The 112,773-nt window shown below is 66.6% G+C and carries 106 protein-coding genes (1 of these 106 only partly in view); 62 read left to right on the top strand and 44 right to left on the bottom strand.

Annotated features, from left to right (window positions below):
• The first annotated feature begins 76 nt into the window (after positions 1 to 76).
• The 8 genes from ACR65K_RS12645 (at position 77) to ACR65K_RS12680 (ending at position 6,449) form a co-directional block, all read left to right on the top strand.
• Positions 77 to 379: an urease subunit gamma gene (locus ACR65K_RS12645; protein WP_056338167.1), complete on the top strand. Its 303-nt coding sequence runs from the start codon at positions 77 to 79 to the stop codon at positions 377 to 379.
• 11 nt (positions 380 to 390) lie between these two features.
• A complete protein-coding gene (locus ACR65K_RS12650; protein ID WP_440153156.1) occupies positions 391 to 744 on the top strand; it encodes an urease subunit beta in 354 nt (117 codons plus the stop codon).
• A complete protein-coding gene (ureC, locus tag ACR65K_RS12655) occupies positions 741 to 2,498 on the top strand; it encodes an urease subunit alpha (protein ID WP_440153158.1) in 1,758 nt (585 codons plus the stop codon). The genes ACR65K_RS12650 and ureC overlap by 4 nt, the downstream gene beginning before the upstream one ends.
• Before the next feature lie 26 nt (positions 2,499 to 2,524).
• Positions 2,525 to 3,004, top strand: a complete 480-nt coding sequence (gene ureE / locus ACR65K_RS12660) for an urease accessory protein UreE (RefSeq protein ID WP_056337697.1) — start codon at positions 2,525 to 2,527, stop codon at positions 3,002 to 3,004.
• A gap of 150 nt (positions 3,005 to 3,154) precedes the next feature.
• Entirely contained in the window at positions 3,155 to 3,820 is a 666-nt protein-coding gene (locus tag ACR65K_RS12665; protein ID WP_440153160.1) for an urease accessory protein UreF, read from the top strand.
• Positions 3,821 to 3,832: 12 nt separating this feature from the next.
• The gene (gene ureG / locus ACR65K_RS12670; RefSeq protein ID WP_440153162.1) at positions 3,833 to 4,450 is read left to right on the top strand and encodes an urease accessory protein UreG; all 618 of its coding nucleotides are present in this window, start codon (positions 3,833 to 3,835) and stop codon (positions 4,448 to 4,450) included.
• 131 nt (positions 4,451 to 4,581) lie between these two features.
• Complete coding sequence (locus ACR65K_RS12675; RefSeq protein WP_440153163.1) at positions 4,582 to 5,412, top strand: urease accessory protein UreD; 831 nt, start codon at positions 4,582 to 4,584, stop codon at positions 5,410 to 5,412.
• Entirely contained in the window at positions 5,412 to 6,449 is a 1,038-nt protein-coding gene (locus ACR65K_RS12680; protein ID WP_440153165.1) for a HoxN/HupN/NixA family nickel/cobalt transporter, read from the top strand. The genes ACR65K_RS12675 and ACR65K_RS12680 overlap by 1 nt, the downstream gene beginning before the upstream one ends.
• Positions 6,450 to 6,516: 67 nt before the next feature.
• On the opposite strand, the gene ACR65K_RS12685 is transcribed toward ACR65K_RS12680, so the two are convergent.
• Complete coding sequence (locus ACR65K_RS12685) at positions 6,517 to 8,448, bottom strand: pectate lyase-like domain-containing protein (RefSeq protein WP_440153167.1); 1,932 nt, start codon at positions 8,446 to 8,448, stop codon at positions 6,517 to 6,519.
• A gap of 168 nt (positions 8,449 to 8,616) precedes the next feature.
• Between ACR65K_RS12685 and ACR65K_RS12690 the strand changes: the two genes are divergently transcribed.
• Positions 8,617 to 9,669: a LacI family DNA-binding transcriptional regulator gene (locus ACR65K_RS12690; protein WP_056337709.1), complete on the top strand. Its 1,053-nt coding sequence runs from the start codon at positions 8,617 to 8,619 to the stop codon at positions 9,667 to 9,669.
• A 31-nt stretch (positions 9,670 to 9,700) separates the two neighbouring features.
• On the opposite strand, the gene ACR65K_RS12695 is transcribed toward ACR65K_RS12690, so the two are convergent.
• The 5 genes from ACR65K_RS12695 to ACR65K_RS12715 all read right to left on the bottom strand — a co-directional run bounded on the left by ACR65K_RS12695 (position 9,701) and on the right by ACR65K_RS12715 (position 14,326).
• Positions 9,701 to 10,150 carry a DapH/DapD/GlmU-related protein gene (locus ACR65K_RS12695; protein ID WP_056337712.1) on the bottom strand — a complete coding sequence of 150 codons (450 nt, stop codon included), beginning with the start codon at positions 10,148 to 10,150 and terminating at the stop codon, positions 9,701 to 9,703.
• Between the two features lie 96 nt (positions 10,151 to 10,246).
• Positions 10,247 to 10,906, bottom strand: a complete 660-nt coding sequence (locus ACR65K_RS12700) for a GntR family transcriptional regulator (RefSeq protein ID WP_056337715.1) — start codon at positions 10,904 to 10,906, stop codon at positions 10,247 to 10,249.
• 119 nt (positions 10,907 to 11,025) lie between these two features.
• Positions 11,026 to 12,045 carry a transketolase family protein gene (locus tag ACR65K_RS12705; RefSeq protein WP_440153169.1) on the bottom strand — a complete coding sequence of 340 codons (1,020 nt, stop codon included), beginning with the start codon at positions 12,043 to 12,045 and terminating at the stop codon, positions 11,026 to 11,028.
• The gene (locus ACR65K_RS12710; RefSeq protein ID WP_440153170.1) at positions 12,042 to 12,953 is read right to left on the bottom strand and encodes a transketolase; all 912 of its coding nucleotides are present in this window, start codon (positions 12,951 to 12,953) and stop codon (positions 12,042 to 12,044) included. The genes ACR65K_RS12705 and ACR65K_RS12710 overlap by 4 nt, the downstream gene beginning before the upstream one ends.
• 35 nt (positions 12,954 to 12,988) lie before the next feature.
• Positions 12,989 to 14,326 carry an MFS transporter gene (locus ACR65K_RS12715; RefSeq protein ID WP_440153171.1) on the bottom strand — a complete coding sequence of 446 codons (1,338 nt, stop codon included), beginning with the start codon at positions 14,324 to 14,326 and terminating at the stop codon, positions 12,989 to 12,991.
• Between the two features lie 187 nt (positions 14,327 to 14,513).
• Here ACR65K_RS12715 and ACR65K_RS12720 point away from each other — a divergent pair, with 187 nt between their 5' ends.
• The 6 genes from ACR65K_RS12720 to ACR65K_RS12745 all read left to right on the top strand — a co-directional run bounded on the left by ACR65K_RS12720 (position 14,514) and on the right by ACR65K_RS12745 (position 19,265).
• Positions 14,514 to 15,338: a sugar phosphate isomerase/epimerase family protein gene (locus tag ACR65K_RS12720; protein ID WP_440153172.1), complete on the top strand. Its 825-nt coding sequence runs from the start codon at positions 14,514 to 14,516 to the stop codon at positions 15,336 to 15,338.
• 108 nt (positions 15,339 to 15,446) lie between these two features.
• Positions 15,447 to 16,220, top strand: coding sequence for an SDR family NAD(P)-dependent oxidoreductase (locus ACR65K_RS12725; RefSeq protein WP_056337729.1), 774 nt, complete (start codon positions 15,447 to 15,449; stop codon positions 16,218 to 16,220).
• Between the two features lie 48 nt (positions 16,221 to 16,268).
• Positions 16,269 to 18,041, top strand: a complete 1,773-nt coding sequence (locus ACR65K_RS12730) for a dihydroxyacetone kinase family protein (protein WP_440153174.1) — start codon at positions 16,269 to 16,271, stop codon at positions 18,039 to 18,041.
• Positions 18,041 to 18,532: an RpiB/LacA/LacB family sugar-phosphate isomerase gene (locus tag ACR65K_RS12735; RefSeq protein ID WP_440153175.1), complete on the top strand. Its 492-nt coding sequence runs from the start codon at positions 18,041 to 18,043 to the stop codon at positions 18,530 to 18,532. The genes ACR65K_RS12730 and ACR65K_RS12735 overlap by 1 nt, the downstream gene beginning before the upstream one ends.
• A 23-nt stretch (positions 18,533 to 18,555) precedes the next feature.
• Positions 18,556 to 18,825 (top strand): hypothetical protein, encoded by a 270-nt coding sequence (locus tag ACR65K_RS12740; protein WP_056337736.1) that lies wholly within the window; start codon positions 18,556 to 18,558, stop codon positions 18,823 to 18,825.
• On the top strand, positions 18,825 to 19,265 hold the full coding sequence (locus tag ACR65K_RS12745; protein WP_056337739.1) for an SRPBCC family protein: 441 nt from the start codon (positions 18,825 to 18,827) through the stop codon (positions 19,263 to 19,265). Before ACR65K_RS12740 ends, ACR65K_RS12745 begins: the two co-directional genes overlap by 1 nt.
• On the opposite strand, the gene ACR65K_RS12750 is transcribed toward ACR65K_RS12745, so the two are convergent.
• Positions 19,243 to 20,784, bottom strand: coding sequence for a carboxylesterase/lipase family protein (locus tag ACR65K_RS12750; RefSeq protein WP_440153176.1), 1,542 nt, complete (start codon positions 20,782 to 20,784; stop codon positions 19,243 to 19,245). The genes ACR65K_RS12745 and ACR65K_RS12750 overlap by 23 nt on opposite strands.
• A gap of 103 nt (positions 20,785 to 20,887) precedes the next feature.
• Here ACR65K_RS12750 and ACR65K_RS12755 point away from each other — a divergent pair, with 103 nt between their 5' ends.
• Positions 20,888 to 21,640: a GAF and ANTAR domain-containing protein gene (locus ACR65K_RS12755; RefSeq protein WP_440153177.1), complete on the top strand. Its 753-nt coding sequence runs from the start codon at positions 20,888 to 20,890 to the stop codon at positions 21,638 to 21,640.
• On the opposite strand, the gene ACR65K_RS12760 is transcribed toward ACR65K_RS12755, so the two are convergent.
• A complete protein-coding gene (locus tag ACR65K_RS12760; protein ID WP_440153179.1) occupies positions 21,625 to 21,945 on the bottom strand; it encodes a hypothetical protein in 321 nt (106 codons plus the stop codon). The two genes, ACR65K_RS12755 and ACR65K_RS12760, sit on opposite strands and share 16 nt — an antisense overlap.
• A gap of 159 nt (positions 21,946 to 22,104) precedes the next feature.
• Between ACR65K_RS12760 and ACR65K_RS12765 the strand changes: the two genes are divergently transcribed.
• Together ACR65K_RS12765 and ACR65K_RS12770 are read left to right on the top strand one after the other, a co-directional pair.
• A complete protein-coding gene (locus ACR65K_RS12765; protein WP_440153181.1) occupies positions 22,105 to 22,425 on the top strand; it encodes a metallothionein in 321 nt (106 codons plus the stop codon).
• Positions 22,426 to 22,460: 35 nt separating this feature from the next.
• On the top strand, positions 22,461 to 22,898 hold the full coding sequence (locus ACR65K_RS12770; RefSeq protein WP_440153182.1) for a universal stress protein: 438 nt from the start codon (positions 22,461 to 22,463) through the stop codon (positions 22,896 to 22,898).
• Here ACR65K_RS12770 and ACR65K_RS12775 read toward each other — a convergent pair.
• Together ACR65K_RS12775 and ACR65K_RS12780 are read right to left on the bottom strand one after the other, a co-directional pair.
• Complete coding sequence (locus ACR65K_RS12775) at positions 22,895 to 23,830, bottom strand: methyltransferase family protein (protein WP_440153307.1); 936 nt, start codon at positions 23,828 to 23,830, stop codon at positions 22,895 to 22,897. The genes ACR65K_RS12770 and ACR65K_RS12775 overlap by 4 nt on opposite strands.
• A gap of 140 nt (positions 23,831 to 23,970) precedes the next feature.
• On the bottom strand, positions 23,971 to 25,230 hold the full coding sequence (locus ACR65K_RS12780; protein ID WP_440153184.1) for a glycoside hydrolase family 1 protein: 1,260 nt from the start codon (positions 25,228 to 25,230) through the stop codon (positions 23,971 to 23,973).
• Between the two features lie 220 nt (positions 25,231 to 25,450).
• Here ACR65K_RS12780 and ACR65K_RS12785 point away from each other — a divergent pair, with 220 nt between their 5' ends.
• The 8 genes from ACR65K_RS12785 to ACR65K_RS12820 all read left to right on the top strand — a co-directional run bounded on the left by ACR65K_RS12785 (position 25,451) and on the right by ACR65K_RS12820 (position 35,550).
• Positions 25,451 to 27,007, top strand: a complete 1,557-nt coding sequence (locus ACR65K_RS12785; RefSeq protein WP_440153186.1) for an ABC transporter substrate-binding protein — start codon at positions 25,451 to 25,453, stop codon at positions 27,005 to 27,007.
• 61 nt (positions 27,008 to 27,068) lie between these two features.
• Positions 27,069 to 28,022, top strand: coding sequence for an ABC transporter permease (locus tag ACR65K_RS12790; protein WP_056337816.1), 954 nt, complete (start codon positions 27,069 to 27,071; stop codon positions 28,020 to 28,022).
• Positions 28,019 to 30,157: a dipeptide/oligopeptide/nickel ABC transporter permease/ATP-binding protein gene (locus tag ACR65K_RS12795; RefSeq protein WP_440153188.1), complete on the top strand. Its 2,139-nt coding sequence runs from the start codon at positions 28,019 to 28,021 to the stop codon at positions 30,155 to 30,157. The genes ACR65K_RS12790 and ACR65K_RS12795 overlap by 4 nt, the downstream gene beginning before the upstream one ends.
• A complete protein-coding gene (locus ACR65K_RS12800; RefSeq protein ID WP_440153189.1) occupies positions 30,154 to 31,161 on the top strand; it encodes an oligopeptide/dipeptide ABC transporter ATP-binding protein in 1,008 nt (335 codons plus the stop codon). The genes ACR65K_RS12795 and ACR65K_RS12800 overlap by 4 nt, the downstream gene beginning before the upstream one ends.
• A gap of 56 nt (positions 31,162 to 31,217) precedes the next feature.
• Positions 31,218 to 33,506 (top strand): family 78 glycoside hydrolase catalytic domain, encoded by a 2,289-nt coding sequence (locus tag ACR65K_RS12805; RefSeq protein WP_440153190.1) that lies wholly within the window; start codon positions 31,218 to 31,220, stop codon positions 33,504 to 33,506.
• A gap of 2 nt (positions 33,507 to 33,508) precedes the next feature.
• Positions 33,509 to 34,321, top strand: coding sequence for a nucleoside hydrolase (locus tag ACR65K_RS12810; protein WP_440153191.1), 813 nt, complete (start codon positions 33,509 to 33,511; stop codon positions 34,319 to 34,321).
• Positions 34,322 to 34,438: 117 nt separating this feature from the next.
• Complete coding sequence (locus ACR65K_RS12815) at positions 34,439 to 35,014, top strand: hemerythrin domain-containing protein (RefSeq protein WP_440153192.1); 576 nt, start codon at positions 34,439 to 34,441, stop codon at positions 35,012 to 35,014.
• 71 nt (positions 35,015 to 35,085) lie between these two features.
• The gene (locus ACR65K_RS12820) at positions 35,086 to 35,550 is read left to right on the top strand and encodes a DUF8821 family protein (protein WP_440153193.1); all 465 of its coding nucleotides are present in this window, start codon (positions 35,086 to 35,088) and stop codon (positions 35,548 to 35,550) included.
• A gap of 16 nt (positions 35,551 to 35,566) precedes the next feature.
• Here the strand turns inward: ACR65K_RS12820 and ACR65K_RS12825 are convergent, their stop codons facing one another.
• Both ACR65K_RS12825 and ACR65K_RS12830 read right to left on the bottom strand, forming a co-directional pair.
• Positions 35,567 to 36,493, bottom strand: coding sequence for an intradiol ring-cleavage dioxygenase (locus ACR65K_RS12825; RefSeq protein WP_440153195.1), 927 nt, complete (start codon positions 36,491 to 36,493; stop codon positions 35,567 to 35,569).
• A 100-nt stretch (positions 36,494 to 36,593) separates the two neighbouring features.
• The gene (locus ACR65K_RS12830; RefSeq protein WP_440153197.1) at positions 36,594 to 37,424 is read right to left on the bottom strand and encodes an IclR family transcriptional regulator; all 831 of its coding nucleotides are present in this window, start codon (positions 37,422 to 37,424) and stop codon (positions 36,594 to 36,596) included.
• 95 nt (positions 37,425 to 37,519) lie between these two features.
• On the opposite strand from ACR65K_RS12830, the gene ACR65K_RS12835 reads away from it, so the two are divergent.
• From ACR65K_RS12835 to ACR65K_RS12845, 3 genes are read left to right on the top strand one after another with little or no spacing between them, the layout of a single operon-like run.
• Positions 37,520 to 40,315, top strand: coding sequence for an alpha-L-rhamnosidase (locus ACR65K_RS12835; RefSeq protein ID WP_440153199.1), 2,796 nt, complete (start codon positions 37,520 to 37,522; stop codon positions 40,313 to 40,315).
• Positions 40,312 to 41,301, top strand: a complete 990-nt coding sequence (locus ACR65K_RS12840; RefSeq protein WP_440153201.1) for an alpha/beta hydrolase fold domain-containing protein — start codon at positions 40,312 to 40,314, stop codon at positions 41,299 to 41,301. The genes ACR65K_RS12835 and ACR65K_RS12840 overlap by 4 nt, the downstream gene beginning before the upstream one ends.
• Positions 41,298 to 42,263, top strand: coding sequence for an alpha/beta hydrolase (locus ACR65K_RS12845; RefSeq protein ID WP_440153202.1), 966 nt, complete (start codon positions 41,298 to 41,300; stop codon positions 42,261 to 42,263). The genes ACR65K_RS12840 and ACR65K_RS12845 overlap by 4 nt, the downstream gene beginning before the upstream one ends.
• Before the next feature lie 36 nt (positions 42,264 to 42,299).
• Here ACR65K_RS12845 and ACR65K_RS12850 read toward each other — a convergent pair whose 3' ends face one another.
• The gene (locus ACR65K_RS12850; protein ID WP_056337854.1) at positions 42,300 to 43,055 is read right to left on the bottom strand and encodes a FadR/GntR family transcriptional regulator; all 756 of its coding nucleotides are present in this window, start codon (positions 43,053 to 43,055) and stop codon (positions 42,300 to 42,302) included.
• 138 nt (positions 43,056 to 43,193) lie between these two features.
• On the opposite strand from ACR65K_RS12850, the gene ACR65K_RS12855 reads away from it, so the two are divergent.
• The 8 genes from ACR65K_RS12855 to ACR65K_RS12890 all read left to right on the top strand — a co-directional run bounded on the left by ACR65K_RS12855 (position 43,194) and on the right by ACR65K_RS12890 (position 51,472).
• Complete coding sequence (locus tag ACR65K_RS12855; protein ID WP_056337855.1) at positions 43,194 to 44,492, top strand: ABC transporter substrate-binding protein; 1,299 nt, start codon at positions 43,194 to 43,196, stop codon at positions 44,490 to 44,492.
• A gap of 121 nt (positions 44,493 to 44,613) precedes the next feature.
• Positions 44,614 to 45,567 (top strand): carbohydrate ABC transporter permease, encoded by a 954-nt coding sequence (locus ACR65K_RS12860; RefSeq protein ID WP_235008798.1) that lies wholly within the window; start codon positions 44,614 to 44,616, stop codon positions 45,565 to 45,567.
• Complete coding sequence (locus tag ACR65K_RS12865; RefSeq protein ID WP_056337858.1) at positions 45,564 to 46,439, top strand: carbohydrate ABC transporter permease; 876 nt, start codon at positions 45,564 to 45,566, stop codon at positions 46,437 to 46,439. The genes ACR65K_RS12860 and ACR65K_RS12865 overlap by 4 nt, the downstream gene beginning before the upstream one ends.
• 11 nt (positions 46,440 to 46,450) lie before the next feature.
• Positions 46,451 to 47,599: a galactonate dehydratase gene (gene dgoD, locus ACR65K_RS12870; protein WP_440153204.1), complete on the top strand. Its 1,149-nt coding sequence runs from the start codon at positions 46,451 to 46,453 to the stop codon at positions 47,597 to 47,599.
• A gap of 4 nt (positions 47,600 to 47,603) precedes the next feature.
• The gene (locus ACR65K_RS12875) at positions 47,604 to 48,287 is read left to right on the top strand and encodes a bifunctional 4-hydroxy-2-oxoglutarate aldolase/2-dehydro-3-deoxy-phosphogluconate aldolase (RefSeq protein ID WP_440153206.1); all 684 of its coding nucleotides are present in this window, start codon (positions 47,604 to 47,606) and stop codon (positions 48,285 to 48,287) included.
• Positions 48,284 to 49,303 carry a sugar kinase gene (locus ACR65K_RS12880; protein ID WP_440153208.1) on the top strand — a complete coding sequence of 340 codons (1,020 nt, stop codon included), beginning with the start codon at positions 48,284 to 48,286 and terminating at the stop codon, positions 49,301 to 49,303. The genes ACR65K_RS12875 and ACR65K_RS12880 overlap by 4 nt, the downstream gene beginning before the upstream one ends.
• 50 nt (positions 49,304 to 49,353) lie before the next feature.
• Positions 49,354 to 50,583, top strand: coding sequence for a D-mannonate dehydratase ManD (manD, locus tag ACR65K_RS12885; RefSeq protein ID WP_440153209.1), 1,230 nt, complete (start codon positions 49,354 to 49,356; stop codon positions 50,581 to 50,583).
• Positions 50,584 to 50,647: 64 nt separating this feature from the next.
• Entirely contained in the window at positions 50,648 to 51,472 is an 825-nt protein-coding gene (locus ACR65K_RS12890) for a class I SAM-dependent methyltransferase (RefSeq protein WP_440153210.1), read from the top strand.
• A gap of 108 nt (positions 51,473 to 51,580) precedes the next feature.
• Here ACR65K_RS12890 and ACR65K_RS12895 read toward each other — a convergent pair whose 3' ends face one another.
• From ACR65K_RS12895 to ACR65K_RS12910, 4 genes are all read right to left on the bottom strand, one after another.
• On the bottom strand, positions 51,581 to 52,696 hold the full coding sequence (locus tag ACR65K_RS12895) for an FAD-dependent monooxygenase (protein WP_056337875.1): 1,116 nt from the start codon (positions 52,694 to 52,696) through the stop codon (positions 51,581 to 51,583).
• Between the two features lie 79 nt (positions 52,697 to 52,775).
• A complete protein-coding gene (locus tag ACR65K_RS12900; protein ID WP_440153211.1) occupies positions 52,776 to 53,660 on the bottom strand; it encodes an aldo/keto reductase in 885 nt (294 codons plus the stop codon).
• A gap of 24 nt (positions 53,661 to 53,684) precedes the next feature.
• Complete coding sequence (locus ACR65K_RS12905) at positions 53,685 to 53,864, bottom strand: carboxymuconolactone decarboxylase family protein (RefSeq protein ID WP_440153213.1); 180 nt, start codon at positions 53,862 to 53,864, stop codon at positions 53,685 to 53,687.
• Positions 53,845 to 55,080 carry an MFS transporter gene (locus tag ACR65K_RS12910; RefSeq protein WP_440153214.1) on the bottom strand — a complete coding sequence of 412 codons (1,236 nt, stop codon included), beginning with the start codon at positions 55,078 to 55,080 and terminating at the stop codon, positions 53,845 to 53,847. The genes ACR65K_RS12905 and ACR65K_RS12910 overlap by 20 nt, the downstream gene beginning before the upstream one ends.
• Before the next feature lie 154 nt (positions 55,081 to 55,234).
• Here ACR65K_RS12910 and ACR65K_RS12915 point away from each other — a divergent pair, with 154 nt between their 5' ends.
• Together ACR65K_RS12915 and ACR65K_RS12920 are read left to right on the top strand one after the other, a co-directional pair.
• The gene (locus ACR65K_RS12915; RefSeq protein WP_440153215.1) at positions 55,235 to 56,119 is read left to right on the top strand and encodes a helix-turn-helix transcriptional regulator; all 885 of its coding nucleotides are present in this window, start codon (positions 55,235 to 55,237) and stop codon (positions 56,117 to 56,119) included.
• A 122-nt stretch (positions 56,120 to 56,241) separates the two neighbouring features.
• Complete coding sequence (locus tag ACR65K_RS12920; RefSeq protein ID WP_440153216.1) at positions 56,242 to 57,210, top strand: aldo/keto reductase; 969 nt, start codon at positions 56,242 to 56,244, stop codon at positions 57,208 to 57,210.
• 138 nt (positions 57,211 to 57,348) lie between these two features.
• On the opposite strand, the gene ACR65K_RS12925 is transcribed toward ACR65K_RS12920, so the two are convergent.
• Positions 57,349 to 57,663, bottom strand: coding sequence for a PASTA domain-containing protein (locus ACR65K_RS12925; RefSeq protein WP_440153217.1), 315 nt, complete (start codon positions 57,661 to 57,663; stop codon positions 57,349 to 57,351).
• A 577-nt stretch (positions 57,664 to 58,240) separates the two neighbouring features.
• On the opposite strand from ACR65K_RS12925, the gene ACR65K_RS12930 reads away from it, so the two are divergent.
• Together ACR65K_RS12930 and ACR65K_RS12935 are read left to right on the top strand one after the other, a co-directional pair.
• Positions 58,241 to 58,444 carry an META domain-containing protein gene (locus ACR65K_RS12930; RefSeq protein ID WP_440153218.1) on the top strand — a complete coding sequence of 68 codons (204 nt, stop codon included), beginning with the start codon at positions 58,241 to 58,243 and terminating at the stop codon, positions 58,442 to 58,444.
• 326 nt (positions 58,445 to 58,770) lie between these two features.
• Entirely contained in the window at positions 58,771 to 59,265 is a 495-nt protein-coding gene (locus ACR65K_RS12935) for a hypothetical protein (protein ID WP_440153219.1), read from the top strand.
• Between the two features lie 156 nt (positions 59,266 to 59,421).
• Here ACR65K_RS12935 and ACR65K_RS12940 read toward each other — a convergent pair whose 3' ends face one another.
• Positions 59,422 to 59,928: a hypothetical protein gene (locus tag ACR65K_RS12940; RefSeq protein WP_440153221.1), complete on the bottom strand. Its 507-nt coding sequence runs from the start codon at positions 59,926 to 59,928 to the stop codon at positions 59,422 to 59,424.
• A gap of 524 nt (positions 59,929 to 60,452) precedes the next feature.
• On the bottom strand, positions 60,453 to 60,920 hold the full coding sequence (locus tag ACR65K_RS12945; protein ID WP_440153222.1) for a MarR family winged helix-turn-helix transcriptional regulator: 468 nt from the start codon (positions 60,918 to 60,920) through the stop codon (positions 60,453 to 60,455).
• 134 nt (positions 60,921 to 61,054) lie between these two features.
• Here ACR65K_RS12945 and ACR65K_RS12950 point away from each other — a divergent pair, with 134 nt between their 5' ends.
• The 9 genes from ACR65K_RS12950 (at position 61,055) to ACR65K_RS12990 (ending at position 71,831) form a co-directional block, all read left to right on the top strand.
• Positions 61,055 to 61,996, top strand: a complete 942-nt coding sequence (locus ACR65K_RS12950; RefSeq protein WP_440153223.1) for an SDR family NAD(P)-dependent oxidoreductase — start codon at positions 61,055 to 61,057, stop codon at positions 61,994 to 61,996.
• A gap of 2 nt (positions 61,997 to 61,998) precedes the next feature.
• Entirely contained in the window at positions 61,999 to 62,889 is an 891-nt protein-coding gene (locus ACR65K_RS12955) for an amidohydrolase family protein (protein ID WP_440153225.1), read from the top strand.
• Position 62,890: 1 nt separating this feature from the next.
• The gene (locus ACR65K_RS12960; protein ID WP_440153308.1) at positions 62,891 to 64,105 is read left to right on the top strand and encodes an acyl-CoA dehydrogenase family protein; all 1,215 of its coding nucleotides are present in this window, start codon (positions 62,891 to 62,893) and stop codon (positions 64,103 to 64,105) included.
• A 43-nt stretch (positions 64,106 to 64,148) separates the two neighbouring features.
• Positions 64,149 to 64,604 (top strand): MaoC family dehydratase, encoded by a 456-nt coding sequence (locus ACR65K_RS12965; RefSeq protein WP_018772160.1) that lies wholly within the window; start codon positions 64,149 to 64,151, stop codon positions 64,602 to 64,604.
• 121 nt (positions 64,605 to 64,725) lie between these two features.
• Positions 64,726 to 66,051 (top strand): MFS transporter, encoded by a 1,326-nt coding sequence (locus ACR65K_RS12970; protein ID WP_440153226.1) that lies wholly within the window; start codon positions 64,726 to 64,728, stop codon positions 66,049 to 66,051.
• 7 nt (positions 66,052 to 66,058) lie between these two features.
• The gene (menE, locus tag ACR65K_RS12975) at positions 66,059 to 67,636 is read left to right on the top strand and encodes an o-succinylbenzoate--CoA ligase (RefSeq protein WP_440153228.1); all 1,578 of its coding nucleotides are present in this window, start codon (positions 66,059 to 66,061) and stop codon (positions 67,634 to 67,636) included.
• A 90-nt stretch (positions 67,637 to 67,726) separates the two neighbouring features.
• Positions 67,727 to 68,752, top strand: coding sequence for a bile acid:sodium symporter family protein (locus tag ACR65K_RS12980; RefSeq protein ID WP_440153230.1), 1,026 nt, complete (start codon positions 67,727 to 67,729; stop codon positions 68,750 to 68,752).
• A 134-nt stretch (positions 68,753 to 68,886) separates the two neighbouring features.
• A complete protein-coding gene (locus ACR65K_RS12985; RefSeq protein WP_440153231.1) occupies positions 68,887 to 71,352 on the top strand; it encodes a molybdopterin oxidoreductase family protein in 2,466 nt (821 codons plus the stop codon).
• Complete coding sequence (locus ACR65K_RS12990; protein ID WP_056337926.1) at positions 71,349 to 71,831, top strand: hypothetical protein; 483 nt, start codon at positions 71,349 to 71,351, stop codon at positions 71,829 to 71,831. Before ACR65K_RS12985 ends, ACR65K_RS12990 begins: the two co-directional genes overlap by 4 nt.
• 14 nt (positions 71,832 to 71,845) lie before the next feature.
• Here ACR65K_RS12990 and ACR65K_RS12995 read toward each other — a convergent pair whose 3' ends face one another.
• A complete protein-coding gene (locus ACR65K_RS12995) occupies positions 71,846 to 72,601 on the bottom strand; it encodes a MerR family transcriptional regulator (RefSeq protein WP_440153233.1) in 756 nt (251 codons plus the stop codon).
• 220 nt (positions 72,602 to 72,821) lie between these two features.
• Between ACR65K_RS12995 and ACR65K_RS13000 the strand changes: the two genes are divergently transcribed.
• Genes ACR65K_RS13000 through ACR65K_RS13015 form a run of 4 tightly spaced genes read left to right on the top strand, consistent with a single transcriptional unit; the run spans position 72,822 to position 77,688 of the window.
• Positions 72,822 to 73,712, top strand: a complete 891-nt coding sequence (locus ACR65K_RS13000) for an alpha/beta hydrolase fold domain-containing protein (protein WP_440153234.1) — start codon at positions 72,822 to 72,824, stop codon at positions 73,710 to 73,712.
• 55 nt (positions 73,713 to 73,767) lie between these two features.
• Complete coding sequence (locus tag ACR65K_RS13005; RefSeq protein WP_440153235.1) at positions 73,768 to 74,649, top strand: fumarylacetoacetate hydrolase family protein; 882 nt, start codon at positions 73,768 to 73,770, stop codon at positions 74,647 to 74,649.
• Positions 74,649 to 76,475 (top strand): FAD-dependent monooxygenase, encoded by a 1,827-nt coding sequence (locus ACR65K_RS13010; RefSeq protein ID WP_440153237.1) that lies wholly within the window; start codon positions 74,649 to 74,651, stop codon positions 76,473 to 76,475. The genes ACR65K_RS13005 and ACR65K_RS13010 overlap by 1 nt, the downstream gene beginning before the upstream one ends.
• Positions 76,453 to 77,688 carry a DUF3500 domain-containing protein gene (locus ACR65K_RS13015; RefSeq protein WP_440153239.1) on the top strand — a complete coding sequence of 412 codons (1,236 nt, stop codon included), beginning with the start codon at positions 76,453 to 76,455 and terminating at the stop codon, positions 77,686 to 77,688. The genes ACR65K_RS13010 and ACR65K_RS13015 overlap by 23 nt, the downstream gene beginning before the upstream one ends.
• Positions 77,689 to 77,798: 110 nt before the next feature.
• Here ACR65K_RS13015 and ACR65K_RS13020 read toward each other — a convergent pair whose 3' ends face one another.
• From ACR65K_RS13020 to ACR65K_RS13040, 5 genes are all read right to left on the bottom strand, one after another.
• On the bottom strand, positions 77,799 to 78,014 hold the full coding sequence (locus ACR65K_RS13020) for an AsnC family protein (RefSeq protein WP_440153310.1): 216 nt from the start codon (positions 78,012 to 78,014) through the stop codon (positions 77,799 to 77,801).
• Positions 78,015 to 78,212: 198 nt separating this feature from the next.
• Entirely contained in the window at positions 78,213 to 79,283 is a 1,071-nt protein-coding gene (locus ACR65K_RS13025) for a quercetin 2,3-dioxygenase (RefSeq protein WP_440153241.1), read from the bottom strand.
• Between the two features lie 127 nt (positions 79,284 to 79,410).
• Positions 79,411 to 79,710: a DUF4193 domain-containing protein gene (locus ACR65K_RS13030; protein ID WP_056337946.1), complete on the bottom strand. Its 300-nt coding sequence runs from the start codon at positions 79,708 to 79,710 to the stop codon at positions 79,411 to 79,413.
• 133 nt (positions 79,711 to 79,843) lie between these two features.
• Positions 79,844 to 81,694, bottom strand: coding sequence for a glycoside hydrolase family 15 protein (locus ACR65K_RS13035; RefSeq protein WP_440153243.1), 1,851 nt, complete (start codon positions 81,692 to 81,694; stop codon positions 79,844 to 79,846).
• Between the two features lie 72 nt (positions 81,695 to 81,766).
• Positions 81,767 to 82,243 (bottom strand): hypothetical protein, encoded by a 477-nt coding sequence (locus ACR65K_RS13040; RefSeq protein WP_440153245.1) that lies wholly within the window; start codon positions 82,241 to 82,243, stop codon positions 81,767 to 81,769.
• A 183-nt stretch (positions 82,244 to 82,426) separates the two neighbouring features.
• Here ACR65K_RS13040 and ACR65K_RS13045 point away from each other — a divergent pair, with 183 nt between their 5' ends.
• Complete coding sequence (locus ACR65K_RS13045) at positions 82,427 to 83,023, top strand: TetR/AcrR family transcriptional regulator (protein WP_440153247.1); 597 nt, start codon at positions 82,427 to 82,429, stop codon at positions 83,021 to 83,023.
• Between the two features lie 5 nt (positions 83,024 to 83,028).
• Positions 83,029 to 84,093 carry a DMT family transporter gene (locus ACR65K_RS13050; RefSeq protein WP_056338194.1) on the top strand — a complete coding sequence of 355 codons (1,065 nt, stop codon included), beginning with the start codon at positions 83,029 to 83,031 and terminating at the stop codon, positions 84,091 to 84,093.
• Here the strand turns inward: ACR65K_RS13050 and ACR65K_RS13055 are convergent.
• Complete coding sequence (locus tag ACR65K_RS13055; protein WP_235565229.1) at positions 84,004 to 84,300, bottom strand: DUF3040 domain-containing protein; 297 nt, start codon at positions 84,298 to 84,300, stop codon at positions 84,004 to 84,006. The two genes, ACR65K_RS13050 and ACR65K_RS13055, sit on opposite strands and share 90 nt — an antisense overlap.
• 95 nt (positions 84,301 to 84,395) lie before the next feature.
• Positions 84,396 to 85,442: an aldo/keto reductase gene (locus ACR65K_RS13060; RefSeq protein ID WP_440153249.1), complete on the bottom strand. Its 1,047-nt coding sequence runs from the start codon at positions 85,440 to 85,442 to the stop codon at positions 84,396 to 84,398.
• Positions 85,443 to 85,620: 178 nt separating this feature from the next.
• On the opposite strand from ACR65K_RS13060, the gene ACR65K_RS13065 reads away from it, so the two are divergent.
• Together ACR65K_RS13065 and malQ are read left to right on the top strand one after the other, a co-directional pair.
• On the top strand, positions 85,621 to 86,355 hold the full coding sequence (locus ACR65K_RS13065; RefSeq protein ID WP_440153250.1) for a GAF and ANTAR domain-containing protein: 735 nt from the start codon (positions 85,621 to 85,623) through the stop codon (positions 86,353 to 86,355).
• A gap of 162 nt (positions 86,356 to 86,517) precedes the next feature.
• Complete coding sequence (gene malQ / locus ACR65K_RS13070) at positions 86,518 to 88,740, top strand: 4-alpha-glucanotransferase (RefSeq protein WP_440153252.1); 2,223 nt, start codon at positions 86,518 to 86,520, stop codon at positions 88,738 to 88,740.
• An 86-nt stretch (positions 88,741 to 88,826) separates the two neighbouring features.
• On the opposite strand, the gene ACR65K_RS13075 is transcribed toward malQ, so the two are convergent.
• The gene (locus ACR65K_RS13075; protein ID WP_440153254.1) at positions 88,827 to 91,832 is read right to left on the bottom strand and encodes an alpha-amylase family glycosyl hydrolase; all 3,006 of its coding nucleotides are present in this window, start codon (positions 91,830 to 91,832) and stop codon (positions 88,827 to 88,829) included.
• A 352-nt stretch (positions 91,833 to 92,184) separates the two neighbouring features.
• A complete protein-coding gene (locus ACR65K_RS13080; RefSeq protein ID WP_440153255.1) occupies positions 92,185 to 93,231 on the bottom strand; it encodes a lactonase family protein in 1,047 nt (348 codons plus the stop codon).
• 280 nt (positions 93,232 to 93,511) lie between these two features.
• Between ACR65K_RS13080 and ACR65K_RS13085 the strand changes: the two genes are divergently transcribed.
• A complete protein-coding gene (locus tag ACR65K_RS13085) occupies positions 93,512 to 94,285 on the top strand; it encodes a putative protein N(5)-glutamine methyltransferase (RefSeq protein ID WP_440153256.1) in 774 nt (257 codons plus the stop codon).
• A 125-nt stretch (positions 94,286 to 94,410) separates the two neighbouring features.
• Here ACR65K_RS13085 and ACR65K_RS13090 read toward each other — a convergent pair whose 3' ends face one another.
• From ACR65K_RS13090 to ACR65K_RS13145, 12 genes are all read right to left on the bottom strand, one after another.
• Entirely contained in the window at positions 94,411 to 96,372 is a 1,962-nt protein-coding gene (locus tag ACR65K_RS13090) for an HNH endonuclease signature motif containing protein (RefSeq protein ID WP_440153258.1), read from the bottom strand.
• A 218-nt stretch (positions 96,373 to 96,590) separates the two neighbouring features.
• Complete coding sequence (locus tag ACR65K_RS13095) at positions 96,591 to 97,013, bottom strand: YtxH domain-containing protein (RefSeq protein ID WP_440153259.1); 423 nt, start codon at positions 97,011 to 97,013, stop codon at positions 96,591 to 96,593.
• Positions 97,014 to 97,139: 126 nt separating this feature from the next.
• On the bottom strand, positions 97,140 to 97,406 hold the full coding sequence (locus ACR65K_RS13100) for a GlsB/YeaQ/YmgE family stress response membrane protein (RefSeq protein ID WP_056331329.1): 267 nt from the start codon (positions 97,404 to 97,406) through the stop codon (positions 97,140 to 97,142).
• Between the two features lie 132 nt (positions 97,407 to 97,538).
• The gene (locus ACR65K_RS13105) at positions 97,539 to 98,372 is read right to left on the bottom strand and encodes an aldo/keto reductase (protein ID WP_440153261.1); all 834 of its coding nucleotides are present in this window, start codon (positions 98,370 to 98,372) and stop codon (positions 97,539 to 97,541) included.
• Between the two features lie 34 nt (positions 98,373 to 98,406).
• A complete protein-coding gene (locus ACR65K_RS13110; RefSeq protein WP_440153262.1) occupies positions 98,407 to 100,968 on the bottom strand; it encodes a rhamnogalacturonan lyase in 2,562 nt (853 codons plus the stop codon).
• Positions 100,969 to 101,207: 239 nt separating this feature from the next.
• Positions 101,208 to 102,764, bottom strand: a complete 1,557-nt coding sequence (locus ACR65K_RS13115; protein WP_440153312.1) for a long-chain-fatty-acid--CoA ligase — start codon at positions 102,762 to 102,764, stop codon at positions 101,208 to 101,210.
• Positions 102,765 to 102,787: 23 nt separating this feature from the next.
• Positions 102,788 to 103,984, bottom strand: coding sequence for an acetyl-CoA C-acetyltransferase (locus ACR65K_RS13120; RefSeq protein ID WP_440153263.1), 1,197 nt, complete (start codon positions 103,982 to 103,984; stop codon positions 102,788 to 102,790).
• Positions 103,985 to 104,032: 48 nt separating this feature from the next.
• On the bottom strand, positions 104,033 to 105,289 hold the full coding sequence (locus ACR65K_RS13125) for an acyl-CoA dehydrogenase family protein (protein ID WP_440153265.1): 1,257 nt from the start codon (positions 105,287 to 105,289) through the stop codon (positions 104,033 to 104,035).
• A gap of 126 nt (positions 105,290 to 105,415) precedes the next feature.
• Positions 105,416 to 106,123, bottom strand: coding sequence for a TetR/AcrR family transcriptional regulator (locus tag ACR65K_RS13130; RefSeq protein WP_440153266.1), 708 nt, complete (start codon positions 106,121 to 106,123; stop codon positions 105,416 to 105,418).
• Between the two features lie 70 nt (positions 106,124 to 106,193).
• Complete coding sequence (locus ACR65K_RS13135) at positions 106,194 to 107,216, bottom strand: NAD-dependent epimerase/dehydratase family protein (RefSeq protein ID WP_440153268.1); 1,023 nt, start codon at positions 107,214 to 107,216, stop codon at positions 106,194 to 106,196.
• A complete protein-coding gene (locus ACR65K_RS13140; RefSeq protein ID WP_440153270.1) occupies positions 107,210 to 108,181 on the bottom strand; it encodes an aldo/keto reductase in 972 nt (323 codons plus the stop codon). Before ACR65K_RS13140 ends, ACR65K_RS13135 begins: the two co-directional genes overlap by 7 nt.
• A gap of 48 nt (positions 108,182 to 108,229) precedes the next feature.
• Positions 108,230 to 109,063: an aldo/keto reductase gene (locus ACR65K_RS13145; protein ID WP_056331345.1), complete on the bottom strand. Its 834-nt coding sequence runs from the start codon at positions 109,061 to 109,063 to the stop codon at positions 108,230 to 108,232.
• 211 nt (positions 109,064 to 109,274) lie between these two features.
• Here ACR65K_RS13145 and ACR65K_RS13150 point away from each other — a divergent pair, with 211 nt between their 5' ends.
• The gene (locus ACR65K_RS13150; RefSeq protein ID WP_440153272.1) at positions 109,275 to 110,174 is read left to right on the top strand and encodes a helix-turn-helix domain-containing protein; all 900 of its coding nucleotides are present in this window, start codon (positions 109,275 to 109,277) and stop codon (positions 110,172 to 110,174) included.
• 139 nt (positions 110,175 to 110,313) lie between these two features.
• Positions 110,314 to 110,520, top strand: coding sequence for a hypothetical protein (locus ACR65K_RS13155; protein WP_056331347.1), 207 nt, complete (start codon positions 110,314 to 110,316; stop codon positions 110,518 to 110,520).
• A 70-nt stretch (positions 110,521 to 110,590) separates the two neighbouring features.
• On the opposite strand, the gene ACR65K_RS13160 is transcribed toward ACR65K_RS13155, so the two are convergent.
• Together ACR65K_RS13160 and ACR65K_RS13165 are read right to left on the bottom strand one after the other, a co-directional pair.
• The gene (locus tag ACR65K_RS13160; RefSeq protein ID WP_056331348.1) at positions 110,591 to 110,806 is read right to left on the bottom strand and encodes a dodecin; all 216 of its coding nucleotides are present in this window, start codon (positions 110,804 to 110,806) and stop codon (positions 110,591 to 110,593) included.
• A 94-nt stretch (positions 110,807 to 110,900) separates the two neighbouring features.
• Positions 110,901 to 111,605 (bottom strand): FadR/GntR family transcriptional regulator, encoded by a 705-nt coding sequence (locus tag ACR65K_RS13165; RefSeq protein WP_440153274.1) that lies wholly within the window; start codon positions 111,603 to 111,605, stop codon positions 110,901 to 110,903.
• 174 nt (positions 111,606 to 111,779) lie between these two features.
• On the opposite strand from ACR65K_RS13165, the gene ACR65K_RS13170 reads away from it, so the two are divergent.
• Positions 111,780 to 112,773, top strand: the 5' portion of a protein-coding gene (locus tag ACR65K_RS13170) for a four-carbon acid sugar kinase family protein (protein ID WP_440153276.1). 500 nt of this gene lie beyond the right edge of the window; 994 of the gene's 1,494 nt are visible here — the first part of the coding sequence; its start codon is at positions 111,780 to 111,782; its stop codon lies beyond the right edge, outside the window.

Below are 112,773 nucleotides of genomic sequence, written 5' to 3' on the forward strand. Positions count from 1 at the left end.
TGATGCTGCTGAAACCTGGTGGAAACGTGCCGGGTTTACGCTGGACCCCACGCCGTTGGCCGTCGAAGGGAAGTCCATGCATCTGATGCCGCGCGAGCAGGAAAAGCTGATGATTGTGGTGGCCGCGGACCTGGCCCGGCGCCGGCAGTCACGCGGCCTGAAGCTCAATTACCCCGAGGCCGTGGCCATCATCAGCTACGAACTGATCGAGGGCGCCCGGGACGGCAGGACCGTCGCCGACCTCATGAGCTACGGCACCACGCTCCTCAGCCGCGGGGACGTCATGGAGGGTGTGCCGGAGATGATCCACGACGTGCAGATCGAGGCCACGTTCCCCGACGGCACCAAGCTGGTCACCGTCCACAACCCCATCCGCTGAGGAGAGCCGCAATGATTCCAGGCGAGTACGTGCTCCGGCCGGAACCAGTGACCGCGAACGCGGGCAGGGAGGCAATCGAGGTTGCTGTCACCAACAGCGGCGACCGGCCCGTGCAGGTGGGTTCCCACTTCCACTTTGCGGAGGCCAACGCCGCACTGTCCTTCGACCGGGACGCTGCCTACGGCCGGCGCCTGGACATTCCCGCTGGGACGGCTGCCCGTTTTGAACCGGGGGACTCCCGGAGCGTGCGGCTGATCGAGCTGGCCGGGCGCCGCGAGGTGTTCGGGCTCAGCAACGCGGTCAATGGAAAGCTCGACGGCGGCGCCCGGCCGGGTGGGTCTGCTACGGAAGGGGACGCGCAATGAGCTTCGAGATTCCACGCCGGCAGTACGCCGACCTGTACGGCCCCACCACCGGGGACAAAATCCGCCTGGCGGACACCGACCTGTTCCTCGAGATCGAAAATAACCTCACCGTCTACGGCGAGGAAGTGGTGTTCGGCGGCGGCAAGGTGATCCGCGACGGCATGGGCCAGAACGGCCAGGCGGCAAGGGACGACGACGGCCAGGGCGGCGCCATCCCGGACACCGTGATCACCAATGCGGTGATCCTGGACTACACCGGCATCTACAAAGCGGACGTCGCCCTGAGGGACGGCCACATCCTCAAGATCGGCAAGGCCGGCAACCCGCAGATCACTGACGGCGTGGACATCGTCATCGGCGCCAGCACGGAAATCATTGCCGGGGAGCGGAAGATCCTCACCGCCGGCGGCATCGACACCCACATCCACTTCATCTCCCCGGACCAGGTGCCCACCGCCCTGGCCAGCGGCGTCACCACCATGATCGGCGGCGGCACCGGCCCTGCCGAAGGCACCAAGGCCACCACCGTCACCCCCGGAAAGTGGCACATCCAGCGCATGCTGCAGGCCGCCGAGGGGCTGCCCATGAACATCGGATTCTTCGGCAAAGGCCACGCCTCCGCCGTCGAACCTTTGGCCGAGCAGGTCCGCGCTGGTGCCATCGGACTCAAAGTCCACGAGGACTGGGGATCCACCACCTCCTCCATTGACACCTCGCTCAAGGTGGCGGACGAGTACGACGTCCAGGTGGCCATCCACACCGACACCCTGAACGAGTGCGGTTTCGTGGAGGACACTATCCGCGCCATCGACGGCCGCGTCATCCACACCTTCCACACCGAGGGCGCCGGCGGCGGGCATGCACCGGACATCATCAGGATCGCCGGCATGCCCAACGTCCTGCCCGCGTCCACCAACCCCACGCTGCCGTACACGCGCAACACCATCGAAGAGCACCTGGACATGCTCATGGTGTGCCACCACCTGAACCCGGACATCCCGGAGGACGTGGCCTTCGCCGACTCCCGCATCCGCGCCGAGACCATCGCCGCCGAGGACGTCCTGCAGGACCTGGGCATCTTCTCCATCACCTCCTCCGATTCCCAGGCCATGGGCCGGGTGGGCGAGGTCATCACCCGCACCTGGCAGGTGGCGGACAAGATGAAGAAGCAGCGGGGTGCGCTGGAAGACCCCCGGGGGGACAGCGCTGGCGGTGCGCACGGTTCCGAGGGCAGCGACAACTTCCGGCTCAAGCGCTACGTGGCCAAGTACACCATCAACCCGGCCATCGCGCAGGGGATCGCAGACTCCGTCGGATCCGTGGAAGTGGGCAAGTTCGCCGACCTGGTCCTCTGGGATCCCGCGTTCTTCGGCGTCAAACCGGAACTGGTGCTCAAAGGCGGCCAAATCGCCTACGCCCTGATGGGGGACGCCAACGCCTCCATCCCCACGCCGCAGCCCCGCACCATGCGGCCCATGTTCGCCACCTTCGGCAAGGCTGTGCAGCAGTCCTCCATCACCTTCCTGTCCCAGGCCGCGATCAAGGCCGGTGTGCCCGAAGAACTCGGGCTGGAAAAGGTCATCCGGCCCGTCTCCGGCATCCGCACCCTGACCAAAGCGGACCTCAAGTACAACGACGCCACACCCGACATCCAGGTGGACCCGGAAACCTACCAGGTGACCGTCGACGGCGACGACGTCACCTGTGAACCCGCCGACGTCCTGCCCATGGCCCAGCGCTACTTCCTCTTCTGATTTCTTCCAAGCCCCCGGAGTCCCACGTGATCATCGAAAAAGTCCTCGGCAACCTGCACGACCTGCCGGACCCTGAAACCTATGCCGGGCTCCACCGCGAAAAAGTGGTGCTCCCCAGCGCCTCCCTGGTCAAACGCATCCAGCGCGCCACCACCGACCACGGAAAGGAAATCGGCATCCGCCTCCCCGTCGGCTCCGGAGACCTCCGTGACGGCGACATCCTGCACGTCGAAGAGACCAACATGATCGTCGTCTCCGTCCTGCCCACCGACGTCCTGGTCATCACACCCCGCACCCTCCACGAAATGGGCGTCACGGCACACTCCCTCGGCAACCGGCACCTCCAGGCACAGTTCTTCGACTCGTCTTCTGAATATGGAGCCGACGTCATGGTGTGCGCCTACGACCACACCGTCGAGGACTACCTCCGCCACAACTCAGTGCCCTACACCCGCCAGGAACGCGTCCTCCCTGTACCTTTCCGCCATGCTGAACACTCGCACTAGTTCATCGCCTTCGGCTCGGTCGACTGGGTGCGCCGTGGGGGCTTCGGCGGGAGATAGGGGCCGTGCCCGCTTCGCGGTGCCCGCCACGCCGCGGCCCCTATCTCCCGCCTCCGCCGGGTTGGGCGGGCACGTGGCCTTGAGAGCGTGGTTATGAGTTACCAGCTTGCTCTTCAGCAGCTCACTGACTCGGCGCTTCCTACCGGGGCCTTTGCGCACTCTCTGGGTTTTGAAAGCTACATCGACCGGGGACTCGTGGTTGATGAGGCAGGTTTTGGGGTTTGGTTGTCCGCCTTCATCTCGCAGTCGCTTACTTACTCGGATGGGTTGGCCATTCGGTTTCTTTATGAGGGTGTGGATCTTGGGGAGTTGGATGCTCTCTTGTCTGCTTCTCTTTTGCCGCGGCAGGTTCGGGAGGCCTCCCTCAAGATGGGGTCGCGGCTGCTCGAGATCGGCGGGGAGGTCTTTCCGTCTCCTGCGCTGGAACTGTACCGGGACCTGGTGCGCAGCGGGCGGGCTGCCGGGCACCAGCCGCTCGCGTTCGCCGTAGTCGCCCGCTCCCTCGGCGTGCCCCAGCAGGAGGCGCTCGCCGCGTACCTTTTCGCCACCGTTACCACCCTGACGCAGAATGCCGTCCGCGCCATCCCGCTGGGCCAGAACGCCGGCCAGCGGCTCCTGCGGGAGGCGGCCGACGGCGTTGCTGCCGCCGTCGAAGTGATCGCCCGCCTCACGCCGGACGACCTTGGCGCCGTCAGCCCCGGACTCGAAATTTCGCAAATGCGGCACGAACGCCAACGTGCCCGGATGTTTATGAGCTAGCAGGAGGAAACCATGAGTGAACCCATCAAAATCGGCATCGGCGGACCCGTCGGCGCCGGCAAAACCCAGCTCGTGGAGCGGCTCACCCGGCACATGAGCGGTGACATCTCCATGGCCGCCATCACCAACGACATCTACACAATCGAGGACGCCAAAATCCTCGCCGCCAACGGCATCCTCCCCGTGGACCGCATCATTGGCGTCGAAACCGGCGGCTGCCCGCACACCGCCATCCGCGAAGACACCTCCATGAACACCGCGGCCATCGAGGAGCTCAAGGCACGGCATCCTGACCTGCAGGTCATCTTCGTCGAATCCGGCGGCGACAACCTCTCCGCCACCTTCAGCCCCGAACTCGTGGACTTCTCCATCTACATCATCGACGTGGCCCAAGGCGAAAAAATCCCCCGCAAAGCCGGCCAGGGCATGATCAAGTCCGACCTGTTCATCATCAACAAAACCGACCTCGCACCCCACGTCGGCGCGGACCTCGCCGTCATGGAACGGGACTCCCGCGAGTTCCGAGGGTCTAAGCCGTTCTGCTTTACCAACCTCAAAACTGATGAGGGGCTCGATGCCGTCATCGAATGGATTCGGCGCGACGTTCTGATGCTTGATTTGGCCTCATGAGTCCGACGGCGGCCTTGGGTTCAGCGCTCGGGTCACCGGGGCCTGCGCCCGCGGGTGGAAGGGGCCGTGCCCGCTTCGCGGTGCCCGCCACGCCGCGGCCCCTTCCACCCGCGTCCGCTGATCGGCCCCCGATGGGAGAGCTTGAGCTTCGGGTCGCAGTTCGGGGGCAGCGTTCCGTTGCGACTCACCAGTACCACCGGGGTGCCTTACGGGTGATGCGACCGCACTATCTGGATGACTCCGGGCAGGTCTGTTATGTCGTCGTCAATCCTGGCGGGGCCTATCTGGGGGCGGATCTTTTCCTCGTTGATGTGGAAGTTGGTGACTCTGCTTCTCTGTTGCTGACGACGCAGTCCGCTACCAAGGTTTATCGGACTCCTGGGTCTTTTGCGGAGCAGCGGATGGCTGTCCGGTTGGGGGAGGGGGCGCGGCTGGAACTCATGCCGGACCAGCTCATCGCCTACCGTGAGGCCAGCTACCGGCAACGGACCTCCGTGACCCTGCGGCCGTCGTCGAGCATTGTCATGGCGGAAGTGGTGACCCCGGGGTGGTCGCCGGACGGGGCCGCTTTCCGGTACCAGGAAGTCCGGCTGCGGAACGAGATTCGTGTCGAAACCGATCAGGGCACCCAACTGCTGGCGCTGGACAACCTGCTCATCCGGCCGCCGCTCCACGACGTCACCGGGCTCGGTTTCATGGAGGGCTACAGCCATCTGGGGTCGCTGGTAGTGGTGGACGCGCGGGTGGACCAGGGGCTCGCCGACGAACTGCACGGGCTGACCGCCGGCCGGGACGCGCTGACCGGCATCTCCCTGACCCGCACCGTGTCCGGAACCACCGGGCTGGTGCTGCGCAGCCTCTCCAACAGCACCGATGAACTGAATCTGCTGCTTCGATCCTGCACGGATTACCTGCGTAAGCGCTGGTTCGGGCAGGCCCCGCTGGACCTGAGGAAACACTGATGGCAAGTATCGGCGACCTCTACCGTGGCCGGGACGCACTGCCGCTCCGGACCCGGGTGCTGTTCACTTTTGGTGCGGTGGCCGCGCTCCATGCCGCCGCCGTCGTACTTCTGCTCGCCGGAAACATCACCGGAGGGAGCCAGCCGCTGACCTGGGGCCTGGTCCTGACCGCTTACCTTGCGGGCGTAAAGCACAGCTACGACTGGGACCATCTGGCCGCGATCGACAACTCCACCCGCAAGTTCGTGGCCGACCGGCAGGACCCGGTGAGTGTCGGCTTCGCGTTCAGCCTGGGCCATAGTTCGGTGGTGGCCCTGGCAGGTGTCCTGGTAGTCGCCGGTGCATCGATGCTGGGTGGGCTGATGCAGGAAGGCAATGCCGGAAATCTGGTCCTCGGCCTGGTAGGCAGCGGGGTGTCCGGGGTGTTCCTGCTGGCCCTGGGCATGTTCAACGGCTCCGCATTCACGCGTTCGCTTGCTGCCTACCGGCGCTCCCGGGGCGGCGCCGCCGTCGATCCCCGGGACCTGGAGCCGCAGGGCCTGGTGGCGCGGCTCCTCGCCAAGCCCCTGTCCCGGGTGCGCCGGCCGCGGAACGTCTACATCATCGGCTTCCTCTTCGGACTGGGGTTCGATACCGCCACCACCATCGGCCTGCTGATGATGGCGACGGCGGCCTCGCTGGCCGGCGTGCCGCCCTTCGCCCTGCTTGCGCTGCCGCTTGGCTTCGCTGCCGCCATGACCCTGTGCGACTCGCTGAACGGAATGGCCATGATGCGGATGTATCGCTCAGCCCTGGACCACCCCCAGCGGAAGCTCGGCTTCAACGCGCTGGTCACGGGCATCTCCGCAGCCTCGGCACTGTTCATCGCCGTGATCACCCTGGGCGGGTTCTTCCATGCCGCGTTTGCCCTCGACGACCCGCTGATTGCGTGGCTCGGATCAATCGACCTGGGCGACGCCGGCCTGTTGCTGGTGGCGCTGCTTCTGGCGGTGTGGGGCGCATCGGCGCTGGCGTCGAGGCAGGCACGGAGCGGATAAGGGCGCGGTGCCGGCATTCACTTCCGGCTCCGCGCCCTGCATCCTTACTGAATGGTCTTCAGCTCCTTCAGCCGAAATCGGCTACATAGCTGGGTACTCCGACGGCGTCCGTTGAGACGGGTGCGCCGGTGTCATTGACCACGTGGTCCAGCGTGCCGGCGCCCAGGTTGACTGTCAGCAGGCTGTGCAGCTTCACGCCCGGTGTGACCGGCACCTCAAAACCGCGGGTTGCGTGGATGGTGGGGTCCACGTTGTTGTACACGTAGCTGCCGCCGCCCCACAGTTCGTGGGTTTTGACGGTGTTTGCGATCTTGTAGCCGGCCCAACCCAGGACCCCATCGTGCTGCCAGGCGGCCTGATTGGGGGCGTCGTAGGGCAGTTCATTCTGGAAGAAGATGGTTTTGCCGTTTTCACCGTTCCAGATGACGTTGTACTCCTGGTAGTGCTCCACGAACAGACCCGTGGCAGTGACGTTGTCGCCGTTGATGATGACGCCGTTCCGGCCGGTGTTGGTGGTCCAGCCGACGCCGTTACCGTGGTCGGCGCGCCAGGCCCAGATGTGGTCAAGGAGGACGTTGTCGCTGTTGACCTCCAAGCTGACCGAGGCTTTGCCCACGTGGGGTCCGCCGATGCGGAAGAACACGTCGTGGAGCGTGGTGGGGTTGGCGGGATCACTGCGCACGGCAGAGTTGGCGGGGTCGCCCCCTGCGCCCGGGATTGCCTTGCCGATGCGCATCAGGGCAGGGGAGTTGACCTCGCCCGCGTCGACGGTGACCACAGCGATGTCCACTCCAGGGACATCCGCCACCGTCAGCGGAACCGATCCGTTGACGGCGGTAAGTGTTGCCATTCCGAGCCCGAGCACTACGGTTCCGGCCCTCTTGACCTCGATGCTGTGGTCAATGTCGTAGACCCCGGGGGTCAGGATGAGGTTCTTTCCGCGGGCCAGTTGGGAGTTGATGGCCTGCACTGAATCGCCGGGCTTGGCGATGTAGAAGTCGGCCAAGGGGATGCTGCGGCCCTCCGTCGGACCGTTTTCCCATGTGGTCCCCGCGGAGTCCTGGCGGACGGCTGGCACGAACACGCTGTACTCGCCGGCCGGATCCACGGTCAGGTATGGCTTCTCACGGCTGATCGGGGTGCTGTCCAGCGTGGTGTACGGCGGGTTCGGGAAGGAATCGGCAGGTGCCCCGTTCACGCCCGAGAACACCTGGTTCCAGACTCCGTTGGACCAGCTGCCGATGCTGCTGTCGCGCACCAGGTACTGCTGCTGGGAGCCATTGATGACGGCACCCGTCTTTGAGTCCGCTATGAAGCCGCCGCTGGCGTACTGCGGACCGGCGGTGCAGTAGTCCATCAGGGAGAGGTTGCCGCCGGTGATGTTGACCCTGCGCATGGGGGAGGCCTGGGATGCTGCCCAGAAGTTGGCGGAGCTGCGGCAGCCTTCGAGACCTGTGACGTTGATGGTGAGGTTGGACAGGGAGCGCCAGAAGTTGTTCAGCGCGATGCAGTTGTCCGCGGTGAGGCAGCGGTTGTAGACGTCCACGTGGCCGTTGATGGTGACATCAGTGGGGGCAGCGCCGAGCCCGGCCACCTCGGTGGAGTAGCCCACCTGGACGATCAGCGGCTCTTCGGGAGTGCCGTAGGTGCCGGGTTTGAACAGCAGTGAGTAGCGCTTTGAGCCCATTTCATCGTCCACCTGTTGGGCGGCGATCGCATCAACCGTGGCCTGGATCTGCGCCACCGGCATGCTGGGGTCGAATACGTACGTATTGGGGCCGAACGGGTTCTGCACTGCCTGGGGTGGAGTTTCCGGCGCGGCGGGTGCCTGCTGTGCTGGTGCCGTGGACGGGGCTGACGGCACGGCGTGCGCCGGAGCGGTCCCGCCGGCGGCGAAAAGTCCAACGAGAAGGGCGGTGGCGGCCGCAACGGTGCCGGGATGACGCCGGCGATCCGCTGGAAGGGGGCCGGATGAATCAGGGCGTAAGGCTAGCGGCATTGCTGGTCCTGTCAGTGGAGGGGCTGGACGACCACGACGGCTGCGACAGGCAGCCGGGGTCGAGTGGTGGGAGCGCTCCCGTCGGGGAAGCCTAGCATCGGGTTTTTGTCTCGGCAAGGGTTTCACGGGAGCGCTCCCACGCGGGAGTGGTGTCGTATTGTCGGTGTAATGAACGAAAAGACCAGCCGCGATGCCCTGGCCGTAGCAGGGCGGACAAGTCCCACCCTGGAGGACCTGGCATCGGCCGCCGGCGTGTCCCGATCCACTGCTTCGCGTGCCATCAACGGCGGATCCAAGGTGAGCCCGGAAGCCCAGGCCGCGGTTGACGCTGCGATCGTGGCGCTGGGCTACACGCCAAACCGTGCGGCGCGAAGCCTGGTCACCCGGCGCACGGGTTCGGTGGCGCTGGTCATCCCCGAGCCGGACGCCCGGGTCATGATGGACCCGTATTTCGCCGCGGTGATCACCGGAGTCAATGAAGCACTCCGGGACACGGACCTGCAGCTGGTCCTGCTCATGTCCCGGGCAGGGGACGACTCCGCACGGACCATCCGCTACCTTCGCGGTGGCCACGTCGACGGTGCGATCGTGGTGTCCCACCACCGCGCCGACGACTGGGTGGAAACCCTGGGCGCCACCGGGTTGCCAACTGTCTTCATCGGCAGGCCGTGGGACACGGCATCCGGGATTCCCTACGTTGACCTCGACAACTTCGAGGGCGGACGACTGGCGGCACGGCACCTGGCGGGCATCGGCCGCACCAGGCTCGGAAGTATCGCCGGCCCCACTGACATGACGGCCGCCGTCGACCGCCTGGACGGATGGCTGCAGGGACTTAGGGAAGCCGGCCTCCAGCCCGGGCCCGTCATCCACGGCGACTTTACGACGGCGGGAGGTGCCGACGCAGCGAAGAGCCTCATGGACGGGACGCCTGGGCTGGACGGCGTGTTCGCTGCATCCGACCTCATGGCGCTTGGCGTCGTGGACACGATGCGCGCCGCGGGTCGTCGCGTTCCGGAGGATGTGGCGGTGGTGGGCTTCGACAACCACGACATCCAGGCGGCAAACGGACTGGGACTCACCACGGTGGCCCATCCCATGGTTGACATGGCGGCAACCGCAGGACGGCTTCTCGCCCGGGCCATTGAGGAGCCGGGGATCGCCCTGGAGTCCGTCATTTATCCGGCGGACCTGGTGGTGCGCGGAAGCACTGCTTCCTGACCGCAGGTACAGACCTTTGCCCAGCGGAGGATTAGGCCGCGATCCCGCCCTTGGCCTTCCGGTGGGTCCGGTGCCTTGCCGGTGCCAGGCGTGAGTGCGCCCCGGCCAGGACCTCGCTGCCGTCAGGCACTGTGCTGTCGGTATCCAAATGGACGCCGTGCTCAATCAGCACGCTGGAACCGATCCGCGAGTGGCTGCCGATGTGCACCCGGTTGCCGATCACGGTGCCCCGGCCGATGCGCACGCCGTCCCCGATCACCGTCCGGTCACCAATGGTCGCGTCCCGGTCGATCCAGCTGCCATGTCCAATGCGGCAGCCCGAACCCACCCTGGCGCCGTGTTCCACGTAGGTCAGGGCCCCGATCCTGGCGCTCTCCGCCACCGTGGCTCCGGGCGCGATGAGCCCGCCGCCGTTGTCGTGGCGGGCATACCGGGTGACCTTCCCGGCGTCGTCCTCGAATGACACAAACTTTGCCGTCATACCATCCCTCGTTAACGCCGCGGTTATTTACCGCGCAGTAAGTTAACGGGCGGGAACCCGTTGAGATTCCCGGACGGGCACGTGAAAGGGCGGAAGCTACGCCACCAGGTTGGCGGCGGCGGTGTCCATGTGCTCCAGGATGGTCTTGCGTGCCAGGGTGGCATCCCCGGTGTCGATGGCAGCCACGATGTCCTTGTGGCGGTCCACGCTCATGTTGCTGACACCCTTTTCCAGGCCCGCGAACATGATGGACATCCGGATGGAGCCCTCCAGTGATTCCCACGAGTGGAGCAGCGTTTCGTTTCCGGTGAGCCGGCAGAGGGTGCGGTGGAACTCGAGGTCCGATTCGATCCGTTCCTCCAGGGTGCCGTTGGCTGCGGCGTCCATGGCGTCGACGGCCTTGTGCAGGGACTCGGTGACCTGCTGCCGGTCCGGCAGTTCACACAGGGTCCGGGCGGCGAGGGACTCCAGGGCGGCGCGGACGGCGTAGATGTCCCGGATTTCCTTTTCGTCCAGGTGCCGGACCGACAGCCTGCCGCGGGGCCCGGCGGACAGCAGGCCTTCCTGCTCCAGTTGGCGGAGGGCTTCGCGGAGGGTGCCGCGGCTGATCTGCAGCATCTCGGACAGTTCGGTCTCCACCAGGTGCCGCCCGGGCTCCAGCTCGCCACTGGTGATGGCGGTCCGCAGCGCGGAGAGGGCCTGCTCGCGCAGGCTCTTCCTTTCAAGTCCCAGCAGCGGGGCGGTCAATCCGGCCATGGCTTCTGTCCTCAATGTCATAAGTCGACTGTTTACAGTCGGTAGTGGTTCGATCTTACGGCAGAAAGCACGGCTCCGGCTTAGGACCGGTGCCGTGCTTTCTGCATTTCCGGCTTTCCCTAGCCGAGTTCGGCGAGGACCTTGGCCACGATCCGGTCCACGGCCAGGCCGTAGCGGTGGTGCAGGGTGGGCAGTGCGCCGGCGTCCAGGAACTGGTCCGGCAGTGCCACCGGCACCACGCGCTTGCCCACGCCGGCAGTCACGACGGCGGACGCAACGGTCTCGAACAGGCCGCCCACTACGGAGTGGTTTTCCAGGGTGACGGCCAGCCTGTCCGTGTTGATCTCCTTAAGGACGGTTTCGGCGTCGAAGGGCTTGATGGTGGGGGCGTGCACGACGGCGACGTCCACGTTGTGTGCCGCCAGCGCCTTGGCTGCCTGGAGGGCACGCATGGTCATCAGGCCGGAGGAGATGAACACCACGTCGTTGCCGCCGCGCAGGACCTTGGCCTTGCCCAGTTCAAACGTGTAGTCGTACTCGTCCAGGACAGTGGGCACGTTGCCGCGCAGCAGGCGCAGGTAGGTGGGTCCTTCGGAGGCTGCGAGCTGGGGGACCGCCTGCTCGATGTCGATCGAGTCGCAGGGGTCCACGATGGTCAGGTTGGGCATGCCGCGGAAGATCGCCATGTCCTCCGTGGCCTGGTGGCTGGGGCCGTACCCGGTGGTCAGGCCGGGCAGGCCGCCCACGATGTTCACGTTCAGGTTTGGCTCGGCAGCGTCCAGGCAGAGGAAGTCATAGGCGCGGCGGGCTGCGAACACCGAGTAGGTGGACGCGAACGGCACCAGCCCGGTCTCGGCCAGGCCGGCGGCGGCGCCGAAGAGCAGCTGCTCGGCCATGCCCATCTGGAAGAACCGCTCCGGGAAGGCCTTGGCGAAGATGTGCATGTCCGTGTACTTGCCCAGGTCCGCGGTGAGGCCAACGATCTTGTCGTTCTCCTGCGCGGCCTTGACCAGGGCGTGCCCGAACGGCGCCGAGGACGTCTTCTGCCCCGGGTCCGCGAAGGACGCGATCATGGCCGACGTCTTCAGCTTCGGCTTGGCCGCTGTGGTGGTGTCCGGAGCCTCGGTGGTGGTGCTCATGCTGAAGCCTTTCCTTCATAACCGACGGTGAGCTGCTCGCGGCAGACCTGCCATTCGTGTTCTTCAATGCGCATGAAGTGCGCCTTTTCGCGGTTTTCCAGCAGCGGGACGCCGCGGCCCACCTTGGTGTCGCACAGGATCACTGAGGGACGTCCGACGGCGGCGGCCTGGGCAGCTGCGTTGTCGAACGCTGCCAGCAGCGCGCCGACGTCGTTCCCGTCCACCCGCTGGGTGTACCAGCCGAACGATTCCCACTTCTCCGTGACCGGCTCGGTGCGGAGCACGGTGTCCGTCTTGCCGTCCGCCTGCAGGGCGTTGATGTCCACCATCGCGGTGAGGTTGCCCAGCTGGTGGTGGTGTGCGCCCATGGCGGCTTCCCAGGTGGAGCCCTCGTCCAGCTCACCGTCGGAGAGGAAGTTGAACACCCGGGCACTGGAGCCTTGGTAGCGCAGGCCCAAAGCCATGCCGACGGCGATGGTCAGCCCGTGCCCCAGCGAACCGCCGGAGATTTCCATGCCGGGGGTGTAGGTGGACATGCCGGACATTGGCAGCCGCGAATCGTCCGAGCCGTAGGTTTCCAGCTCTCCCACGGGGACGATGCCGGCCTCTGCCAGGGCTGCGTAGTGGCCGATGGCGTAGTGGCCCGTGGAGAGGAGGAACCGGTCGCGGCCCTCCCAGTGCGGGTCCTCGGCGCGGAATGTCAGCTGGTCCCCGTAGACGGTGGCGAGCATGTCCGCTGCGCCGAGCGCCTGGCCCACGTATCCCTGGCCCTGGACCTCGCCCATGTTCAGGGCGTGGTGCCGGATCCGGTAGGCGGCGGCGCTGATCTTGTCCACACGTTCCGGGGTCACTGCGGTCTGCAGTATTCGTCCCTGCGGGGCTGCGTCCTGGACGGTTTCTGTAGGCATTACTGGCTCCGTGATCGTTTGGTGCGTGACGTTATTCAGGCGTTGACGGTGTTGGGGGTGCTTTTGGTGGCGTCATCTGCCAGCTCGCGCTCCCGCTTGCCCCAGGTTTCCCGGGTGGCGACGGCGGCCCAGAGTCCGATCAGGGCGTAGGTGCCGAAGAGCAGTGCCGGGCCCATCCAGCCGTAGCTGACGAACAGGAGGGTGGTGATGAACGGGGTGAAGCCGGACACCATGGCGGAGATCTGGTAGGCCAGGCTGGCGCCGGAGGCGCGGGTCTTGGCCTGGAAGAGCTCGGGGAACCAAGCGCCCTGGGCGCCGGCCAGGGAGTTCTGGCAGACCGCGTAGGAGATCACGATGGTGATGATGATGGCGATGAACAGGCCGGTGTTGACCAGCAGGAACATCGGGATCGCGAACAGGGCGGCAAAGGCTGTTGACCAGATGTACAGGGGGCGGCGGCCGATGCGGTCCGTGAGGGCTGCCCACGCCTGGGTGGCGAAGATGCCGATGGCCGAGGCGATGCAGAGGGCGATCAGCGTCTGGCTCTTGTCCGCCAGGTGCTGGCTGTTGATGTAGGAAATCATGTAGGTGATGGACACTGCGTAGCCGGCAGTCTCGGCGATGCGGAGGCCGATGCCCTTGACGATGTGGCGCCAGTCGGTCTTGATGACCTCCACGATGGGTGCCTTAACGATGGCGCCGCTGTCCTTGACCTCGTCAAAGACCGGGGACTCGGGGACCTTGGAACGGATGATCAGGCCCACGGCCACCAGCAGGATGCTGGCCAGGAACGGAATGCGCCAGGCGAGCTCGCCACCCAGCTGGACGCTGAACAGGAAGGTCAGGTTGGCCAGCAGCAGGCCAACGGGGAAGCCGGCCTGGACGATGCCGGTGTACTTGCCCTTGGCCTTCCAGGGTGCGTGCTCGTAGCTCATGAGGATCGCGCCGCCCCATTCCGCGCCGAAGGCCAGACCTTGGACGATGCGGACAAAGACGAGCAGGGCCGGAGCCAGCAGTCCGACTGCCGCGTAGGTGGGGAGCAGGCCGATGGCGAACGTGGCCAGGCCCATCAGGATCAGCGAGGCAACCAGGACGGGCTTGCGGCCCACCTTGTCGCCGAGGTGGCCGCCGATGATGCCGCCCAGGGGACGGGCTGCGAAGCCGACGCCCAGGGTGGCGAAGGAGGCGAGCGTCCCCGTGACGGGGTCGCTTCCGGGGAAGAACGCAGTTCCGAAATACAGTGCGGCAGCGGTGCCGAAGCCGATGAAGTCGTACGTCTCAATCACGGCCCCCACGCCGGATCCGATGGCAACTCGCCTGGCGTCCTTGGTGCCGTGGACCGGGCCGCGCATGGTCAGAGCATCTTTGCTCATGGTGGTTCCCTTTCGAAAAGCGGCTGGAGGAAGTCCGCCGCTGTCGACTGTTAACAAATTGATAGCACCCAGTGTGACCCACATCATCTTCACTGTCAACAGTCGACTTTCAGAGTTGACTGTTGACAGTTAACGCAGTTACTGTGGTCTCCATCACTACCGCTCGGCACGAACCAGAGGATCAATGATGTTCCATTCCAGACTCGGGTGCTCATCCATCAGCTTCCGGCACCAGGACCTGGGCAGCGCCCTGCACACCATGAAGGGGCTGGGTTTCGAGGAGATCGACCTTGGCGCGCTGCCGGGTGTCTGCGACCACGTTCCCTACGAACTGACGGACGCGGCGGTTGATGCTGTCTCTGCGGAGGTTTTGGCCTCCGGGCTGCGGGTCCGGTCCGTAAATGGCGACATCGGGGACCTGAACGCGGTGCTGGATCGCAACGGTGAATCCGCCAGGCAGCGCCATCTCGACGCCCTGCTCACGCTCACCTCCAACATCGGCGCAAAGGCCCTCGTCCTTCCCTGTGGAGCCCTGGACCATACCCCGGTGCGCAGCCTCGAGGAGGACCTGGACCTCATCGCCGCCCAGCTCGTTGGTGCCTGTCGGCGCGCCGCCGAATTCGGCGTCGAACTTTGGACCGAATCCCTGCACTTCCTGCGGTTCTGCTGGAACCTGGAGCGCGCGGGGATGCTGGCCGACCGTCTGGCGGGCTCCGGCGTCGGAATCGTCATGGACTTCAGCCACATCGTGGCGTCCGGCGAGGACATCCAGGCATACCTGGACCGGCACCCGGGCCGCATCAGCCATGTCCACCTGCGCGACGCCGTGCCGGGGAACATCAACCTCAGCATCGGCAACGGCGATGCCGACTTCGCCGGAGGCCTGAAGCGGCTCGCCGCCGACGGCTACACGGGCCACTTTTCCCTTGAACTGGAGACCCGGGACGTCACCAATGACGAGCGCCCGGCCGCCGCCGCCAAGGCGGCTAGCTTCATCACCGACCTCATTTGAACCATCGATTGCTCCGTAACTGCCGTTATGGGCCCTCATAACGGCAGTTACGGAGCAATCGATCCACCCAAACAAGCGATCCACGCACACAATTCAAGGAGCACCACCATGACCACCATCCACCGCACTGCAGTCCTCACCGGAGCCACCTCGGAACGCGGCATCGGCATCACCACCGCCCGCCGTTACGCCCGCGAAGGCTGGGGCATCGTGATCCTGGACCTCGACGGAGAGAAGTCAGCCAAGGTTGCGGCCGAAATCGGCAACGAATTCAACGTCGCCGCCTTCGGCCACGAGATCGACGTTGCCAACGAAGCGTCCGTAACCGCCGCCCAGGCCGCCGTTGCCGCCGAGGTGGCCGCCGGCAACCTCCCGCCCGTCGGTGCCCTGGCCAACATCGCCGGCATTACGTCCCCGGTTCCGTTCCTGGAAACCACCCTTGAGCTGTGGCACAAGGTCATGGACGTCAACGCCACCGGCACCTACCTGGTAACCAAAGCCTTCCTGCCGGACATGATCGAGAACGGGTGGGGCCGCATTGTGAACATGTCCTCCGTGTCCGCCCAGCGCGGCGGCGGCGTCTTCGGCAAGGTTCCCTACTCCGCCGCCAAGGCAGCCATCCTGGGCTTCACCAAGGCCCTGGCGCGCGAGCTGGGCGCCACCGGCGTCACCGTCAACGCCATCACCCCCGGCGCCGTGGACACCAACATCCGCGTGGGCAGCACCGACGAACAGGAAGCCGCCATCAACGCCGGCATCCCGCTGGGCCGCAACGCCACCACGGAAGAAGTTGCCTCCGTGATCACCTTCCTGTCCTCCGAGGACTCGGCCTACCTCACCGGCACCACCATCGATATCAACGGCGGCAGCCACATCCACTAACAGCCCCTACCAAACTCGCCGACCACCGCGTACGCCGGAGAACCCACCATGACCAAAATCTTCAACGACCCCTCAGAGTTCGCCGAGGAGGCCCTGGCCGGCTTCTGCGACGTCCACTCGGACCTGGTCCGCCAGGTTCCCGGCGGCGCCGTCCGCCGGTACCGCCCGGCGGAGCCCAAGGTCGCAGTCCTGGCCGGCGGCGGATCGGGCCACTACCCGGCCTTCGCCGGACTGATCGGCGGCGGCTTCGCCGACGGGGCGGTGGTGGGCAACATCTTCACCTCTCCCTCGGCCCAGCAGGCGTATTCGGTGGCGAAGGCGGCCGAATCCGGGGCCGGCGTGGTCTTCACCTACGGCAACTATGCGGGCGACGTGATGAACTTCGGGATGGCCAGCGAACGCCTGGCCGCCGAGGGCATTGCCGTGGAGAACGTGCTGGTGACGGACGACATCGCCAGCGCCCCGCCGTCGGAATCCGCCAAGCGCCGCGGCATCGCCGGTGACTTCACGGTGTTCAAGGTGATGGGCGCGGCTGCGGAGGGTGGCGCGGACCTGGCCGAGGTGGCCCGCCTGGGCCGCAAGGCCAACAGCCTGACCCGGACCATGGGCAGCGCGTTTGCCGGCTGCACGTTCCCAGGCGCCGAATCGCCGCTGTTCACCCTTCCCGACGGGCAAATGGGCCTGGGCCTTGGAATTCACGGCGAGCCCGGCCTGCACGACACCAACCTGCCGTCGGCCAGGGACCTGGGCCGGGAACTGGTGGAGCGGGTGCTCGCCGAAACGCCGCCGAACGCTGGCAAGCGGATCGCCGTCATCCTCAACGGGCTCGGCTCCACCAAGCATGAGGAGCTGTTCGTCCTTTGGGGCACTGTGGCCCCGCTGCTGCGCGCCGAGGGCTACACGCTGGTCATGCCTGAGGTGGGCGAGCTGGTCACCAGCCTGGACATGGCGGGCGTCTCGCTCACCATCACCTGGCTGGATGAGGAACTTGAACCGCTGTGGACGGCCCCGGCGGAAACTCCCGCCTACCGCCGAGGCAACGCGGCCCGGGAAGCCGGTGCGCTGGGCGCCGAGGAGGCGCCCGACGACGGTGCCTCCGCTGCGGCGTTCGTTGCCACTGACGCCTCCCGTGGGTACGCTGCCGCCTGCGTTGCTGCCATTGCAGCCGCCCGCACGTCCCTGCACGACGCCGAGGAACGCCTTGGCCGAATGGACGCGATTGCCGGAGATGGCGACCACGGCCGCGGCATGGTGCGCGGGGTGGATGCAGCTGCGGCAGCAGCGTCGGACGCACTGGGCAGGGGAGCCGGCGCCGGCGACGTGCTGGCCGCCGCCGGCGACGCCTGGGCGGACAAAGCTGGTGGAACCTCCGGCGTCCTGTGGGGAGCGGGACTGCGCGCGTTTGGTGAAACGCTGGGAAACACGTCCGCGCCTGCGCCCAGTGCCCTGGCGGCAGCCGTGACAGCGTTCGCGGACCGGATCGTCCAGCTGGGCAAAGCCGAGACCGGCGACAAGACCATGGTGGACGCCCTGCTGCCCTTCGCCGCCGGATTCAAGCGAGCCGTGGCTGACGGCGTGGATCCGGACCGGGCCTGGCAGGACGCCGCACGTGAGGCGGCCACCGCGGCGGAAGCCACCGCTGACCTCCTTCCCCTCAAGGGCCGGGCCCGCCCCCTGGCGGAGAAGAGCCTGGGCACGGCGGACCCTGGTGCCACGTCGCTGGCGATGGTCTTCGCCGTCATGGGGCCGCATTTCACCATCACCGCTGCGACGAGCGGCAATGGAACGGTGCCTGCCGCTGCACCGGCGGGAGCACAGTAATGACAACGGAAGGACAATCAATGGGACTGCGGCTCATTGTCGGCGCGGACGAGGCCGGCGTGGACTACAAGGACAAGGTGCTGGCGGACCTGCGGCAGGATCCGCGCGTCAGCCAGGTCATCGATATCGGGGTCAACCGAAGTGACGCCCCGGACGACTTCACCAGGCCCTACCCTTACGTGGGCATCACGGCCGGGGAGATGATCCGGGACGGCAAGGCGGACCGGGCCATCCTCTTCTGCGGTACCGGAATCGGCGTGGCGATCGCCGCGAACAAGGTGGACGGCATCCGGGCCACCGCCGCCCACGACTCCTTCTCCGTGGAGCGTTCCATCCTGTCCAACGACTGCCAGGTGCTCACCATGGGCCAGCGCGTGGTGGGCATCGAACTCGCCCGGCGCCTGGCAAAGGAATGGATCGGCTACACGTTCGATCCGTCGTCGGCCTCTGCCGGCAAGGTGAAGGTCCTCACCGATTTCGAGGGCTGCTAGCACCCGGCCGCAAAGGGGGAACCATGAAGCCGTACCCCTCCCAGGACTGGAGCCGCCTGATCGGCGTTCCGGTGGAGATCCGCAAGGACTTGCAGGTTGTCCGGACCGGCGTGGTGGATGACGCCATGCGGGATCCGGCGGTCCTGTGGCTCGCCGCCGACGCCGGGGCCGGAAGGGCATTGTTTGCCGCCGCCGAGGGCTACGAGGCATGGATCCGGCCGCAGGAGCTGGGCGGAAAACTGTGCTTCAAAATGGCTGCCGCCCAGCTGCAAGGTGCTCCTAGACTGGGGTGATGATCACAGTCACCGGAAGTGTGGAAACCAACCTGTCCGCGGAGAAGGCCTTTGCCTTCATGAGTGAGTTTGAGAACACCAGCAAGTGGGACCCCAACACCCCCGTTATGGACAAGCTCACCCCGGGGCCGGTGGCCGTGGGGCACAAGTACCATGCCGAGTCGGAGTTCAGGGGAAAGCGCCAGACCCTGGTCTACGAGGTCATCGAGCTGACCGACAACCACATCAAGCTGCGCGGCGAGAACAAGACCGTCACGGCTTTCGATTCGATCGACGTCAGCCCCAACGGGACCGGCTCGGTGGTGAAGTACACAGCCGAGTTCAGCATCAACGGGCCGGCCAAGATCATTCAGCCGCTGCTGAAGCCTGCCTTCATGTCGCTGCGGGATCCGGCGCTGAACGGGATCCGCGACACGCTTAACTCGCTGGCTGCAGCCTGACGGCTTCGAAGAACTCCCGGACCTTCTGCCGGGGGTCGGCTTCCAGCCGGGACTCGCCGTCGAGCATCATGGTGGTGCGCTGCGGTCCGTACTCCGGCCACGCGAGGTGTTCCGTGCCGGGCGTTCCCGTGCCTGCGAACGCCGCCCAGGCCCGGCTCATGGCGTCGCTCAGGGGCTGGGGAGCCTTGGCCCGGGTGAGGAAGGCCGCTTCCGGCGCGTCCAGGTGCCGGAAGACGAAGGGGATGTCCAGGGCGTGGCAGGCTCCCAGCTTCCCGCCCATGGCCGGGCTGCGCCAGGTGAACAGGTACGCGAAGTTCTTTCCGCCGGCAGCCTCCCGGCGGGCGGCCAGCAGCCGGTTGCTGGGCTGGCGGTAGAGGGAGTCTGCGATGGCCGCTTCCAGGAGTTCCTTGCCTGCCGGTTCCCTGCCCAACAGCCGGGTGAGTGCCTCCGCATAACCGGGGGTGGCTTCAGGTGGGACGCCGGCGCCGGACAGTACGGCGCCGGCGCGGTCCGGATAGCCCGGGTCAGACGCGGAGTCCGGGCGCATCTCGACGGCGAACGAGCCCTCGTTCAGGTTGGTGCCGATCAGCAGGTCCACCCCACGGTTGACCCCGTTGCGGACGGCCTCCAGCGGTGGCACCGGCAGCGACGGCGTGCCCACCGTGGGCTGGAACGGCAGCGGAACCGCGAACGACTCCTGCGCAGCACGCCTCTCCAGGGCGGCCTGGGCTTGCAGCAGCCGCTCCACTGGCAGGGTCAGCAGCTCCTTTGCTGAGGAGCCGTCCAAACCGCAGAGTTCAAGGAATGCGGCGGTGATCCGCGCAGATTCCTCCGGTCGGCGGTAACGTTCGGCCGTGCCGCTTTGCATGATGGCCCGGCGGAAGAGTCCTTCCGACGACGGCATGCCCAGCAGGGTGCCGATGGCTGCGGCGCCGGCGGATTCGCCGAAGATGGTCACGTTGTGGGGGTCGCCGCCGAAGGCGCCGACGTTGCGGCGGACCCAGCGCAGGGCCTCCAGCTGGTCCAGCAGGGCAAGGTTGGAGTCACTGTAATCCCGCCCCAACAGGTCCGCCAGGTGCAGGAAACCCAGCGCACCCAGCCGGTAGTTGACGGACACCAGCACCACGCCCGCCGCGGCGGCGAGCCGGGCGCCGTCGTACATTGCATCACTGTTGGCGCCCATGAGGTACGCGCCGCCATGGATCCAGACCATCACCGGCCTGGCCGGCCCGTCCGTCCCCGGCGTCCAGACGTTCAGGTTCAGGCAGCCCTCTTCGCTCCAGGAGCGCGGCGTTGAGCCGGGGGGTGCATGGGGTTCGGGGTTCTGGGGAGCGGCCGGGCCGGGGGTGGTGCAATCGAGCACGCCGGTCCAGGGCGCCACCGGCACCGGCGGCCGGAAGCGGTTGGCTCCCGACGGCGGTTCCGCGTAGGGGATGCCAAGGAACCGCTCGATGGTGGTCCGGTCAGTCTCGAGGGAGCAACCGCGGACGGATCCGTCCGGGGTGGAGAGGCGCGTCATGGTTGACAGGTTACGACACGGGCGCAGGTAGGCTGGCATCACCGTTCGGCAGTGGGCGGCCACAGTGGTGTGGCTTTTAACTAATGTCCGGGAGGTAAGACGCGTGCTCAACGCCGGCGTCCCTGAAGACGAGGACTTCGCAGACGTTGCCCTGCATATCCAGGAGTCGTTCCTGCAGAACCCCGAGGTTGAGGCGTTCCTCCAGGATCTCGCGGCCTATGCGGCGGCCAGGCTTGGCGGGCAGGGGCAGATTTGCTCGTGTGAGATCGTGGTGCTGCGGCCCAAGAAACCCGTGGCGAGTGCCGGCAGCAACTGCAGTTCGCGGCTCTTCTCCCAGTTGGAATCCCAATTTGGCGATGGTCCGGGGACAACGGCGATGCGGACGGCAAAGACAGTGCTGGTTCCCGACCTCCAGCGGGAAGAGCGTTGGCCGGAATACGTCCAGGCTGTCCAGGAGCACGGCTTCCGCTCAATCCTGAGCATCCCCGCAGTGCTGGAGGGGGATTCGCAGGGCGTGCTCACGTTCCACTGCTCGGAGCCACTCTCCTTTGGCAGCCACGGAATCGATGCCGCGGAAGCGTTCGTCCGGCAGGCCTCCAAAGGCCTGACGCTTGCCCTGCGGATGCTGAAGCTGGAAGAGACCAGGGACGGCATGAGCGCCGCCATGCAGACACGCACCGTGATCGACCTGGCGACCGGGGCCATCATGGCGCAGAACCGGTGCAGCCAGGCTGCGGCCTTCAAGCTGCTGCGGGACGCCTCCAGCACACGGAACATGAAACTTCGGGACGTTGCAGCTGCCGTTGTGGCGTCGGTGGCCGGGGCCGCGGACACCTTCACCTACTTCGACGAGTAGGGATCCTGGCGCTCCGGGTCCTTCTGCTTCGGGTCATGCCGTTCCGGCATCCGCGCGGAAAGGGCAGAGCCGCTCAGGGGAGCCCGAAGCGGCAGCCCTTCAGCCGCGCAGTGTTCGTTGACAGCCTGCGCCAGCGCGTCACGCTCCTTGGCTGAAAGGTGGGCCTGGCCCGCGCAGTAGTCCCGGATCAGGTGTTCCGGGGCGTCCCCGCCCAGCCCGGCGAACTCCAGCCACAGCTGTGCCAGGTCCAGCCGGCACTCCCGGATGACAGCACCGGTCAGGGCCTGTTGGTCCACGGCATCCATTGCACCCGTCCTCGCCTTGGTTGCAGTACTACGTATGGGGTTCGGAACGGCCGCCACCCTGGATGGGCAGGGATTCGAGAAATCTCTGCCCCAAATTGGCCCATGCCCGCCGGGGACCTTCGCCCCTAGGCGTGCGCCCCCTGAAGGAGGTCCACTGAAGTGTTGGAGCAGGCGGGTTCACAGGAGGAGAAGACCATGGGTGCATGTGATGTCTGCGGCAGCAGCGATGGCCGCATGTTCACCATCAGTATGGGAAACCAGACAGGCACGTTCGACAGCTTCGAATGCGCCATCCACATGATGGCTCCCGCATGTGAGCACTGTGGCTGCCGGATCCTGGGCCACCCTGTTGAAAGCGAAGCAGGCATCTACTGTTGCCTGCACTGCGCCAGGGAAGCCGGAAATCCGCACCAGGCCGCCAAACCCGGGCATTCCACGGTGGCCGTGCCGGCACAGGGTACGTCGACAAGCCAGGGCTAGCCCGCATCAGATAGCGCACCAGGAAAAGGAAAACCGTGGCCGGTATCGGAAGCTTCAGGATTGTGGTGGGCGTGGACGGCTCCGAGCAATCCAGGGCGGCAATGGACTGGGCGATTGAGGAGTCCAGGCTCCGCAAGGGCGAGGTCCAGGCGTTGGCGGCGTGGAGCTTTCCCTACGTCAGTGATGCGCTCGGCACCGCCTGGGACTATGAAATCTTCCAAAAGGACGCGCAGGCCATGCTGGAGGCGGAGCTGGAACGCGTCAAGGACCAGGGCGTGCCCACAACGGGCAAGCTCGTGGAGGGGAACCCGGCAGCGGCACTCATTGACGCCTCCCGCGACGCCGACCTGGTGGCAGTCGGCTCCCGCGGCCATGGCGGCTTCACCGGGATGCTCCTCGGTTCCGTCTCCCACCAAACCATCCACCATGCGCACTGCCCGGTGCTGGTGATCCGCGAACCGGCCGCCGATTAGGGCGCTCGGCGGGCTCTGGGAAGTCTGGGAATCCAGCAGCGGACCGCCCGCCGGTACTGCCGGAAGTCGTCGCCGAACCGCTCCATGAGGTCCGCTTCTTCAAGGGGCCGTACGGCGTAGTTCCACACCAGTGAGCCGAGGACTGCGTAGCCGACGACGAGCCATGACTGCAGGATCAGGCCCACGGCAGCCCCCTGGGCGATGCCCGCAACAGCCATAGGATTGCGGATCCAGCGGTAGGGCCCGGCGATGACCAACCGGTTGGGCATCGCGGAGGGCAGCGGCGTGCCATCACCCAGCGTTGACATCACTGCCGCCGACCAGATCCCGAGCGCGCTGGCCAGGACGAGGATGGCGATGCCCACGGGCATCGTGCCCGGGGGGAACCCGAGGGCCAGGCCCCAGCGCTGTTCGAGGAAGGCCAGGCAGGGCGGAACCAATCCAAGGAAGAAGCCCCAGAACGCGACGATCTGCCCGAACGTCCGGGCCATATGGAATCCGGGGTTTCGTCGGCTGCGGGCGGGGCGGAATGCGAACGGGCCCCTGATGATCCACTCGGTGGGTATGTATCCCTGCACGAGGATGCAGAGCGCGGCAACGGAACCCCCCGCTGCGGCCATCATCGCCATCACCCCCAAGCCCGCCTGCGTCGTGACAGTTGCATAGGCGGCCAGCGCCACGGCGACGGCAACAGTCCACGCAGTGCTGACGACGGCGGCAATCCTGGCGGCGGCAGTCCGGCCGCAGAGGGCGGCGGCTGCGGAGGCAATGACAAACAGGGGGACGTCGAAGGCCGCAACCAGGACGGAGTCCAGGTCCCCGAGCGTAGCCCGGCGTACCGCGGGCGACAGGAACACAGCGGTCCACCAGAGACAGCCGGCGACCGCCTGAAGGGCAAAGTATGCCCTCCCCCACTGGACCAAGCCCCACATGGTCAAGTGCGCCACAGATCCCCCGAATCTTCTGGTGCCGTGAAAGGTACGGCGGGTCCCAGCCTAGCCAACGCAACCCCAGGTAGCCGGAAATGGGAAAGGCCCGGACTCCACAGGGAAGTCCGGGCCACCGGCTGCTTCTAGGCAGGCTGCGGCGCTTCCGCCAGGCTCTGCTGCCGTGCCAGGCTGCCCAGCCAGCGTGCGCTTTCCTTCGGGATCCGCTCCTGCGTGGAGCGGTCGACCGCGATCAGGCCGAACTTGGGCCGGTAGCCGAAGATCCACTCGAAGTTGTCGAACGCCGTCCAGGCGATGTACCCACGCACGTCGATGCCGTCGGCAAGGCAGGAGGCAACGCCGTCGACCGCTGCCTTCAGGTAGTCCACCCGCTGGGTGTCATCCTCCGTGGCAAGGCCGTTCTCGGTGACCATGACGGGGATGCCGGCGATCCGGTGCGCCTCCCGGATGGTCGCTTCCAGGGCCTGCGGGTAAATCTCTTCACCCATCTGGTTGGTGGGAACGCCGCCAGGGGAAGGGGTATGCCCATCCGGGCCGTATACGGTGCGCCCGTAGGTCTGGATGCCCACGAAGTCATCGCCGCGGGAAGCCTCCAGGAAGCGTTCGTTGACGTCGCGGCGCACCCGGCCGGCAATTTCCTCACCGCCGGCGATGGACTGGATGTCCGAATTTGCCAGCGTCCAGCCCACCTGCAGGTCCGGGCGGTGCGCCTTGATGGCTGCCGTGGCGGCCCGGTGTGCCGCCACCTTCACCTGGAAGCCCGCCTCAGTGGAGCAGAACTGGAACGGGGCAACAGTGCTGGCGTCGACGCCCAGGCGCTCCGCGGCGGCCGCCCACATGGGCACCGAACCCCGGTTCTCCGGTGCTTCCCCGCCGATGCCGAAGGACTCCAGCAGCCAGGGAAGGTTGGGTTCGTTCAGGGTGCAGGCGACGCCGATCAGGTGGCCCAGGTGCGCCATCACCCGGGCGCAGTAACGGGCGAAAAGGTCAGGGGTCTCCTGGCCCTCCCAGCCGCCCATCTGAAGCAGCCAGCGCGGTGAGGTGAAGTGGTGGAAGGTGACCACCGGGGTAAGGCCGTGCTCGTGGCACGCCTCCAGCACCCGCTTGTAGTGGTCCAGTTCGGCCACCGAGAAGTGGCCTTTCTCCGGCTCAACCCGGGCCCACTCAATGGAGAAGCGGTAGCTGGTGAAGCCCAGCCCGGCGATCAGGGCGACGTCCTCCCGGTAGCGGTGGTAGTGGTCCACCGCATCGCCGGACGGCTCCGCGAAGATGGTCCCGGGCAGGTGCTCCAGGAACCAGGTATCGCTGTTGACATTGTTGCCTTCCACCTGGTGGCCTGCGGTGGCCACGCCCCAAAGGAAGTCGCGGGGGAACGGGTTGGTCATGGGGTTCCTTTCGTGATGGACGCGTGAAGGCGTCCCAGGCTTCGCTGCCCTGCATCCATCCTGTCGGCCCGCGTGACCGCCGCCACAATACTTTTTCAATCAATGACATTGTCATGTTTGGTGCAGGCGGCCGCGGCCGATTCTGGAAGGGAGCCGGGCACCTCCGGCCCCACTGTTTTCCTTTCCGTTGCAGTCATAGAAGAATGCGAAGGCGCACCACATGAAACTCCTGACCACCACCGCACGCGGCAGCGCTGCCGTCCTGACCGGTGCCCTGTTGGTGGGCTCCCTGGCCGCCTGCGGCGGCGGGTCCAGCCAGGCCGCCGCCAAGGCCGACACCAGCAGCCTGACCCTGGCCATCGACAGTGATTCGGCCTCCTTCGGCTTCGACCCGCTGCGCGTCTCCGCAGCGCAGCGCCAGTTCTTCGAAGGCCTCTACGACAGCCTGATGACGCTCCAGCCGGACGGCTCCGCCGGCCCTGGCCTGGCCAAGGAGTTCAGCTACAACGCGGACAACACGGTCCTGACGCTGACCTTGAAGGACGGCGTGACATTCACGGACGGCTCCAAGCTCGACGCCGACCTGGTTAAGGCCAACCTGGACCGCCGGTCCGACCCTGCCCTGAGTGCCTATTCCGCCGTCGCCAAGGGCGGGGCGCAGGAAATCATGTCAGTGGACGTTGTCAGCCCCACCCAGGTGGCGTTGACCTTCGCCAAACCGCAGCCCGGATTCGAGAAAAACCTGGCCTCCACCACGGGCATGATCGTGGGCAAGAACGGCGTCACTGACACTTCAACCCTGGCCGCCACACCCGACGGTTCCGGCCCGTACACCCTGGACCCCTCCACCGTGAAGGGCAACAAATACGTCCTGGTCAAGAACGACAAGAGCCCGGATGCTTCCAAATACGCCTTCAAGAAGGTTGTGTTCAGCGTGGTCCTGGATCCCCAGGCCCGGGCCAACGCCCTGGTTTCCGGCCAGGCCGACGTCGCCATGCTGACCTCCAACACGGTTGACTTCGCCAAGTCCAAGGGCGTTGGAGTGTCCCAGATCGGCGGCACCGTCAACACCATGATCTCCTTCGACAAGACCGGCAAGACCGCTCCGGCGTTCGGCCAGGAAAAGGTCCGCCAGGCCATCCAGTACGCCATCAACCGCAAGGCCCTGGTGGACGCCCTGCACAAGGGAGACATTCCCGCCTGGAACGCGCTGCCCAAGGATTCGGCCGGCTTCACCAAGGACCTCGAGAACAAGTTTGCGTACAGCCCGGAGAAGGCCAAGAGCCTGCTCGCCGAGGCCGGCTACCCGAACGGCTTTGAGTTCACCATCATTGCCGGCGCCCAAACACAGACGGACCTGCAGGCCGTCCAGAAGGACCTTGCCGCCGTCGGCATCACCATGAACGTGAAGATGGCCGCCTCCACAGACGAAGCGTTCGCCGCCGTCGCCACCACGCCGCTGGGCTACGCGCCGCTGAACTGGGACAACCCCGTGGGTGTGATGTACGGGGCCATCCTGAACGGCTTCACCAACGTCCAGAAGGCCACCGACGACCAGCTGAGCGCCGCCACCGGTGAGCTGGCCGCAGCCAAGGATGACGCAGCCGTCAAAGCAGCCGCCACCAAGCTGAACACCCGGCTGGTGGAGTCTGGCTGGATGATCCCGCTGTACGAGGCGCTGACCAACCAGGGCTACAACACCAAAAAGGTTGCCCAGGTGAAGTTCGCCGGCACTAACGCCTACCCGCTCCTGTCGTCCTACACCCCGGCCAGCTAACACCACGTTCCATCCCGCCGGGCCCTCCAACAGGAGGGCCCGGCGCGACGGCACATGACCGATGGAGGTCACCATGGCACTATTCATCACTAAGCGCCTGCTGATGGCGCTGGCCACCGTGCTGGTGGTTGCGGTGCTGGCATTCCTGCTGGTGCACGCCATGCCGGGCAGCCCGGGGGCCATTTCCCTCGGCGCCGGCGCCTCCCAGGAAGCCATCGACGAGGTCAACCAGCGCCTGGGCTGGAACGATCCGCTGTTCACGCAATTCTTCAGCTGGCTCGGGTCAGCGGTCCAGGGCGACCTTGGCATCTCCCTCATCGACGGCCGATCGGTCAGCGCAGACCTTGCCAGCCGCCTGCCGGTTACGGCCTCCCTTGCTGCCGGAGCCACCGTCCTCAGTGCAGTCCTGGGCATCGCCTTGGGCGTTACCGCCGCTGTCCGCGGCGGCCTGCTGGACCAGGTGATCGGCGGCTTCGTGGGCCTCCTCGTTGCCCTGCCGGCGTTCTGGGTGGGCGTGATCTTCGTGTACCTGTTCGCCGTTCAGTCCTCCATCTTCCCGGCCACCGGCTACGTGCCGTTCGAGGTCTCACCGCAGGACTGGGCCCTGTCCCTGGCGCTGCCGGTGATCACCCTCGCCGTGGGCGGCGCGGCCTTCATCGCCCGCCAGACCCGGGCCTCCATGCTGGAGGCGCTGCAGCAGGAACACATCCGCACGCTGCGCGCCACCGCCACCCCCACCTGGAAGATCCTCTACGTCCACGCCCTGCGCTACGCCAGCCTGCCCATCGTGGCCGGCATCGCGCTGCAGTTCATCGGCCTGTTCGGCGGTTCCGTCATCGCGGAGCAGCTGTTCGCCATGCCCGGACTGGGCCAGGCCGTCCAGACCTCCGTCAGCACCCACGACGCTCCCGCCGTCCAGGGCGTGGTGGTGATCGCCACCGTGGTGGTGGTCGCCGTCAACCTGGTGCTGGAGCTGGCCACCAAGTTCCTCGACCCGAAGTTGCGTGCCTCATGATCCCAACAGTTGCCCCGGCCCCCGCCGACGCGGACCAGGCAGGAACTACGACGCCGGCAGGAACGCCCGCGCGCAATGCCGGCAAAGCGGCTATCACCAAATTCTCCCGGCACCGGCTGTTCACCTCACCGGGCGCCGTGGCCGGACTGGTCTGGCTCGCGGCCATCGTCATCGCATCACTGACCGCTCCGCTCTGGCTGCCCTTCAAGACCGAGGACCAGGATTTCACCGCGGTCCTTTCCGGCCCCACCGCCGCCCATTGGCTGGGCACCGACGAACTGGGCCGGGACATCCTCAGCCGCATCTTCGCCGCTGCCGCCGGAACCCTGGGGACGTCGATGCTCACGGTGATTGTCGGCGTCGGGCTTGGGACTGTCCTGGCCATGCTCGCCGCCGGAGCCGGCACGCGGACCGAAGCCGTGATCAGCAGGGTCACCGAAATCATGATGTCCCTGCCGGGAACCGTGATCATCCTGGCCGTCATTGGCGCCGTGGGAACCAACATCCCGGTGGTCATGGCCATCCTGGGCATCCTGATGTCCGCAGGCATCTACCGCGTGATCCTGGGCCAGGCCAAGTCCCTGCAGTCCCAGCTCTATGTGGATGCAGCAAAAGTGGACGGCGTGGGCCCGCTGCAGATCAGCTTCCGCCACGTCCTGCCCGGGCTGGCCAACACCATCGTGGTCCAGGCCGCGCTCATCTTCGCCGTCGGCATGCTCATCCAGGCCGGCCTGGCGTTCATCGGATTCGGGCCGCCCATCCCGCAGCCCAGCTGGGGCGGCATGATCCAAGGTGCTTCCCAGCACGTCTATGACGCCCCCTGGATGATGGTGCCCACCGGTGCCGTGCTGGCGCTGACCGTGCTGTCCGCCAACGCCATCGGCAACGCCCTGGGCAAGGCACCCAACGCCGCCGCCCCGCACCTGCCCTCCGCTGCGGCGCGGCGGCAGCGCGCCGAGGCCGTCGCCGCCATCGCCGCGGCGGCGCCGAAACCAGAAGACCAGGCTGCAGGGGACGGAGCCTCCCACAGCGCTGCCCCGGAAGGCACGCTCAGCGTCCGCAACCTGTCCGTCGGCGTCGACAGTGCAGGTGCAGGCAACGGCGTCCGCCTGGTCACCGACGTCTCCTTCGAGGTCCAGCCCGGCACCGTCCTTGGCCTGGTGGGGGAGTCCGGTTGCGGCAAGACCATGACCGCGCTGTCCCTCCTAGGCCTGCTTCCCTCGGGCGTCAGCGTCACCGGCGGCCAGATCCTCTGGAACGGGAGGAACCTGGCGGCGGTGGCGGACAGGGACATGGAAGCCGTCCGCGGCCGCGAGATCGCCCTGATCAGCCAGGAACCCATGCGGGCCCTGGATCCCATGTTCACCGTGGGCTACCAGCTGACCGCCACCATCCGCCGGCTCCGTGGCATGAACCGGGCCGAGGCACGCAAGGAGGCGCAGAGCCTGCTGGAAAAGGTGGGCATCGTGGACGCCGCCCGGATCCTGAAGACTTACCCGCACCAGATCAGCGGCGGCATGGCACAGCGCGTGGCCATTGCCCTGGCGCTCTCCGGACAGCCGAAACTGCTGGTGGCGGACGAACCCACGACCGCGCTGGACGTCACGGTCCAGGCCGAGATCCTGTCCCTGCTCCGGAGCCTGGTGAAGGACACCGGCATGTCCGTGGTGATGGTCACCCACGACCTCGGCGTGGTGGCGGACATCTGCGACCAGGTGGCCGTGATGTACGCCGGCCAGGTGGTGGAAAACGGCAGCACCCGGGCCGTCCTGGACCACCCCCGCCACCCCTACACCCTGGCCCTCCTGGCCGCCGACCCGCACGCCAACCATGCGGACGACATGCCCGAGCGGCTGGCCACCATCAGCGGACAGGTGCCGCAGCCCAAGGACTGGCCGTCCGGCTGCCGCTTCGCCGCCCGCTGCCAGTTCGCCGGCTCCGCCTGCCTGGAGCCCGTCCCGCTGCTGCCCTCCGGTACCGGCGAAGGACTGGTGCGGTGTGTCAAGGCGGACCAGCTGGCCGTCGAGGGCATGGACTGGCTGGCCACGGACGTGCCCGCCTCCCGCGCCCTGCAGGTCACTCCCAGACAGAACCTGCGCACTCTGAACACCATCGTTGAAAAGGACCCGGCATGAGCACCACAGTCACCGAACGCCGCGGTTCCACGCCGCCCGCCGCCACCACCCCCATCCTTGAGGTCAAGGAGCTGGTGGTCCGCTACGGCAGGGGCCGGAAGGCAGCCGCCGCACCGGCCGCCGTCGACCGCGTCAGCTTCAGCATTGCCCCCGGTGAGACGGTGGGCCTGGTGGGGGAGTCCGGTTCCGGAAAGTCCACCATCGGCAAGGCCATCCTTGGGCTGCAGAAGGTCTCCGGTGGGTCCATCACCTACCAGGGCAAGGACATCACCTCCGCTGGGGCAGCCCAGCGCCGCGCCCTGGGCGGGGAACTGCGGGCGGTCTTCCAGGACCCCAATTCCTCCCTTAACCCGCGCAACACCATCAGCACGTCCCTGGCCGAGCCGCTGCGCCTCCGCGGGGTGTCCGCAGCGGAGGCGCGCACCAGGGCCGGGGACATGCTGGAACGCGTGGGACTTCCGCGCGAGGCCGTGGACCGGTACCCCAGCCAGTTCTCCGGCGGCCAGCGCCAGCGCATCTCCTTGGCCCGCGCCCTGATCTGCGACCCCCAACTGGTGGTCTGCGACGAGGCCGTCAGCGCCCTTGACCTGTCCACCCAGGCGCAGGTGCTCAACCTCCTGGCCGACCTCCGCGATGAACGGGGCCTCAGCTACCTCTTCATCGCCCACGACATCGCCGTGGTGCAGTTCCTGGCCCAGCGCGTGGTGGTGCTCTACCGCGGGCAGGTCATGGAAAGCGGACCTGCCGCCGCGGTCACGGAAAACCCGAAGCACCCCTTCACGCAGGCCCTCGTGGCCGCATCCCCGGTGCCCCGGCCGGCGGAACAGGCGGAACGCAGGGAAGCCCGCGAATCGCTGGGCGTCCGCACCGGGGCAGCCGCGGTCCCCGGGCCCGGCGGGTGCCCCTTCCGGCTCCGCTGCCCCCTGGCCACCGAACTGTGCGCCACGGAGCGGCCCGCCCTGCGGCGGGTGGGTGCGTCCGACGTCGCCTGCCACTACGCCTGACAGCCCATCCACCACCAGCCTTTGACCAGCTTCCACCAGAACGGAACCCTTTCCCCATGACCTCCACCCCCTGGCAGGCCGCGATGATCACCCCCGAAAGCGACTTCGACGGCGCCCCGCTGCTCCGGAAGGAGTTCACGCTTGAACAGGGGCACGGCGGCATTGCGAAGGCCACGCTCCGTGCCACCGCATTCGGCGTCTACGAGGCGTTCATCAACGGATCCCCGGTGGCTGAGGACGTCTTGAGCCCGGGCTGGAGCTCCTACGAGTGGCGGCTCCGCTACCGCAGCTACGACGTCACTGCCCTGGTGGGGCCCGCCACGGTGATTGGGGTGGAACTGGGCAACGGCTGGTACCGCGGGCGGCTTGCCTGGCATGGCATGTCCAACCTGTACGGCAACGAGCTGGGCTTCTTTGGGCAGCTGGACATCGAGTTCGACGACGGGCACATCCAGTCCATCGCCTCGGACACCAGCTGGCAGGCAGGCCCCTCCGCCACCACCTTCAACGACCTCTACGATGGCCAGACCATCGACGCCCGGCGCCGCCAGAAGGACTGGGCGGAGCCCGGATTCTCACCCGGCACTGACTGGACTGGCGTCCGGGAGCTGGCGTTCGACGGCGGCAGGCTGGCTGAGCCGGTGGGGCCGCCCGTGGTGCGTGCCGGCGTCGTGCGTCCCGTGGAAATCTTCACCTCACCCTCCGGGAAGACGCTGGTGGATTTCGGCCAGAACCTGGTGGGCTGGCTGCGGTTCACGGTGCAGGGCGAGGCCGGGCAGGCCATCACCGTGCGGCACGCCGAGGTCCTGGAAGACGGCGAGCTGGGTGTCCGGCCGCTGCGTTCGGCCAAGGCGGCGGACACGTTCATCCTCTCCGGCGGCGAGGACTCCTTCGAACCGACCAAGACCTTCCACGGCTTCCGCTACGCCGAAATCACCGGCTGGCCAGGGGAGCTCACGGAGGATGTTCTGGAGGCCGTGGTGGTCCACTCCGACCTGGAGCGCACCGGCACGTTCGAGTGCTCCAACGAACTGGTGAACCAGCTGCACCGCAACATCGTCTGGGGGCTGCGGGGCAACTTCCTGGACCTGCCCACGGACTGCCCGCAGCGCGACGAGCGGCTCGGCTGGACCGGCGACATTGCCGTGTTCGCCCCCACCGCCGCCTACCTCTACGACGTCAAGGACTTCCTGCAGGACTGGCTGCTGGACCTCGCCGCGGAACAGAAGGCGCAGGACGGCCTGGTCCCCATCACCGTGCCGGATGCCCTCAAGTACTGCCCCCAGCCGGCCGAATTCCCGGCACCGGAGTCCTCAGCGCTCTGGAGTGAAGCCTCGGTCTGGGTGCCCTGGGCGCTGTGGGAGGCCTACGGTGACCTGGGCGTGCTGCGGAACCAGTTCGACTCGATGGCCTCGCACACCCGCCGGGTGGAGGGGCTGCTGTCAACCTCCGGACTGTGGGACTCAGGCTTCCAGTTCGGCGACTGGCTGGACCCGGACGCCGCGCCGGACCAGCCCTGGGCGGCCAAGGCGGACACCGGAGTGGTGGCCACGGCCTGCATGTACCGGACCGCACGAATCACCGCACAGGCGGCAGCCCTGCTGGGAAAGCACGACGACGAAGCCTACTTTGAGGCGCTCGCCGCCCGGGTGCGTGCGTCCTTCGCCGAGCACTACGTGGCGGCCGACGGCACCATCCGCAGCGACTGCACCACCGTCTACGCCCTGGCCATCGCCTTCGACATCCTGCTGACGCCGGAGCTGCGGGAGTTCGCCGGCAACCGCCTCGCCGAGCTGGTCCGGGACAACAACTACCGCGTATCCACCGGGTTCGCCGGGACGCCGTTCATCACCCATGCCCTCACGGACACCGGGCACGTGGACGAGGCGTACCGGCTGCTGCTCGAGGAGGGCTGCCCGTCCTGGCTGTACCCCGTAACCATGGGTGCCACCACCGTCTGGGAACGCTGGGACTCGATGCTGCCGGACGGCACCATCAACCCGGGCGAGATGACCAGCTTCAACCACTACGCCCTGGGTGCGGTGGCGGACTGGATGCACAAGGCCATCGGCGGCATCCGGCCGCTGGCACCGGGCTACGCCAAGGTGCTCATCGCCCCGCAGCCGGGCGCCGGCATCGACTGGGCCACGACGTCCCTGGAGACCCCGCACGGCGAGGTCCGCGTGGAATGGAAGCACGACGGCGGCACGTTCCGGCTCGAGGCGACAGTCCCTGACGGGGTGGCGGCCGACGTCGTCCTTCCGGATGGTGAGCGGCACGCAGTTGAGGGCGGCACTCACAGTTTCAGCGCCCCTGCCGCCCTGGCCGTCCCGGCGGGGGCATAGCCGTGGCGGGTCCGGCGGAGCTGCTGGTCGTGGACAACGACTTCGGCGGCGATCCGGACGGGCTCGTGGCCCTGGCGCACATTCTTTTACGGTGCAGTCCGGATGTGACAGTCATGGTGACCACCTCCCCTCTGGACCCGGGACTGGCCGAAGTAGCCGGTGCTGACCCCCTCACCACAGCCAGCCAAGGTGCTGAGCTCGCCGGGCAACTCCTGGAGCTGATGGGGATCAAGGACGTCCGGGTGATCGTGGGCGCGGAAGCGCCCGGGACCGGCGGGAACCAGGTCAGCGCTGCGGCGCGGGCAATTGTGGAGATGTCCGGCCGTTTTGAGCGGACGACGATTCTTTGTGGCGGACCACTGACCAACGTCGCCGCAGCGCTGCGGCTGGACCCGGCGCTCACGGAAAAGGCAGCACTGGTATGGGTGGGCGGCACCCTGGCCGACGCGGAACGCGGCGAATACAACTCGGACACTGACGCCGCCTCAGCCGCGGAGGTGGCGGCCTCAGGGATGCCCCTGGTCCGGGTCCCGTACGAGGAATACACGCAGATGACTGTCGCGGTGGATGCGGTGAAGAACGAGCTTGCTGCCGCATCACGGGTTGGTTCCTGGCTGGCGGAGCGGCTGCTTGACGTCCCGCCGTTCGTGCAGTTGGGCAGCACCCTGACCCTGGGTGACAATGTCCTGGTGCCGTTTGGGCCAGGCCCCGGACCAACCGGGATCGCTGCTGAATGGGGAACCGTCATCCACCGCCAAGTGGACAGTGCCGGATTGTGGAGGGACCTGATTCGTCATCTGGTGGGAGTGCGTTAACTGCCCGTTCCTTTAGGCAGCTATAGGGGGATTCCACCTCTGGATCGCACTGTTGCCGCGTGATACTTTGACCGTCTTACGCCGCACATCGGAACTATCCAGAAGGAGCGCCGGCTCATGAGTGATACCAATTCCGCCGGAAACGTGGACGTCGTGGACATCCTGACCAGCGACCACCGGGACATGATCGCGCTGATCGGGCAAATCAAGGGCACCACCGATGAAACGCAGCGCAGGGACCTGGCGGACACCCTGATCGCGGAGGTCATGCGCCACGCCGTGGCCGAGGAAATGTACGTCTACCCGGCCGTTGAGGACCACGTGCCCGACGGTCACGACGAAGTGGAACATGACAAGAAGGAGCACCAGGAGATCGTCGAGCTGATGAAGCGGCTGGAGAAGGTGGAACCTTCGGAGGCCGGCTTCATGGACCTGGTCAATGAGCTTGAGGCACAGCTGAGCCACCATGCCAACGACGAGGAGACCGAACAGTTCCCGAAGCTCCGCCTTCACATCCCCCGTGAAAAACTCGTCGACATCGGCGAAAAGGTGGAGAGGGCCAAGAAGCTGGCGCCCACCAGGCCGCACCCGAGTGCACCTCATTCCGAGCTGTTCCACAAGACCGTGGGACCAGGGGTGGGCATGGTGGACCGGATCCTGGACAAACTCACCGGCAGGCACACGGACAAGTAGACCGGCGGCAATCTGCGGTTGGCGGCATGGGTCTGCGAGGATGGGCGAAAGACCCTTTCCCAGGAGGACTCGTGCCGTACACCGTTGATTTCAAGAACGTCTCCACCGTTGGCCTGGAATCGTCACCGGTGGCTGATGCCTTGGCCGGGCTGCGGGCCAATGAGGCCCGCTACTACAAGAACAAGTACGACCACGACTTCACCGTCACCCCGGCCGGAGACGCTCCCGATGTGGTCGGCTACGTGAACAACATCCTGTCCACGGAGCGCAACCTGGTGATTGCCTCCAAGCCGCTTGAGGTTTCCTCATTCGAAGTGGACGGGCTGCGGATGGCGTACGTGTTCTACGAGTCCGGGCTGTCCATCAACGTTATGTACGCCCTCGAGGACGGGGGCAAGCGCGCTGTCGGGTTCAAGCTCTCCGACGGCATGGATGTTCCGGACGAGCTCGCTTCCAGCTTCAAGTTCGCACGGCAGAAGTCCAAGCTGGCGGGCACCATCCGCGGTTCGTACTTTGTGATCAAGGGCGAGTACTGAGAGTTTGATCCTGCTCCTAAATGGTCACGTTAAGTGCCGCTGTGTAGCCCGCCGCGGCGGAGCCGGTCATGGTGGCCAGCTGGTAGATGCCTCCGTCGTCCCCAAACACGTTGTCTGACTGCAACGTGGTCCGGGTCATGTTGGTGACGCTCTTTTCGTATCCTGCGGTTGCGTACACGTCGTCACAGGCCGCTTTGGTCAGGGCAATCTGCGAAACGGCGAGCACCTGGCCGGCGGCGGTGGCGTTGTTCATGGATTCGAACACTTCGAAGTGGATGTGCGGCCACCGTCCGGCGTAGGCACCGGGGAAGATGGACGTGAAGGTGACCTGGCCGTTGGCGTTTGCCTCCTGGACGCCGCGCAGGTAGTTTTCGTTCCTGAGGCTGGAGTCGTACATCGAGTACTTGCCGTCGCGGTCGCAGTGCCAGGCGTAGACCGCGGCGCCGGCCAGCGGTGTGCAGCCGTTGGCGTTGTCCAGCACAGTAAGGGTGAAGGTCAACGGGACACCCACCGCTTTAGCTGACGCCGAACCGAAGCTCGAGGTGATGTCCTGCCGCACCACGCCGGAGGCTTCCAGCACGTTGGGACCGTTGGAGCCGTCGCCCGGGTACGGTCCCGCCGTTTCCTGGGGAATCTCCACGCCGCACTCGGCAATGGCGCGGGTGATGGTGGGGGTGGACGTGGCGGACGACGATGCCGTAGCCGGCGCCGACGCGGCGGAAGTCGCTGTCGTGGTTCGGTCCGCGGTTGACGGCGCAGCCGTGGTTGATCCGCCGGGGCTGCAGGCAGCGAGAGCGACGGCGGCGCCGCCGGCACCAAGGAACATGCCGAGGGAGCGGCGGCTCATCAGGGTCGACAGGTCGAATTCAAGGCCGCGGTCGTGATCCGGGTGCGGCTGCTGCGCGTCTTCAGGGAGCTCATTGCGTTTGTGCGAGGTGGTCATGAAACCCATCAAAAGCCACCGCACTATGCATCTGGTAGGCGCATTCTGTGAGCTGGCTGTGAGCCGTTGCTTCCGGCGTCGCCGTCCCTGCCTGGAGCCGCTACCCCTGCGAGTGCGTCCGCGCGTCGGCACTGACGGCAGCCTGGTGCCCCAGGTTCCGGGACACGGCGCGCGCGGCCGCGCGGACGGCCGGGGCCAGCACGTTCGGGGGAGTGGACCCGTCCGGAACCACGATGGACAGCGACGCCACCACGGAACCCTGTGCATCGAAAATCGGGGACGCCACGGAGACGGTCCGGGACGGGACGGTGCGGCGGATCATGGCGATGCCGGTGCGCCGCACGTCCGAAAGTGTCCTGCGCAGCTGGCCTTCCGGCATTTCGGGCACGCCCGGCTCGTTTTCCGGCGGCCGCTTCAGGATGGTTTCCTGGAACTGCTGGTCCGCGCCGGCCAAAAGAACCAGGCCGATGGCGGTGGACCGCAGTGGCGCCCGTCCGCCCACCCGGTAGGCCACCTCGGTGGCGTCCTTCCCGGACAACCGCTCGATCAACACGGCCTGCTCGTTGTCCCGCACCGCCAGCAGGACGTGGTGCCGGGTGACTTCGAACAGGTCCTCCAGGTACGGAAGCGCGATTTCCCGCACCCCGTGCCCCCGCGGGGACAGCGACGCCACTTCCCACAGCCGGACCCCCACCACGTACCGGCCGTCGTCGAGCCGTTCCAAGGCGCCCCAGGCCACCAGCCGCGCGATCAGCCGCAGCGCCGTGGGTGCGGGCATGTCCGCGTAGCGCGCCAGCTCGGACAGGGTCAGTGCACGGCGCCGGTCGGAAAAGACCGCCAGCAGGCTCAGTGCCCGGTCGATCACCGGTTCGCCCTGTTTGGGCCGTTTTCCGCGGGCCGGCGGGGTGTCCGTTTCCGGAGTGGCAGTCATGGCAGGAGTTCCTAGCGCAGTTGATAGCTGCAATGGCAGTGAGCTGAACCACAATACTATTCCAACCATTGAAAGAACCCTGTGGAGGGGAAGTGGTGGCGAACGAAGCTGGAATTCCCAGCAACCGCACCCAGGAGTTCCGCCGCATGACCGCCCCCACCCGGCTTCGGGCCGAGCACCTGTCCGAGGCGATGGGACTGACCATTACCGTGCCGCGGCTCAGCTGGACCCCGCCCGCCGGGACCGCCCGCCAGACGGCGTACCGCATCACCGCGGACAACGGCTGGGACACCGGGAAGGTTGACTCTGCAGCCTGCGCCATCCCGTACGGCGGCCCGGCGCTCCACTCGAGGGACCGGTTCGAGTGGCGCGTCCGTACCTGGAACGCCGACGAACACGGCACCGAATCACCAAGCGACTGGTCCGAACCGATGCCCGTGGAGCTGGGCCTGCTGCATGCCGGGGACTGGACAGCGCAGTGGATAGGCCCCGAAGAACCGGAAATAGGGGCGCCGGGGGAGCGGCCCGGGTACGCCCTCACCAAGACCTTCACCCTCCCGGCCGCCCCGCACAAGGCCCGCGCCTACGCCACTGCCCAGGGCATCTACGAGCTCTTCATCAACGGCCACCGCGTCGGCGACCAGCAGCTCACCCCCGGCTCCACCAGCTACAACACCACGCTCCAGGTCCAGGCCCACGACGTCACGGGCCTGCTCCGCGAAGGCACCAACACCATCCGCGCCATCCTCACCGACGGCTGGTACCGCGGCAGCTTCGGCTACACGCGCGACGCCGACATGTACGGAAAGCACACGGCCCTCCTGGCGCAGCTCGAACTGGAGTCCGCGGCCGGCACGCAAATCATCGGCACCGACAGTTCGTGGCTGGTGTCCGCCACGGAGATCCTCAGCGCCGACCTCATGTCCGGCCAGCGCGTGGATTTCAGGACGGCCGACGGCGGCAACCCGCGCCAGCCGGGCACCGGCGGCACCGGTGCCCGCGCACCGAAGCCGCGTCACGTCGTCGTCCGTCCCGGCAGCTTTGGGGAACTCACCGGACCTCTCGCTCCACCCACCCGGGTGACACAGGAGCTGGCTCCGGTGTCCATCACCCGCCTTTCGAATGGCCACCAGGTTGTGGACTTCGGCCAGAACATCCACGGCTGGGTCCGGCTCACCAGGCTCGGGTTGCCGGGCGAAACCGTCACCCTTGAATACGGCGAATCGCTCGGGGCGGACGGCGACGTCACCCGGGACCACCTGCGGCCGCACGATTTCCGGACGCCCGGCGCCTTCCATGACGCGGGCCAGGTGGACACCGTTATCTCTTCTAGGGCCGAGGGCGAAGTCTTCGAACCCCGGCACACCACCCACGGCTTCCAGTACGTCTCCCTCCAGGGCCTGGGGGAGGACCTGCAGCCGGGGGACATCACCGGCTGCCTGGTCCGGACCGACCTGGAACGCATCGGTACCTTCCACTGCAGTGATCAACGGCTGAACAAGCTCCACGACATCGTGGAATGGAGCTTCCTGGGCAACTCCTGCGAGGTCCCCACCGACTGCCCGCAGCGCGAAAAGGCCGGCTGGACCGGGGACTGGCAGCTGTTCGCCCCCACCGCGGCCTACCTCTACGACGTCACCGGCTTCTCCCGCAAATGGCTGCGCGATGTCCGTGCCGACCAGTGGGACAACGGGATCATTGCCAACATCTCGCCGTCGCCGGGGCCGGCCGTGACCTCGGCTGAGTTCATGGGCTTCACCAACGGCTCCGCCGGCTGGGGCGACGCCATTGTGATGGTGCCGTGGGAGGTCTACCTCGCATCCGGGGACGCCGCGATCCTCGCCGAAAACTGGGAGGCCATGCAGCGCTGGCTGGGCTTTGTCCGCACCACCGCCGAAAACAAGCGCCACGCCGTACGCGCCGCCGCACGCCCCACCCCTGCTCCACACGAGCAGTACCTCTGGGACACCGGCTTCCACTTTGGCGAATGGATGGAACCGGACGGGCCGGAACCTGATCTTTTCGCCGCCCGCAGCGCCGATCACGGAATCGTGGCCACCGCCTACTACCGGCACACCACGGACCTGATGGCCCGCATCGCCGGTGTCCTGGGCCTGGACGCGGAGGCCGCCGGGCTGGCAGAGCTGTCAGACCGGATCCAGGAGTCGTGGGAAACGGAATACCTTGATCCGTCCGGCCGCGTCACCCACGCCACCCAGGCCAACTGCGTCCGTGCCCTCGCGTTCCACCTCGTCAGCCCCGGGCACCGCCCCACCGTCACTTCGCAACTGGCCGACCTGATCCGCGGCGCCGGCACGCACCTCGGCACGGGGTTCCTGGCCACGCCCTACCTGCTCCCGGTCCTGGCCGACAACGGTGAACTGGACCTCGCCTACGAACTCCTGATGCAGGACTCCGAACCGTCATGGCTCACCATGGTGGAGCGCGGGGCCACCACCATGTGGGAGCTGTGGAACGGCATCGATGCCAACGGCACCGCGCACCAGTCGCTCAACCACTACAGCAAGGGCGCCGTGGTTTCCTTCCTGCACCGCTACGCGGCGGGGCTGCGGCAGGCTCCCGGCAGCGCGGGCTGGGAGCGCATCATCATTGAGCCGCGCCCCGGCGCCGGACTGACGTCCGCGTCCACCACCCATCACGGCCCGCGCGGCCTGATCGGGGTGCAATGGACTGTTTCAGACGGGGCAGCGTTGGAGGGGATACAGGACGGCGGCGTGCTGACGCTCAGTGCCGCCATCCCCGCCGGCACCACCGCGGAGGTGCGGCTGCCCGGCGAACCGGCCGTCGTCGTCGGGCCCGGACACCATACTTTCCCCGCCGCAACCGGCGCGGACACCGCACAACCTGAACTGATGAGGAGCACACTATGACAGTGGACAACGCTACCGACGTAATGGACCCGTCCCGGGACGTTTCCCGTCCCGGAGGCAGGGAGGTTCCCACATTTCCCGTCTTCGATGCGCCGGGGACCCCTGCGCACGCCTCGGACGTCTCATCGGTCCACCGTGAGGTCACGTACGCCAGGGCCATCGGGTTCCGGCCGCTGAAAATGGACATCTGGCTGCCCCGCAACGCAGCCGGACCCACGCCGCTGGTCCTCTGGGTGCACGGCGGGGCGTTCCAGCTGGGCGACCGCCGGGAACTGCCACCCACTTTCGCGCCCGGCGCCGTATTCCGGCTGCTCAACGAGGCCGGCATTGCCTGCGCCACGGCGGACTACCGGCACTCCCTGGAAGCGGCGTTCCCGGCACAGCTCCACGACCTCAAGGCCGCGGTCCGCTACCTTCGGGAGTTCGCGGACGAGCTCAACATCGACCCGGAGCGGTTCGGTGCCTGGGGCGAATCCGCCGGCGGCCACCTGGTGGCGCTCCTGGGCCTCACCGGTAACCGCGGCGACCTGGAAGGCGGACTCGGCGCGCAGGGGCACCCGAGCAGCGTCAGCGCCGTCGTCGATTTCTACGGCGTTTCCTCCCTGGTGGACATTCCCCCTATCAACACCCCCGACGGGCTCTTTCCCCCTGCACTGACTGCCGCTGTCCCGCCCGGGAGGTCGCTGCAGCCGGAGAACATGCTGGTGGGCGGCTCGGATGACCCGGAACTGCTGGCTGCGGCCAGCCCCGTCAGCCATGTGACCCCTGACGCCGCGCCGTTCCTCCTGGTCCACGGCGATTCGGATGGGCTGGTCCCGCATTCGCAGACCGACCTCCTGGCCGCCGCGCTCGCCAAAGCCGGGGTGGAACATGACGTGGTGACCATTATGGGCGGCGACCACTGCTTCTTCGGCGCCGAGGACCAGCTGGACACCATCCTTGCCACCGCCGTCGACTACTTCTCACGGAAGCTGGGAACACCATGACATCCCGGACAGAATCAGCCGCGGCGTCCGCCGGGCCCTCCCGGAACGCCAAGGGGGAGACCGCAGCAGGTTTCGCCGAGTACCTCGCCAGCCCGGAAGGCCCGCAGTTCCTGAACCCGGACGCCGTGCGCTCGCCGGGCCCGGATGCCCCCATCCGCACGGTGACCTCCGACGGGCGGCACGGCCCGGTAGCCATCCGGATCTACGGCGAACCCGCCGGCGCGGACAGCCCCGCCCTGGTGTGGCTGCACGGCGGCGGGTTCGTCAGCGGCAGCGTGGATATTCCGGAATCCGATTACCTGGCCCGGGTGCTCGCGGGCCGCGGGACCCCGGTGCTGTCCGTGGACTACCGGCTGGCCCGCGACGGCGTGTCCTTCCCCATCCCGCACGACGACGCGTTGGCAGGGTGGTTCTGGGCCCGGAAGAACGCCGAAACCCTGGGACTGGACCCCGACCTGCTCTGCCTGGGCGGTGCCGGCGCCGGCGGCAACCTGGCCGTGGGCGCCGCGCTCTATCTGATTGACGCCGGCAAGCCGCTGCCCGCCAAGCTCCTGCTGGCCTATCCCTTCCTGCACGCGGAACTTCCGCCGCCCGCCGGGGGACTGGACCCGGAGGTCATGGCCGGGCTGCCCAGGCACCTGCGGTTCACCGTGGAGGACTGCATCCGGACGGCAGAGAACTACGTGGGCGGGCCCGTCAGCATGGCATCGTCCTACGCGATGCCCGGCTACGCCGATCCTGCCGGACTTCCACCCACGGCTCTCCTGGCATGCGAGTACGACGACGCCCGCGGCTCCACCGAGCTGTTTGCCTCCGCTTTGGAACGGGCCGGGGTACCGGTGTCCTACTTCCTCGCCCAAGGCGCGGTCCACGGCCACCTCAACCACACGGCCGGCCTGCCCGAGGGGCAGGCAGCCCTGGATTTCCTGGCCGGGGAACTGGCCGGGGCTCGACGGGCGTAAGGGTATGGACGTCCGACGGCGCTGCCGGCACCTGGCCTAGCCGGGATTGGGGCTGCCTTCCACCACCGAAGCATGGCTGTGGGACCAGATGTCCCCCATCTCCTCGGTGGACTGTTCCACGATCCGGCTCATGGCAGCGTGCGCGGCGGCTGCCTGGCCCCGCTGAATGGCGCTGGCCACGTCCACGTGCAACTGCAGCGCCTCATGGTCCGGAAGGTGGGGCATCAGGCCGTGCTGGGTCCGGCCTGCCAGCACCTCCGCCACGAGCTTGTGAAGCTGCGAAAACATGAGGTTGCCGGAGGCGTTGAGGACCGCGGCGTGGAACTCAATGTCCAGGCGCAGGAAATCGTCCTGGTCTCCCCGCTGCCCGGCGGCCCACAGCCGGGCGGCCATGGAAACCAGGTCGCTGGCCTGGTCCAGGGACGCGCGTTCGGCGGCAAGCCGGGCTGCCTGCGGTTCGATGGCGCCGCGCAGTTCGTTCAGTGCCCGCAGCTGTTCCAGCCGCTTGGCCGATGCCAGCCGCCACCGGATCACCTGGGGGTCATAGAGGTTCCAGCTGGCCTCCGGCTGGACCACCGTGCCCAGCCGACGGCGTGATTCCAGCATGCCCATGGAGGACAGGACGCGGGTGGCCTCGCGGATCACGGAGCGGGACACCTTGTGCTGTGCCTCCAGCTCATCCAGCCGCAGGATCGAATTTGGTGCCAGGGTTCCCTCGGCAATGGCGAGTCCCAGGTTCTCGACCAGCGATGAATGCAGGTCAGGGGACAACGCCGCCTTTGGGATGGTCATGAATAAATCATATGGGGGAGTGGCAAGGTCTTGTATATGTCTGCCTTATTTGTTTATGCTCGCTAAACACAGCAGACGTAACGAGGCGTCTGTCACCCGCCCGCGAAGCTGCGGGCCCAAAAGGCAAAGGGAGTCGTAATGAAGCGGCGTTCAATTGTGAAGTACGCGGCAGTTGCCGCGGCAATGTCGCTGGGGCTGACCGCCTGCAGCGGCGGCGGAGGCGGCAGCGACCAGGCGAAGGAGTCAGGGACCGTCCGTGTCACCTTGGCAAACCACGTCTGGACCGAGGGCATCAAGTCCGCCATTCCGGAGTTCGAGAAGTCCAGCGGGCTCAAGGTGGAGCTGACCCAGCTCGGCGAGGACCAGCTCTCCGACCAGTACAACGTCAAGCTCAACGCAGGCAGCGACGAGATTGACGTCATGATGTACCGCCCCCTGCAGGAAGGCAAAGCATTCGCCAAGAACGGCTACCTGGCGGACCTGACCAAGAACGTCTCGTCGGACTCCGGCTGGGACTGGAAGGACTACCAGGAGGGCCCGGTCAAGGCCACCACCGTTGAGGGCAAGGTGGTTGGTGTTCCGATCATCACCGAGCGCGAAGTCCTCTACTACCGCAAGGACCTGCTGCAGGCGGCAGGCCTTCAGGTTCCCAAGACCATGGAGGAACTGGAAGCGGCAGCCAAGGCCATCAAGGCTTCCTCCCCTGACACCGCCGGCTTCGTGGCCCGCACCGGCAAGTCCACCGCGGTGACCCAGTTCTCCAGCTTCCTGTACAGCTTCGGCGGGGACTTCATGGACTCCAATGGCAAGGCCTCCGTCAACACCGATGCCGCCAAGAAGGCCTACGCCTACTACGGCGGCCTGATCCGCAATTACGGCCCCGCCAACGTCAGCACGGACATGAGCTGGCCGGAGGCAATGGCCATCTTCACCCAGGGCGGCGCCGCCTTCTACACCGAGGCCGATTCGCTCTACAAGAACGCCACGGACCCCGCCAAGTCCAAGGTCGCGGACAAGGTTGGATTCGCTCCGCTGCCTGCCGGCCCCGCCGGTTCCAAGCCGTACAACATCCCCTCCTGGGCCCTGGGCGTAAACCAGAACTCCAGCAACACGGACAACGCCTGGAAGTTCATCCAGTGGGCAACCAGCAAGGAACGCACCCTGGCAGCCCAGAAGGCCGGCGTCCCGGGTCCCCGCACGTCCGTATGGTCCAACCCTGACGGCACCTCCACCTACCCGAAGGACCTCGCGGAGGCCATCTCCGCGAGCGCCAAGAACGGTGTGGGCCACGACCGGCCCGAGGTTGTCACCGTTGGCAAGGCACGTGAAATCGTGGGTGCCCCGATTGTCGCCTCCATTACCGGGGCGGATGCCGCTGCCGCGGCCAACGACGCCCAGACTGCTTTCCAGACCTTCCTGGACAGCGAAAAGAAGTAGGACGCCGGGCACCCACCGTGCCTGAACATCCGCGCCGGGACGGCCCGAAAGTCGTCCCGGCGCGGCCACTTCACCGGCTCCCTTCGCCGGTCAACTTCACCCCCAACTCTTTAGGTGAACCATGTCTGTATTGAACCCACCCCGCAGCGCCGGCACCCGCCGGCCCAGTGGGCCCGTCGGCGCCGGGGGGCACTTCTCCGCCTGGGCCAACCGGCACCGCAAATGGCTCTTCGCCGCCCCGGCCATGATCTTCGTCGGCGTCCTGATCGTCTTTCCGCTGGCCTGGACCGTGTACCTCAGCCTCACCGACTCCCAGGGCTCCGTCCGGGCCGCCACGGATTTCATCGGGCTGCAGAACTACATCACGGTTCTCACCGACACCGAGCGTTTCTGGCCTGCCGTGGGCCGCACCCTGGCCTTCACCGGCGTCGCGCTGGCCTTCGAAGTGGTGCTGGGCATGTGCGTGGCCCTGCTCCTGTGGCGGCCCTTCCGCGGGGAAAAGTGGGTCCGCGTAGCCATCCTGCTGCCGCTGGTGGCCACCCCCGTGGCGGTCGGCATGATGTGGCGGCTGATCTTCGATCCCAACATCGGCTTCGCCAACCAGCTCCTGGGCATGGTGGGGATCCCGCCCCAGCCGTGGCTGTCCGGGCAGGACACCGCCCTAGGCACCACCATCTTCATGGACGTGTGGCAGTGGACCCCCATGGTGGTCCTGATCCTGCTGGCCGGACTGACCTCGCTCTCCGATGAACCGGATGAGGCCGCCCGTGTGGACGGCGCCAACGCCTTCCAGCGGTTCTTCTTCATCACCCTGCCGCTCATGATGCCCACCGTGATCGTGGCCATCCTGCTGCGCGGCATCGATGCCCTGAAGACCTTCGACATCCTCTACGCCACCAAGGGCAAGGGCGGCGGCTCGTTCCACGAAGTGGAGACGCTGAACGTCTACGCCTACGGATTGAGCTTCGACTACAACCAGTACGGGCTCTCCTCGGCGGTGCTGATCCTGTTCTTCATGATCATCATCGGCACCATGTGGCTGCTCACCATGCGCAAGAAAGCGGTAAGCAAATGACCGTCGTGACTGATTCCACCACTGCCGCCGCCCAGCGGACGCGGCGCCGCCGCAAGCCGCTCGCCACCCGCGCCTACAAGGTCTTCCGGGTTGTCGCCCTCATCCTCGTGGTGCTGTTCCTGCTCGCGCCGCTGTTCTGGATGCTCCTGGCGTCGCTGAAGACCAACGTGGACATCTACGACACCGGCAAGGCCCTGCTGTTCTCGCCCACCTTTGAGAACTACGCCAACGTGCTGCAGCGCAACAACTACTTCGTGTTCATCTTCAACAGCTTCTGGGTGGCCTTCGTCTCCACCGCGCTGTCCATCGTCCTGGGCGTCCCGGCCGCCTACGCCATGAGCCGGTTCACCATGCACCGCTCGGCGCTGGTGGTCCTGATGGCCCGCGTCATTCCGGGCGTCTCGCTCCTGGTGCCCTGGTACTACGTCTTCTCCAACCTGCGCATGGTGGGGAAGTTCGAGGTGCTGATCCTCAGTCACATGTTCGTGGCACTCCCGCTGATCGTGTACATCATGATGAGCTACTTCGACTCGCTGCCCCTGGAACTGGAGGAATCGGCCGAGGTAGACGGGCTCACGCCGATCGGCGCCTTCCGGCTGATCACGCTGCCGCTCGCGGTGTCCGGCATCGCCACCGCCGGCATCCTGTCCTTCATCTTCTCCTGGAACAACTTCATGTTCGCCCTGGTGCTCTCGGGCTCCAAGACCAAGACCCTGCCCGTGGCCATCTTCGACTTCGTCTCCTACGCCAGCATCGACTGGGGCGGGCTGATGGCCGCCGCGACCGTTGTCACCATCCCCATCATGATCATTGCGCTCTTCACGCAGAAGTACATCGTCTCCGGCCTGACCGCCGGCGCCACCAAGGGCTAGGGCTCGGACACATGACACTCATCAGCAGGATTGAGACCTTCCTCGTTGCCCCCCGCTGGCTCTTCGTCCGGATTGAAACCGAAAGCGGCATCGTGGGGTGGGGCGAGGCAACCTGCGAGGGCCGCAGCGAAACGGTGCGTACCGCCGTCGGGCAACTCTCGGAACTCCTCATCGGCCGCGACGCCCTCCGGATCGAAGACCACTGGCAGGTCATGACCAAGGGCTCCTTCTACCGGGGCGGACCCATCCTGGCCAGCGCCGTGTCCGGGCTGGACCAGGCCCTTTGGGACATCGCGGGCAAGCACTTTAACGCCCCCGTGCACCAGTTGCTCGGCGGCCACGTGCGGGACCGGATCCGGATGTACGGCTGGGTGGGCGGCGACGAGCCGGATGAGGTGGCGGACCAGATCAGCGCCCAGCTGGAGGTGGGCCTCACCGCCGTCAAGATGAACGCCAGCGGACGGATGAGCCCGGTGGCTTCGGTGGCAGAGATCGACGGCGTCATCCGCCGGGTTGCCGCAGCGAGGCAGGTCCTGGGCGACCACCGGGACGTTGCCGTCGACTTCCACGGCCGCTTCAGCCTGGCCAACGCCAGGCGGGTGGCCCCGTTGCTGGAACCGTTCCGGCCCTTCTTTCTCGAGGAGCCCGTGGTTCCGGAAAACACCCACCTGCTCCGGGAATTCACCGCCTCCACCACCACTCCCGTGTCAACGGGGGAGCGGCTGTACAACCGGCAGGAGTTCCTGCCGGCACTGCAGGCAGGCATCGCCGTGGCCCAGCCGGACCTCTCCCATGCCGGCGGCATCACCGAGGTCCGGAAAATCGCCGCGCTGGCCGAGGTTTATGAAGTCCAGCTGGCACCGCACTGCCCCCTGGGGCCCCTGGCGCTGGCCGCCTGCCTCCAGGTGGGCTTCGCGACGCCCAACTTCCTCATCCAGGAACAAAGCATCGGCATCCACTACAACCAGGGCGCCGAAGTCCTCGACTACGTGGTGGACAAGACCCCCTTCAAGTTCGTCGACGGCCACATCGAGCGGCTCACCGGGCCGGGGCTGGGCGTCGAAATCGACGAGGCCGTGGTCCGTGCCGCGGACAAGCGCGGCCATGCGTGGCGCGGCCCGGTGTGGCGCCACCCCGACGGATCCTTTGCAGAATGGTGAACCCATGACTTCTGAAAATTCAGCCCTTACTTCCGCCACGCTGTTGGCGGGCATCCGGCAGGCGCGGCTTGTCGGCATCTTCCGTGGGAACGACGGCGGTGCTGCCGCCAAGGCGGCGCTGGCGGCGATGCAGGAAGGCTTCCGTTACGTGGAGATCGCCCTCACCACGCCCAACGCGCTGGAGGCCATCCGCGAAGTCCGCGCGGCTGCCCCGGCCGGCTGCCTGGTGGGTGCGGGCACCGTGTTGAGCCAGGCCGACGTCGAACAGGTCACCGCTGCCGGCGCCCAATTCATCGTGACACCTTCCCTGGCCCCTTCCATCAGTGAGGCGGCCAAGGCCGGCATCCCCGTCCTGGCCGGGGCGCTGACGCCCAGCGAGGCATACCAGGCGATGGAGCGCGGCGCCACCGCCATCAAACTCTTTCCGGCATCGATCGGCGGGCCCGGCTATCTGAAGGCCGTCCGCGACCCCTTCCCGGACATTCCCTTCATCGCCGTGGGCGGCGTGGGCCTCAGCGAAGCCACCGGTTACTGGGAGGCCGGCGCCATCGCCGTTGGCCTGGGCGGACCGTTGTTCGGCACGGCAGCCTCCGGCGGAGACCTCGCCGAGATGCGGGACCGTGCCCGCAGTTTCCTTAGCCTCGCAGCGGAGTTCGCGACCCGTGGGGGAAGCGGGACCCGAGCGTGACGGCTGGTGCCCCAAGCGTCCCGGCCGGGCACGCGCCTGGCCCGCAACCGGTGGGCCTGCTGACCTTCGGTGAGGCCATGGTCTCGCTCCGGTCCGCCGGCCCGCTGGCGAACGGCGGCGCCCTGAACATGCAGGTGGCCGGGGCGGAATCGAACGTGGCCATCGGCGTCGCCCGCCTTGGCCACACGGCGGCCTGGGCCGGGGCGGTGGGCGCGGATCCGCACGGCGAGTTCATCGTGAAGCAACTGCGGGGCGAAGGCGTGCAACTTCACCACCGCGTGCATCCGGACCGCAGCACAGGGGTCATGTTCCTGGAGCAGCGCACCGCCGACCTCAGCAGGGCCTTCTATTACCGCGCCGGATCGGCGGGATCCACCATCTCGCGCAGCCAGGTTGCTGCCGCCCTGGATGGCGGCGCGCGGATCCTGCACCTGACCGGCATCACCCCGGCGCTCAGTGCCGAAGCGCGGGATGCCGTGGAATACGCGGCGGAGCGGGCGGCAGTTGACGGAGTGGCGGTCTCCCTGGATGTGAACTACCGCAGCAAGCTCTGGTCCCGCGACCAGGCAAGGGCCGTGCTTGCGCCGCTGGCCCGGCACGCCACCATCGTCATAGCGTCCGACGACGAACTCGACCTGGTTGCCCCGCCCGGGGAGGGGAGCGGGGCGGCAGCGCCCACGGCAGCTGAGGCTTGTTCCGCCGCGCACCTGCTGGACCTGGGGGTCCGGGAAGTGGTGGTGAAGCGTGGTGCGGCCGGTGCGGCCGTCCACACCGCTGAAGGCCTTCTCGAAGCACCAGCCATCGCCGTGACCCCCGTGGACACGGTTGGGGCCGGGGATGCGTTCACCGCCGGCTACCTTTCGGCCCTGCTCGACGGCGAGGACGTCGCCGCACGCCTGCACCGCGGCATCCTGGCCGGCGCCTTCGCTGTCAGCACCCGCGGCGACTGGGAGGGCGTGCCCCGCCGCGAGGAACTTGCGCTGCTCGACGCAGCCCGAGGCAGCACCCAGCGCTGACACCTTTGTCCCAACCACCCAAAATTTCCCATCTACCCGAAAGCCAACTCATGAAGATCGTTGCCGCCGATGTGTTTGTGACCAGTCCCTCCCGGAACTTCGTTACGTTGCGGATTACCACGGAGGATGGTGTGACCGGTATTGGCGATGCCACGTTGAACGGCCGTGAGCTGGCTGTTGCCGCGTATTTGAAGGAGCACGTCGCCCAGCTGCTGATTGGCAAGGATCCGCACCGGATTGAGGATACGTGGCAGTTCCTGTACCGGAGTGCGTATTGGCGGCGGGGTCCGGTGACGATGGCGGCGATCGCTGCGGTGGATATGGCGTTGTGGGATATCAAGGGCAAGCTCGCCGGGATGCCGGTGTACCAGTTGCTTGGTGGGGCGTCGCGGAACGGTTTGCGGGCGTACGGGCACGCCTCGGGTGCGGACATCCCGTCACTGTTTGATTCGGTCCGGGAGCACCTGGAGCTGGGGTACAAGTCGATCCGGATCCAGACGGCGGTGCCGGGGATCAAGGCCGTCTATGGTGTGGCTGCGCAGGCGCAGGCGTCGGGGGAGCGGTATGACTACGAGCCGGCGGGGCGGGGTGCGTTTCCGGTGGAGGAGGACTGGGACACCCGCGCCTACCTGCGGCACCTTCCTACCGTGTTCGAGGCGGTCCGGAATGAGTTTGGGCCGGAGATCCCTTTGTTGCATGACGGGCATCACCGGATGACGCCGATCCAGGCGGCGAAGCTGGGCAAGGCGTTGGAGCCGTATGACCTGTTTTGGCTGGAGGACTGCACGCCGGCTGAGAACCAGGAGGGCCTGCGCCTGGTGCGGCAGCACACCACCACGCCGCTGGCGATCGGGGAGATCTTCAACACCGTGTATGACTTCCAGACGCTGATCAAGGAACAGCTGATCGACTATGTCCGGGCCGCGTCCACCCACTTTGGCGGGATCAGCCCGTTGAAGAAGGTGATGGATTTCGCCGCGCAGTACCAGATCAAGTCAGGGTTCCACGGGCCCACGGACATTTCCCCGGTGGGATTTGCGGCGCAGCTCCATGTGGGGTTGGCGATCCACAACTACGGGATCCAGGAATACATGCAGCACTCGGACAAGACCAACGAGGTTTTCGAGCAGTCCATGACCTTCACCGACGGGTACCTGCACCCGGGCGACAAGCCGGGCATCGGCGTCGAATTCAACGAAGAAGCCGCCGCCGCATACCCGTACCAGCAGGCCTACCTGCCCTACAACCGCCTCGTCGACGGCACCGTCCACGACTGGTAAGACGGGCCTCGGTAGGTAGGCGCTTCCCGTTGACCCCGCGGCCACCCGGTGTGAGGATGGCGCAATGAACCAGATCTCGGCCTTCTACACCGGCCCCGGGGGACTTGTGGCGGCCATCGGTTCTGCCTTGGACGCGGCCGGTCTGGACCGTACAACGCTGCGGCCGGCCGATCTCGCTGCTGTTGACGAGTTCCACATCAGGGGCCGCAGGGCGACTTTGGAAATCATCGAGGCTCTGGCCCTCACTCCAGATTCCCGTGTGCTCGACCTCGGCAGCGGGTTGGGCGGCCCCGCGCGGACGCTCGCCGAGTTGACCGGGTGCACGGTCACGGGGGTGGACCTCACGCCGGAGTTCTGCCAGGTAGCGACGGCGCTCTCGGAATGGACAGGCCTGTCCGACCGCACCCGCTTCCAGGTCGGGGACGCCACAGCCACAGGCCTTCCCGACAGGTCTGCGGATGCGGCACTGACCATGCACGTGGCGATGAACATTCCCGATAAACACGCCCTGTATTCGGAAGCCTTCCGTGTCCTTCGACCGGGCGGGAGGTTCGTGGTTTACGACGTCCTGCAGGGTGAAGGCGGGGAAGTGCACTACCCGGTGCCTTGGGCCGATGACCCCTCGGCAAGCTTTCCTGCGACCCTGGAAGACATGCGCCAACTCCTCCCGTCGGCCGGTTTCGATGTGGTCTCGGAAGTCGACTCATCGGACGAGAGCCTCGTATGGTTCCAGCAGATGCTTGCGCGGATCCAACGGGACGGCCCGCCACCCGTGACCTTCGCGGCGTTCCTGGGCGACAGTTTCACGCAGATGACAGCCAACCAGGTGGCCAACCTCGCCGAGCGACGCATTCGAACCGTCATGTTCGTGTGCTCGAAGCCGTCCTGAGCGTAAGAACCGACCCTCGCGCCCTGGCACAGGCGGATGGCGCGGAGACTCTGCGGGCTTCGGTGTGTCCGGTCTGTTTTGGGGGACCGGAAAGTAGCGGAATTTGGGTTAAGCTGCGCGGCGGGCGAAGGAACGGCTGAAACCTTGTCCTGATTGCACGAGGTTCCGGGCGCTGCGGAGTCGTGCATTCTCGTAGCTGTGCAGTGCTGTGCTGGTGGTGCCGAAGTCGGTGATGGCGTCGGCGATGGCTTCGGCGTCGTGGAGGGATTCGGCGAAGCCGCTGCCTGTCATGGGGGTTGGAACGTGGGCGGCGTCTCCGACGATGGCCACCCTGCCGGTGGCAAGCCGTACGGGTACGTATTCGGCGATGGGTGTGCCGATGACGGCCCGCCGTTCAATGCTGTCAAGGATCGCGTCCTTCCATGGCGAGGGAAACAGTTCCCGGGCCTGTGCGGCGAGTTCCCGGAAAGTCCCGCTGGGGATACCGGCGGGCATGAGCGAGTGCCGCACCACGGAACCGCTGACGCTGCCGGTGGAGCGGAGCAGTCCGTTTCTGCTGGAGTCGTACCAGGCCCAGCCCAGGCGGCGTGATCCTGGCTCGCGGGAACCCTCGGCGCCCGGGAGCGGGTAGCCGAGCAGCGTATGGTCGTTGTCGCCGAGGAAGGCCACGTCGCGTGGCCAGCGGCGGGCACCGATGGCTGACTCATCGGCGATGCCGATCCATATGACGTAGCCGGCGAACGTGGCATCAGGGTGATCCGGCGCGATGTGCCGGCGAACAGTGCTGCGGTGGCCGTCGGCCCCGATTACCAGGTCTGCCGTGATCCTCTGTTTGTCTGAGGTGAGGACCCAGGCGGATTGTCCGTCCTGGCCGACTTTGCGCACGGTGGTGTTTTGGTGGAGTTCGATGATCGGGTTTGTTTCTATGGCGGCGCGGAGTGCATCGTGGACGGCGAACCAGGTTTGGATCCCGGGTGCGAGGGGCTGGGGCACCTGGGAGGCGGGGAGGCCGGTGATGCGTTCGAGGAGACCGTCGGGGACCTGGAGGGCAGCTCCTGTGCGTCCGGTGTCATCGGAGCGTTCGAGCAACGTGACGTGGACGCCGGCCCTGGAGAGCGTCAGGGCAGTCATGAGCCCTGCGAGGGATGCCCCGACGACGAGGGCCGTGCCGGGTGAGCTGGGGTGGTCGGTGGGTTCGGTGAGAGGGCGGCCGTCTGCGCGCACGCGGGTCTCCTGTCTTGTGGGCGGTGGGCTGTTGGTTTTGGTGCTGCGGCCCGCCGTGGTGGCGGGCCGCAGCAGGGGGTCAGGCAGGAATCGGGAACCCGTAGTTCTCGAGGGTCAGCGAGTCGGGGTCAGGGCCGCCGCGCACGCCGGTGTCGAGCGCATCGATGGCAGTGACCTCATCGGGGGTGAGGGTGAAGTCGAAGACGTCAAAGTTCTCGGCGATGCGCTGGGCCTTGACCGACTTCGGAATGGCGGAGAAGCCGTGCTCAAGGTGCCAGCGGAGGATGACCTGGGCCGGGGTCTTCGCGTATTTCGCCGCGATCTCTGTGATGGCTGGCTCCTCGAGCGGGTTCTTCTCGTAATCGCCATAAATGTAGGAGCCCCCGATGGGGGACCAGGACTGGGTGAGGATGCCGTGGCGTGTGTTGGCCGCCCGCCACTCGGGCTGGGAGTAGTACGGGTGGACCTGGATCTGGTTCACCGCAGGCACCACGCTGGTGCGGGCGATGAGTTCCTCGAGTTGGGCCGGGGTCTGGTTGGAGACGCCGATGGCACGGACGTGGCCGTCGGCGAGGAGCTTTTCGATCGCTTGGTAGGCGGCGATGGTCTTCTCGAAGTCGGCGGCGAGGGGCTGGTGCAGCAGCAACAGGTCGACCTGGTCAACACCGAGCTTGCTGATGCTCTTCTCGAACCCGCCCAGTGCTTCGTCATAGCCGTAATCGCTGATCCAGAGCTTGGTTTCAATGAAGATCTCCGACCGGTCGATGCCGGACTGGCGGATGCCCTCGCCGACCTCGCGTTCGTTAAAATACGCGGCGGCGGTGTCGATCAGGCGGTAGCCGGCGTTGAGCGCGGCGTGGACCGCTGCTGTGGTGTCTTCCGGTGAGCTCTGGTAGACGCCCAGGCCCAGGGCGGGCATCTGGACGCCATTGTTCAAGGTGATGTACGGGTTCTTTTCTGGCATGACTCTTCTCTTCCTTCGCGGCGTCTAGGACTGGTTGTTGAAGATGCTCTTGGCGACGTTCATGGCGGAGACGGCTTTGGGCCAGCCCGCGTAAAACGCCAGGTGGATGATGGCTTCCTTGATCTCGGTCTCGGTGAGGCCGTTCCGGGGATTTTTCGGGTGGCTGGTTGCGCGCAGTGCCGGTTCAGACCAGGACGTCGTCATCGAGCTCTGCGGGGGCGGTGCTTTGGGTTGCGACTGCCGGGGTGGTCCGAGTGGCGCGCATGAGGGCCAGGATGATGAGCGGGATAAGGCCAAGGATGGCCATTGCTGCGCCGACGGTTGCCGGGCCGGTGGTGCCGAGGGTGGAGTCGAGGGCGACGCCGGCGAGCCAGGTGGCAGCGGCGATGCCGACGTTGAACGCGGAGACGGTCAGGGCTGCGGCCAGGGAGGGGCCGGAGTGTCCGAAGCGGACGGCCAGCGGGGTGGCGATGGCGGTGACGCCCATGCCGGTGAAGCCGAGCAGGATGACCAGCACGATGGTCGGGACGACAAGGGTGGAGAGCGGGATCATGAGCAGGAGTACCAGGGCTGATCCGCCGCCGATGGCGAAGTATGTGACGAGCGGCTTGCGGTCCCCGGTTCGCCCGGCCACGACAGTTCCGAGCAGGGCGCCGATGCCGAAGCCGACGAGCAGCAGCGGCACGGCCGCTTCGGAGATGCCGGTGCGTTCGGTCAGGAGCGGGGAGATGTAGGAGTAGGCGGCGAGGAATCCTCCGGAGACCAATGCGGTGGTTGCAAGGACGAGCCACAGCTTGCCTTCGCGCAGCACACCGAGCTGGGAGCGGAGGGTGACGGCTTCCTGGTGTGCATCGGCGGGAGCGAACTTGCCGATGACGGCTGCGGCGAGGGTGGCGAGGATGGCAAGTGCCCAGAAGATGCCGCGCCAGCCGATGGCCTGGCCGATGAAGGAGCCCAGCGGTACGCCTGCCACGATTGCCAGGCCCATGCCGCTCATCATTACGCCCATGGCGCGGGAGGCGTTCTCGGGCCCGGCGGCGGAGGTGGCTACGACGGCGGCGATGGACAGGAACGCACCGGTGGCCAGGGCAGTGATGATGCGGGCGATCAGCACGATTTCGAAGGCCGGGCTGATGGCGGCAATGATGTGGCCGGCCGCGAAGAGCAGCAGGGACAGGACGAGGGTGAGGCGTTTGGGCAGGCGCATGGTGGCGACGGAAATGGTGGGGGCGCCGACGATCATGCCGATGGCAAATGCGGTGATCAGCAGCCCTGCCTGGGAGACGCTGACACCGAGGTCTGATGCCATGTTGGGCAGCAGGCCTGCGATGACGAACTCGGTGGTGCTCATCAGGAACGTGCCGATCGCCAGGAGCAGCACAACCAGCGGCAGCCTGGCTTTCTTGGTGGTGGAGGGCATGGGGGTAAACCTTCGCTTCGAGGGGGATGTGGTCGGCGTTTGATGCCGTCAATATCTACGAGACCACGCCCCATATGGGCGTAAACAGACCCGCCTAAGCCATGTACTGACAGGGCATGGTTACGCCCCGGGCCTCCGGCATACCGTTGAAGGCATGAGCATCCGAGATGACATCCAGGAGTTCCTGACCTCCCGGCGGGCCAGGCTGACGCCCGAGCAGGTTGGCCTGCAGTCTTACGGCCGGCGACGGGTGCCGGGGCTGCGCAGGGAAGAGGTTGCGATGCTCGCCCAGGTCAGCGTGGAGTACTACAGCCGGCTCGAGCGCGGAAACCTCAGTGGCGTCTCCGAGAGCATCTTCGAGTCCCTGGTCCAGGCCCTGCGCCTGAACGACGTCGAGGAGCGGCACCTGAGGGACCTGGTCCGCGCGTCGGAAAACACTGTCCGCCCACGGCGTCCAAGGGCGTCGGAGCAGCGTGTCCGGCCGACCGTACAGCGGATGCTCGACGCGATGACCGACCTGCCCGCGATCGTTCAGAACGGCAGGCTTGACATCATCGCTGCCAACCGGATGGGCCGGGCACTGTACGCGGCCCAGTTCGACACCGCGATCCTGCCGCCGAACCAGGCCCGGTTCATCTTCCTGGATCCCCGGGGGAGGGACTTCGCCCCCGACTGGGACCGTGCGGCGAATGAATGCGTCGCCACGCTGCGGGCCGCGGTCGGACGCGACCCGCACGACCGTCGGCTCTCGGACCTCGTCGGAGAGCTTTCCACCCGCAGCGACGAATTCCGGCTGCGGTGGGCAGCGCACAACGTCCACCAGCACAAGAGCGGATCAAAACGCATCCACCTCCCCGCCGTCGGGGAACTCAACCTGGACTTCGAAGTCCTGGAACTCACGGCCGATCCCGGGCTAATGCTCATCACGTTCAGCGCCGAACCCGGATCACCATCCCACGACGCCCTGCAGCTGCTCTCCAGTTGGGCCGCAACCCAGCAGAGCACCGACTCCGCGGCCGCAGCACCCCACAACCCCTAGCTGCCCACAGCACCGCCAGGACCGTGGCGGGACTGCGCGATGTCATCGCCGGAACCCGCCGCAATACACCACCGATTGCACCTTCCCCGTCCGGGTCTGGTGCGCCGTTGAAAGGACACTTTATGGAGTACACACGTCTGGGCCGTTCCGGCCTGAAAGTCAGCCGTATTGCCCTTGGAGGAATGAGTTTTGGTGACTCCTCCCGCGGATTTACTGACTGGGCGCTGGATGATGACGCGGCCGGGCCGATCTTCCGGCAGGCCGTCGAGCTGGGCATCACGTTCTGGGACACCGCTAACATCTATGGATTCGGTACGGCCGAGGAAATCATGGGCCGGGCCATCACGAAGTACACCCGCCGCGAGGACGTCGTCCTCGCCACCAAAGTGATGTTCAAAATGCACGACGGACCCGGCGGTGCCGGCCTCTCACGCAAAGCCATTTTGGAGCAAATCGATGCCTCCCTCACCCGGCTGGGCACGGACTACGTCGATCTGTACCAAATCCACCGCTTCGATCCCGAGACCCCGGTCGAGGAAACAATGGAGGCCCTGCACGATCTCGTGAAGGCTGGCAAGGTCCGTTACATCGGTGCTTCCGCGATGTGGGCCTGGCAGTTCGCCAAAATGCAGCACGCCGCGGATCTGCACGGATGGACGCGGTTCGTGTCCATGCAGGACCAATACAGCCTTATGCACCGTGAAGAGGAACGCGAGATGTTCGGGCTCTTGAGCGACCAAGGCGTCGGCAGCATCCCCTACAGCCCACTTGCCAAGGGACGGCTTGCCCGGCCGTGGGGCGGCGACACTGCACGGTCCGCCAACGATCCCGTAGCCGAACGCAGCTTCAGCGAGGCCGACAAGCCCGTTGCCGATGCAGTTCAAAAGATTGCAGAAGCACGGGGAATCCCCATGGCGCACGTCGCCCTCGCCTGGGTGCTGAACAACCCCGTAGTAACCGCACCGATCGTCGGTGCCACCAAGGAACACCACCTCCCCGACGCTGTCGCAGCCCTCGACGTCCGCCTGACAGAGGAGGAAATCAAAGTCTTGGAAGAGCCCTACACACTCAGGATGCCCATTGGCTACTAAAACCATGCGCCTCGGGTCTGACCTCGTGGCCAGCTGACTCCTGGCGTCTCAAGACCCTAGAGTCTGAGGCGCTGAGGTTATGAGACACCGACACAGGGATTCAGCTGTCCCGTAAGAGGATCCCTCACCGGACATCGCTCACTCGTCCTTCTCAGCCTCCGCATGACTCCTTAGTGAGGGGGTCGGCCCGCCCGTCTGCTCCGGCACGTCGCTTCGGGCTTGACCGTCCCGAACGAAAGTAATCCGAATTTGCCTTCCCCGCTCAAGGACCGACCCAGCGGACGGATCTTGGGAGGTCACCCAGAACAGCCCTGGCCACGTACGCGAACGGAGTCCCGGCCCGTCAGGGTCTCCGGCGGCGAGACCAAACCCCATGTTCGCCGCCATCTCTTGGGCAATATGCACAGGCTGCCCAACGAGATCGGGAACCGTCAGCTTCTGACGTTCATCCATCTCTGCAACTCCTCTGAGCTTGACCAGCTAGAACGGTGAAACAACCTTCTTCCGTCACCAAAATACCGCCGGTGGGTCCGCCGGGCCTGGCCAACCAGATTTCTTGGTTCCAAAAGCGCGCTTTAGTTAGGGCAGCTTGGTGCCTACACCTTCACAAAGGGATGGGTGGGTGGAATGCTGAGGGCACTTTGCTTGTCCTTACGCGGTAGCGGACATTGGGGGAACAGGAATGCGACGGAGCCAACCGGGGTTGTGGCAGTACATAGTTCCACTTTTATTGGTTGGCGTGCTGCTGACATCTTGCGGTGATGTGAGAACCGCAATGCCGGAAACCGCCGTACCTGTTTCAGTCGAATCCCCTACGTCCACCAGCGCAGTTCCTGGTTCCACGACCACTTCACCGCCCCAATCATCCTGTGCGGCGTTCCTGCCGTCGGCCCCCTGCACGAAATACCTGGGCATCTCGGGCACGGCGAATGGCGAAGACCTCCCCTGGGTAGCGTCCGGGGGCGTTAGCGCGCAGCTGGCCGCCGTAAACGGTGAACTTCGGCTGGCCGTGGTACCTAGGTGCGCGCCCATGAGCGGGCCAGCAACAATCACTGGTACCACGCTCACTGTCAGAGACATCGTGATCGGCGCGAGCGGGTGCATCGACGGGGATCTGGGCGAGCAGCAGCAGTGGGTGTTGGAGTTCCTGCAGCGGCCTATCGAACAGACCTTCAGCAACGGGACTCTCACCTGGAAGAGCGGAAATGACACACTCAACTTCAGAAGCGAGTAGGCCGGCGCTAACGGAGTAGAGCTATTCTTTGCGCATGGCTGACCAAAGGCTTTGGCGAAGTGAAGGTCAATGGTCTCAAATAGCGGCTGATGTGAGCGGGGGAAAGCAGTAGGGGTCGAAAGACGAGCATTCGTTTCTTCTCCTCAACACCGTAGGGTGATTGAAAAACCGATGATTGCAACACTCGTACCGCCAGAATCGGGACACCGAGCCGATGGAAAAGATGCGGTGCATTCAAAAGGAAACCCCTATATGATCCGATCAGCGTCCACTTATGAGGGAGCGCAATGCAGAGCATTGGGTCATGGCGATTCCTGGTTCCATCCATGGTTCTCACCCTGCTGCTGACCTCATGTGGCGGTGACGAGGTGACGGGTGGACCGGGAACCGGGGAAGCCACTGCCAACTCCATGAGCCCAACCCAGCGGTCTGCCAGCCCTGTGACAGACGGCGGCCCTGTAGCGTGCGTCGACTGGGTTTGGTTTAAGACCCCTCAGGACCAATACGACAAGGCCCCCGTGGTGCTCATCGGAAAACCTGAAGGCCACGTCGGCGAGACCAAAATCTACGGCTCCAAGGCCACCACCCACCTTGTTGAAGTCGAGCGGGTTCTCAAAGGAGACCCCGGAGAGGGGAACATACGCATCTCCTCGATGCCCCCGACCTGCACAGCAGGAGATCCCTACCCGGACGGCGATCCCCTTGATACCGCCGAAAGGGTCATCATTTTTGCGACCAAGCAGGGCGCCGAATGGTTCACGATGACGCCGGCACAAGGAGTCCTGCCTTTCCCCCAGGGCTCCAACCTTCCCTTCCAATAGGACTGTCCGATCCTGTGGCCTTGTCCCAGCAGCTGGCCTGTGCCCTGGTCCCCGGGAGTGCTCGCGCAGGCCGAAACCAGCCGGCCCAGTATTCATCGTCCACTAACAGTGGGCCGGGCCCGGGCGGGTCCGGCCCCGGCCCGTTCCTCGAAACCGCTAGGAGTATTTGAGGCTTAGTATCAGGGCCTTGAGCTGCGCGTACTGCTCCGTGGCCATCCATTCTTTCGCCGCCTGACGGCTGCTGAATGCCGAGCGGGTCGCCAGGGTGGCGGGCTCGTCGAAGAAAATGACCTGGTTGACTGAGCCGCCGTTCCCCATCACGAGCAACGTGCAGTGCGACCCGGCCTCACCCTCCTGGAGGTTGCGGCGGTTCATGACCGCCATGGCGTACTGGTCTTGTCCGCCGATGCGTTCGACGATGAATCCGAACAGCGGCGTGCTGCCGTCGACCTCCGTCATGCCTGGGACGGCTGCCTCATCGAGCACGGTACGGCTGACGGGGCCTGCCGTGCAGCCGATCCCGTCCGCGCCGCTCGCGATCCGGAACAGGTCAGCGCCGGTTCCGTCCGAGACAATTGCCTCAATGGGCTGGAACCCAGGCCCCTCCCGGCCCGGCCCCCGCTGCGTCCTGACGGACCACGAAGCCGGGTAGGAGAAGGACATGTGCCCATCAGGGAAAGTGAACGACGCCAGTGCTGGCTGGGCCGGCGCTACAGGCTGGGCCGGAACGACAGGTGCAGGCTCTGCGGGGGCGGACTGTGAAGCGGGCTGTACAGGAGCCTCAGCGGAGGGCGCAGCTGATGAGGGAGCAGCTTCACCACTGGGTGTACCAAGAGCAGGCGGCGGCGATGACGTGGTGGCCAAAGATGCGGGAGCCGTACTTTCCGGGGCCGCATTCTCTGCAGGCTGAGGCCCGCAGGCCGAAAGGACAAGGCTGATGGCAACGCCCGCGACAGTCGCGGCGCCGTAAAGTCCGAAACGGTTTGAAGTCATGATTTTGAAGTCCCCCAGAAAGCGCTTTTAGGCGCGACATCTGCCCTCTCTCGCTCCTGGATAATCAGGGCTGGGGCATTAGTCACAGACTAGACGCGAAGTTTCGTTCTGACAGCCGTTTTTCGAGGCGGGGCCATAACACATAAATAACGAAAATTCCCTGCGCTGCGGCGGATTTTGCGGGCTCCTGTTGCCTACTTCGCCGCACCCCACAATGCCTTGCGGAGCAGCCGCTTCAACTCCTGCGACTCAGTGTCGGAAAGCCCCGAAAGCTGGTCCAGCTCCGCGGCGTCCATGGCAGCGCGCGCCTTGGTGTGCATCTTCCGTCCCTCGGCGGTGGAGACGATGATCTTGGCGCGCCGGTCCTGCTTTCCCTGCGCCCGCTCCACGAGCCCGCGCCGTTCCAGGTCGTCCACGAGTGTTACCACCTGGCTGGGGTCCAGGCTGAGGAAATCCGCCAGTTCCCGCTGCGTCGGCTCCAGCCCGCTGCAGGCCAGCGTCAGGACAGAGAAGGAGCGCTCGCGCAGGCCGAAATCGGCCAGTGCCTTGTTGTTCAGGACCGAACCTGCGGCATGCAGCTTGGCCAACAGCAGGCCCACATCACTGCCGATCCCGGCGGCCGCAAGGCGCGGGGTCTGAACGTCTGTGCTCAAGTTGGCCATCACAACTCCGGTGCTGGTAAAAAACAATCGTTGACTTTTTCAATGATCCGTAATTTCATTGAATCCAACAAGGATCTCACACCGCAGTGGGACCACCCCAACGGCTTCGGCCGGCGCATGCGAAGGAGCAGGCCATGAGCTTGAACGGCAAGGTTGCAATCGTCACCGGGAGCGGGCAGGGCCTCGGCCTCGCCTACGCAAGGGAACTCGCCCGCCAGGGTGCCGCCGTCGTCATTAACGACGTGAACGCCGACACCGCAGCCCAGGCCGTCGCGCAGATCGAAAAGGACGGCGGACGGGCCACCGCAGTGGTGGTTCCGGTGGGAACCACCGACGCCGCCAAGGCCCTGGTGGCCGGGGCCGTTAACGCGTTCGGCCGGCTGGACATCCTGGTCACCAACGCCGGGATCCTGCGGGACAAGAGCATTCTGAAGATGACGGACGAGGACTTCGACCTGGTGATCAACGTCCACCTCAAGGGCACCTTTACCTGCGTCCGCGAGGCCTACGCCTACTTCAAGGAACACAACATCCAGGGCCGGATCATCACCATCGGTTCCCCGACGGGCCAGCGCGGCAACTTCGGCCAGACCAACTACGCGGCGGCGAAGGCCGGGATTGTTGGCATGGTCCGCACCTGGGCGCTGGAAATGAAGAAGGCCGGCGTGACGGTCAACAGCGTGATCCCGGTGGCCGCAACCGCCATGACCAAGACCGTGCCGTACTTCCAGAAGGCAGTGGAAGCGGAGGAGCGCGGTGAGGCCATGCCGGCCTTCTTCCGTCACGACCTTGGTTTTGGAACGGCCGACGACGTCTCCGGGCTGGTTGCCTTCCTCGCCTCCGACGAGGCTGCCAACATCACCGGCCAGGCCATCGGCGCCGGTGGTGACCGCCTGCAGGTCTGGACCCACCCGGAAGCTGCCACCACCGAGTACCGGCAGGGCGGCTGGAGCTACGAGGCGCTGCAGGAGAACGCCGGCCAGCTGTTCAACCAGGACACCCTGCAAAGCTACGGCGAACAATTCATGCCCCTGCCCGAAGAGCTCAAGCCCGCACAGCCGGCCGAGGCCCGCTGACCATGGCTGACCGTTACGAACTGGGCATTGACCCCGCGAAGCTCGACGCCATCGACATGCACGTCCACCTCGAGGTGGACAGCTGCGGCCACGGCTCGCTGCCGGAGGCCCTGACTGAGGCATCGGCCAAGTACTTCAAGGCTGAGGACCGCACCCCGTCCCTGGACCGGATCGCCGAGGTCTACCGCGGGCTGAACATGGCCGCCGTCGTCTTCACCGTGGACGCCCGCACCCAGCTCAAGCACGAACCCAACAGCATCCCCGAACTCATCGCCGGCGCCGCCCGCAACAACGACGTCCTGATTCCGTTCGGCAGCGTGGACCCGCGCACCGGCGAGGACGCAATCGCCGGAGCCAAGCACCAGGCCATTGAGCTCGGCGCCCGCGGCTTCAAGTTCCACCCGTCCCTGCAGGGCTTCGACCCCTCTAACGAACGCTTCTACCCTCTCTGGGAAACCCTCCAGGAACTGGGCCTGCCGGCCATCTTCCACACAGGACAGAACGGCATGGGCGCGGGCCTGCCCGGTGGCTACGGCATCAAGCTCGCCTACTCCAACCCGCTGCTGCTGGACGCCGTGGCCGCGGACTTCCCGGGCCTGCAGATCATCATGGCCCACCCCTCCGTGCCGTGGCAGGACGAGGCGAACTCCATCGCCACGCATAAGGCCAACGTGTTCATCGACCTCTCCGGCTGGTCGCCCAAGTACTTCCCGGAGTCCCTGGTGAAGGCCTCCAACTCCTACCTCCAGGACAAGGTGCTGTTCGGCACCGATTTCCCGCTGATCACCCCGCAGAAGTGGCTGGGCGCCTTCGCGGACCTGCCCCTGAAGGACGAGGTCCGCCCCAAGATCCTCAAGGACAACGCGGTGCGCCTCCTTGGGCTGGGTGGCTGAGATGGGCCCGCTGACGACGACGGCACCCACCATGGGTGCCCGCCTCTACTCCGCAGCGGACTGGTACGACGCCGAGTCCCTCCTTACGCAGGACGAGCGCCGGGTCCTGGCCCGGCTGAGGGACTTCCTGGACCGCGAAGCGAAACCCCTGCTGGCCGAGTACTGGGAACGGGGCGAGTTCCCGGAGCAGCTCGCCCGGCCGCTGATCGACCTGGACCTCATGGAACCCGCTGAACTCACTGTGGACGGGCCGGCCCGCGGCATCTACCAGGGCTTCCGGATCTTCGAACTCGCCCGTACCGACGCCTCGCTGGCCACCTGGTACACCGCGCAGGCCGGCCTGTTCCGGACCGCCATCCGCGTCGGCGCTTCCGAGGACCAGCAGGCCGAGTGGATGCCAAAAGTCATCGACTTCTCGCTCAAAGGCGTCTTCTCCCTCACCGAACCCGAATCAGGCTCGGACATCGCCGGGGGGTTGTCCACCACAGCCCGGCGGCAGGCCGACGGCAGCTGGATCCTGGACGGTGCCAAGCGCTGGATCGGCGGCGCCGCCACCGCGGACGTCCTGGCCGTGTTTGCCCGGGACACCGCCGACGGACAGGTCAAGGCCTTCCTCGTGGACCGCACCGCGGACGACGTCACCTTGGAGAAGATCCACGGGAAAACGTCGCTGCGGATGATGCAGAACGCCCACATCACCCTGGCAGGAGTCCGCGTCCCGGAGTCCATGCGCCTGCAGAACGTGAACTCCTTCAAGGACGTCGCGGCGATGCTGAGGGCGATGCGCTCGGACGTGGCCTGGATCGCCACCGGCATCGCCGCCGGCGCGTTCGAAGCGGCCCTGGCCTACGTCAACGGGCGTCAGCAGTTCGGCCGCAGCCTTGGTTCCTTCCAGCTGGTCCAGGAGAAACTGGCCCGCATGCTGGGAAACGTCACCGCCAGCCTGTCACTGGTGGTCCGGCTCACCGAGCAGCAGGCCAAGGGCATCTACCGTGACCAGGACTCGGCCCTGGCCAAGATGCAGACGTCACTGTTCATGCGCGACACCGTCGCCCTGGCCCGCGAAGTGGTGGGCGGCAACGGCATTACCCTGGCCACGGACGTGGCGCGGTTCCACGCCGACGCAGAGGCCGTGTACTCCTACGAGGGCACCCACGAAATCAACGCCCTCATCATCGGCCGCGCCCTCACGGGCGAAAGCGCCTTCACCCGCTGAACCCCAACTCCCTTACCCAATAAGCAACTGCCAGGAGGCAACGATGCCCAATCTCGTCGTCGATTTCGACACCCTGCTCACCCTGTCCGGCAAGGACCTCGGCACCACCGACTACCGCCAAATCACCCAGGAACAGATCAACCTGTTCGCCGACGCCACCGACGACCAGCAATGGATCCACACCGATCCCGAACGCGCCAAGGACGGCCCCTTCGGCGCCCCCATCGCCCACGGCTTCCTCACGCTGTCCCTGATCATCCCGTTCTGGGGCGAACTGTTCGACGTCGACGGCGTCACCACCAAGGTCAACTACGGCCTGGACAAGGTCCGCTTCACCTCACCCGTCACGGTGGGCTCCAAAGTCCGCATGCAGGCCACTATCGCCGAGGTCACCGAGGTCAAGGGCGGCGCCCAGATCAAGGTCAACGCCACCATCGAGATCGAAGGCCAGGAACGCCCCGCCGTCGTGGCCGAATTCCTGGCCCGCTTCTACAAATAAGCCGCTTCGACAAGTAAGCCGCACCACCGGCAGCAACCCCTCCGCAACACCGGCGGCGCCCCTTCCGGCACCGCCTCCGCAGGCAACCCCAAACCCCATCCCTCCCTCCTTAGGAACAGCCATGTCCGGACACACCACGCTCGCACCTGCGAGCACGGCCGCCAAGCGCAAGGAAGCGCGCACGGTCATCCTGTCCAGCTATCTGGGCAGCACCATCGAGTTCTACGACTTCCTGCTGTATGCCACGGCCGCAGCAGTAGCCTTCCCCAAGGTCTTCTTCACCGGAACGGACGAATGGGTGGGAGTGGTGGCCGCCTATGCCACCTTCGCCGCCGGGTACGTGGCCAGGCCGCTGGGCGGGGTGATCTTCGGCCACTTCGGTGACAAGGTGGGCCGCAAGGGAATGCTGATCATCTCCATGGCCATGATGGGCATCGCCTCCACCCTCATCGGCCTGATTCCCGGCGCCGGCGTGATCGGGCCGTGGGGCGCCGTCATCCTGGTGCTGCTGCGCGTCTGCCAGGGCATCGCCGTCGGCGGTGAATGGGGCGGCGCCGCACTCATGGCGCTGGAGCACGCCGACCCCAAACGGCGCGGTTTCGCAGCCTCCTTCGTCAACGCCGGCGCCCCCACCGGCGCCGTCCTGGGCACTGTCGTGATGGGCATCTTCTCGGCCCTGCCGCAGGACGCGTTCCTGGCCTGGGGCTGGCGCGTGCCGTTCCTGTTGTCCTTCGTGCTCCTGCTCGTGGGCATGTTCGTCCGACTGCGTGTCTCCGAAAGCCCCATCTTCGCCGAGGCCGTGGCCAAGGAGGACGCACAGGGCACCAAGCGCAAGATCCCGCTGCTGGACGTGCTGCGCCGGCCCAAGGCACTGATCATGATCATGTTTGCCGGTGCCGCCGGATTCGGCCTCCAGGTGGTGCTGCCCACGTTCTCGGTGACATACGCCGTCTCCAAGGGGGCGCCCCAGCAGGGCGTGCTCTACGCCTTCGCCGGTGCCTCGGCCATCTCCATCATCTTCGTGCTTCTGGGCGGACGCCTGTCGGACCGGCTCGGCCGCCGGCCCGTGATGATCGCCGGACTGGCCCTGTTCATCGCCTACCTGTTCCCCATGTTCGGCATGCTCGGATCCGGCAACACCGGCCTTGTCTTCGTGGCCTTCACCGTGGCACTGATCCTGCACTCATGCCTGTACGGGCCGCTGGCAGCCTTCGTCTCCGAACAGTTCGGCACCACATCCCGCTACACCGGCGCAGCCGTCGGCTACCAGCTGGCCACCCTCATCGGCGCCGGCTTCACCCCGGGCATCATCGCCGGACTTTACAAGGACTCCGGCCAAAGCATCTTCCCGGTGGTGATGTTCCTGTCCGTCATGGCACTGGTCTCGATTGTCTTCATCGCCCTGACGCGGGAGTCTAAGAACAACGACCTCACTACGGTCCGTTAGGAGAACCATGGACAACAACGGAGTTGGATCCTGGCTGCAGCGCCGACGCCGGAAGTCGGGTGCCAAGGCAGCCCTCCTGTCCGGTGCCGGCGCCCTGAGCTACGAGGAGCTGGCCGAAAGGGCAGACCGCCTGGCCAACGCACTCCGGGACAGGGGAGTGGCAAAGGGCGACAGGGTGGCCTACCTGGGCGAGAACCACCCGTCCTTCGTGGAAACGTTTTTCGCCTGCGGCCTCCTGGGTGCCATCTTCGTGCCGCTCAACACCCGGCTCGCGCCGCCGGAACTGCAGTTCCAGCTGCAGGATTCCGGAGCCCGGCTCCTGGTCAACGCCGGCTCCCTGGAGGCATCCACCACCGCCGCGCTGGAAGGGACCGGCGTCACCCACCGCCTGGTGGTAACGGCCGACGGCGGGACGGCACCTTCGGCCGCCACGTCACCGGCCGCCGTCGGACCCTACGAAGTGGCTCCGAGCGAGGCAACGCCCTATGAGGAGGCGCTGCAGGCGGCTGCGCCGGGTCCCGTGGATGTGGCCGTGGGGCACGACGACGGGGCAATGATCCTCTACACCTCGGGGACCACAGGCAAGCCCAAAGGCGCCCTGCTGACGCACGGGAACATCACCTGGAACTGCATCAACACCATCGTCGACATGGACCTGAACCGCAACGATGTGGCCCTGATGATCTCGCCGCTGTTCCATGTGGCATCGCTGGACATGGGCCTGCTGCCGATGCTGCTCAAGGGCGCCACCGTGGTGCTGGAGGCAAAGTTCGATCCCGCGAGGGTCCTCGAGCTGATCCGGGAGCACAAGGTGACCACCCTCAACGGGGTGCCCACCACGTTCCAGCTGCTCTGCGAGCATCCGGACTGGCCGGTGGCGGACCTCAGCTCGCTGGACAAGCTCACCTGCGGCGGCTCCGCCATTCCCCGCCGGGTCCTGGACGCGTACGAGGACCGCGGCGTCGGCTTCACCAGCTGCTACGGCATGACCGAAACAGCCCCCGGCGTCACCATGCTTCCGGTTGACAGGTCCCGGGACAAAGCCGGCTCGGCAGGCCTGCCGCACTTCTTCACCGACCTCCGGATCGCCGATCCCCTGGGCGGTGCAGTGGCCCCCGGCGAGGTAGGGGAGATCCAGATTTCCGGTCCCAACGTGATCAAGGAGTACTGGAACCGGCCGGAGGCCACGGCTGCCAGCTACGCTGACGGGCACTGGTTCCGTTCCGGGGACATGGGCTACCGGGACCCGGAAGGCTTCCTGTTCGTCTCGGACCGGCTCAAGGACATGATCATCTCCGGCGGGGAAAACATCTACCCGGCCGAGGTGGAAGCAGTCATCGCCGAGCATGCTGCCGTCAGCAGCGTGGCAGTCATCGGAGTCAGCGATGACAAATGGGGCGAGGTTCCCCAGGCGATCGTGACCCTCCGGGAAGGTGAATCGCTGACGGAGGAGCAGCTGCGCAGCTTCCTGGACGGCAGGCTGGCCCGCTACAAGATCCCCAAGTCCCTGGTGGTGGTGGCGGACATGCCCCGCACGGCCAGCGGCAAAATCCGGAAAATGGAGCTCCGCAAGCAGGTCCATTGACGGACCCGGCACGTCCGCGTGGTTCCGCCGTTGTTACCGTTCACGGTCATCAATTGGCGGAACCCTGCGGGCCGGTGCCAGCATGGTTAGATGCTTGAGGCAACTAAACCCCACAATTCCCCGGGCGGGACGCCCGTCAACCCTGCGCTGGAAGCGGAAAGCAGGATCGCGCGGATCGCCGTCACGGTGTTTCCCCTCCTGGTGGTGGCCGCAGGCGTCATCGGCTTCCTGCTCCCGGGACTCTTCAAACCGATGGGTCCCAGCGTGCCCTACCTGCTGGGCATCATCATGTTCTGCATGGGTTTGACCCTGACCCCGCCGGATTTCGCGGCGGTGGCCAAGCGGCCGTGGGCGGTGGCACTGGGAATCGTTGCGCACTACATCATCATGCCCGGCGCGGGCTGGCTGATCGCCGGTGCCCTCAACCTCGAGCCTGAGCTTGCCGTCGGCGTCATCCTGGTGGGCTGCGCACCTTCCGGGACCGCCTCCAACGTGATGGCGTTCCTGGCCAAGGGCGATGTTGCCCTGTCGGTGGCAGTGGCCTCCGTGTCCACCCTGATCGCCCCGATCGTCACCCCGTTGCTGGTCCTGTTCCTTGCTGGTTCCTACCTCCAGATCGACGCCGGCGGCATGGTCCTGGACATCGTCAAGACGGTGCTGCTGCCGGTGGTGGCCGGCCTCCTGGCCCGGCTCTTCCTCAAGAAGCTCGTGGCAAAGGTGCTGCCGGCACTTCCGTGGGCGTCCGCCGTCGTGATCTCCCTGATCGTGGCCATAGTGGTGGCCGGCAGCGCCAGCAAGATCATCAGTGCCGGAGCCATTGTGTTCCTCGCCGTGGTGCTGCACAACGGTTTCGGCTTGGGCCTGGGCTACCTCGCCGGGAAGCTCGGCCGCCTGGACGACAAAGCGCGCCGTGCCCTCGCCTTCGAAGTGGGCATGCAGAACTCCGGCTTGGCCGCCACGCTGGCCACCGCCCACTTCAGCCCGCTGGCCGCGCTGCCGTCCGCCGTCTTTTCGCTGTGGCACAACATCTCCGGCGCCATCGTGGCTGCCTGGCTTGCCCGGCGTCCGCTGCAGGAACGTCCGCTGGAGCGTCAGGGCCGGCAAGCCCAGGCATAAGCGCCTGACCTGCACGGCCACTGCCGGACGGCACCAAAAACACCTGTTACCAGCGGCGTCTCCTGGGTACGGGACCCGTTAGGGACAACGTCGTTTTCGATGTTGCCTGCCGGTTCCGGACAGGAGATGGACAGATGACTCGGATTGACCGAATAGCTGAACCATGGGGGACAAGGACACCGTACGGCAGTGGTGGTGAATGGCCGGTCAGGGTGGACAGCCACCTGGCCGAGGGCGTAACCCCGGAGGACGTGGACAGATGGGTCCAGACGGCGTCGCTCCTGCATTCCAACGGTGACGCCATGGATATTGCCGTTAAGGACAACAAAATCGTCGGCGTGCGGGGTAGGGCCTCGGACCGGGTCAACCACGGCCGGCTGGGACCGAAGGACCTGTATGGCTGGCAGGCGAACGCGTCACCTGACCGGCTCACCAAGCCCCTGATCCGGGAGGGCGGGAAGCTGGTGGAAACGGACTGGGACACCGCCATGCAGCGGGTAGTGGACCGGTCAAAGGCCCTGCTGGCGGAACAGGGCCCCAGCGCCATCGGCTTCTACACCACCGGACAGCTCTTCGCCGAGGAGTACTACACCCTGGGCACGGTGGCCCACGGCGGCATCGGCACCAACCACGTGGACGGCAACACCCGGCTCTGCACGGCGACGGCGGCCGAGGCGCTGAAGGAATCGTTCGGCTGCGACGGCCAGCCCGGCTCGTACACGGACGTGGACCACGCTGACGTGATCGCGCTTTACGGGCACAACGTGGCGGAAACCCAGACCGTCCTCTGGACCCGAATGCTGGACCGCCTGGCCGGACCCAACCCGCCCAAGATCATCTGCGTGGACCCGCGCCTGACCCCCGTGGCCAAGGCTGCCACCCTGCACCTGGCCCCGCGGCCCGGCACCAATGTGGCCCTGATGAACGCCATCCTGCATGAGATCATCGCCAACGGCTGGGTGGACCAGGAGTACATTCAGGCCCACACCGTGGGGTACGCGGAGCTGGAGAAAGAGGTCAAAAACTATCCGCCGGCCCTGGCCGCAGAAATCTGCGGAGTGCCGGCTGAGCAGATCTCTGAGGCTGCAAGCATCATCGGCCACGCCGAGCGGCTGCTGTCCACGGTCCTTCAAGGTTTCTACCAGTCCAACCAGGCCACCGCTGCCGCCGTGCAGGTGAACAACATCAACATCATCCGCGGCATGCTGGGCAGGCCCGGCTGCGGCATCCTGCAGATGAACGGCCAGCCCACCGCGGAGAACACCCGCGAATGCGGGGCCGACGGCGACCTGGCCGCCTTCCGGAACTGGTCCAACGACGCCCACATCAAGGACCTGGCCAGGGTCTGGAACATCGACCCCATGTCCATCCCGCACTACTCGCCGCCCACCCACGTGATGCAGATGATGCGGTACGCGGAGGACGGCTCCATCCGGATGCTCTGGGTCAGCGGCACCAACCCTGCCGTCTCCCTGCCCGAACTGGCGCGGGTCCGCAGCATCCTGGAGCAGGAGCGGCTCTTCCTGGTGGTGCAGGACATCTTCCTGTCCGAGACTGCCCAGCTGGCCGACGTCGTGCTTCCCGCCGCCACCTGGGGCGAAAAGACGGGCACCTTCACCAATGTGGACCGCACCGTCCACCTGTCGGAAAAGGCGGTGGATCCGCCCGGCGAGGCCCGGCCGGACCTGGACATCTTCATCGACTACGCCCACCGGATGGGCCTGCAGGACAAGGACGGGCAGCCGCTGATCAAGTGGCACGATCCCCAGTCCGCCTTCGAAGCGTGGAAGGAATGCTCCCGCGGCCGCCCCTGCGACTACACCGGCATCACCTATGAGAAGCTGCGCGGCGGGTCCGGCATCCAGTGGCCGTGCAATGACGAGAACCCGGACGGCACCGAACGCATCTACGCCGGCGGCAAGTTCTGGGCACACCCGGAGTACTGCGAAACCTACGGCCGGGACCTGATCACCGGCGCGCCCGTGGATCCGTCCGAATACAAGGCCCTCAACCCGGAGGGCAAGGCCATCATCAAGGCCGCTGAATACGTCCCGCCGCACGAGCTCCCCAGCCGGGACTTTCCGCTGCAGCTCATCACCGGCCGCACGCTCTACCAGTTCCACACCCGCACCAAGACGGGCCGGGCGCCTGAGCTGCAGGCAGCCGCACCTGACGTCTGGGTGGAGTTGTCAGCGGACGACGCCGGCGCGTACGGGATTGCCGAGGGCGATCTTGCAGAGGTGGAGACACCCCGTGGTTCAGTCCGCGCAAAGGTGCGGATCAGCGGGATCCGGAACGGCGTCCTCTTCCTGCCGTTCCACTACGGCTACTGGGACACCGACGGCGGCCACCAGCCGGACGGGGCGGGCAGGGCAGCCAACGAGCTGACAATCACTGACTGGGACGCGGCCTCCAAGCAGCCCATTTTCAAGACGGCGGCGGCACGCATTACCCGGGTTTCGGGCGGTGACGGGCCGTCCCCGGCACCCACCACCACAGCGTCGGCTCCGGCCGGCGACTTCCCGGAAGAGGCCAGGACCAAGGGGATCGCCTCCGCCCTGGCGGACGAAGCCACGGGCACGGCAGGAGGGGCACGATGAAATTCGGGCTTGTACTTGAGGAAATGCACCGCTCCGAGAACGACCTGGCGCATCACCTGCTGACCATCTCGGAGCGGCACAAAGTGGACCACGAGATCTACCATCTGGCCCGGGACCTGGCGCGCTGGTCCCAGCAGCACGTCCGGGACATAGCGGCCATCGCCGGGAACTACGGCCAGGACCTGGATCCGGAGCCGCGCGGCGAGGCAGGCCTGATGGAAACCCTTCGCGAGAAGGGCAGCGAGATGGTGGGCCGGCGCCCGGAAACCGGGATGCTGCTGCTGCGGGACCTCCGGGAGCTTTACCTGAAGGCCTGCGGCGTATCGGCCGACTGGGAACTGCTGGCCCAGGCCGCGCAGGGGATGAAGGACAAAGACCTCCTGGCCCTGGCCGAAAAATGCCATCCCCAGACCATCCGCCAGATGAAGTGGGCCAACGGCAAGCTGAAGGAGTCCGCCACCCAGGTCCTGGTCAGCTGAAAGGCTCCGGACGGTTATCCGGCCTCGCGGGCTCCTTGCAGGTGCGCCACCAGTGCCTGCATCTGCTGGGCGGACCAAGGCAGGGCCTTGCTGAGTTCGCCACTGTTCCCGTTCCACATGGCGCGGGCTGCCTCCTTGGTGCCCTCGCTGCTGTGAAAGCGGGAGCCCAGCTCGTCCCAGCGGCGCACCAGGTCCCTGGCCTCGGGGCTGGTGGCGGGGATCCCGCCGTCGACCTGGCGCAGGCCCTCCTCAACCATGCCGGCCCATTCAGTCCGTGCGTCCTCCGTGGCCTGCCGGCCCAGGTGGGCGCGCCGCTCGGCGAGCTCCCGGCGCTGATCTTCGGTGAAGTAGTCCTCAAACATGCTCATGCCTTCCAACACGGTTACGAATAAGGCGGGGGCGGCGTCCCCGTCGTTGTTGATACGATCCAGCAGCTCCCGGATGGTCTGCTGGAGCTGCTCCAGCTGCCGGGCCTGCCCGCCCAGGGCGTCCAGCTGCCGCTGCAGCAGATTCCGGATCGGCTCCGGATCCCCTCCGGGCTGGTCCAGCACGGCGGCGATCCCGCCCAGCGGCACACCGAGGCTGCGCAATGTCCGGATGCTGTAGAGGCGCTGGAGGTCCTGCCTTGTGTAACGGCGGTGGCCTGCCGTTGTCCGGACGCTTGCCTGGAGCAACCCGATGCGGTCGTAGTGGTGCAGTGCCCTGACCGTGACGCCTGTCGCTGCTGCCAGCTCGCCAATGCTCCAGCACTGTTCGTCCAGATGATCCATAGCCCCACCGTAGGACCTGACGCAGCGTCAGATTCAAGTCCTGGCATTTACTGTTTTGAGCCCGCAGGCTCGCGCTTTCCAAACGGGTTTCATTGAGTGAAACCGGCGGCGCGTCCGTTCCTGTCCATGCCCCAGAGTTGAGTCCATGAAGGCGGACGCCGATAGTGGTCCGCTCCCAGCCATCCAGGACAGAAACGGCGCGGCACACATGGAGTCAACGATGACGGCACTGCGGATCCAACGGGGGATCGAGTTCGCCCGGCCACAGAATGCCGGGCCGCTGCTGCTGGACCTCTACCTCCCCGGCTCCCCGGCTGAGGGCCAGGAGCAGGGCGGGCGGCCTGCCGTGATCCATTTCCATGGGGGAGGCTGGCGGGTGGGGGAGCGGTCCTCGCTGGGGCCGGGCGTGGACGGCTTTGGCCTGAGCCCCATCGAACAGCTTGCGGAGGCCGGGTTTGTGGTGGCCTCCGCCGACTACAGGCTGACGGACGTTGCCACCTTTCCCGCCCAGCTGCTGGATGCCAAGGCAGCGGTCCGCTGGCTTCGCACCCATGCCGCTGAGTACGGGGTGGATCCGCGCCGGATCTACGCCTGGGGCGATTCGGCAGGCGGCCACCTTGCCGCCCTCCTCGGACTGACCGCCGGAGCCGCGGAATTCGCTGAGCTGGAGGGCGCCCTGGAGGCTGACGGGGACGACCATGTTGCCGCGGTTGTGGCCTGGTACCCGCCCACGGACCTGGAGCGGATAGGCGGACAGGCCAGGCCGGACGCCGTGGCGCGCGCCGATGACCGCGGCTCCCGCGAGGCGCTGCTGCTCGGCGCCCGGCCGGCCGACGCCCCGGACAAGGCCAAAGCGGCAAGCCCCCTCACCTACGTGCATACGGACGCGCCGCCCTTCCTCCTCATCCACGGAACGGCTGACCGGTTCGTCCCCGTGGAGCAGTCCGCCGGCCTGGCCCAGGCGCTCGAAGGCTCCAATGCCGCCGTCGAACTTCTCCTTCTGGAGGACGCGGACCATATGTGGCAATTGCCGGACGGCAGCAGCCGGGCCGCCGAACAGGCAACCGCCGCCACCATCGATTTCCTTCGCCGCCAGGCGCAGCAGCACTGACCACCACTTCCTCCGGAGCGCCGATTCGCCCGGAACAGACCCGAAAGGCCCCTCCATGCAGTTCATTGGCATCACGCACCACGGCGAACCCTGGGCAGCAGCGCTCGCCGGCTCCCGCATCCTCCCGCTCGCTGCCGTCGCCGATTTCTGGGCCGACGCGGAGGGATGGCAGGACAAGGCCGCAACCCTGGCTGCCGGCACGGCCGGGCAGGACGCGTCCGACGCCGGCGCCTGGCTGGAGCGCGGCACCGTCACCGAAGTGCCGCTCGTCCCGGCCTCCGCACGGGTCATCTGCGTGGGCCTGAACTACAAGGCGCACGTGGCCGAGGGCAGCTTCAAGGACCAGGAGCTGCCGCCGTACCCCACTCTCTTCGCCCGCTGGACGGCGTCCTTGTCCGTGGGCAACGTCCCGGTTCCCGTCCCCGCAGGCGAGGCGGGGCTGGACTGGGAGGGCGAGGTGGCCGCGTACATCGGCAGGCGCGTCGAGTCCGCGGACGAGGACACCGCTGCCGGCGCCGTTTTTGGCTACTCCACCTTCAACGACATCACCTCCCGCAAGGCCCAGAAACTCACGTCCCAGTGGACCCTGGGCAAGAACGGCGACTTCAGCGGTCCCCTGGGTCCACTGGTCAGCCGGGACGAGGTGGGCGACCTGCGGGACGGGCTGCAGGTCCGCACCCGCGTCAACGGCATCGAAGCCCAAAACGGCAACACCCGCGACATGATCTTCTCCGTCCCGGCCATCATCGCGCTCATCAGCCAAACCTTCACGCTGCACCCCGGCGACGTCATTGCCACCGGAACCCCGGAAGGCGTGGGCTACGCCCGGACCCCCCAGTGGCTGCTGCAACCGGGCGACACCGTCGAGGTGGAGATCGAGAAGCTCGGCACCCTCACCACCCCCGTGGGCGATCTCTCCCTCCGGAGCCGTGCCTGATGAGCACGTTCCAGAACGCCAATGCCGCGGACATCCCGGAGGAGGCGCGGGTCCTGGTTTCCGGCGGCGGCCCCAGCGGCCTGTTCCTGGCCCTGGACCTTGCGTCCCGCGGCGTCCCCAGCACCGTCATTGACCCGCGGACCAGCGTTGACCCCACCCGGCCCCGGGCCAAGACCACCAACGCCCGCACCATGACGCACCTGCGCCGGCTGGGCCTGGCCGGCGCGCTCCGGAAGGCGTCACCGCTGCCCGTGGAGTATGCCCAGGACGTGATCTTCTGCACCGGACTCACCGGCCCTTCCACCCATGAGCTACGCCGGTTCCGCAATGCCTTCCAGTTGGTTCCAGGCCCTTACGGGCCCCAGCCGGAGTGCGGCCAGCAGGTCCCGCAACCGGTCCTCGAGGAGGTGCTCCGCGCCGCCGTCGCTGACAACCCACTGGTCACGTTCGTGACCGGGTGGACCGTGCAGGAGGTCCGGGGGCCGGGCGTTGCAGGAGGCGACGCCGGCCTTCCGGGCGCTGGTCCTGACGCCGGCACTCATGGGGAGGCAGCCACGGCGCCGTACGCCGTCGTCGTCGCTGATGTTTCCGGTAGCCGCCGCACCATCCACGCGGACTACGTGATCGGGGCCGACGGCGGGTCCTCCGCGGTGCGCCGCAGCCTGGGCATCCGCCTGGAGGGCGGCTCCGCGGCCCTGTCCAACATCAGCATCCTGTTCCGCTCGCAGTCACTGGCCTCCGCCGTGTCGCTGGATCCCGCCGTGCAGTACTGGGTGGTGGGGTCGGAAACCTCCGGGATGGTGGGGCCCATGGACCTTGCCGATACCTGGTGGGCGATTGTCCAGGGCGTGGATCCTGCCGTGACCGTCACCGCGGCTGATGCTGGCGCCATGGTCCGCTCGCTGGTAGGCGCTGAAGTGGACGTCGACGTGGTGGCTACCGATCCCTGGACCGCCCGCATGCTGCTGGCCCCGGAGTACAGCCGCGGGAACGTCTTCCTGGTGGGCGACGCCGCACACCTCAACCCGCCGTGGGGCGGCCACGGCTTCAATACCTGCATCGGTGACGCCGCCAACCTGGCCTGGAAGCTCGCCGCCGTCATCAACGGCTGGGCCGACCCCGGCCTCCTGGCCAGTTACGAGGATGAACGCCGGCCGGTGGCGGCCCGCACCATCCGCGACGCCGCGGAGAACGGCAAGGCCCTGGCCTACCACTTTGCTGATCCGGACCTTGCGCTCGCCGGTCCTGCCGGGGATGCCGCGCGCCGGGCCGCCCACGACGCCCTCGCCGTGAAGCAAAGCGAGTTCGATTCGCTGGGCCTGGTGCTCGGCTACGCCTACGGCGGCTCGCCCGGGGTGGTGCCGGACGGTTCATCCCTCCCCGCTGAGGACCCCATCCGCTACGTCCCGTCCGCGGTTCCCGGGGCCCTGCTCCCGCACGCGTGGCTGCCAGACGGCACCTCGCTCTACAGCGTCCTGGGGAGGGGTTTCACCCTGCTGGCCGACGCCGGTGCGCTGGGCGGGGTGCCGGCGGCGACAGTCTTCGAGCCGGTGCTGGCGGCCGCTGCCCGGCAGGGCATTCCGGTGACCGTTACCGCCGTCGGCTGTTCCGTCGAGGGCACGCCCCTTTCCCAGGTTTGGGGCGCCACAGCCGTGCTGGTCCGCCCGGACCAGCACGTGGCCTGGCGGGGCAACTCCGCCGCCGCCGCGGCTGATGCCCTTGCTGCCGCCGCCGGCTGGGCCAGACATACCCAAGCGCGCCTTACCGAACCATCAGCTTCCCTTGAGAACACCAGGAGCGCCCGTGTCGACGCCGTCATTCCGTGATTACCTGTTTTCCCCCGACCACCCGCGAGTGGCGGAAATCCGTCGACTGAGCCCCAGGGAGTACGCCGAAGCTGCCAAGAGCGACCCGTTTGCCGGGCCCATGATCGAAGGCTGGCAGAAGCTGTATCCGCGGCCCTTCACCGGCATCACCAGCGACGGCGAGCGCCGGGAGGGCCTGTATCCGCTGGCACCGGCCCGGCCCGGGGAGGAAGCTCCCACCGCTGAGATGGTGGCCGCGGCCCGTAAGCTGCTCGATGCCGTCGATTCTGAGCAGGCCCGTCAGCTCGGCTACGCCGTGGATGCACCCGAATGGCAGAGCTGGGCCAATCCTGAATTCATGCAGCACGACACCGGGCTGCGCCTGGACGAGCTGGATCCGCCCGTCCGTGACGCGGTCCTGGGGACGGTGGAGGCAAGCCTGAGCTCGGCCGGTTTTGAGCTGGTGCGGAACCTGATGCGCATCAACGGATTCCTGGGCCACCTGGTGGAGCTGCCGCTGCTGATGAACGAATTCAGCTACAACTTCGCCCTGTACGGGGAGCCGTCCGAGACCGAACCGTGGGGGTGGCAGCTCTTTGGCCACCACGTCGCCCTGAACTGTGTGGTGGTGGGGACGCAACTGGTGATTTCGCCCGTGTTCATGGGCGCGGAGCCGGACATGATCGACGCCGGCCCGCACCGTGGCGTGAAGGTTTTCAAGGAGCGCATCGCGCTGGCCCGGCAGTTGATGGGTGCGCTGCCTTCAGAGCTGCGCGCCGGGGCTGTTGTGTATGAGTCGATGGTGGACCCGGCCATGCCCGAAGGCCGCCTCCACCCGGGCGATGAACGGCACCTGGGCGGCTGCTTCCAGGACAACAGGGTGATCCCGTACGAGGGCATCCCGGTGGCTGACATGCCTGCCGATGCGCGGAAGCTGCTGGACGCGGTGGTGGATGACTTCATCGCCTACCTGCCGGACGGACCCCGTGCCGCCCGCCGTCGGGAAATCCATGATCACTATGGGGAATCGTTCTTCAGCTGGATCGGCGGCTGGAAGGGGGAGGAAGCCTTCTACTTCCGCCTGCAGAGTCCCGTGGTAGTCCTGGAACTGGACCACCACACCGGCGTGTTCCTCAGCAACGACCAACCCGCCCCGTTCCACATGCACACCGTGGTCCGCACGCCCAACGGCAACGACTACGGCCGCGAACTGGTCAGGCAAGCCGTCTCCTAGATCCCCCATCGATTGCTGAGTAGCTGCCGTTTTCGGCCCCGAGAACGGCAGTTACGGAGCAATGGATATCCCTCAAACCGAAGGCCGGGCTTCCGTTTGGATGTCCGGCCCTACTGCTTCCCGTATTTGCGGTGCACGGCTTGTTTGCTCACGCCCAGGCACAAGGCGATCGCTTCCCAGGACAAGCCCGCCTGCCGTGCACGCCGGACCAGGGATGCCTCGGCCCGGCCCACCTCCTTTTGCAGTTCGGCCACCGCATACAGGGCATCCGCAGGTCCTTTCCCGTCCATTGATCCCACCAGCGTCTTCATCCGCTCCACCTCCATGCCGTCAACATTAGTTGACAAAAAAGCGGCCCGTCAACAGATGTTGACGGGCCATTTCTGTCCGGCGGTTTAGTCCCGGATTTCCATTTGGAAGTCCGGCCCTTCGCGTTGAATGAAGATCTCATCGAGTGCTCCGTAACTGCCGTTATCAGCGCTCAAAAGGGCAGGTACGGAGCAATCGATGGCGTGGTTGGCGGGTTAGGGGATATCGAGTGCGGTGCGCCGCTGCGGCGGCGGGCCCACCACTGTCAGGTCCATCTCGGCCTGGGCGCGGCCGAAGCCTTCCATGTCCATGAAGGGCTCGCCGCCTTCGGTGTACATATAGTCCTCGGTGGGCTGGTTGAAGTACTCGAAGAACCCGTTGAACACGGACGGGGTCAGGAAGCCCACCATCTGGGTGTTGTGGGCGTCGAACGCGAACGAGTGGATGGTCCCGGCGGGGGCGTGGACAAAGTCGCCCTTGGTCAGGAGCATCTCGCGGCCGTTGGCATACAGCCACATGCGGCCCTCCGTGCAGAGGAAATTCTCCGTGTGCTCCGAGTGGAAGTGCAGCGGAATGTAGGGGCTCTTTGCTCCCTTGGTGTGCACGGCGAAATAGTTCGAACCGGTGTTGGCCGGCCGGGACAGGTAGGTGAACATCGTCTGGTAGCTGACCAGCCGCTCACCCTCCCCGGCGCTCAGGAAGTAGGGGCTCTGGGCAGGCGGAAGGCCGGCGTCGTGCTTGAACGACGGCGCCACGCGCTCCACGTCCGGGAAGGTGATGCCGAACTCGGCGCCCACCTCGGCCTGCTCATGCAGGCTGGCCTGGTGTCCGGGCCGCACCGGCGGGACGTGCGATCCGATGGGTGTGCCCACCCGCTCGTAGTACTTTTCGCCGCCGCCGGGCGTCATCCAGTTCAGGAAGCGGGTGTAGTGGCTGGCCATCCGGTAGGCGTGCGGGGTGTTCGGCGGGATGACCACCGAGTCACCTGGGGTGAGGATCCTGCTCTCGCCGGGCAGCCAGACGTGCAGGATGCCGTCGAAGACGTAGAGGGTCTTGTGCTCGATGCTGTGGCTGACAAAGGGGGACTCGGCCCCCATGCCGCCGGAGATGTAGGCCGCGCTGAAGATGCCGCCCGTATCGGCGGCGCGGGCGATGACCGTCACCAGCTGGCCGTTGATTTCGTAGCGTGCGCCCTCGCCCGACGCCATGTAGTACGGGACCGCCTCTCCGGGCAGCACGTTGGCCGCCGGGAGCTGCTTGTTCATTTCCTCAACGCTGAGGGACATGGTTTCCTTCTTTCCAGTCGGCCGGCCTTTGCCGGAGCGTGACCTACATCATGGCTGGCCTTCGCTCCGGCCACGAGTGCGGATTCCAATGGTTGAAACCAAAACGCGGCGGGCCGTCGTCCCCCTGCTAGCCCTCACATTCCTTGCAGTACTTCTTGCCGTCCTTTTCCCGGGCCAACTGGCTGCGGTGGTGGACCAGGAAGCAGGACATACAGGTGAATTCGTCGGCCTGCACCGGGACCACCTGGATGAGGAGTTCCTCGTTGGAGAGGTCCGCGCCGGGCAGCTCGAAGCTGTCCGCCAGGTCCGTTTCGTCCATGTCGGGAGCAGCCTCCCGGCGGGCGGACTTGTCGGACTTCAGCTCCTCCAGTGCGACGTTCGGCTCTTCCTCGGGTGTCACCCGCGGAGCGTCGTAGTCAACTGACATGTGGTGTGTTCTCCTGTCCAGCTGCTGATGTCCAGATTGTTCCGGACAGATCGACAACGCCGGGCGCGGGCAACAAATTCCCGTGCCGGGCTGGATGCCGGCGATGGGCGGCCGCGGGTGGCGGCACGTCGGCTCAGCCCGTGCTCTGGAGGCCGGGGTTGTCGCGCAAGGCCAGGGCTGCCTGGACCATGGCGGCATGGGTAAGGCATTGCGGATAGTTGCCCAGGAAGGCGCCGGAGGCGGGGTCCACTTCTTCACTGAAGAGTCCCAGTGGGGACGCCAGGTCCAGCAGAGCGCTGAAGGTTTCCCGTGCCTCGCTGGTCCTGCCGGTCATGGCCAGCGCCTGCACCAGCCAGAATGAACAGGGCAGGAAGGCGCCCTCGCCGCCCTGCAGGCCGTCCTGGCCCGGGGGGTACCTGTACAACAGGGGCCCGCCGGCGCCCAGTTCGTTCCACACTTCGTCAACGGTTGTGCGGACCACCTCGGAAGCAGTGTCCTCCAGCCCGATCAACGGAAGGACCAGCAGGGCGGCATCAAGGTCCTTGGATCCATAGGTCCGCGTGTAGCAGTTCCGGTCCGGGTCCACTCCTTTGCTTTGGATCTCAGTGCCCAGTTGGTCCAGGGCGGACTGCCAGCGCCGCCGCTGGCGCTTGCCCAAGCGGTGCGTGGCGCCGATCCGCAGCGCCCTGTCCAGCGCGAGCCAGGCCATGAGTTTGGAGTGGACGTGGTGCGCGGCGTCGGCCCGGATCTCCCAAATCCCGGCGTCCGGCGCGGACCAGGTGTCCGCCACCATGTCAGCGAACCCGCGCATGGCCCGCCATGTCTCCGAATACAGCCGGTGGCCGCCCGCCACGAGCACCCAGGCTGCGTCCAGCACCCAGCCATATCCGTCGAGCTGATGCTGCCCGGCCGCGCCATTGCCGGTCCGCACCGGCACACTTCCCGCATATCCAGGCCACCCGCGCAGGACGCGCTCCCGCGGCACGCGGCCGCCGGACAGAGTAAGCAGGGCCGGGAGCCGGGGCCTCTGGAGCCGGCTGGCATGCAGCAGCCACCCCAGGAAGCCCAGGGCTTCGTTCGTTTTCCCGGCGTGCAGGAATGCGGCCACTCCGATGCTGGCGTCACGGGGCCAGGCAAACCGGTAGTCCCAGTTGCGGATGCCGCCCGGGTTCTCGGGCAGGGATGTGGTGGGCGCCGCCACCGGCGCGCCTGAAGGTGAGTAGGTCAGCAGCCGCAGGGTCAGCAGGCTCCGCAGCACCTGGGCGCGGAAGGGGATGCCCGTGTCCACCTCCGCGGCCCAGTCCTCCCACCGCTGCTCGTCACTGCACACCAGATCCCAGGCCGCTTCCGGATCCACGTGGATGAGCGGTTCCCCGTAGGCAATGGCGAGGACAAGTGTCACCGGCCGCCCGGGGTGCACCATCACCGTCTGCTGGTGGCCGGCCGGTAGCGGGCATCCCTCGCTGAAGCCCAGCGATACCGCGAGCGGGCCCCATTCACACACCAGGTCCTGGCCGCGCCTGCTGACCCGCGGTTGGCGGTGGTTTTCGCCGAGCCGTGGGGTGAAGCGGACGACGGCGGCAACAGGACAGTCGTGTGCGGTCAGCCGCCGGACGAAGAGCGTGGTGGGCAGGAGTGCGCCGGACACCTCGGCAACCATGGCCTCGGTCAACGTCAGCTGCCCGCCGCCGGAGGACCATGTTGTTTCAAGCGTGGCGGTGTTGCCGCGGTAGCGCCGGCTTACCAGGTGCGCGGCTCCGGCGGGACCGGCCACGAACTGCCCCGCCTCCCGTCCGCCCAGCAGGGCGCCGAAGATGGGCTCGCCGTCGAACGCGGGGGCACACATCCAATCCACCGAACCTGCGGAGGAGACCAGGGCTGCGGTCCGGGTGTCACCCAGCAGGCCGTAGTCAGCGATCGGTGCGGGTTGCCAGGCCGCGGCGAAGGGCGCGACGGCGGCGCGCGGCTCCGGAGGTGTGTTCAATTCTGGTGCGGCCGGACGCTTCGGTCCGGATGCTGTTTTCACAGTGCCCTCGGTTTCAGAATGCCAGCGGTTTCACAGTGCCCTCAGGAGGAGGCCAAGAACAACGCCGTACGCAACGTGGGCGAGGATGGCCACGGCCGGGGTTTGGATGCCGTAGTTCAGTCCCAGTAGGCCCGGCGGTTCCAGTACCGCCGTGCTGGAGGGGCCGGCCCGGGTGGAGGCCATCCGAGGGTGCACGCCGGGCAGCAGCGGCAGGATGACGGTCAGTGCCACGCCCACGTGGAGCAGGCCCAACAGTGCACCGATCCACCAGGTGGCCCTGCCCAGGAGGGCGAAGCCCGCGGCATATCCGAGGGCGAAGACCTGGCCCACCGCGAGATGGATGAAGAACCCGGCAACCCGGGCCCGGTCGGGATCGGGCGTCACAAGGGTGCCCAGCACCAGCGGCAGGTCCAGCCGGGTCAGGCCGGCCATCTGGGCCGCGATCATGATGAGTGTCAGGAGGGCGGTTGCCAGGAGGCCGAAGAGCCCCCATCCTTGCCAGTCCATTTCATGCCGCCCAACCTTGGAGCCGCTGGGCCGGGGAGCTTGCTTCGCCGGAGGGGAACCGGACTTCTACTTGCTTGAGCATCGGAACCTCGCTCTAAAAATGTATATCTTGAATTTAGAACTGGAGCACTTACGTGTCAAGTAGGTAGACTGGGCTACCTACCAATGTCGCGAGGAGTGCCCATGTCCATTTCAAGCCCGGCCTCGCCGGCGCGCCCTCCTGCCCGCCAACTGCTGCTTGAGGCGGCCGCCCGGCTTTTCTACGCCAACGGCGTGGGCGCCACGGGGATCGACGCGATCACCGCCGAAGCGGGAGTGGCGAAGAAGAGCCTGTACAACAACTTCAGGTCAAAGGCGGACCTGGTGGCCGCATACCTGGAAGCCCGGCACGGGGAATGGCTGGAGCTTTACCGCCGGCGGCTGGAAACGGCCGGCACTCCGCGCGAAGAGGTCCTGGCGGTCTTCGACGCCTACCTCGACCACGCCAACTTCGTCTACCGGCACGGTTTCAGGGGCTGCGGGCTGCTCAATGCGGCGGCCGAACTCCCGGCCGGGGACCCCGGGAGGGAGGCGGTGCGCCGCCACAAGGAACAGGTGCAGGAACTCCTTTCGCAGCATGTGGCCGGGCTGCTGCCAGGCCGGGAAGAGCTGTCCCCGGGACTTGCCGCGCATCTGGCCTTCCTGCTGGAGGGAGCCATGGCCAGGGCAGGCCTTGAAGGACACGATGCGCCCTTGCGGGACGCCCGGTCCATCGCCGGGCAACTGCTGGACGCCCTGTGAACAACATGCCTCACCATCAGCAGGCCGGGCGTTGGGGAGCGCTCTCCGTCGTGGCGGCATCGATCCTCTGGGGTACCACCGGAACGGCGGCCACCTTCGCGCCGGCCGTGAGCCCGCTGGCCATCGGTGCCGTGGCTATGGGACTCGGTGGGCTGCTGCAGGCGCTGTACGCCGCACGCCATATCGCAGCCCAGTGGGGCAGTCTTCGTGCGCGGTGGGGCCTGGTGTCGCTCGGCGCTGCGGCGGTGGCTGTCTACCCCCTCGCCTTCTACAGTTCCATGCACCTCTCCGGAGTGGCCGTGGGAACAGTCGTCTCCATCGGTTCGGCGCCGGTGGCCGCGGCCCTTATCGAACGCTTCGCCGACGGGAAGCTGCTGGACAGGCGATGGATTTTCGGGGCGATGCTGGGAATCGGCGGAGCCGCCCTGCTGTCACTCGCCGGACATTCACCGGGGCCCAACGCGCCGGGCCCCGGAGGGGATTCCTGGACCTCGACGGCGGGAATCCTCCTGGGGCTGCTGGCCGGAACCACGTATGCACTGTACTCCTGGGCGGCCCATCGCCTGACCGGCCAAGCTGTCACCTCCCGGGCCGCCATGGGCGCCGTCTTCGGCCTCGGCGGGATCCTCCTGATGCCGGTCCTTGCCGCGACCGGCGGCCCGCTCCTGGAGTCCTGGCGCGCCGCTGGTGTGGGTGCCTACATGGCGGCGGTGCCGATGTTTGCCGGGTATCTGCTGTTCGGCTGGGGACTGGCCCGCGTGGGGGCGAGCACGGCCACTGGCATCTCCCTGCTCGAAACCGTCGTGGCAGCCGTCCTGGCCGTACTCGTGGTGGGCGAACGGCTCCCGGCACTTGCCTGGCTCGGCGCCGCCGTCGTCCTCGCCAGCCTGTTCATCCTGACGCCGCGGAGGCAAACCCGTGCAGCAGCAGGGCGCCGGGCAGGCTCAACAGCAGCGCCTGGGCCGCCGCCATCAAGGCCGTTAACCGGTAATTTGCCGGCCTCCGCTCCGGGCCAGCACCGTGGGACCGAGCAGCAGGCAGGCGCCCAGCCCCAGCAGCAGAATCCCTAGCACTACCGCGCCCGGAGCCGGCAGCCCCGCCCCTGCAATGATGAGCACCAGGCCGACCAGTGCCGCGGCCGTCCCCGGGAACAGCCCTGTGGGGAAACGGCGCGCCGGATAGCCGGACAGCAGTTCCATGGCCAGATGGGGATCGTCCGCGATCAGCCCCAGCTCCAGCTCCTTGAGAAGGCGTCGCTCCTCATCGGACATTGGCATGGCGGGCCCCTGTTCCCTGGGCGGCGGTATCGGTATCGACCGTAGGAGCCTTCTACCGGTTAGTCAATAGTCCCGGGCGCAGGGCTGGAAGCCGCCTACCGCCGTCGCAATTCCGCGAACTCGATGGACGGCACAATGGCACCCGCGTCCCGCTCCACGAAGTTGGTGCCCGGCGGCACCAGCTCGTCGATGGCATCCAGCACCGTCTCGCCCAGCTGGACGTCTGCCGCACGCAGGTACGCCTGGAGGTGCTCGCTGCTGCGCGGGCCGATGATCACGCTGCTGATGGCGGGATGGGCCAGGGCAAATCCCACGGCCAGGTCCACCAGGGACAGCTCCAGCTTGTCCGCCAGCCGGGCCAGTGAGTCCGCGGCAAGCAGCTTCCGCTCACTCGAGGGCCCGGAGATGTCATAGCGGCCCGGCAGTGTGTGAACCCGGGTGGGCGGCTTGCCTGATTCGAGGACAAAGCTGCCGGACAGCCAGCCGCCGGCCAGCGGGCCGTAGGCAAGCACCCCCAGGCCGTACTGCTGGGCGATGGGCAGGACGTCCCGTTCGTTGCCGCGGACCAGCATGGAATAGGGAACCTGGTTGCCCAGCGGCGGGATCAGATGGTTGGTGGTGGCCAGCCACTGCGCCTCCACCAGCTGCGCCGGCGTGAACACGGAGGTGCCGTAATACAGGATCTTGCCCTGGCGGATCAGGTCGTTGAGGGTGGTGATGGTCTCCAGGACGTCGGTGTTGTAGTCCGGCCGGTGCGCCTGGTACAGGTCGATCCGGTCTGTCTGCAGCCGGCGGAGGCTGCCCTCGACGGCCTGCATGATCCAGCGCCGGGAGTTCCCGGAGTGCGCCGGATTGGCGCTCATCTGGCCATGGAACTTGGTGGCCAGGAAGACGTCGTCCCGGCGGCCGCGGAGCGCCCGGCCCACCACCTGCTCGGACTCGCCCTGTGAGTAGACGTCGGCGGTGTCAATTGCCGTGATGCCGGCGTCCAGGGCTGCATGGATGATGCGGATGCTTTCATCCGCACCGGTGGGAGCGCCCTGCGGGCTTCCGTTCCCCTCGCCGAAATTCATGGTGCCAAGGGTGAGGGGACTGATGGGGGTTCCCGACCGTCCGAACACCCGCAGTTCACTCAGGCTCATCTGCGGTTTCCTCCATTCAGTTGCCGTGCCTTGGATCGTCATGAGGCTACACAGCCTGGATGGACCGCCGCAGATTTCCGCCTTAGTCCTTCTCTTTTCGTCGCACGGAGTAACCGGGACCGGCGGGAATGACGTTTTGTGGCGCGCAAACGGCCGGGCATCATGCCTATATTGGGGGATGGGCACCATCAAGAGCGACGACCAGTTCGTCCAGCTGCACGACCTCATCATCGGCAGCAGCAACGTGGCTGACTTCCTGACGGAGCTGTCCTCTGTTGCAGCCTCCACACTCAGCGATGACGCGGGCGCGCCCATCGAGTGCGGGGTGACCCTGCGGCGCCGCAAACGCAGCGTCACCATTGCCGGCAGCAGTGAACGCGCCGTCATCCTGGACAAGCTGGAGCAGGCGCTGGGGGAGGGTCCGTGCCTCGCGGCGCTGGAGGTCATGAGCCCCATGGTCCTGGCAAATGTCGAGACTGATAACCGCTGGCCCAACTACCAGAAGGTCCTGGCCGAGCATGGCTGCGGCAGCGTCCTGGGCGTCCCCCTTGCCCTGGACGAACACCAGTCCGCCGCGTTGAACTTCTTCGCCGCAGAGCCGGACGTCTTTGCTCCCGAAACCGTCCACCGGGCTGAAGCGTTTGCCGATCTCGCATCCCGCGCGCTGCGGCTGGCGCTGCGGATCGCCGATACCCAGAACCTGGCGGATGACCTGAGGGCCGCAATGGCGAGCCGTACCACCATCGACGTTGCCTGCGGCGTGATCATGGCCCAGAACCGGTGCAGCCAGGATGAGGCCATGGCCCTGCTCGCCAAGGCGTCCAGCCATCGGAACCAGAAGCTGCGGGACGTTGCCGCCGGGATCCTGGGCCGGGTCAGCGACGGGGGAGTGCGCACACACTTCGATCCGTAGGCCGTGCCCTGGACCCGTCAAGACCCGCCCGCCTGCAGTCCCGGTTTCGCCTCCGCCCCGCCCTGCAATAATCTGAACCAACGGTTGTGCACGGGGGTGTCGGCGCCCGGTACAACAGCAGCACTGTAAGTTCCGGGACCATCACAGACGAGGCGGACACCCATGACGGCTTCAGGCCAACAGCATGCAGAACGGCCCACCACTACGGCAGGCCCTCCTGCCGCTGCCCCTGGGCCGGTCGATCCGCACCTGCTGCAGCGACTGGCGGACGCCCATGGGGTGGGTACGTCCTTCCAGGGCTGGGACGGGCTTCCGCACTCCGTTGCCCAGGAGACGCTGATCAAGGTGCTGGCCGCCCTCGGCGTTGAGGCAAACACCAACCGGCAGATAGAGGCTGCCCTGGCGGAAGCGGAACTGGCGCCGTGGCGGCGGATGCTGCCGCCCGCCGTCGTGATTAAACATGGCGAGCCGGCGCAGGTGCCGGTCCATGTCCGTGACGGCGCCACCGCGAGCGTAACCATAACCCTTGAAGGGGGAACCGGGGAACGGGAAGCCGTCCAGCAGGATGTCTGGGTCCAGCCCAGGGAGGTCGACGGCGTATCCAAGGGACGTGCCACGTTCTCCCTTCCCCGGGACTTGCCTCTGGGGTGGCACACTTTGCACGCGGAGTCGGAAGGCGTCACCGCCACCGCCACCCTGGTGGTGACGCCGCCGCGGCTGGCCACGGCAAAGCCGCTGGAGGAACGCCGCGGCTGGGGGCTGGCCACGCAGCTGTACTCGGTCCGGTCCAAGCGGTCATGGGGCATCGGCGACTTTGCGGACCTGGCCGATCTGACGGCCATCAGCGGCGGGCGCGGCGCCGACTACGTGCTGGTCAACCCGCTGCACGCGGCTGAGCCCGTGCCGCCGGTCCAGCCCTCGCCCTACTCGCCGTCCACCCGCCGGTTCTTCAACCCGCTCTATATCCGGATCGAGGCCATCCCCGAACTGGCCTACCTCCGGCCGCGGAAACGCGCAGCCCTGGAAAAGCTGCACGAGGAAGTGGCAGGGCTGAACCGGGAAGGTGCCCGCCTGGACCGCGATGCCGTGTACGCGGCGAAGCTGCAGGCACTTGAAATGCTCTACCACACCCGCCGTTCACCCGCCCGGCAAGCCGCCTTCGACGAGTTCTGCCGCATCTCCGGCAGCGGACTGGAGGATTTCGCCCTATGGTCGGCCATCCGGGAGGACCTGGCGCCGGACGACCCGCTCTGGAAGGACCCGGCCTACGCCATCGGAACCCCGCAAGCGGAGGCCCTGCGGACCAAGCTGGCGGACCGGATCGGGTTCCACCGCTGGCTGCAGTGGATCTGCGACGAACAGCTGGAAAATGCGCAGCGGACTGCCCTGCGGTCCGGGATGCGGCTGGGCGTGGTGCACGACCTCGCGGTGGGCGTGGACCACAGCAGCGCCGACGCCTGGACATTGCGCGGCGTGCTGACCCCCAACACCAGCGTGGGTGCCCCGCCGGACATGTACAACCAGCAGGGGCAAGACTGGGGCCAGCCGCCGTGGCACCCCGCCCGGCTGGCCGAGGCGGGTTACGAACCGTTCCGCAACATGCTGGCCAACGTGCTCCGGCACGCCGGCGGCATCCGCGTGGACCACATTTTGGGCCTCTTCCGGCTGTGGTGGATCCCCATGGGGAACGCTCCGGGGGACGGCGCCTACGTCCGCTACGACCACGAGGCCTTGATCGGCATCCTCGCCCTTGAGGCGCATCGCGCCGGTGCCGTGGTGATCGGGGAGGACCTGGGCACCTTCGAGCCATGGGTGCGTGACTACCTTGCGGCCCGCGGGATCCTGGGCACGTCCATCCTTTGGTTTGAGTACGACGGCGATTCGCCCCTTCCGCCGGAAAAGTACCGCACGCAGGCGCTCGCCAGCGTCAACACCCACGACCTCCCGCCCACCGCCGGTTACCTGGCCGGGGACCACGTGGGACTGCGGAGCCGGCTGGGGCTGCTGGAACGGTCCGAGCAGGAGGAGCGCACGGAGCACAACGCGTCCCTGGAGAAAATGTTCACCCTGTTGCGTGAACATGGTTACCTTTCCGAAGGGGTTGCCGGGGGTGCGGAGGGGCAGGCATCGGAGGAGCACACCATCGAGGCGCTGCACCTCCTGCTGGCCCAGGCGCCGTCGGTACTGCTGGGCGTGGCCCTCGTGGATGCGGTGGGGGAGCGGCGGGTCCAGAACCAGCCCGGAACCACGGAGGCCCTCTACCCCAACTGGCAGGTGCCGTTGGGCGGCCCGGACGGCAAGCCCGTCTACCTCGATGACCTTCCCGCGAACAAGCGGTTCAACTCGCTGCTTGCGGCGGTGGAGGGAGCCCTGCACGGCGCATAAGCGGGTAGCGAAAGCAACGAGGCCCCGCCGCTTTTGTCAGCGGCGGGGCCTGTTGCTTTCGTGGTTACCTTGTTTCGGAAGGTGAACTAGCCTGCGGTGATCACATGGGTGAAATGGTCATAACGGAAGGTGACCGGGCCGCCGTCGTGCTCAAGCACGATGTTGGCCCCCGGCGTTGCCCCGCCGGCCCCGTAACTGACGTCCCACGCCTTATTGAGGGCCGCCTTGAACTCGTAGCTTCCTGCCGGCAGGTCCGGAACGGAGAGCTTCCACACGAGGTCTGCCGGGTCCAGCACCAGCTGCGCCTGGCTGCAGGCAGGCTCCCAGTCCGAGGCGCAGCCCAGTTCGCTGTCCATGCTCCCGGCAGCGGCCACGGCAGCCGGCTGCTGTGAAGCGTAGACGGCGCTGAGCAGGTGGGTGCTGTTGTCGTAGCGGAAGGTGACCCTGCCGCCGGGGTGGTCCAGCACGATGTTCTGCCCGTTCAGTTGGCCGTCGGCGCCGTAGTTTTCGTCCCAGCCGCCGTTGAGCGCCGCCTTGTATTCGTACTTGCCGACCGGCAGGTCCACGGTCAGCCGCCAGATGCGGTCAGCCGGATCCAGTTTCATCCGCGCCTGGCTGCAGCCCGGATCCCAGTCTGCGCTGCAGCCCATTGCCTTGTTCAGGGACCCGGCCACCGTGACCGAATCGGGCTGCGGGGCCTGCCCCACCGTGACGGTCCTGATGTCGCTGGTGACGTTGAAGCCGGGGCCGGCCATCGAGGCGCGATACTGGACCTTGGTGCCATCGGCCAGTGCGGAGACGTCGTCGGTTGCGGAGTAGACGGGTGACGACGAGTCGGTGCCCACCGCGGTCCAGTCCCCGCCGTTGACACTGCGTTCGAAGGACACCACATGGCTGGCCTTCTCCGGATCGGCGGTGGCGCTCAGCTCAACCTTGCCTTCCACGCTGCTGCCCTCCGCGGGCTTTTGCAGGGTCAGGACGGGCGCGGGGACTGCTGCTGAACGGCTCCGGCTGGTGGCGGTATGCCCGCCGTTGTCCAGGACGGTGGCGCGGTACTCCAGCGGCGTGCCGGCGTCGAGCGCCGCCACGTCGTGGAACACCTGGTACGGCGCGGTGTCGTCCGTGCCGATGGGCTGCCACTGGCCGCCGGCCGTCCTTGCCTCAAAGGTGACCTCGTAGAACGAAGCACCATCGACGTCGGCCGTTACGTTGATGCGTCCGTTGTCAGCCGGCGCGGCGGCCGGCTGCTGGAGGGCGACGGCGGGAGCCTCCTTGGAGTGCGGAATCCGTCCGGAGGATTCGTAGACGACGGCGGAGAGCGGCGGGACGGTCACGGTCAGTTTGGCGTCGTCCGAGGTTTTGGCCTCGTCGGCGCCCTCGCCGTAAATGCGCGTGTAGCTGCGCTTGGCGATGTAGGTGGGGACCTGGGCGGTCTGAGGCTGGGCGCTGTTGTTCAGGGCAACCACGTACTCGCGCTGGTCCCGGGCATCCGTGCGGGAGAAGGCATAGATGCCGGGTCCGTCGGAGGCGTAGCGGTGCTGGTGCGCCCCGTTCCGCAGTGCCGGGTGCTCCTTGGTGAGTGCGGCCAGTTCGCCGATCTTGGCGTAAAGGGGGTGGCCCGGGTTGAAATTGTCGGTGGCGTGGGTGGCGTCCGTGCCCAGTAGGTCGTCGTCCAGGTAGTCCGGCACCTTGCTGGCGAAGAGCGTCTGGCGCGCGTCCTGGTCGCCGCCGGGGCCGGTGAAGCCCTGTTCGTCACCGTAGTAGACCACTGGGTTGCCGCGGGAGAAGTACATCAGCTCGTGGGCCAGGCCATCGCGGGCCACCTTCTCGGCGTCGCTTGCGGCCGGGTTGTCCTGGGCGATGAAGCTGCCGATGCGGCCCATGTCGTGGTTGCCCAGGAAGGTGGGCAGTTCGTAGACGTTGGAGTCGGCATCGGTGTACCAGTCGTCGCCCGCGAAGAAGGACTGCAGGGCCTTGGCGTCCTGGCTCTTGGAAGCGAAGTTGCGGGCAGCGTCCTGGAAGGGGAAATCCAGCACGGCCTGCATCTTGTTGCGGGTGGTGAACTGCGACGTGAAGCTCTTGGTGGTGTCGAAGACTTCGCCGAACATGAAGAACTCGTCCTTGCCGTGCTCCTTGGCGTAGTTGAGGACGTTGGGGCCGAATTCCTGCCAGAACTCGTTGTTCACGTGCTTCATGGTGTCGATCCGGAAACCGTCCACGCCAAAGTCGCCGATCCAGGACTCATAGATGTCTTCCATGCCGTGCACCACGGTGGGATTTTCGGTGAAGAGGTCATCGAGGCCAAAGAAGTCGCCGTACATGGAGTCTTCACCGGTGAAGGTGGTGTCGCCGCGGTTGTGGTACAGCGTGGGGTCGTTCAGCCAGGCAGGGACCTTGAGGTTTTCTTCACCGGGAGCCAGGACCGGCTTGTAGGGAAATGACGTCCTCGCATCCAGCTTGGGGAAAGTTCCGGTGCCGGCGTAGTCACGGTCATCGAAGGTTTCGCCCGAGGCCGTTTTGTAGGGGACGGCGTCCTTTGAGACGTAGCCTTTACGGTCGCCCTCCTGGTAACCGATCACGTCAGCTGTGTGGTTGGTGATGATGTCGAAGTACACCTTCATGCCGCGGGAGTGGGCATCCTGGATCAAGGCTTTGAGCTCGTCGTTGGTGCCCAGGTGCGGATCGATCTGGGTGAAGTCCGTGACCCAGTAGCCGTGGTAGCCGGCTGACTTGTCCTCCGGCTGGACGGCCTTGTTCTTGAAGCTGGGGGTCAACCAGATGGACGTGGTGCCCAGGCCCTGGATGTAGTCGATCTTATTGCGCAGGCCGGCCAGGTCCCCGCCGTTGTAGAAGCCCTTCTTTGCGGGGTCGAAGCCGGAGACCATCGGGTCAGGCCCCAGGCCGCCCTGGTCGTTGGCGGTGCTGCCGTTGCTGAAGCGGTCTGCCATGACGAAGTAAAAGTTCTCGTCCGTGACGGGTCCGCGGAGCGAATGGAGTGCGGAGGAGGATCCTTGGCCCTGGGTGCCGGGATTCTTTGGATCGTTAAGGCCCACCGCGGCATGGGCCGGAAGGACTGCCGTCGAAACCGCCACGGCGGCTGCCAGGAGGCCGGCTGCGGACCTGGCCGCGATGGCGTGGCTCAGGCTGCTTGATCGAGGGGCTGTGGGGTGCTGTGGTCCTGCGGGCTTTGGCCGCAGTTGGGCGCGTGGGGGCGCGCCTGAAGGGGTGCGGAATAACAAGGGTGAGACCTTCCTGGGAAGCAGCGCTGCTGTACAGGCTTGCCGTTGACAAGGGATGCGGCAGGAGGGTTCGAAGGACAGCATGCTGACCTGTGAACCAAGTCACAACTGTAAGCGCTTGCACTGAATTACTCCAGTGTTTGGGGGTGGTCCCCTATGAGTCCGGGCACGAGCCCTTGTCAGGAAGTCCTGGCTGTATCTGCGGTCAGCCGGCGGAAACCAGGGCTGTAGGCGATGGGGTGGCGAGATCATGAAGCCTCGGCCCCGGGAGTCCGGTGACGGGATCCAACTCAAACGTGGCGATGTTGTCCGACCTCTCGTGGGCCACGTGCAGCCAGCTTCCCCGGACCAGGTGGTGCCGCGGCCAGTCCCCGCCGCTGTCGAAGTCCTTGACGGGAATCAGTTCGGTGCCGCCTGCTGCCACTTCCAGGACGCTGATGATGTTGGATCCGCGGACGCCGGCGTACGCGAAGTTTCCCTGTGGGCCAAGGCAGATTTCGGCAGCGGAATCACCGTCCTGGCTTCCGCCGGCGGTGGCGGGTCCGCGGAATACCAGCTCATAGGTGCCGGCATCGGGCCGGACCACGAAGACCTCCACGGAGTATTCCGACACGATGAAGACATTGCCCGAAGGGTGCTCGACCATGTGCCGGGGACCGCTGCCGTAGGGGAGTACCACCTCATGGTCGGCCACCAGCCCGGAACCCGGCTTATAGTTCCAAATTCGAAGGGTGTCATGACCCAGGTCCGTGGTCATCACCCGTCCGTCGCTCAGCATCAGGCTGGCATGGGCACGGCTTTGCCTGGGGCTCCCGGGAGAAAGGCTCGCGTGGGGGTCAACCGACGGTGCGGCGGGGAACCGCCCGGCCAGGCCGCCGTCTTCATCCAGCTCGTAGAGCAGGACCTGCCCGTCGCCCCAGCAGGCTGCGGTGGCAAACCGGCCGTGCAGGTCCACAGCCACGTGGCAGGTGGCCTCTCCGGCCGGTTCCGGTGCTCCAAACAGTTCCAGCGCAAAGTCGCCCCGGCGGCGGTAAGCCTGGACCTTTTTGCGCTGCTCGGCTGCCGCGTACACCACCGGCAGCGCGGGATGGACGGCCAGGAACGACGGCGACTGCGCCTCCACTGCGGTGCCAAGCCATTCAAGGCTTCCGTCCTGGTGCTCGCGGGCAGCCCCGATGCCTTTGGCGCGGCCGCCGCCGTCGGGGGTGTAGGTGCCGATCCAAAGAATGTCGCTGGCTGTTCCCATGATCATGGTCCCATCCTGCCAAGAACCGGGACCCATTCCCGTGCATAAGGCCACCTATTAGCATGGGATTTCCAGCAACGGACGAAGGAGGCGGGCCCATGACAGCGGTAACAGGTTTGGTTGTCCCCGCCCGCCGTCCGGAGAGCGTGGGTTAGCAGGCATGGGAGTGCCCGCCGGCTCAACGGAGGGCGTTGCTGTGCCGCGTCCTGGATCACGGGCTGTCCGCAGCCCTTCTCCGTCTCCCGGCTCTTCCCCACCGCGGGACTTCGACGGCGTTGTCTCTGCCTTGAGATCCGCGGGCTGCGTCTTCGCGGAGGAAGAGGCCCGCCTGCTGCTCGCCGAAGCCTCAACTCCCGCTGACCTTGCCCGGAACGTCCAACGCCGCGTGGCAGGCGTCCCCCTGGAACTCATCCTGGGCTGGGCGGAATTTGCCGGCCGCCGCATTGTGGTGGAGCCGGGTGTCTTTGTCCCCCGGCGTCGGACCGAGCTGTTGGTCACCGAGGCACTGGCGCTGCTGCCGGAGCGGCACACGCCTGCACCCGCCGTTGTCGTTGACCTCTGTTGCGGATCCGGTGTCGTGGGAGCAGCCATCGTTCATCAGGCACCGTGGGTGGAACTGCATGCCGCGGACATTGAACCTGCGGCTGTTCGGTGTGCCCGTCGAAACGTTGGGCCGATGGGCGGCCAGGTGCATTCAGGGGACCTGTTCGATGCCCTGCCGCCGGGGCTGCGCGGCGAGGTCCGGGTGCTGGTGGTCAACGCTCCGTACGTGCCCACGGAAGCTATCCGCACCATGCCGCCCGAGGCGCGCCTGTACGAACCTGTTGCCTCCCTCGATGGCGGTGCTGATGGCCTGGACTTCCACCGCCGTGTTGCTGCCGGAAGCCCTGGGTGGCTGGTTCCCGGTGGTCATCTGCTGATTGAAACCAGCCAGCGGCAGGCAGCGGGCACATCTGCGATCCTGGCCGCTGCCGGTTTCGACACACGGACGGTCCGTTCAGAGGAAGTGGACGGCACTGTCGTGGTCGGGCGCCTGGCGACAGGGGACCAGCGAGCATAGGCATCCTGCGCGGTTCATCAGCCCAGGATCCCTACATCCGATGCGGCCTCGGCCCCGCAGCACCCCCAAGTGGCGGTCCATCTTAAGCCGGTCCGGCAGCCCGCGACCTGTTCAGCACCCTTGTCTCATCCGGTTCCGTGGGGTGGTGGGGGTGGTTTGAAGTAGTGGTTTTGTTGGGGTGTTTGGGTGGGGTCGATGTGGGGTGGGGGTATGAATGTGGGTGTGCCGTGGGTGGTGGAGATTGTCCATTGTTCTTTGTGGATGAGGTGGTGGTGGTGGCTGCAGAGCAGGACGCCGTTGCCGGTGGTGGTGGGTCCGTGGTGTGACCAGTAGGTGATGTGGTGTGCTTCGCACCAGGGTGCGGGGATGGTGCAGTTGGGGAAGGCGCAGCCTTGGTCGCGGGCGGTGAGGGCGGTTCGTTGGGCGGGGGTGAAGAGGCGGGTTTTGCGGCCGAGGTCGAGGATTTCGCTGTGGGTGCCCAGGAGTGCGGGGATGATGTCGGCGTCGCAGGCGATTTTGCGGAGGGTGGCCGCGGCGACGGGCCCGGTGAACGCGAAGGTTCCGGTCCCTGTCCGTGTTCCTGCCTGGGTTTCCCGGTGTGCCCCTGGTGTTGATTCTGTTGTTCCGGATGAGGTGGTGAGGGGTTCGGGGAAGAGGTCTTGGTAGTGGATGGTGGCGATGATTTGGGGGCGGTTGCCGCCGGTGGTGGGCAGGGTGTTGGTGGCGAGGGCGGTTTTGGCGGCGGTGATGATGCCGTCGAGTTGTTTTTGGGCCCGGGTGCGCCGGTCCAGGTCTATCTGGGCGGTGTGCTCGGTTGCGTTGTTCGCTGCCGGGCTGTCCCCGGCACGTGTGCCTGTGCCTGCGGTACTGCCGTTTCCGGTGCTGGTGTCTAGGGCTGAGGTGGTTCCTCCGCTGTCGGTACCGGTGCTGTTGTCCCCGTTGGAGGTGTCGGGGGTATTTGAAGTGTCGGGGGTGGTGGTGCGGGGGTTGGTGGCGGTGTTCATGACGGTGAGGAGGTATTCGTATTGGTCGGTGGTGGCGAAGATTTCGACGTGGTGCAGGCCGTGGCGGGGTTTGCGGATGAAGGCGCCTTGGGTGTGGCGGAGGGCTTCGTCGGTGGGTTCGGTGCCGTCGGCGTCGATGGTGTCGGTCCAGCGTTGGGCCAGGCGGGTGAGGAAGTCGGGGTCGGCGGTGGTGGCGGCGTGGGTGAGGTGGTGTTCGATCCGGTCCAGGGTGTCCGGTGTGGTGTGGTGCTGGAGCCGGTCCAGGGTTGCGGTGATGATGGTCGCCGCGTGCGAGGACACTGCCGGCCCTGGCCCGGCCGTGATCACCGGTTCTGTGGTGGGCCCGGTGGCCGGGGTGAGGGCGGCGGCGAGGTGTGGCCGGGTCGGGGGGAGTGGTTCGCCGGTGAGGGTGGTGCCGGGGAGGACGTGCCGGGCGAGGGTGAGGCGGCGGCGGGCTTCGCGGATGGGGATCCGCAGGCGGAGGCGGAGGAACTCTGTGGTGGTCCGGCAGCCGTCATCGGCCGGGGACGCCAGCAGTTGGCCAGGTGCAGCGGCTGGTCCGGGCCGGGAGGGCAAGCCGGGGCAGTCGGCGTCGGGTTCACTCACAACTGCCGGGCCGGTGTCCAGGGGTTCGACCACGGGTCCGGTGCCGGTGTTGAGGGTTTCGATACCGTGGGCGTCCCACCCGGCATCCCATCCGGTGATCCAGGCCCGGGACCGGCTGGTGCGGGTCTTGGCTGTGGCGGTGTCGTTGATGGCCTGGGTGCGGGTCCGGTCCACCGCGCCGGCCGAGAGGATCTGCAGGTATTCCCCGGTCCGGACCAGTTCCTCAACTGCGTCTGCGAAATCGGCCGCCTCGACATAGGAGGCGGAGGCCAGCACCTCCGGGGCGGCCAGGGCAGCGGCCGCAAGCTGCTCACGCAGCTGCCTGAACCCATCCCGTGCCACCGCCGCTGGCGACGATGGAAGGCCCTGGGATTGCTCTGAAGGCTGCCGGGCCGGGACTGCCTGAAGGTGGGCCGGACGCGGCAGCCAACTGCCGGCGTCGTCCGCCTTCCCAAGATCTTCCCCAATGGCCTCCATAACCCAACTCTGCCAGCCACCACTGACAATCAGGACCACCCAAAACCCCTATGTGGAAAACCAGGGCGGGCGTCATTTCAACGCCCGTTAAACGCTGCCGGCCGCCGCGTCCCCCAAGGATCGCGACGGCCGGCAAAGCGATTCAGTTGTAGCACAAAGCCTGCCTCTTCCCATGTCAACCGCGGGCTGCGGCGTAATGATCAGGGCGAAAGCAACGATCAGGCCTTTGTGCCGGTCCCATCGGAGGTGCCAAGGTTGGTGGTCTCCGGGTGGGTGCTGTGCGCGGGGATGTGGTCTTCACCCACGCTGTTCGCGTCACCCGCCATGGGGGTGGTTGCGGAAGGAGTACCGGGAGTACCGGCAGTCCCTGATGCCTGGCCCCCGCCGGAGCTGCCATCCCGGTGCATCGCCGAGCCGATGACCGTGCCTGCCCGGCGCGCGGCTTCACTCAACTGGTCCGCCACCTCGGGAGCCTTTTCCTTGATGGTCTCCGTAGCCACGGATACCTTGTCCTGGACAGGCTTGCTGTCCCAGATGCCGGCGGCGCGGGCCTTCAGCTTGTCATAGGCAGCACGGCCTGAACGCGAGCCGAGGACATAGCCGACGGCAACGCCGACACCCAAAAGAAGCTTGTTTTTCACGATGAACTCCTGCTCTGCGAGAAGGTTGTCAGTTCCGGCCGGCGTAGCGGGCGCCCTTCGCCGGAGAAAATGAAAGCCGGCCCGGGGATGGTGTCCCCAGGCCGGCCTCCTGGCATGCCCGTACAGTTATCCGCGGGCGCTTCGCTTGGTGACCATGCCGTAGATGGCAAGGACGATCAGCGAGCCGACGATCGCCAGCAGCCACGTCTGGATCGAGAAGAACTCCTGCAGTCCACTGCCGAAGATCAACCCGCCCAGCCAGCCGCCGAGGAAAGCGCCAACGACGCCCAGGATCAGAGTGATGACCCAGCCGCCACCCTGCCTGCCCGGGAGGATCGCCTTAGCGATCGCACCAGCAATAAGTCCGAGAATCAGAAATGCAATAAATCCCATTTGTTGCTCTCTTCCTAAGTAGAGGAGGCCTCCAGGTTCCGGAGGCACTTCATCCTTCTGCCCCAATAGTAATCATGCTTACTATCTTTTTGCCAACCCCGTTTTGAGAAAAAGGGCCTGTTCAGGCAGGTTTCAGTGTCCTGTTTTGTCTGAGTCGTTGCCCGCGCCGGGGCCCTCGTCCAGTACCGATAATTCCGCTAGATCCTGCGGGTCCAGGGCGAAATCGAACACGTCCAGGTTCTCTGCCATCCGCTCCGGTGAAGCGGTCTTGGGAATCGTTACCAATCCGTTTTGTATGTGCCACCTCAGGACCAGTTGGCCGGGGGTTTTCCCATGCTTTTCCGCTAATTGGGCAAGGAGGGGAGCACTTAATAAACCTGCACCGGACCCGCCAAGCGGACTGTAGGACTCGGTGACTATTCCTTGTCTGGAATGGAATTCCCGTTCCGCCGTTCGGGTGATTGCAGGGCTGAGTTGGATTTGGTTCACGGCGGGCACAACAGAGGTCTCGGCCATCAGCCGCTCGAGGTGTGCCGGCTTGAAGTTGGATACCCCGATGGACCGGACTTTTCCCTGTGCCTGCAGCCGTTCAAACGTTTGCCAGGTGGAGATGTACTGGTCCCGTGCCGGGAGCGGCCAGTGGATCAGGAGCAGGTCCACATAATCCAGGCCCAGCCGCTTCAGCGAGCCCTCCAGGCCTGCCACTGCACGGTCGTCGCCCTGGAACTCACCGTCCAGCTTGGTGGTGATGAAGAGCTCGCTCCGGTCCACGCCGCTGGCGCGGATCCCGTTCCCCACGCCGCGTTCGTTGCCGTACTTCACGGCGGTATCGATGTGCCGGTACCCGGCTTCCACGGCTTGGACGACGGCGGCAGCCACCTGTTCGTCGTCCAGCGGCCAGGTGCCAAGCCCCAGCTGCGGAATCCTGTTGCCGTCATTGAGTTCGATGAGCGGTGCAAGTGTCATGCCATCAGTCTCCCTTTTATGGGCCGTCCGTGCCTCACTGGCCTGGATTCGAAAAGGCCCGGAGGATGTTGCCGGCGTTGTAGTCCAGCGCCACCCGGGCCGTACTTGACACCGTATCCGGGTTCTTCTGCTGGGCAAGGAAGTCCACGAACCTCTGCATGGCCTGGCCCGCCTTGGCCGGGTCGCCGTCCTGGACCGCCTTCGCTGCCTGCTGGACGCTGGCGTTGAGCTGGGCGGCCACCGGCCCGGCCACATCTCCGGAGTCCGCCAGGTCCGCCAGGATGTCCTGCAGTGCCTTGACGCTGCCCGGCAGCCACGCGGCCCGCAGGGGTACGTTGCCGAAGGTCATGTCGGAGGCGAGGTAGAAGTCGGTGTAGGCAGGCTGGTTGTAGGCCGTGTTCTGGCGGGCAACCTCGGCGCGGTACTGCGGATCGTGCATCAGGGTGTAGAGCTTGTGGTTGGTGACCTCCGTGCTCAGGTAGATGCGCAGTGCCGAGCTGTCAGCCGTGCGGACCACCATCTCCTCGCGCCAGTCGCCCATGATGTCCGCCACCAGGCTGGGAGTGCCCTTGGTGCTGTTGTTTGTGCGCGTGCCGTCCGCCGTGAGCAGGCGTCCGCGCTTCCAGTCATCGATGGTGGGGGTCTGGTCGCCGGAGCCGTTGATGATCTGCGTGGTCATGTCCGCGGCCCACTTGATGCTCATGTTGGTTCCGGGGGCGGTGCTGGAGAGCTTGCGGCCGTCCGCGGACTGCATGCCGATGGCCCAGTTCTCGATGCCGGGAACGGACGGATCCACGTCGCCGATCATGCCGCGGCCGGTGTCCTTGCCCGAGTAGGCGCCGAACAGCACCTCCCCGGTGGCCGCGTCCCGCATCGCGTAGCCGTACGGGGCATAAGAGGCCCCTTCATGCACGGTGAAGATCTCCTTGCCGGGACGGGCGGGGTCGATGTCCGCCACATGCATGGCGTCACCATGACCCAGCCGGGCCTCTTCACCGGGCGCGGCGCTGCCGGTTGGCAGGGCGTCGAACGACGTATACAGGACGGAGCCGTCGTCGTCGAGCGTTGCCGATCCGTAGACGATCTCCTGCTTTCCGTCACCGTCCACGTCGGAGGCACTCAGGGAGTGGAAGCCCTGGGTGGTGAGCTTGCCGTATGTGGGGTCCGTGCCGTCGCGGCCGTGCGGGGAGTCGTTGAAGGGGTTGGTCATGGGGGTCCAGCCGGAGTCCACGTTCCACACCGGCGACAGGTTGGTTCCGTCCCAGGTGTAGGTGGCCAGGGTGGTGCGGGTGTAGTAGCCCCGGGCGAAAACGGCTGCGGGCCTTTTGCCGTCGAGGTAGGCGACGCCGGCCAGGAACCGGTCCACGCGGTTGCCCGGCTCGATCCGAGCCATGGCGTAATCGCCCCACATCAGGCCGTCGTCCGTCCGGCCCGGGGTGTAGGCCACCGTCTTCAGCTCCTTGCCCGTGGCGCCCTCGAATACTGTCAGGTACTCCGGTCCGGAAACGATGAAGCCTTCAAATGCGCGCAGGTTGTTGCGGGCGCTGCGCGACGGGGCGTAGACGTCCATGAAGTAGTCGGTGAGTGCTTCGGCGTCGGCCTGGGACAGTGGGTATGGGTACTTCGGCGCGATGCCGAAGGCTTCCTCAAGGGTGGCGGGCCAGTGGCCGGCCTTCACCTCGGGGTGTTCCGTCCAGCCCTGGAAGGTCTTCACCATGTGCCGGTAGTAGTCAGCGGCGCTCATGCGGTAGTCGTCCGTGTTGGAGTATCCGGCGTCGATGTCGGACTGGAGCAGCGAGATGAAGGAACTCGCCGCCACGCTGCCGTCGGCATTGAAGCTGGTGCTCTTGGTCCCCGGGGCCGTCTTCATCATCATCTCCGCGCGGCCGTCGCCGTCGAAGTCGTTGACCAGCAGTTGGGTGTAGTGGGCGCCGGAGCGGATGTTGACGCCCAGGTCGATCCGGCTGAGGAGGGTGCCGTCCGCCTTGTAGGTGTCCACGTAGGTGTTGCCCGTGTAGCCCACCTGCGAGACGTCCTTGGAGTTGTTGGGGTCCCACTTGACGATGAACTCGTATTGCCCGTCGCCGTCCACGTCGCCCACCGAGGTGTCGTTGGCGGAGTACGTGTAGGCCTGGCCGGCGGGAGTCACGCCGTCCGCCGGCCTTTTGAGCGGGATGTCCTTGAAGTTTCCGCTCCAGGGGGTGGCTGCGGCGCTGCGGTCCACTTCAACGCCCCCGACGACGGCGCGCACCTGGTAGGCCGAGGCTGCGGTTCCGGTACGGTCCAGGAAGTTGGTGCTGTCAGTGACGGTGCCCAGCTTTTGCCCGTCCCGGTAGACGTTGAAGTCGGTGCCGGTGAGGCCGGTGGCGGAGAACCCGGTGGCTTCGTTGCCCAGCAGGCGCCAGCTGAGGAAGACGCCCTCCGAGGTGCCGGCGGCCACCAGTCCCCGGTCCAGGTGGTCCAGCTGGATGCCGGGATTCCCAGGTTTGGGGGAGGGCCCGACGGCGGAGGCCGGGGCTGAGAGGCAGCCCACCGTCAGTGCCAGGCCGGCGGCGCCGACCGAGAGAAGGCGTATGGGGGTGAGGCGGGGATTCATCAGTGAATCCTTTCAAATTTGAGACCGGAAAACGCTTCCCCAGCAATCTAGACGTGGGGGATGCGTGAAGGCAAGCCTTGTTTTCCTTGCTCAGGCAGGGTATTTAGAACGTTGTAAAAGCGGCAAGCCAATGCCCGTCAAGCATGCTTGGCGGGCGTTGCTGTGAAAGACCTGCCGCGGGGCACCGCCCCTGCCTGGGCGGCTCTGCCCTGACCGGTCCTGCTATACCCGAATGTGCCCTAGGCGGGGTCGCCGGCCAGCTTCCGCTTCAGGATCTTTCCGCTGGGTCCCAACGGTAGTTCGGAAAGGATCCTGACCACCCGCGGGTATTTGTAGGCTGCGAGCTGGTTGCTGGCGAAGTCCATCAACTCGGTTTCGCTGACGGTTGCACCGGCGTCCAGCACGATCGCGGCTGCGATTTCCTGCCCGTGGACCTCGTCGGGGATGCCGTAGACGGCGGCACTCACCACCGCCGGGTGGGTCAGCAGGACTTCCTCCACTTCCCTGGGGTAAACGTTGTAGCCGTTGCGGATGATCATGTCCTTCTTGCGGTCCACGATGGTGAGGTAGCCGTCGTCGTCCTTTGTTCCCAGGTCTCCGGTGCGGAACCAGCCGTCCACCACCGCCTCCGCGGTGGCCTCCGGCCGGTTGAGGTACCCCTTCATCAGCAGGTGCCCGCGGATGACGAGTTCACCGAGCTCACCGTTGGGCAGCAGCTCGATGGCCTCCACCGTCTCCGGGCGGGCGATTTCGATGTCCACGCCCCAAATGGGGACCCCAATGGTGCCGGGCCGCGGCGCCGTGCCCACGTGGTTGAAGGAGGCCACCGGGGAGGTCTCGGTCAGGCCGTAGCCTTCGTGGATCTCCACGCCGAAGACGTCCCGGAACCTGTCCATGACGGCCAGCGGCAGGGATGCTCCGCCGGAGATGCCGTACCGGAGCGCGCCCGGACGGTCCGGTACCGTCTTCGCAGCTTCCAGGAGCGCCACGTACATGGTGGGCACGCCCAGGAAGATGTTGACGTTGTGCCGCGCCAGCAGCTTCAGCGCGTCCTCGCCGGTGAAGCGCGGCATCAGGACGATGGTGGCTCCAGCCCGCAGGCCCGTATTGAGGACCACCGTCTGGCCAAAGGTGTGGAAGAGCGGCAGCCCGCCGAACAGGACGTCGCCGGGCCGGAAGTCCATCACGCTGGTCAGCAGCACGCTGGTCTGTTCCACCAGGGAGAAGTGCGTGCCCAGCGCTCCCTTCGGTTTACCGGTGGTGCCCGAGGTGTACAGGATGGTGGCCGTATCCGAGGGGCGGCACGGTTCATACGTCCGGATGGGTTCGGCCGCGGCTGCTTCCGCTTCCAGCCGGGGGAACCCGCCGTCGTCGGGAGCCATCACGGTCAGGACCTCGGTTCCGTTGGCCGCAGCGCCGGCTGCCCCCTCCGGAAGCAGGGGAGCGGCGCAGACCAGCAGCCTGGCGCCGCTGTCCTGCAGGACGTATTCGATTTCGCGGGCCTTCAGCAGGGCATGCACGGGGACCACGATCGCGCCGAGCGACAGGATGGCGTAATACACCCGGGCGAAGTCCGGGACGTTGGGGATCAGGACGGCGACGGCGTCTCCCGGACCAATGCCGCGGGCCCGCAGCGCCCCGGCATAAGCGCGGGTCTGGTCCCAGAGGTCGGCGTAGCTGACCTGGTCCTCACCCACCACGAGGGCGATGCTGTTTGGAGTCCTTTTGGCTGATTCGGCCAGGACGGCTGCGACGGAGATGGTGGCGAAGCCGTCGGCGGAGGGGTTGTTGGTCATGGCCTGCTTCTTCGTTGGGATGGTCATGCTGTGAGGATGAGCGCGTCGCCCTGGCCGCCGCCCCCGCAGAGGGCCACGACGCCGGTGCCGCCGCCGCGGCGTTTCAGCGCCAGTGCCTGGTGCAGCACCAGGCGTGCGCCCGAGGCGCCTACGGGGTGGCCCAGGGCGATGGCGCCGCCGTCGGCGTTCACGGCCTTGGTGTCGATGCCGAGGTCGTTGGCGGACTGGATGAGGACAGAGGCGAATGCTTCGTTGATTTCCACCAGGTCCAGGTCCTGCACGGTGAGCCCCTGGTCCTTCAGCGCGCGCTCGATGGCACGGGCCGGCTGGGAGTGGAGGGATCCGTCCGGTCCCGCCGTCTGGCCGTGGGCGCCGATCTCGGCGATCCACTCCAGCCCTGCCGCTTCGGCCGCCGCCTTGCTGGCGATGACCAGCGCCGCCGCGCCGTCGGAGAGGGGCGACGCCGAGCCGGCGGTGATGGTGGCGGTCTCCTCCTTGGAGAAGGCCGGCCGGAGCTGCGCCAGGGATTCGGCCGTGGTGTCCGGGCGGATGCCCTCGTCGTGCTCAATGGTCACCGCCGGGCCCTTCCGCTGGGGCACCTGGATCGGCGCGATTTCCTCGGCCAGCACCCCGGCGGCCCGGGCTGCCTCGGCGCGCTGGTGCGAGCGGGCCGCCACCGCGTCCTGTTCGGCCCGGCTGATCCCGCGTTGGGCGTTGCCGGCGTCCGTTGCCTCGCCCATAAGCTTGCCGCTCACGGGGTCCTGGAGACCGTCGTGGTTCAGGGAATCCAGCATGGGGGCATCGCCGATGATGACGCCGGCGCGAAGCCCGGGGACCAGGTGCGGTGCGTTGGTCATCGACTCCTGGCCGGCGGCCACAATGAAGTCCGCTTCCCCGGTGCGGATCATCCGGGCGGCGTCGATCACGGCGGTCAGCCCGGACAGGCAGAGCTTGTTAATGGTGATGGTGGGGACATCCCAGCCGATGCCGGCGGCCAGGCTGGCCTGGCGTGCGGGCCCCTGCCCTGCGCCGGCCTGGATGACCTGCCCCACGATGACGGCACCGATTTGTTCCGGTGCCACGCCGGTCCGTTCCAGGGCCGCCCGGATGGCATGGGCGCCGAGCTGGCTGGAGGAGAAGGGCGTGAGGCCGCCGCGGAACCGGCCGAACGGGGTGCGGGCACCGCCCAGGATGACGGGGATGTTGGCGTTCTGGTTCAAGAACAGTCCTTTCAGGGATGACAGGCGGCGGAAGCCAGGCGGTTGGTTTCAGGCGAAGGCGGACATGCCGGTGATGCCCCGGCCGATGATCAGGGCCTGCATGGTCTCGGTGCCTTCATAGGTGTGGATGGCTTCGATGTCGGCCAGGTGCCGGGCCACGCGGTTTTCCAGCAGGATGCCGTTGCCGCCCAGCAGGTCGCGCGCATTGGACGCAATGCCCCGGGCGGTCCGGGTGCAGGTGTACTTGGCCAGCGATGCCTGCTCCGGAGCAAGCATTCCGGCTTCATCGAGCCGGGTCATCTGCACCACCATCAGTTGCATGGTGGCCAGTTCGCTGAGCATGCGGGCCAGCCGTTCCTGGACGATCTGGGAAGCGGCCAGGGGCCGGCCGAACTGCTTGCGCTGCCTGGCGTACTGGACGGCGGTTTCGTAGCAGGCGGTGGCATGGCCGACGGCGGACCAGGCCACCCCCAGCCGGGTCGCCAGCAGTACACGGGCAGTGTCCTTGAAGGTCCGGGCGCCCGGGAGGACGTTCGCGTCCGGGACGAAGACATCCTCCAGCCGGATGTGGGCCTGCCAGATGGCGCGGAGCGCCAGTTTGCCCTCGATTTTGGTGGCGGTGTAGCCGGGGGAGTCCTGCGGAACCAGGTAGCCGTGGACCTGGCCGTCGTCGCCCCGGGCCCACACGATGGTGACGCCGCCAACGGAGCCGTTGCCGATCCACTTCTTTTCGCCGTTCAGCAGGAAGCCGCCGTCCGTGCGGGTTGCCGTGCTTTCCAGTGCCACCGAGTCGGAGCCGTGGGTGGGCTCCGTCAGGGCGAAGGCCGCGTATTCGGCGCCGCCGGCGATCGCGGGCAGCCAGCGCGCCCGCTGCTCCGCCGATCCGCATTCGGCGACGGACCGCAGGGCCAGGCCGCCCTGGACGGCGATCATGGTTGCCACCGAGCCATCCCCGCGGCTGATTTCCATGTTCACCAGCCCGGCGGCCATGCTGCTCATCGGAGCGTAACCGTCCACCGCCACGCCATCCCGAAGAAGGTCCAGTTCGCCAAGGCGCCGGAGCAGATGCAGCGGGTACTCGCCACGCTCCCAGTAACCGTCGATGACCGGGAGGACCTCGTCCTGGACGAAGCTGCGGGCACGGTCCCAGTACGTGCGGTCCTCATCGCTGATGCCGGTCAGGACGGACGCGGGGTCGGTGCCGAGTGCTTCGGTCAGGAAGTAGTCCGGCTCCACGGTGCCGCCAGGAAAGCCCGCAGGGCTTTCGGTGCGGCCGGGCAACTGGGTGGGCGACGTCGTCGTCATCTCTTTGCATCCTCTGAATCAGCGGCAGTGGAACTGGCGGGTCGGTGTGGCTTTCGCCACACCGACTAAGGATGCATTGAAACGCAGTTCCACGTCAAGAAACTGAGTATCAGGCTTGTTGGCAGGTTAGGGAAGGGCGTCCAGAACGGCCTGGGCGATCGCTTCCCTGCCTGCCTGGCCCGGGAGGACGGTCACGACGACGGTTGGGGCAGGTTGGGCGGGGGCTGCGCCACCAAGGAGTGCGGGCCTGAACGTTTCCGCCAGGGCCCGGAGTTCGGCTGCGAGGGCGGCAGCCCTTTTCCGGTCCATGTCCGCGGCTTCCCCGGCGCCGGGCGCCCGCAGCCACTGCCGCAGGAACGCGTTATGCACGGCCACCACGGCTGCGGCGAAAGCCACCGCCTTGTACCCGCCCCGCCCATCCCGGGGCAGCTTGTCATTGAGGTACTGCAGGAAGGCCCGCTCGTACCGGTGCGATGTGACCAGCTCCCGGTCCCGGAGGGCCGGTACCGCCTGCAGCAGTTCGTACCGGGCCAGGGACGTTTCGCGGTTCCGCAGGTGGTGGTCGAAGACCAGCAGTGCAGCATCCGCAACGGCAGCCAGGGGCTCCAGCCTCGATTCCGCAAGCCTCTCATTTACCTGGCGCAGGATCCGTTCATGGTCGGCGAAGACCACGTCCTCCTTTGACCCGAACCGCCGGAAGAACGTGCTGCGGCTCATGCCCGAGGCTTCAGCCAGCTCCTCAACGGATGTTGCATCGAAACCCTGCCTGGCCAGGAGCCCGATGGCGGCGGCCACCGGCTTATCGGCGGGCTGTTCGGAAGGGGGCAACGTCATGCGCCGAAATTAGCACAGCCCGCAGGTCCCGCCGGCCCGCCGCTGGGTGCGGCAGGCCGGCGGTGCCGGCTCACACGCCTTGGCGGGACCAGCTGGTGAGTTTGTCCGAGAGCTGCATGTAGGCGTCGTTCACCTGCTGCAGCTCCGGGTGGCTGTCATACCACTCGACAATTTCCCGGGCTCCATCCGCGAACGGGATGGTGGCGGTGTAGTCCGGGACCAGGGACTTGATCTTGGTGTTGTCGAAGACCACCGAATGCGACCGGTCGCCCAGGAGGTTGGAGCCCAGTTCCTCGTCATGGGCGGCAATGGTTTCCGACGCCACATGCACCAGTTCCGGCTCGCGGACGCCCGCTGCCCGGGCGAACAGCTGGTAGATCTGGTTCCAGGGCAGGTATTCGTCAGAGGTGATGGTGTAGCTCTCGCCCACCGCCTGCGGCCTTCCCAGCAGGCCGACGAACGCTTTGGCGAAGTCCCTGCTGTGCGTGAGCGTCCACAGCGAGGTGCCGTCGCCATGGACCATCACCGGAAGGCCGTGGCGCATCCGGTGGATGTCCGTCCAGCCGCCCACCATGGCAATCTTGGTCCGGTCATAGGTGTGCGAGGGCCGGATCACCGTCAGGGGGAAGTCATCCTCCCGGTAGGCCCGGAACAGCAGCTCCTCGCACGCGATCTTGTCCCGGGAATACTGCCAGAAGGGGTTCTTCAGCGGCGTGGACTCCCGGATCGGCAGCCTGGTGGGCGGCTTCTGGTACGCGGAGGCCGAGCTGATGAAGACGAACTGCCCGGTCCGCTCCCGGAACAACTCCATGCTGGTTTGCGCCTGGTCCGGAGTGTAGGAGATGAAGTCCGCCACGGCGTCGAACTCCCTGCCGCCCAGGACCTCCCGGACCGACGCCGCATCCCGGACGTCCGCGTGCAGCACCTCCGTCCCGTCCGGGACCGGCCTGCTGGACTGGCCCCGGTTCAGGATAGTCAGCCGGTGGCCCAGCGCGACGGCGCGTTCAGCTGCCGCCGCGCTGATGACCCCGGTGCCGCCGATGAAGAGGATGCTCCGGGGCGCCACGGTATCGCCTGCGGGTGGGGTTACCACGCGTAGTCCTCCGGTGCGGTGCGGTGTCCCGGGAAGATGTCGTCGAGCCGCTTGAGCGCGTCGTCGTCGAGGGAGACGTCCAGTGCACGGATGGCGGCGTCCAGCTGTTCCTGCGTGCGCGGACCCACGATCGGGGCGGTCACGGCAGGCTGGTGCAGGAGCCAGGCCAGGGCAACGTCGCCGGGCTCGTGGCCCAGTTCGTCGGCGAAGTCCTCATACTGGCGGATCTGGTCCTCGTGCTTCTTCAGCGTCTCAGCGGCGCGGCCTTCGGTGCGCCGCACGCCTTCACGTTCCTTCTTCAGCACACCGCCCAGCAGCCCGCCCTGCAGCGGCGACCAAGGGATCAGGCCAAGACCGTACTGCTGTGCCGCCGGGATGACTTCCAGCTCCACCTGGCGCATGAACAGGTTGTAAATGGACTGCTCGCTGACCAGGCCGGTGTAGTTCCGCCGGCGGGCAGCCTCCTGGGCCTGGGCAATGTGCCAGCCCGCAAAGTTGCTGCTGCCCGAGTACAGGATCTTGCCCTGCTGTACCGCAACTTCGATGGCCTGCCAGATCTCGTCCCAGGGCGTATCCCGGTCGATGTGGTGGAACTGGTACACATCGATGTAGTCGGTCTGCAGCCGCTTGAGGCTGGCGTCCAGTGCGCGGCGGATGTTCAGTGCCGAGAGCTTGGATTCATTGGGCCGGTCCGTCATACTGCCGTAGAGCTTGGTGGCCAGCACCGTGTGTTCGCGGCGCTCGCCGCCCTTGGCGAACCAGCGCCCAATGATTTCCTCGGTCCAGCCGCGGTGGTCCACGCCGCCGTACACGTTGGCGGTGTCGAAGAAGTTGATGCCGGCCTCATGTGCGGAGTCCATGATGCTGTGGGCGTCCGCTTCCTCAGTCTGCGGCCCGAAGTTCATGGTGCCCAGGCAGAGCCGGGAGACTTTCAGGCCGGAGCGGCCCAGATGGGTGTACTGCATTGGAAATCCTTTCGGTGGTGGGCTTTCCGGCGGCTCGGTAGCCGGAGGCTACATCTGGGTGAAGGCAGCGACGGCGGGATCGGACCCGATGCGCGCGCCGGACTCCAGTGCGGTGATGGCGGCAAGTTCGTCCTGGGAAAGCTTCAGGGACGAGGCTGCGAAGTTTTCCCGGATCCGGTCCGGGTTGGCCGACTTGGGGATGACGATGTTTCCGGTGGCAAGGTGCCAGGCCAGCACCACCTGGGCGGTGGTGGCGTTGTGGGCGTTGGCGATTGAGGTGACGGCGTTTCCGTTCAGGTCCCCGCCCTGCCCCAGCGGGCTGTAGGCCTCCACGGCGATGCCCAGGTTCCGGCATTTCGCCGCGAGGTCCGCCTGCTGGTAGCTGGGGTGCAGCTCGATCTGGTTGACGGCGGGTACGGTTTCAGCCGATTCCAGCAGCGTGTCCAGGTGATCGGAGAGGAAGTTGGAGACGCCAATGGCGCGGATTTCCTTGTTCTCGTACAGCCGCTCCATCTCCTTCCAGGCCTGGACGAAAAGCCCCTGCGAGGGGACCGGCCAGTGGATGAGGTAGAGGTCGATGAAGTCCAGGCCCAGGGCCTTGCGGCTGTTCTGGAATGCTTCCTGCGCGCGGCCCTGCTCGCCGTTGCGGAGCTTGGTGGTGATGAAGATTTCCTCGCGTGCTATTCCGGTGGCTGCCAGTGCTGCCCCCACGCCTGCCTCGTTGCGGTAGGCCGCGGCGGTGTCAATGTGGCGGTAGCCGGCTTCCAGGGCGTCCTCCACGGTCCGCTGGGTCTCTTCCGGCGGGACCTGGAAAACGCCGAAGCCAAGCTGCGGGATGGTGACGCCGTTGTTCAGGGTCAGGTTCGGTGTCAGCTCTGACATGGTGTGCTCCTTGGAAGGTGTGGTGCTGGATATCGGGGCCGGCTGCCTGCGGGCTTGGCCATGGCCAGAAAGCGGTTTCCACCGGCTCATTCCTGAGCCTATGCACTTTTCCCCGTCAAGTCAGCAGCCAAGGCTGTTCCTGCTTTTCCTAGGACTGCCAGTCCTACCTTCGTTGTAGAGCAGGTCACTCATGGCAGGCACAATGGTTCCCATGGGTCAAAGCGCAGAGTTTGGAAAATTCCTCAAGGCCATGCGGTCGCGCTTGAGTCCGGAGGTTGCCGGAACAGGTCCCAGTACGGGGGCCCGCAGGGTTCCAGGGCTGCGCCGGGAGGAGGTGGCGCGGCTTGCCGGAGTCAGCACCGATTACTACGTCCGGCTTGAGCAAGGGCGGAACATCCACCCCTCGCGGACCGTGCTGGATGCTGTGGCCCGGGCGCTGCGGCTGGACAGCAGTGAACACGCGCACATGCTGGACCTGCTGGAGAACTGCGCCGGAGCTCCCCGGGACCCGGGCGCCAGCACTGCACAGGGGGTCCGCCCTGCATTGCGCCAGCTCCTTGACGCGGTGGGGGAGGTGCCCGCCATGGTGCTGGGCCGGCGAAGCGACGTCCTGGCAGGGAACCGGATGGCCTTCCTGCTGTTCGCTGATTTCCCGGCGCTGCCGCCCGCGGAGCGGAACTTTACCCGCTGGACCATCCTGGATCCGGCGGCCCGGGAACTGTTCAGGGACTGGAAGACGGTGGCCGCGGAAGCTGCGGGATCCCTCCGGCTGGACGTGGGGCGGCACCCCAATGATCCACAGGCCAACCACCTGGTGGGTGAGCTCGCGGTCCACAGTGAACATTTCCGCCAATGGTGGGCAGGGCACCGGGTGGCCACCCGGTCGGCCGGCACCGTCCGGCTGCACCATCCCGCCGTAGGGGACCTGGAACTGAACTTTGAAAACCTCGTCCTGCCGGAGGACCCGGACCAGACGCTGAGGGTGTACTCCGCGCGGCCGGGATCGCCGTCGTCGGACGCCCTTGCCCTGCTGGGCAGCCTCGGCGCGGTGCCGGACGCCGGCCTGGAGCGCAGTGCCAGTGCGGCCGCCGAAGGGGCCGAAGCGGGCTGACGATGCCCTGCTTCTGTACATTCGTCCAGCGAAGGGCGTTGATTCTGGCCAGCCGCCCATTGGCCTCTGACCACGCATTTCCTAGGGTGGGAGTACACGTTTTCCCTGCCCAGTCTTAATCACCAGGATGGTCTCAACGATGAAACGCATCGCCCTGCTGAAGGAGCGCCAGGCGTCAGCCGGCGCCGCCTCCACCGCCACCGGCTCGCACTGCCCGGCTTCCGGCCTCTGGAGCCCGGACCTCGATCCGCATACGGTCCTTTCCTTCTTCGAAGGGCACGTCTTCCCCGCGTTCGACGGCGTCCCCACCGTGTGGCGCCGGCGCAGCCCGGGTACGGCCAACTAGGGCAAACAGCCCTCCAGCTAAAGAAACAGGTCGTGAAGCCAAGGCTTCACGACCTGTTTCTTTAGCTGGCTTAGCCCTGCTCTTCCAAGCGGAAGCCGATCTTGATGGTGACCTGCCAGTCCGCAATCTTCCCGTCCTCCAGGTGGCCGCGGACCTCCTTGACCTCGAACCAGTCGAGATTGCGCAGGGTCTGGGATGCCTTGGCAATGCCGTTGCGCACGGCGTCGTCCACGCCCTGGGTGGAGGTGCCGACAATTTCAGAAATGCTGTACGTGTGGTTGGACAACTTCGCTCCTCGTGATCATCGTTGCTCCCGGTTGCGGGCCGTCCCTGAAGCCTAGTGGGACTGCACGAGCGTTGAACAGACCCAGTCCACACGCCTACTTGGTTTCGAGTACCAGCTGCTTGAGGTCGTCGAGGGTTTGCTGCATGTGCTCGTCCATGGCCTGGCGCGCCCGCGCGGCGTCGCGGGACTCCAGGGCCTCGGCAATGTTCCGGTGATGGCCGATGGCGTGCTCCTGGATTGCCGGAACGGCAGAAGTCTCAGCCCTGCGCTTTTCCAGCACGCGATGCAGAGGCTCGAACAGGACCGAAACGAAGACGTTCCCGGATGCACGCAGGATGACGTCGTGGAAAGCCAGGTCCGCCTCCACAAAAGCCGCGACGTCGTTGATGCTGTGCGCTGCCTTCATCGCCGCGACGTAATTGAAGAGGGCTTCGATGTCCTCCTCCGCGATCCGCCCGGCGGCAAGCTCACAGGCCCCCGTTTCCAGCATCCGGCGGAGCTCGATGAGCTGGATGGAGGCGTCTGCGTCGTTCTTTCCCTCAGCCGCGGCCCGGAGCACCGCTTCGAGCGAAGCCCAGCTGCTCAGCGGGTTGACGAAGGTCCCCCGGCCGCGCTCAACGCTCAGGATTCGCTGGGCCTGCAGCGTCTTCATGGCTTCGCGGACCGTCATGCGGCTGACCTCGTGCCGCGCACTCAGTTCATGCTCGCCGGGAACAGTGGAGCCCGGGGGAAACTCGCCTTCGATGATGCGGTCCAGCAACTCGTCGGCCACTACGCCTACCAGTGACTTCCTTGCCAATGTTGCCCCCGATCCCTGTTCCAGGCCGTCGCCCGGCGGATATGTCAGACAAGTCTACTTGCGCGTCCGTATGCCGTGTGCCACACTAACTCTCAAATGCAAGATGTCAGACATCTTACAGTTATCTACACATCAGGATCCGCACGCCCGGATCCATACACAACGGAGTGCACTGTGACTCTTGAAGCAGACGTTCTGGCCGCCTATCCGGCAGACCTGGAGATCGCCGCCGGGCTGGTTGCCGGCGCGCTGGCCGCTTCCAACGCGGAGGTTCCCCGTGTACTGGTAGTGCTCGACGACGACCCCACCGGCACGCAGTCAGTGGCGGACCTGCCCGTGCTCACCCGCTGGGACGTGGCGGACTTTGCCTGGGCCTTTGGCCAGGGCAAGCCGGCTGTCTATGTCCTGACCAACACCCGCAGCCTTGACCCTGCAGAGGCCGCAGCCCGCAATGAGGAAGTGGTCCGGAACGCCCTGGTTGCCGCAGGATCACCCGGGAAGCTCCGCCTGGGCTTCGTCAGCCGCAGCGACTCCACGCTCCGCGGCCACTTCCCGCTGGAACCGGATGTCATCGCAGCCACGGTTGCCGAGGTCAGCGGGGAAAAGACCGATGGCGTGGTCCTGGTTCCGGCATTCCCCGACGCCGGCCGCCTCACCATCGGCGGCGTGCACTACATGCGCGGCACCGGCGATGCCCAGGGCACCCTGGTCCCCGTCTCCGAGACCGAGTTCGCCAAGGATGCTTCCTTCGGTTTCAGCACCTCCGTCATGGCAGACTACGTGGCAGAAAAGTCCCAGGGCCGGTTCCCCGCCGACTCCGTGATCGTCCTGGACCTGGACATCATCCGCGCCGGCGCTTCCGCACAGGATCCGGCCATCTCCGCCAAGGCCATTGCCGACGCCATCGAACCGGCCACCGACTCCACGCCCATCGTGGCCGACATCGTTACCGAAAACGACTTCCGCGCCCTGGCATTGGGCCTTGACGAAGCGGAACGCCGCGGCAAGAAACTCCTCTACCGCGTTGGCCCGCCGTTCGTCCGCGGCCGCATCGGCCAGGAAATCCGCACCGCACTGACCGCCGAAGAAGCCTACGCCGGCAACACCCCGTCAGAGGCGGGCGGCCTCATTGTGGTGGGTTCCCACGTCGGCCTCACCACCCGGCAGC

Source organism: Arthrobacter sp. SAFR-179 (genome assembly GCF_059414945.1).

Coding starts and splice junctions, on each gene's coding strand:
- ACR65K_RS12645 (WP_056338167.1), top strand. CDS start 77: ATGCATCTGATGCCGCGCGAGCAGGAAAAGCTGATGATTGTGGTGGCC.
- ACR65K_RS12650 (WP_440153156.1), top strand. CDS start 391: ATGATTCCAGGCGAGTACGTGCTCCGGCCGGAACCAGTGACCGCGAAC.
- ureC (WP_440153158.1), top strand. CDS start 741: ATGAGCTTCGAGATTCCACGCCGGCAGTACGCCGACCTGTACGGCCCC.
- ACR65K_RS12665 (WP_440153160.1), top strand. CDS start 3,155: ATGAGTTACCAGCTTGCTCTTCAGCAGCTCACTGACTCGGCGCTTCCT.
- ureG (WP_440153162.1), top strand. CDS start 3,833: ATGAGTGAACCCATCAAAATCGGCATCGGCGGACCCGTCGGCGCCGGC.
- ACR65K_RS12675 (WP_440153163.1), top strand. CDS start 4,582: ATGGGAGAGCTTGAGCTTCGGGTCGCAGTTCGGGGGCAGCGTTCCGTT.
- ACR65K_RS12680 (WP_440153165.1), top strand. CDS start 5,412: ATGGCAAGTATCGGCGACCTCTACCGTGGCCGGGACGCACTGCCGCTC.
- ACR65K_RS12685 (WP_440153167.1), bottom strand. CDS start 8,448: ATGCCGCTAGCCTTACGCCCTGATTCATCCGGCCCCCTTCCAGCGGAT.
- ACR65K_RS12690 (WP_056337709.1), top strand. CDS start 8,617: ATGAACGAAAAGACCAGCCGCGATGCCCTGGCCGTAGCAGGGCGGACA.
- ACR65K_RS12695 (WP_056337712.1), bottom strand. CDS start 10,150: ATGACGGCAAAGTTTGTGTCATTCGAGGACGACGCCGGGAAGGTCACC.
- ACR65K_RS12700 (WP_056337715.1), bottom strand. CDS start 10,906: ATGGCCGGATTGACCGCCCCGCTGCTGGGACTTGAAAGGAAGAGCCTG.
- ACR65K_RS12705 (WP_440153169.1), bottom strand. CDS start 12,045: ATGAGCACCACCACCGAGGCTCCGGACACCACCACAGCGGCCAAGCCG.
- ACR65K_RS12710 (WP_440153170.1), bottom strand. CDS start 12,953: ATGCCTACAGAAACCGTCCAGGACGCAGCCCCGCAGGGACGAATACTG.
- ACR65K_RS12715 (WP_440153171.1), bottom strand. CDS start 14,326: ATGAGCAAAGATGCTCTGACCATGCGCGGCCCGGTCCACGGCACCAAG.
- ACR65K_RS12720 (WP_440153172.1), top strand. CDS start 14,514: ATGTTCCATTCCAGACTCGGGTGCTCATCCATCAGCTTCCGGCACCAG.
- ACR65K_RS12725 (WP_056337729.1), top strand. CDS start 15,447: ATGACCACCATCCACCGCACTGCAGTCCTCACCGGAGCCACCTCGGAA.
- ACR65K_RS12730 (WP_440153174.1), top strand. CDS start 16,269: ATGACCAAAATCTTCAACGACCCCTCAGAGTTCGCCGAGGAGGCCCTG.
- ACR65K_RS12735 (WP_440153175.1), top strand. CDS start 18,041: ATGACAACGGAAGGACAATCAATGGGACTGCGGCTCATTGTCGGCGCG.
- ACR65K_RS12740 (WP_056337736.1), top strand. CDS start 18,556: ATGAAGCCGTACCCCTCCCAGGACTGGAGCCGCCTGATCGGCGTTCCG.
- ACR65K_RS12745 (WP_056337739.1), top strand. CDS start 18,825: ATGATCACAGTCACCGGAAGTGTGGAAACCAACCTGTCCGCGGAGAAG.
- ACR65K_RS12750 (WP_440153176.1), bottom strand. CDS start 20,784: ATGACGCGCCTCTCCACCCCGGACGGATCCGTCCGCGGTTGCTCCCTC.
- ACR65K_RS12760 (WP_440153179.1), bottom strand. CDS start 21,945: ATGGATGCCGTGGACCAACAGGCCCTGACCGGTGCTGTCATCCGGGAG.
- ACR65K_RS12775 (WP_440153307.1), bottom strand. CDS start 23,830: ATGTGGGGCTTGGTCCAGTGGGGGAGGGCATACTTTGCCCTTCAGGCG.
- ACR65K_RS12780 (WP_440153184.1), bottom strand. CDS start 25,230: ATGACCAACCCGTTCCCCCGCGACTTCCTTTGGGGCGTGGCCACCGCA.
- ACR65K_RS12785 (WP_440153186.1), top strand. CDS start 25,451: ATGAAACTCCTGACCACCACCGCACGCGGCAGCGCTGCCGTCCTGACC.
- ACR65K_RS12790 (WP_056337816.1), top strand. CDS start 27,069: ATGGAGGTCACCATGGCACTATTCATCACTAAGCGCCTGCTGATGGCG.
- ACR65K_RS12795 (WP_440153188.1), top strand. CDS start 28,019: ATGATCCCAACAGTTGCCCCGGCCCCCGCCGACGCGGACCAGGCAGGA.
- ACR65K_RS12800 (WP_440153189.1), top strand. CDS start 30,154: ATGAGCACCACAGTCACCGAACGCCGCGGTTCCACGCCGCCCGCCGCC.
- ACR65K_RS12805 (WP_440153190.1), top strand. CDS start 31,218: ATGACCTCCACCCCCTGGCAGGCCGCGATGATCACCCCCGAAAGCGAC.
- ACR65K_RS12815 (WP_440153192.1), top strand. CDS start 34,439: ATGAGTGATACCAATTCCGCCGGAAACGTGGACGTCGTGGACATCCTG.
- ACR65K_RS12825 (WP_440153195.1), bottom strand. CDS start 36,493: ATGACCACCTCGCACAAACGCAATGAGCTCCCTGAAGACGCGCAGCAG.
- ACR65K_RS12830 (WP_440153197.1), bottom strand. CDS start 37,424: ATGACTGCCACTCCGGAAACGGACACCCCGCCGGCCCGCGGAAAACGG.
- ACR65K_RS12840 (WP_440153201.1), top strand. CDS start 40,312: ATGACAGTGGACAACGCTACCGACGTAATGGACCCGTCCCGGGACGTT.
- ACR65K_RS12845 (WP_440153202.1), top strand. CDS start 41,298: ATGACATCCCGGACAGAATCAGCCGCGGCGTCCGCCGGGCCCTCCCGG.
- ACR65K_RS12850 (WP_056337854.1), bottom strand. CDS start 43,055: ATGACCATCCCAAAGGCGGCGTTGTCCCCTGACCTGCATTCATCGCTG.
- ACR65K_RS12855 (WP_056337855.1), top strand. CDS start 43,194: ATGAAGCGGCGTTCAATTGTGAAGTACGCGGCAGTTGCCGCGGCAATG.
- ACR65K_RS12860 (WP_235008798.1), top strand. CDS start 44,614: ATGTCTGTATTGAACCCACCCCGCAGCGCCGGCACCCGCCGGCCCAGT.
- ACR65K_RS12865 (WP_056337858.1), top strand. CDS start 45,564: ATGACCGTCGTGACTGATTCCACCACTGCCGCCGCCCAGCGGACGCGG.
- dgoD (WP_440153204.1), top strand. CDS start 46,451: ATGACACTCATCAGCAGGATTGAGACCTTCCTCGTTGCCCCCCGCTGG.
- ACR65K_RS12875 (WP_440153206.1), top strand. CDS start 47,604: ATGACTTCTGAAAATTCAGCCCTTACTTCCGCCACGCTGTTGGCGGGC.
- manD (WP_440153209.1), top strand. CDS start 49,354: ATGAAGATCGTTGCCGCCGATGTGTTTGTGACCAGTCCCTCCCGGAAC.
- ACR65K_RS12890 (WP_440153210.1), top strand. CDS start 50,648: ATGAACCAGATCTCGGCCTTCTACACCGGCCCCGGGGGACTTGTGGCG.
- ACR65K_RS12900 (WP_440153211.1), bottom strand. CDS start 53,660: ATGCCAGAAAAGAACCCGTACATCACCTTGAACAATGGCGTCCAGATG.
- ACR65K_RS12905 (WP_440153213.1), bottom strand. CDS start 53,864: ATGACGACGTCCTGGTCTGAACCGGCACTGCGCGCAACCAGCCACCCG.
- ACR65K_RS12910 (WP_440153214.1), bottom strand. CDS start 55,080: ATGCCCTCCACCACCAAGAAAGCCAGGCTGCCGCTGGTTGTGCTGCTC.
- ACR65K_RS12915 (WP_440153215.1), top strand. CDS start 55,235: ATGAGCATCCGAGATGACATCCAGGAGTTCCTGACCTCCCGGCGGGCC.
- ACR65K_RS12920 (WP_440153216.1), top strand. CDS start 56,242: ATGGAGTACACACGTCTGGGCCGTTCCGGCCTGAAAGTCAGCCGTATT.
- ACR65K_RS12925 (WP_440153217.1), bottom strand. CDS start 57,663: ATGGATGAACGTCAGAAGCTGACGGTTCCCGATCTCGTTGGGCAGCCT.
- ACR65K_RS12930 (WP_440153218.1), top strand. CDS start 58,241: ATGAGCGGGCCAGCAACAATCACTGGTACCACGCTCACTGTCAGAGAC.
- ACR65K_RS12935 (WP_440153219.1), top strand. CDS start 58,771: ATGGTTCTCACCCTGCTGCTGACCTCATGTGGCGGTGACGAGGTGACG.
- ACR65K_RS12940 (WP_440153221.1), bottom strand. CDS start 59,928: ATGTCCTTCTCCTACCCGGCTTCGTGGTCCGTCAGGACGCAGCGGGGG.
- ACR65K_RS12945 (WP_440153222.1), bottom strand. CDS start 60,920: ATGGCCAACTTGAGCACAGACGTTCAGACCCCGCGCCTTGCGGCCGCC.
- ACR65K_RS12950 (WP_440153223.1), top strand. CDS start 61,055: ATGAGCTTGAACGGCAAGGTTGCAATCGTCACCGGGAGCGGGCAGGGC.
- ACR65K_RS12955 (WP_440153225.1), top strand. CDS start 61,999: ATGGCTGACCGTTACGAACTGGGCATTGACCCCGCGAAGCTCGACGCC.
- ACR65K_RS12960 (WP_440153308.1), top strand. CDS start 62,891: ATGGGCCCGCTGACGACGACGGCACCCACCATGGGTGCCCGCCTCTAC.
- ACR65K_RS12965 (WP_018772160.1), top strand. CDS start 64,149: ATGCCCAATCTCGTCGTCGATTTCGACACCCTGCTCACCCTGTCCGGC.
- ACR65K_RS12970 (WP_440153226.1), top strand. CDS start 64,726: ATGTCCGGACACACCACGCTCGCACCTGCGAGCACGGCCGCCAAGCGC.
- menE (WP_440153228.1), top strand. CDS start 66,059: ATGGACAACAACGGAGTTGGATCCTGGCTGCAGCGCCGACGCCGGAAG.
- ACR65K_RS12980 (WP_440153230.1), top strand. CDS start 67,727: ATGCTTGAGGCAACTAAACCCCACAATTCCCCGGGCGGGACGCCCGTC.
- ACR65K_RS12985 (WP_440153231.1), top strand. CDS start 68,887: ATGACTCGGATTGACCGAATAGCTGAACCATGGGGGACAAGGACACCG.
- ACR65K_RS12990 (WP_056337926.1), top strand. CDS start 71,349: ATGAAATTCGGGCTTGTACTTGAGGAAATGCACCGCTCCGAGAACGAC.
- ACR65K_RS12995 (WP_440153233.1), bottom strand. CDS start 72,601: ATGGATCATCTGGACGAACAGTGCTGGAGCATTGGCGAGCTGGCAGCA.
- ACR65K_RS13000 (WP_440153234.1), top strand. CDS start 72,822: ATGACGGCACTGCGGATCCAACGGGGGATCGAGTTCGCCCGGCCACAG.
- ACR65K_RS13005 (WP_440153235.1), top strand. CDS start 73,768: ATGCAGTTCATTGGCATCACGCACCACGGCGAACCCTGGGCAGCAGCG.
- ACR65K_RS13010 (WP_440153237.1), top strand. CDS start 74,649: ATGAGCACGTTCCAGAACGCCAATGCCGCGGACATCCCGGAGGAGGCG.
- ACR65K_RS13020 (WP_440153310.1), bottom strand. CDS start 78,014: ATGGAGGTGGAGCGGATGAAGACGCTGGTGGGATCAATGGACGGGAAA.
- ACR65K_RS13025 (WP_440153241.1), bottom strand. CDS start 79,283: ATGTCCCTCAGCGTTGAGGAAATGAACAAGCAGCTCCCGGCGGCCAAC.
- ACR65K_RS13030 (WP_056337946.1), bottom strand. CDS start 79,710: ATGTCAGTTGACTACGACGCTCCGCGGGTGACACCCGAGGAAGAGCCG.
- ACR65K_RS13040 (WP_440153245.1), bottom strand. CDS start 82,243: ATGGACTGGCAAGGATGGGGGCTCTTCGGCCTCCTGGCAACCGCCCTC.
- ACR65K_RS13045 (WP_440153247.1), top strand. CDS start 82,427: ATGTCCATTTCAAGCCCGGCCTCGCCGGCGCGCCCTCCTGCCCGCCAA.
- ACR65K_RS13050 (WP_056338194.1), top strand. CDS start 83,029: ATGCCTCACCATCAGCAGGCCGGGCGTTGGGGAGCGCTCTCCGTCGTG.
- ACR65K_RS13055 (WP_235565229.1), bottom strand. CDS start 84,300: ATGCCAATGTCCGATGAGGAGCGACGCCTTCTCAAGGAGCTGGAGCTG.
- ACR65K_RS13060 (WP_440153249.1), bottom strand. CDS start 85,442: ATGAGCCTGAGTGAACTGCGGGTGTTCGGACGGTCGGGAACCCCCATC.
- ACR65K_RS13065 (WP_440153250.1), top strand. CDS start 85,621: ATGGGCACCATCAAGAGCGACGACCAGTTCGTCCAGCTGCACGACCTC.
- malQ (WP_440153252.1), top strand. CDS start 86,518: ATGACGGCTTCAGGCCAACAGCATGCAGAACGGCCCACCACTACGGCA.
- ACR65K_RS13080 (WP_440153255.1), bottom strand. CDS start 93,231: ATGATCATGGGAACAGCCAGCGACATTCTTTGGATCGGCACCTACACC.
- ACR65K_RS13090 (WP_440153258.1), bottom strand. CDS start 96,372: ATGGAGGCCATTGGGGAAGATCTTGGGAAGGCGGACGACGCCGGCAGT.
- ACR65K_RS13100 (WP_056331329.1), bottom strand. CDS start 97,406: ATGGGATTTATTGCATTTCTGATTCTCGGACTTATTGCTGGTGCGATC.
- ACR65K_RS13105 (WP_440153261.1), bottom strand. CDS start 98,372: ATGACACTTGCACCGCTCATCGAACTCAATGACGGCAACAGGATTCCG.
- ACR65K_RS13110 (WP_440153262.1), bottom strand. CDS start 100,968: ATGAATCCCCGCCTCACCCCCATACGCCTTCTCTCGGTCGGCGCCGCC.
- ACR65K_RS13115 (WP_440153312.1), bottom strand. CDS start 102,764: ATGACCAACAACCCCTCCGCCGACGGCTTCGCCACCATCTCCGTCGCA.
- ACR65K_RS13125 (WP_440153265.1), bottom strand. CDS start 105,289: ATGACGACGACGTCGCCCACCCAGTTGCCCGGCCGCACCGAAAGCCCT.
- ACR65K_RS13130 (WP_440153266.1), bottom strand. CDS start 106,123: ATGACGTTGCCCCCTTCCGAACAGCCCGCCGATAAGCCGGTGGCCGCC.
- ACR65K_RS13140 (WP_440153270.1), bottom strand. CDS start 108,181: ATGCAGTACACCCATCTGGGCCGCTCCGGCCTGAAAGTCTCCCGGCTC.
- ACR65K_RS13145 (WP_056331345.1), bottom strand. CDS start 109,063: ATGTCAGAGCTGACACCGAACCTGACCCTGAACAACGGCGTCACCATC.
- ACR65K_RS13150 (WP_440153272.1), top strand. CDS start 109,275: ATGGGTCAAAGCGCAGAGTTTGGAAAATTCCTCAAGGCCATGCGGTCG.
- ACR65K_RS13155 (WP_056331347.1), top strand. CDS start 110,314: ATGAAACGCATCGCCCTGCTGAAGGAGCGCCAGGCGTCAGCCGGCGCC.